Source organism: Brachybacterium vulturis (assembly GCF_043641765.1).
Taxonomy (GTDB): domain Bacteria; phylum Actinomycetota; class Actinomycetes; order Actinomycetales; family Dermabacteraceae; genus Brachybacterium; species Brachybacterium vulturis_A.
This window is the reverse complement of sequence record NZ_JBHZRO010000016.1, coordinates 1-96,013: the sequence shown is the minus strand read 5'-3', so window position 1 is coordinate 96,013 and position 96,013 is coordinate 1. Positions and strand designations below refer to the sequence as shown.

Sequence of the window (96,013 nt, the reverse complement as noted above, 5' to 3'; positions counted from 1 at the left end):
CCGAAGCGGGGGCACCCACCGGCCAGTGGATGCCCCCGCTTCACCCTGCACACTTGACAGGAAGACCTACATATCAGTCCTGCGGGGAGTCCTGCGGCTCGCCGGATTCGCTCTCGGCCTCGTCCGGCTGATCATCGCTCGGGTCCTCGAGCCCGCTCACCCCGGCCTCGCGGTACAGCGCGATGAACTCGCGCGCCGTGTCCGGGCCGATCATCAGGCGCAGCACGGGCGAGACCTCGAAGTCGTCGCCCTGCTCCTCGAGCAGACCGGCGCGCTGCACCTTCGTGATCGAGGCCCGCACCTCCTTGGCGAAGCCCGCCTCGTCGGTCGAGGTGGTGCGGCGGTAGGCGGCCAGCGCCTGCTGCAGCTCCGCCTCGGAGACCACCGTGCGCTGACCGCGCGAGGACTGGGTGAGCAGCATCTGCCGCAGGACCAGCATCAGCACCGAGTCCAGACGATTCATGCCGGTCAGTCGGCGCAGCAGCTTGGGGGCGTCGAGGTCCTCCTCGCTCTGGCGCACGAAGGCGACCTGGGCGTCGTCGTCGACGATCAGTTCGAGGAAGAGATCCGCCAGGCGGGCCTCGAGCGCGGCGCGGTCCCGCAGCAGCTGGGCGTACCGGGCGCTGTCCCGACGCCCGTCGAGGAAGGGGCCCTGCAGGAGATGGACGAGCACCCGACGGGACTCGTCCACCAGAGCGGTGCCGGTGACGGACGGTGCACCGTCCTCCTGCTGCGCAGGATCGTCGACATCGGTGCGGGGCGCAGAGCTGATCACGAGGCCCCACCTTACCGGCGCATTTCACGCCGGACGAGCCCGTCGGAACTGAGCGGTTGGTCGAAATGCGGGCGGTCCGGTGATCCATCTGGTGCAATGGGCCCCACACGCAGGAAGACCCCCGTGCGCCCCGTGCGGAGGAATCGACCGCTAGGAGCCGACCATGGAACTGTCCACACCCGTCATCATCGGGATCGTCGCGGTAGTGCTCATCGTCCTCATCATCCTGATCGTCGTGGGAGTGATGGCCTCGAAGCGCAGGCAGGCCCGGCAGCAGGAGGCCGACCGGCAGCGTGCTGCCGAGCTGCGCGATGAGGCGAAGGCACAGGAGAAGACCGTCCAGGAGCGCGACCTGCAGGTGCGGGAGACCGAGCTGGAGGCAGACCGCGCCCGCCTCGACGCCGAGCGGAAGGCCCAGACGGCCGAGCAGGAGCAGATCGCGGCCGAGCGCCGCCATGCCGAGGCGGAGAAGCAGCGCGCCGCGGTCGAGCAGGAGCGCGGCACCATGGAGGAGCGGCTCGCCGAGGCCGACCGGCTCGACCCGAACCCCCCTGCCGACCCCCCTCACCGCACGGGGGACGATGCCGTCACCGATGACCCCGCCACCCGACGCACGGGCCACGGCCGTCGCGCCGCCCGCCCCGCGGACGAGGCGTCGCTGACCGAGGACGCTCCGGAACCCGCCCCGGTCTCCGAGGGGCACGTCGACCAGCACCGTGCCGAGGAGGGCGACCACCTCGCCGAGCGCGATCGCACCGACGAGCAGGATCCGCTCGCCCCGCAGCAGCTGCGGGACCGCAACGATCAGCTGCCCCCCGAGGCGCCGGAGTTCCGCGATCCGCAGGACGGCTCGCACCGGGACTGAGCGCACGGCGAGCCGCACCGACGGCGGCCCGGGAACCTCGAGAGGAGGTCTCCGGGCCGCCGTCGGCGCGTCAGCCGCCAGTACCCGGGCCTGCGCGCCCGTGCCAGACTGACGGCCATGCCCGCCGGACCCTCACGCACCCGCATGGACGACCTCACCGTCGAACGGGTGCTGCGGGTGGTCGAGGCGATCCCTCCCGGACAGGTCGCGGCCTACGGCGAGATCGGCGCGATCATCGGCGTCGGCCCCCGCCTGGTGGGCCGCATCCTGCGCACCTGGGGGTCCGGGGTGCCGTGGTGGCGGGTCACCAGCGCCTCGGGCGACCATCCGCTGCTGGCCCGTGCGCTGCCCCACTGGGAGGCGGAGGGCATCGAGGTGGCGACGCACGGTCGGGGGTGCCGGATGGCGCACTTCGGGGCGGACCTCGAGGAGCTGCGCGAACGCGCCCGGCCCGCCCTCGCGGAGCTCGACGGGGCCTGAACGCTCCGCCGCCGGGCCCGGGTCACTCGAGGGGGACGTCCTCCAGGAAGTAGAACGCCGGCACCTTCGCCGCGTAGTCGTTGCCGTCCAGCTCGCGCCAGCTGAGGACCTCCGTGGATCCCTCGCGCTCCCGCGCATGGTTGGTCGCCAGGAACATCAGGCCGATCACGCTGGCCAGACCCTGCTCGGCGGGCCGCTCGCGCAGCACATCCCCGAGGGAGGCCTGCCCGCTGCGGCCGCGCACCTCGTTGATGTCCGTGGTCAGGCCCACGATGTCGATGTCGTGGGTGCGCACCAGATCCTGCAGCACCTCGATGCTGAGGGCGGTGGCATCGTGGACCTCGGCCTCGGCGGGGGCGCCGGGATCGGTGGGGTCCTTCAGCCGGTGCTGGGACACGGAGCTCAGCAGCACCCGGGAGAGATCCAGCTCGAGCGGGAAGGGCGTGCGGGTGGGCACCTCGTCCTTCTGCGCGAGCGCGAGCCCCTGGGCCTCCTGCAGCGTCTCCAGCAGCACGCGGTGCTGCCGGAAGTCCTGGGAGCGCACGAAGCGGGCCAGCGACCGGTACAGCTCCGTCTTGACGTCCAGCACCTCCTGCGCCGGTTCGTAGAGATCGCTGAACACGCCCGCGAGCTTCTCGCGCTCGTCCCGGCCGAGCGAACGGGCGAAGTCCCGCTCGAGCAGACGGTCCACCAGCTCCTGGGTGGTGCGGGTCTGCGCGGGGTCGTTGAGCATCCGGAAGAACGCGGTGAAGGTCCGGCCCACGCTGGACTGTCCCAGCAGGTCGTCGCCCGCCAGCAGCTGCTCGAGGATCTCGCCGCGCGAGCCCTCCGGCGAAAGGATCTGCTCGCGCAGGTGCAGGTCCACGGCGCGCAGGTCCTCCCGGTACTGGAGGAAGTCACCGGAGAGCTCGGTCGCGATCTGCAGGATGTCCCGCAGCTTGTCGGTGGAGGCCTCGGGGCTGGGCAGCATCAGCTCCCCCTCGGCGAGGTCCCGGATCTCCGCCTCGATCCGCTCGCGGCGGCGCTGCAGATCCGCCAGGCGCACGTCCCGATCGGTCTCGGTCTCCTGAGCGAGGCGCTCGAACTGCTGGACCACCAGCTGCAGCCGGGACTGGGTCGTGGTGGGCCGGTGCTCCTCGAGCGAGGCGATGAACTGGATCGCGTCGATCGTCGCCGGGGACGGCTCGAAGGTGGTCTCGGTGTGCTGCGGGTCGTCGCGGCGGGTCAGGTAGCCCTCGCGCACCCAGCCGTCCACGTACTCCGCGGCGCTGCGGCCGCCGCGCCCCTCCCCGCTGGGATCGAGGTCCTCGGGCGCGGCGTCGTCGTGGTCATCGGGCGCTGCCTCGTCGCGATCGTCATGCAGCAGCGGCAGGTGCGCACCGACCCGGGCGACCAGTTCGCTGCGCGGGAGCCGACGGTCGCCGGCGGGGAAGGTCGCCTGCAGGATGGCGAGCACCGCCGGCGCCTTCGTCGCGGCCAGGAGGCGCCAGGTGCTGGCCCGGCGCAGCTGTTCGTAGGTCTCCTTGCGCGCAGACACGGCATCGGTGCGGCGGTCGGTCCACCGGTTCGGCTCGGTCGTGGTCACGAGGGGAGAGTCTAGCGTCCCGTCCCTCGGCGGCGACGGCAACCCCCGGCCCGCGGAGGTCGTCGATTTCGTTGCCAAGCTGTGTCCGGTATGTCCCGCGATCCGCGTGCCGCCTGGGGTAACTTCGCGATGTGGCGAAACTCTGCTCCCCGTCGGCGGTGCGCGATCTCCGCCACGTCATCGTCATCTTCGAAGGAGAACCCCATGCAGCGTAGGAACTTCCTTGCCCTCTCCGGCGCCGGCCTGGCCGCGGCGGGCCTCGCCGCGTGCGGCGGCTCCGACAGCGGCGGCGGCGAGAGCAGCAGCTCGGAGGTCGAGGTCTTCACCTGGTGGGCGCAGGGCTCGGAGAAGGCCGGACTGGATGCGCTGGTGGCTCAGTTCGAGAAGGACTACCCGGACCTCACCTTCGTCAACGCCTCGGTCGCCGGCGGCGCCGGCAGCGCGGCCAAGGACATGCTGCAGTCCCGCCTCCAGGCCGGTGACCCCCCGGACACCTTCCAGGCGCACGCCGGTCTCGAGCTCACCGACTACATCGATGCCGGTCAGCTCGAGGACGTCTCGGCGCTGTACGAGGAGTACGGGCTCACCGACGCCTTCCCCGAGGATCTGGTGACCCTGCTGACCGTGGACGAGATGATCTACTCCGTCCCCTCGAACATCCACCGCTCGAACGTGGTCTGGACGAACACGGCGGTGCTCGAGGCCGCCGGCATCGATCCCACCGTCGTCCCCGCCGATGTCGAGGCCTTCATCGCCGACGTCGAGAAGGCCGCGGCCTCCGGTGTCACCGGCCTGTCGGTCGGCACCACCTGGACCCAGGTCAACCTGCTCGAGGCGGTCCTGATGGCGGATCTGGCCAGCACCTCCTACAACGGTCTGTGGACCGGGGAGACCGACTGGTCCGGCAGCGACGTCACCACGGCGCTGGAGCACTTCGGGGCGCTGATCGCGCTGACCAACACCGACCGCGACGGCCTGGACTGGACCGACGCCACCCAGATGCTGATCGACGGCACGGCCGCCTACAACATCATGGGCGACTGGGCGGTGGCCTCCTTCCAGCAGGCGGACCTGGTGGACGGCGAGGACTTCGGCTACTTCCCGCTCAGCGGCGGCGAGGAGATCTTCGGCTTCCTGGCCGACTCCTTCACCCTGCCCGTCGGCGCACCGAACCCGGACGGCGCGAAGGCCTGGCTGGACACCATCAGCTCCCAGGAGGGACAGGTCGGCTTCTCGCTCGCCAAGGGCTCGATCCCCGCGCGCACCGACGTGGACACCGCGGAGTTCCCCGCCTACCAGCAGACGGCGATCGACTCGTACGCGCAGGACGCGATCTCCCCCTCGCTCGCCCACGGCGCCGCGACCCCGGTGGCCTGGCTGAACGACGTCTCGGACGCGACCAGCAAGTTCACCACCGGTGCGAGCGACGTGGCCGGGTACCAGGACGAGCTCGCCGCGATCGCCGAGTCCAACACCTCGGCCTGACCCGCGCACGACGACGGGAACGGCTCCGGGGCGCTCGCCCCGGAGCCGTTCCCTCCCTGAACCCCGGCATGGCCGGGAGCGAGGAGCCCCTGTGAAGAAGCTCGCCGGGCACTACGGTGCCCCGCTGCTGATGATCCTGCCGTCGATCCTGCTGATCGGCATCTTCGTCTACGGCCTGCTGGGCGTGAACTTCTGGACGTCCATGACGGACAACCACACCGCCGCGCAGGCCTCCGGCCGGGAACCCGTCGCTTTCGTGGGGCTGACGAACTACATCGAGCTGCTGCTCACCGAGGACTTCCGCCACTCGCTGGCGAACCTGGTGCTGTTCACCGCCACCTTCCTGGTGGGGGCGATGGCGATGGGATTCCTCTGGGCGTGGCTGCTGGAGCGCCCGCTGAAGGGCGGGCGCCTGTTCCAGACCATCTACCTGTTCCCGATGGCCGTCAGCTTCGTCGCCTCCGGTGTGGTGTGGCGCTGGCTGCTGAACTCCAACCAGGGCGAGAACGCGAGCGGCCTGAACCGGCTGTTCCAGATGATCGGCCTGGACTTCCTGCAGAACCCGTGGTGGAACAACATCACCTTCGGCATCGTGGCGATCGCGCTGCCCGCGATCTGGCAGCTGTCCGGCTATGTGATGGCTCTGTTCCTGGCCGGTTTCCGCGGGGTCCCCGACGAGCTGCGTGAGGCGGCCCGCATGGACGGTGCCAGCGAGTGGCAGGTCTACCGCATGGTGATCTTCCCGCAGCTCACACCGGTGCTGATGAGCGCCATCGTGATCATCGCCCACATGTCGCTGAAGTCCTTCGACCTGATCATGTCGATCTCCTCGGCCGCCGCCTACCAGACCAAGGTGCCCGCGGTGGACATGTTCCTGTTCAAGTCGGGCTTCGACTACGCGAACTCCGCCGCGGTCGGTGCGTTCCTGCTGATCATCATCGCCTTCCTGATCGTCCCCTATCTCGTCCAGCAGCATCGGAGCCGTACCCGATGAGCACTTCCGTCACCACCCCGGCGCCGGCTTCCGCTCCCGCCGTGCCTCCCCGCCCCCGCGGGGGACTTCCCTGGGCGCACCTGCTGCGCCTGCTCGCCATCGTCCTCGGCGTGGTCGTGGTCCTGATCCCCGTGTACGTCCTGCTGATCACCAGCGTCAAGGGCCCCGCGGACGCGAGCTCCGCGCGCGCCTGGGCGCTTCCACAGGACTGGACGTTCTCGAACTGGGCCGTCGCCTGGGAGGCGCTGTCCCCGTCGATCTGGCGCAGCATGCAGATCGTGGTCCCTTCGACGATCATCTCCGCGCTGCTCGGCTGCATGAACGGCTTCGTCCTCTCCCGCTGGCGCTTCCCCGGTGCGGACCTCGTCTTCACCCTGATCCTGTTCGGGATGTTCCTGCCCTACCAGGCGGTGATGATCCCGCTGATGCAGATGCTGCTGGCCGTCAACGTCCCCAACGGCGTCCCCTCGCTGATCCTGCTGCACGTGGTGTTCGGCATCCCGATCACCACGCTGATCTTCCGCAACTACTTCGAGTCCGTGCCGCATGAGCTGATCGAGTCCTCGACGATGGACGGTGCGGGCATGCTCCGCACCTTCTGGCACATCGCTCTGCCGCTGGCCATCCCCGGCTTCGTGGTGGTGCTGATCTGGCAGTTCACCAATGCCTGGAACGACTTCCTGTTCGCGGTGTTCTTCTCCTCCCCGGCCAACGGACCGGTGACCCTGGCGCTGAACAACCTGGCCAACGGCGCGCTGCTGGCCAACTACGGGGTCTCGATGGCGGGCGCAGTGCTGGCCTCCCTGCCCACGCTGCTGGTGTACATCCTGCTGAGCAAGTACTTCCTGGCGGGACTGATGCAGGGCTCCGTCAAGGGCTGAGGCTGCGCGAGCGAAGCTCAGTCGGAGCGTCCCGGTGCTCGGCCGGTCCGCCCCACCGAAGAACTGCCGTATATGGCGAGCGAACGCCCTGGAGGGGTTCGGCGCTCATATACGGCAGTTTTCTGGTGGCGATGCCGGGGTGGTGCTGCCGGGTCCGGCCGGGGCTCCCGAGCCCGGATCGCCTCACCGGACAGCCCGCTCCCGGGTACACTCGTTCGTGAACGTTCACGACGATGGTCGTGAGCACTCTCGAGCCCAGGAGACGCCTCACCGATGAGCACCCCGCTGCCCCCTGCCGATCACTCCGACCGCTGGTGGGAGGAGCTCCCCGCCGGCCGGAACCGCCTGCGCGGTCGCGCCCACCTGCACTCGGATGCGCCGGAGCTGAACCTCGACGGGGACTGGGGGTTCCGCTACGGCACCCGCGCCGACGGCACCGACCTCGGCGAGCCCGCGACCATCGCGGTGCCCGGGATGTGGCAGCTGCAGGGCTACGGCGCCCCGCAGTACACCAACGTCATCTACCCGATCCCGCGCGAGGTCCCGCACGTGCCGGACGAGAACCCCACCGGCCACTACTCGCGCACCGTGACCGTCCCCGCCGAATGGGCCGAGCAGCTCGCCGCCGGGGCGCGCGTGCTGCTGCGCTTCCAGGGCGTGGACTCGGCGGCGAAGGTGTGGATCGACGGGATCGAGATCGGCGTGACCGCCGGGTCCCGCCTCACCCAGGAGTTCGACGTCACCGAGGCGCTCTCCTCCCCCGGTGAGCACCTGCTCGAGGTGCGCGTGGTGCAGTGGTCGGTGAACACCTACGTCGAGGACCAGGACATGTGGTGGGCCTCGGGCATCTTCCGCAGCGTGGACCTGCTGCTGCGCCCGACGGGTGGGATCCATGACCTGGTCACCGTCGCGGACTTCGATCCGGCCACCGGCCAGGGCACCCTGAGCGCGACCGCCGTCGACGCGGACGGCGCCGAGGTCGTGGCGCGGGTCGAGATCCCTGCGCTGGGCCATTCGGCCACGACCGGCGTGGATCCCCTCGCCGTGGGCGAGGTGCGCCCGTGGTCCGCCGAGGACCCGCACCTGTACGACGCCACGATCAGCACGGACACCGAGACCGTCACCCTGCGGGTGGGCTTCCGCCGCGTCGAGGTGGACGGGGAGATCTTCCGCGTCAACGGTGAGCGCATCGTGTTCCGCGGCGTGAACCGTCACGAGGCGGATCCGGTCCTCGGGCGCACCCAGCACGAGGGCAATCAGGACCTCGACGTGGCGCTGATGAAGCAGCACAACCTCAACGCGGTGCGCACCTCCCACTACCCGCCCCATCAGCGCTTCCTCGAGGTGTGCGATGAGGCCGGGCTGTACGTGATCTGCGAGGGCGACTTCGAGACCCATGGGTTCCACGCCGACTCGACCTGGGGCGAGGACGGCACCGGCGCGGCCGAGGGGCCGGCGCAGAACCCGCTGTTCGAGGCGTCGCTGGTGGAGCGCTCCGAGCGCTTCGTGCGCCGGGACCGCAACCATGCCTCGATCATCATGTGGTCGATCGGCAACGAGGCCGCCTCCGGCCCGGTCACCGAGGCGATGGTGGCCGCCGTGCGCGAGACCGACCCGAGCAGGCCGGTGATCTACGAGCAGGACTACGCCGCGGAGTACGTGGACGTGTTCTCCCTGATGTACTCCACGATCGAGGAGTCCGCGCAGATCGGGCGGCGGGAGCTGAGCCAGGAGTACCAGGACAAGCTCACCCGCATGCTGGCCGGCTTCGCGCTGGAGGTGCCCGAGGGGCATTTCGCGAACCCGCCGGCGCTGACCAAGCCGTTCCTGTGGATCGAGTACGCCCACGCGATGGGCAACGGCGCCGGCTCGCTGCAGGAGTACATGGCGCTGACCGAGCAGTACCCGGCGCTGCACGGCGGCTTCATCTGGGAGTGGATCGACCACGGTCTGGAGACCACCGACGCCGAGGGCCACCGCATCTACGGCTACGGCGGCGACTTCGGCGAGCGCCTGCACGACGGCAACTTCGTGGCCGACGGCCTGGTGCTGCCCGACCGCACCCCGTCCCCGGCCCTGCTGGACGCCAAGCACCACTACTCCCCCGTCGGGCTCGAGGTGTCCCCGGGCAGTGCGCGGATCACGAACCGCTACGCCTTCAGCGACCTGAGCCACCTGCGCGCCGAGGTGTCGCTCGATGCCCAGGCCAGCTGGCAGCAGCTCGAGCTGCCGCAGGTGGGCCCCGGGCAGAGCGCCGAGGTGGCGCTGCCCGTGCACGACGGCGCGACCACCACGGTCCGCCTGCTCACCCGCGCGGCGCAGGGCCCGGTCCCGGCCGGTCACCTGATCGTGACCGCCGACCACGTGGATGCCGAGCGGCTGCGCGCCGCGCACGCTCCCTCGGCCGCTGATCGCCTCGCCCCGACCCGTGGAGACGACGGATCCTGGAGCCTGGGCCCGGCCCGCTTCGACGACCTGGGCCGCCTGGTGGGCCTGGGCGCGCTGGAGATCGAACATGCCGGGGTGGATCTGTACCGCGCCCCGGTGGACAACGAGCGCGCCCGCACCCGCGCCCCGCTCGAGGCGCGGTGGAAGCGGATCGGGCTGGACCATGCCCGTCGCCGTCTGGTGGAGATCACCCCCGATGCTGCCGACGGGGAGGTCCTCGTCGTCCGCAGCCGGATCGGCCTGGACGGCTCGGCGCTCGGCGCCGACGTCACCGAGCGCTGGACCGCGGACGCGGACGGGGTGGATGTGGAGGTGACGGTGACCCCCTCGGCGTTCTGGCCCACCGACCTGCCGCTGCCGCGGATCGGCTGGACCTTCGCTCTCCCCTCGGCCCCCGACCAGGTGGCCTACGAGGGGTTCGGCCCGCACGAGTCCTATCCGGACACCGGCGGCGGCACCACTTTCGGCCGCTGGTCCTCCTCGCTCGCGGAGTTCCAGGTGCCGTACGTGTTCCCGCAGGAGAACGGGAATCGCGCCGGGACGGTGCGCGCGGCGCTGACCGGTGGGGACGGGCCCTCCCTCGCGGTGCGGGCACCGGAGGGTCTGGGGCTCGCGGTGCGCCCCTGGTCCACGGCGGAGCTCGACGCCCGGGCGCACGACGGGGCGCTGCACGCCGATGGCCGCACCTGGGTGACCCTCTCCTCCGCGCTGCACGGCGTGGGCTCGGCGGCCTGCGGACCGGAGCCGCTGCCGCAGTACGTGCTCTCCGCCCGGGAGGACAGCTTCCGCTTCCGTCTGGCCGCCGACCCGGTCTGAGATCACCACCCCTCGGCACCCCGGTCACGGCGGCGCCCGATAGGCTGGAGCAGGCGTCGCCGTGACGCCACGACATGGCAGCACCGAGGGAGCAGCATGACTCAGGGGTACGGACCGGACCACGGACAGCAGGGGCAGTGGGGGCAGGGCGGGCAGAATCCGCCGCCCCCGGCACCGCAGTGGGGGCAGCCCGAGCAGCAGGCTCCGGCCCCGCAGCCGCAGTGGGGACAGCCCTCGCCCTCCCAGCCGCAATGGAGCCAGCCCTCGCCCGCGGCCGCCCCGGCCGGGTACCCGGGGGCCGCCGGGCAGTACGGCATGGACACCGGACCGCAGTTCGACACAGGTGACGGGGTCAACTGGAAGCGGGTGAAGCTCATCGGCCTCATCCTGCTGATCGGCACGGTCGTGCTGCTCCTGGCGCGGCTCGGCGTCAATCTCGCCTCGTTCATCGCGGCGGATGACCTGGCCGCCACGGACACCGGGGGCGAGGCCGGTGCCCTCGGGATCGGGTCGGGCCTGGCGTCCGTCCTGCTGTACGGCCTGAACTTCCTGGTGGGGTTCCTCATGTTCGCGCTCGGGATCGCCGCCGCGGTGATGGGTCGCGGCCGCGCGCGGGTGGGCGGGATCGTGGTCGCCGTCGCCATCCCCGTCTCCGTCGTCCTCTTCTGGATCCTCGCCATCGTCATGGCAGCCATCCTGATGGCCACCGGCGGCGCCGACGACCAGACCGGCGCCATCACGGCCGCCGGCTACCGCATCACGGCGGGGACCAACGCCCTGCACGCCCTCGTCATGGTCGCGATCATCGGGCTCGGCTCGTTCTTCGTCCACAGCACCGCGTCGAAGCAGCTCACCGCCTGAGACCGGCCCGGCACCAGCCGGACGCCCCGGACCTCGCTGAGGTCCGGGGCGTCTCTGTGCCGCGAGGCCTCACGGTCCCAGCAGCAGGGTCTGCCCGTCCACGGTGACCAGCGCTCTGCCGCCGCCCACGGCGCGGACGCCCCGGACCTCCTCGGCGACGTGCACCTCGAGCGTGACCTCGCCGGTCCCCACGTCGATCACCCGCAGCCGCTGAGTGCTGCGCGGCTCGAGCGGGCGCTCCCGCACGACCGGGTCCCGCACCACGGCGGTGCCGGCCTCGAGGGCGCCGCGCACCTCCGCCTGCGGGGAGGAGAGCGGGAGCGTCCAGAGGTGGGCGCCGCCGGCGAGCTCGTAGGCGAGCAGCTGCCCGCTCTCGTTGGTCACGACCATCGCGGTGCCGTCGATGCCGATCCTCGCGCTGAAGGCCGCGACCTGCTCCACCCCCTCACCGCCCGGAGCCGTCCAGTCCGTCCCCTGCTCGGTGGCGATGATCTCGCCCGGGGTGTCGCTGCCCGTCTCGGTGCCGGTGGCGAGCACCCGCCCCCGGTCCAGCCGCACCGACCAGTCCCCCGCCGGTGAAGGGGCGGACTCCCACAGCACCGCACCGTCGCGGAAGGCCGTGGCCGTCAGCGCGCCGTCCTCGGCGGAGCAGACGGCCAGCACCAGGGGCGCGGGGTGCAGCGGGTCCGGGGCGGTGACCGCCTCCCCGGTGACCGCGATGCGGCACTCCTGCTCCGGCCCGACGAGGATGCGGCCGACGGGGAATCCGGTCGCCAGGTCCCGCTGGACCCAGCCCTGGCCGGGATCGAAGCTCAGCGGGATCGCGGGCAGCACCCCCGTCGTGCGCAGCGCGTCGAGCAGCCCGGGGGGCTGCTCGACGCGGGCGGGCACCTCGACGCCTGCCGGGTCCGGTCCGCGGGTCTCGGCGGGGGCGCCGACCACCCAGAGCGGCTCCTCCGGGGCGGTGAGGTCGACGCCGGACAGCCGGCAGAACCCCTCGGTGCAGCTGCGCAGCACGATCAGGTCGCCGGCGAGCGCGAGCGGGGTGCCCTCGAAGCTCCGGGACGGGAACCCGCCGTCGGGGGCGGAGGCCGTGGGGTCCAGCAGCAGCACCTCGGTGGAGACGCCGGTGGCGCGCACCAGGCGTCTCCCGTCGGCGGAGAGCGCGAGCACGTCGTGCGCGGTGACGTCGACGGGGTGGGCGACGCCGTCGAGCAGCACCTGGCCGCGGCCGTCGGCGCGACGCAGCAGCACGGGGCTGTCCGGCGAGGGCAGGGAATGGACGGCGTCCCCCTCGGCGAGGGGCTCGAGCGCGAGCGCGGCCCGGTCCGCGAGCGGGTCGACACGGGTGGCGAGCACGGCGGGGACGGTGAGGGCCAGCGCGGCGACCAGCGCCGTACCGGCCGCCACCAGCAGCGCAGGACGCCGGGCGAGGCGGGGGCCGCGACCGCTGAGCACGACCAGCAGCGTGGCCCCGAGCCCCAGCCCGGCGAGCACCCCGGCGGCAAGGCGCAGGGCACCGCTCACGAGATGGTCCCCGAGCAGCGCGCAGATCCCGGCCAGGGCCAGCAGCACCACCGCGACCCCGAGCGTCGTGGCCCGATCGGTCCCGCCGTCGCTGTCGGCTGCGGCCGCCGCCTCCCTCACCGTCACGCTCCGCTCACCGCGGCGCGCCGTAGTAGGCGCCGGTGGTCTCCTCCCGCAGGGCGTCGAAGTCGCCGGTGTGCAGGGAGTCACGGATCCGGTCCACCAGGCGCACCACGAAGCGTTCGTTGTGGATCGTGCACAGGGTCGAGGAGAGCATCTCCTTGGCCCGGAACAGGTGGTGGACGTAGGCGGCGGTGAAGTGGGTGCAGGTGTAGCAGTCGCAGTCCTCATCGATCGGCGCGAACTGGCGACGGTACCTGGCGCCGGTGAGGTTCACCCGACCGGTGGCGGTGTACACCGCGCTGTTGCGGGCCACGCGGGAGGGGGAGACGCAGTCGAAGGTGTCGGCCCCCGCGGCGATCGCGACGAACAGGTCATCGACCTCGCTGATGCCGAGCAGGTGGCGGGGCCGCGCCTCCGGCAGCTCATCGGTGACCCAGCCGACGATGGTGCCCAGGTTCTCCTTCTCCAGCGCCCCGCCGATGCCGAAGCCGTCGAAGGCCTGCCCGGCCACCTCCATCGCGCCCAGGTCGCGGGCGGCCCGACGGCGCAGGTCCTCGTGCTGGGCTCCCTGGATCACGCCCCACAGCTGCTGGTAGGGGCGGTGGCTGCGCTCGGCGGTGAGGCGGGCGTGCTCGGCCAGGCAGCGCAGCGCCCACAGCCGGGTGCGCTCGAGCGCCTGCTCCTGGTAGCCGCGGGAGTTCATCAGGGTGGTCAGCTCGTCGAAGGCGAACATGATGTCCGCCCCCAGCCCGTGCTGGATCTGCATGGAGATCTCGGGGGTGAAGCGGTGCACGTCGCCGTTGATGAAGGAGCGGAAGGTGACGCCGTCGTCGTCGACATGGGCCAGGCGCTCCTTGCCCTCGGCCACGTCGTCGTCCTCCCCGGAGGAGGTGCGGGCCTTCTCCCCGCCGGAGAACTCGCTGGAGAGGACCTTCTTGAAGCCGGCGCCCAGGCTCATCACCTGGAAGCCGCCGGAGTCGGTGTAGGTGGGGCCGGGCCAGTTCATGAAGGCGCCCAGCCCGCCGGCCTCGTCGACCAGGTCGTGGCCGGGCTGGAGGTAGAGGTGATAGGCGTTGGCCAGCAGGGCCTGCGCGCCGAGGTCGCTCATCGACTCCGGCAGCACCGCTTTGACCGTCGCCTTGGTGCCGACGGGGATGAAGGCGGGGGTGGCGATCTGCCCGTGGGGGGTGGTGATCACGCCGGCGCGCGCCTTCTCGCCGTGGCGGGCGCTGATCTCGAATCCAGAGTCCGTGGCTCGCGCCGCGGTGGCGACGGACGGGGCGGGGGGCTCGGCGCTCGATGAGGTCACCCCGCCATGATCCCACGGCGGGCCGCGCTCCACGCAAGGACCGTCGGCGCCCCCGCGGGGCGGGCTCCCGGCCCCGCGGGGGCGCGGAGGACGCCTGGGCCGATCCACTAGGATCCACGCAGCGCCGGGACGCGGGCAGCAGACCGCCCACGGCCCCTCGACACCTGCCCTGCGGAAGGGGATCACGATCAGCTCGCCCAGTGATCCGCTGCGTCCTCGTCACGAGCACCGCCCTCCGCGACCGCTCGGCGACCAGGACCAGATCGCCTCCGCGGGCGAGGCCTGGGAGCAGCCCGCCCCGCCGCTCGCCGACGCGCTCGAGGACTGGACCCAGGAACCGGAGCCGCCCTCCGACCCCGCGCCCGAGCCCCTTCCTGCCGCCCCGAGATCCGATCTCTCCACCTGGCTCAGCGGTTCCCTGCCCTCGCAGACCTCCGCCCTGGGGGACTGGGTGCAGGGCCCGATCGAGCTGCATGCCGAGCGCGAGGCGGAGGACGCCTGGTCCACCTCCGGCTCCGTCTCCGGCACCTGGCGGCTGCGCGGCGAGGAGCTCCGCTCCCGCAGCCCGGGGCCCCCTGCCGCGGGCACCGCTGCGGCGCCGTCGGCGGCCGAGCCGCAGCGTTCCCGCCCCGGCTTCCGCCGCGAGCTGCACGGCCTGCGGGCGGTGGCGCTGGGCCTGGTCGCCGTCTACCACATCTGGCTCGGTCGGGTCTCCGGCGGTGTGGACGTCTTCCTGTTCCTCTCCGCCTTCTTCCTCACCGGCACCTTCGTGCGCCGCCTCGAGAGCGGGCGACCGCTGGGGATACCGCGCTACTGGCTGCACACGTTCAAGCGCCTCATGCCCCCTGCCGCGGTGACGATCCTGCTGGTCCTGGCCGGGACCGCCGCCTTCCTGCCCTCCTCGATGTGGCAGGTGATCATGCAGGAGGCGGTGGCCTCCGCCCTCTACCTGGAGAACCTGCTGCTGGTGCTGCTGCAGGTCGACTACCACGCCCGCGATGCGAGCGGCTCCTCCCCGCTGCAGCACTTCTGGTCCCTGAGCGTGCAGGGGCAGGCCTTCGTGGTGTGGCCGCTGCTGTTCCTGCTGGTGGCGCGCCGGGCCCGGGCCGGCCGGTCGGTGCGACGACCGCTCATCGCGCTGGTCTCCCTGCTCGGCGCGGCGTCCCTGACCTGGTCGATCCTCTCCACCCAGTCCCAGCAGCAGATCGCCTACTTCGACACCGCGGCCCGGATGTGGGAGTTCGCCGCCGGGTCCCTGCTGGCCCTGGCCCTGCCCCTGCTGGACCGGCTCACCGGTGCCCGTCGCCCGGAGGACGCCGCCGCCCCTCGCCTGCGCACCCTGCGCGCCCTCACCGGCTGGCTGGGCATCGCCGCCCTGCTGGCCTGCGGGATCCTGGTGGACGTCTCGGCGCTCTTCCCCGGCTGGATCGCGCTCTGGCCGCTCGCCGCCGCGGGCGCGGTGGTGGTCGCCGGGCATTCCGGCACCCGCTGGGGGGTGGACTCGGTGCTGTCCACGCGGCCCGCCGCGTTCGTCGGCGACATCTCCTACGCCCTGTACCTGGTGCACTGGCCGCTGCTGGTGATCTGGCTGCACCACAGCGGGCAGGCGCGCGCGGGGCTGCTGGACGGGCTGGTGGTGCTGACCGGGTCCGTGCTGCTGGCCTGGCTGGTGACCCGGGCGGTGGACTCCCCGGTGCGTCGCTCGCGCTGGCTGGAGGCGCGTCCCTGGCGGGCGCTGACCGCGATCGCGCTGAGCTTCGCCCTGGTGGCAGGTGCGGCGGGCGGCTGGTGGGCGGTCCTGCACCGCACCGCGGCCCAGCCGCCGGTGGCGGAGGGGCCGAGCCTGGCCACCGACGAGGTCGCCACCATCGCCCCGCCCGACATCCGCCCCTACGGCTGGCAGCTGGGCTCCCAGTGGCCCGACCTGCCCGAGCGCTGCGGAGGCCCCTGGCAGCCCGAGCGGAGCTTCCGCCACGTCAACTGCCAGCAGCTGCTGCCCGCGGACGCGGACGTCTCCGCGACCGTCGTGGTGGTGGGCAGCTCCCACTCCCGCCAGTTCATCCCGGCGCTCATCCCCTGGGCGGAGGAGAACGACCTGCAGATCGTGAACCTCTCGATGGACGGGTGCGGCTACCTCGCCGGCACCGAGCGGTACCCGTACTGCGCGGGCTATGACGACTTCGTCCTGGAGTATCTGGAAGCGGTCCAGCCCTCGACCGTGATGACCACGGTGACCCGCACCGACGCCGCCGGCTCCGCGGAGACTCTCCCCGAGGGCACCCAGGGGGCGGTCCAGGCTCTGCTGGACCGCGGCATCGACGTGCTCGCCGTCCGCGACACCCCCCGCTGGGAGGTGGACCAGTACCAGTGCGCGGAGGCGGTGATCGATGACGGCGGCACCCCGGCCGAGGCGGACGACGCCTGCGGGGCCGATGTCGCGGACAAGCTCGCCCCCGAGAACCCGGCCGCTCCGCTCGCCGCGCTCGACGGTCCGGGCGCCGCGGTGACCCTGCTCGATCTCACACCGCAGATCTGTCCCGCCGGGCGCTGCTCCCCGGTGCTCGGCGAGGTCTACGTCTACATGGATGACAACCACCTGACCAGGCTCTTCGTCGAGGAGACGCTGGCTGTGGCGGTCACGGAGGAGCTGGAGACGGCGGCCGGCTGAGCCCCCTGCACCGCCGCCCGGGGTGCCGCGGGCCCGCGACCGCTACGATGTGCCCGATCCCGGGGCGCTCGCGCCCGCTCGAGCAGGAAGCAGGTGCACCGCCGCGTGGACATCCTGAGGATCCTCGCGACCCTGGGCGCAGCACTGCTGGTGCTCGGGGCCCCCGGGCTGCCCTCGGTGCTCGCGCTCCGGCTGCGACCGCTGACCGCCCTCGCCGCAGCCGTCCCGTTCTCGCTGCTGATGGCCGCGCTCGCCGCCGAGGCCGGTCACCTGCTCGGGATCCGCTGGACGCTCCTCTCCCCGCTGCTGCTGGGGCTGGGGGTGGGTGCGGTGCTGTGGCTGCCGGGACGCCGCCGGGCACGGGCGAGATCGGCCGCGATCCGGGCCACGCCGCCGGCCGCTGCCCCCGCCCCCGCACCGGACGATGCGGCGACGCCCCCGGTCACGGGCATCGCCTCCAGCCGGCGCGGCCGCGCCGGCGCGCTGCTGACCGGCGCACTGCTCGGCGGCGGCCTCCTGCTGCTGCGGGTGCTGCCGATGATGGGCGGGGTCTCCGCGGTCAACCAGACCTACGACAACGTCTTCCACCTCAACGCGGTGCGTCACATCCTGCGGCTCCAGGACGCCTCCGCCTGGGTGGTCGGCGGGATGACCGCCCTGCCGGGCGAGGAGACCTTCTATCCCGCGGCCTGGCACCAGCTGGTCAGTCTCGTCGTGCAGATCTCCGGCCAGGGGATCCCGCTGGCCTCCAACGTGGTGATGCTGCTGCTGGCCGCCGTGGTGTGGCCGGTGGGGCTGATGGCCCTGATGCGCACCTGCACCACGGCCGGACCGGTGGGATGGATGGCCGCGGGCACGCTGGCCGGGGTCACCGGCGCGTTCCCGGTGGCGCTCATGTACTGGGGCCTCGTGCTGCCGTACTTCCTCTCCATGACGCTGATGCCGCTGGTGGTGGTCGTGGTGGCCCATCTGGCGGGGCTGGCCGCGCGCTCCGGGCAGCGGCTGAGCGGCGTCCAGCTCGCCGTGCTGCTGCCCGTGATCTGCGCGGCCGTGACGCTCGCCCATCCGCAGGGCGTGTTCGTGGGCATGGTGCTGGGACTGCCGATCCTGGTCTGGGGGACTCTGGCCCGGGCTCGTCAGCGGTTCTCCCCGTCCGCCGTGCCGGGCCCCCGGCTGTGGCCGCTCACGGTGCTCACGGTCGTGGCACTGGCCGGCTCAGCGGTGATCTGGCTGCGGTTCCGGCCCCCGGAGTCCTCCGCGGTCTGGGAGCCGAACGCCTCGCGGAAGGAGGCGATCGGGCAGGCGATCTCCCTGGCCCCCAACGCCACCCCCACCTCCGTCGTGCTGGGCCTGGTGATGCTGGGCTGCGCGGCCGCGGTGCTGCTGCTGTCCCGCTCCCGCTGGCTGCTGGCCCCCTGGCTCGCGGCCGCGGCGATGTCCGCTCTGACCCGCAGCACTCCGGTGGGCGATCTGCGGTATCTCCTGTTCGGCAACTGGTACACCGACAACAACCGGACCACGGCCATCATCGCGGTCGCCGCGATCCCGGTGCTGGCCCTCGGCATCGAGAGCCTCCAGCGCTGGGCGGGGCGCCATCGGCCAGCGCTCTCCGGGCCCCTCGGTCAGAGGGCGGCGGCAGCGGTCGCCCTGGCGGTGCTGGCGCTGGGGATGCTCTCCCCCGGGGCCCGCGTGAACCAGTGGTTCTTCGAGTCGGCCTGGCAGACCAGCGGCCTGCTCTCCGCCGACGAGCGGGCGCTGCTCGAACAGCTGCCCGAGGTGGTCCCCGAGGACGCGGTGATCGCGACCAATGCCTGGAACGGCAGCTCCCTCGCCTACGCCATCTCCGACCGGCAGGTGCTCAACACCTATATGGGGTTCCAGGCGGAGCCCGAGGTGCATCTGCTCAATGCCGAGCTCGACGAGGCCCGCACGGATCCCCGGGTGTGCGACGCCGCCGAGGAGCTGAACGTCGAATACGCCCTGGACTTCGGCCCGCAGGAGATCCACGGACGCTCCGCCACCTACACCGGGCTCAACGAGATCTCCGAGACCGGCGCCGCCGAGGTGGTGCTCCAGGTGGGCGAGGCGAAGCTGCTGCGCATGCTCCCCTGCCGCGGCACCGATGGTTCAATGAACCCGTGACTCGCCACTTCGCCGCCGCACCGTCCTCCCGCGCCCGGGCCACCACTGTCGATCTGGGCGAGTTCGTCTCCGCCTCCCCCTCCTCCTTCCACGCGGTCCAGGAGGCCGCCCGCCGGCTGCGCGCGGCCGGCTTCTCCCCGCTGCAGGAATCCGCGCACTGGTCGGCCCCGGAGGTCGCCGGAGCGCGCTACGTGATCCGCGACGGCTCGCTGATCGCCTGGGTCGCCCCGGAGGCGGCCGATGCCACCACGCCGTGGCGGATCGTCGGCTCCCACACGGACTCCCCCGCCCTGAAGCTGAAGCCGAACCCCGAGCTGGGTCGGGAGAACCTCTCCCAGGTGGGGGTCGAGATCTACGGCGGCCCCCTGCTGAACTCCTGGCTGGACCGGGAGCTGCGCCTGGCCGGGCTGCTCACCCTGCGCGACGGCCGCCGCGCCCTGGTGTCCACGCCGCCGGTGCTGCGGGTGCCGCAGCTCGCGGTCCACCTGGACCGGGCGGTGAACAAGGAGGGCCTCCAGCTCGATCCGCAGCGGCACCTGCAGCCGATCCTGGGCATCGGGGAGGTGGACGTGCGCGAGCTGCTGGCCGCGCACGCCGCGCCGCTGGACGAGACCGGGCACCTGGTCGATGACGTCGTGGCAGAGCCGATCGCCCCCGAGGACATCCTCGGCTTCGACGTGCTCACGGTCGACGCCCAGGCGCCGGCGCTGTTCGGTGCGCACGAGGAGTTCCTGGCCTCCGCGAGACTGGACAACCTCAGCTCCGTGCACGCCGAGGTCCAGGCGCTGATCACGGTCGCCGGTGGCGGTGACGCCCGGCCCGCCGCCGCGGGGCCCGCGCCGATCGCGCTGCTGGTCGCCAACGACCACGAGGAGGTGGGATCGGCCACCCGCTCCGGCGCCGCCGGTCCGTTCCTCGAGGACGTGCTGGTGCGGATGCATGCCGCGCTCGGCGGGGACGAGGCCTCGCGCCGCCGCGCCTTCGCCTCCTCGCTGGTGCTCTCGGCCGACGCCGGCCACGCCGCCCACCCGAACTATCCCGAGCGCCACGACCCGGTGACCCGGCCGCAGCTGGGCGGCGGTCCGATGCTGAAGATCAACGCGCAGCAGCGGTACGCGACCGATGCGGTGGGCATCGCCGCCTTCGCCGCGGCCTGCGAGCGCGCCGGGGTGCCGCATCAGCACTTCGTCTCGCACAACGCGATGCCCTGCGGCTCGACGATCGGGCCGCTCACCGCGACCCGGCTGGGGATGACCACGATCGATGTGGGCCTCACGCTGCTGTCGATGCATTCGGCGCGCGAGATGTGCGCGACCGCGGATCCGCTGCTGCTGCAGCAGGCCTGCGCCGCGTTCCTGCGCGGCTGAGGGAGCGCCCCGGACCCGTGACCTCCGCCCCTCCTCCTGCCGGCGCGCCCACCGCCACCACCGGCGCGGGCCGCTTCCGCCCGGAGCTGCACGGCGTGCGCGGCCTCGCGATCGGACTCGTGGTGCTCTACCACGTCTGGTTCGACCGGGTCTCCGGCGGCGTCGACGTGTTCCTGTTCCTCTCCTCCTTCCTGCTGGTGGGCACGTTCCTGCGGCGCGTGGATGCCGGACGGCCGACCGCCCCGGCGGCGTACTGGGGGCGCACCTTCAAGCGGCTGCTGCCGCCCACCGCCGTGGTGGTCCTGGCGACCCTCGCCGGGGTCCGCCTGGTGCTGCCGCCCGAGCGCTGGATGACCGCGATCACCGACGCGATCGGCTCCCTCCTGCACGTGGAGAACTGGGTGCTGATCAGGCGGGGCGTGGACTACTACGCCGCGGAGGAGGCCGGACCCTCCGCCTTCCAGCACTTCTGGTCCCTGTCGATCCAGGGGCAGGTGTTCCTCGCCTGGCCGCTGCTGATCGCGCTGGCGGTGCTCCTCGCACGCCTGCTGCGCCTCCGTGCCCGTGCCGTGCTCGCGCTCCTCTTCGCCGCGGTGCTGGTGGTCTCCTTCGCCTGGTCCGTCGTCTCGACCGCCTCCCAGCAGGAGATCGCCTACTTCGACACCCTCGCCCGGCTGTGGGAGTTCGCGGCCGGCTCCCTGCTGGGCCTCGCGCTGCCGTGGTGGGAGCAGCGGGCGCAAGGGAGAGCCCCGCACCGCGCCCGCCGCGGACGGCACCGGGCCGGCGACTCCGCTGCCGGGTCGCTCTCGCCGCTTGCCCTGCCCCTCCGCGTGGTCGCGGCCTGGGTGGGGATCCTCGCCCTGGTCTCCTGCGGTCTGCTGGTGGACGTCCAGGGCGCCTTCCCGGGCTGGATCGCCGCCTGGCCGCTCGCGGCGGCCGCACTGGTGCTGGTGGCGGGCACGACCGGGCATCCGCTGAGCGTGGACCGGGTGCTCTCGACCCGGCCCGCGGTGGTGCTCGGGGACATCTCCTACGGGCTCTACCTCGTCCACTGGCCGCTGCTGATCCTCTACCTCGCGTGGACGGGGAAGGAGCGCGCCGGTCTGTTCGACGGACTGGCGCTGATCCTGCTCTCCCTGCTCCTGGCCTGGCTGCTGACCCGCCTGGTCGACACCCCGGTGCGGCGCTGGCCATGGGCGAGCGCGAAGCCCTGGCGGGCCGGCGCCGTGGCGCTGACCTGCCTGGTGCTGTCGCTCGCGCCGGTGATCGCCTCCCAGCAGCACCTGCTGGCCGGCGAGCGCGAGGCGGAGGCCCGCGCCGTGGCCGACAATCCGGGCGCCCGGGTGCTGGATCCCGAGTTCACGGTGCACCCCGACGCCGACCCGGCTGCCGAGCCGCTGCCGTCCCTCGCCACCCTCCCCGGCGACTGGGTGCTGGGCGACGGCCTGTGCTCGGGCGAGCGGGAACCCCGGGCCGAGGTCGAGCCGAAGCGGAACTCCTGCGGCGTCGTCGAGGGGGAACCGGACGCCCCGGTCGTGGTCAGCGTCGGCAACTCACGGTTGGAGCAGTTCACCGGCGCCCTCATCCCGCTCGCCGAGGAGAACGGCTGGACCCTGATCACGCTCTGGAAGGGCGGATGTCTCTACGCCCCGGACGCGCAGGTCTCCGAGGAGTGCGATGCCTGGAGCGCGAAGGCGCAGACCTACCTCGAGCGGATCTCCCCGGACGCGGTGGTCGTGCACTCCACCTTCCTGACACCGGAGCGCGCGGAGGTGATCACCCCGGGCCTGGACGCCACGCTGGCGGGCCTCACCGCCGCGGGCATCGACGTGATCGCGCTGCGCGACATGCCCCGGATGGACCTGCACCAGGGCACCTGCGTGCGGGAGAAGGGCGCGGACGCTCCCGCGTGCGCACCCCCGATCCCCGCGGACCTGACCGCCGAGCGGCCCGATGCGGCCCTGCTCTCCGCCCACGCCGAGGGCGTCCACCCGATCGGGATCAACGACCTGGTGTGCCCCGAGGGCGTGTGCAGTCCCGTGATCGGCAACGTGAGGGTCTCCATCGATCCGGACCACATCTCGGCGACCTACGCCGCGTCGATGCAGGACCAGGTCGACGCGAGGCTCCGCGACGCCGGCTGGCGGTGGTGAGCGGCGCTCAGCCGGCGGTGCCGGGCTCACCGGCCGCGGCCTGCGCACGCATCCCGATCTCCCGCACGGCCCGGACCGCCCGGGCCGCCCGGGCCACGGCCGGGTGGTCGGGACCGTGCTCGCGCCGGGCATCCTTGAGCAGCTCCTCGACCTGGTAGTACGAGTCGTCCAGATGTCCGGCCTCCGCGGTGGCCTCGGCCAGCTCGCAGCGCAGCTCGATCGCCTCCGGGGAGAGGGACTCGCCGTGCTCGAGCAGGTCCAGCAGACGGCGGGTGGCGTCGTGGACTCGCTGCTGAGGGGTGCTCATCGGGATCTCCTGGGGACGGGCGGCGGGAGGGCGGCGGCGGCAGTGTCGCGGTGGGGTCCGATCCTACGCCGGGACCGGCGGCGGCCGCGTCGCCGGATGCCGCCCGGCGCAGTACTCTGAACAGGCCATGGAGATCAATCCCCTCGAGTCGCGTCTGCGCATGCTGCAGCAGATCGACGGGGTCCAGATGCAGCGCGAGGCGACTCCCGACGAGGAGACCGCCGGCTGTCCCGGCTGCCCGTACTTCTGGACCTGCCCGGTGCCGCATCGCGGCGAGGAGGTCCGGGCCCCGGCCGAGATCGAGCTCGAGGACGTCCGGGACGCGCTGGGCCCGCGTCGCGCGTACAGCCCGCACGACGAGTCCGACGTCGGCTGGACCGACGTCTGGGTGGACGAGGAGGGGCTCCCGATCGACCCGGAGGAGCTGGCCACCGAACAGAGCGCCGCGGACGAGGCCCCCGCTGCCCGCCGTCGGCGCGGTCTGTTCCGCCGCCGCTGAGCTCGCACCCGGGCGCTGTCCGGGACGCTGCCGGGATCAGGCGGCGGGGCCGTCGGCCTCCGGCCCGAAGCCCTCGGGGCACCGGCCGCCGCGCAGCGCCACCCGGGCGATGTCCGAGGCGGAGAGGCGGCCGACGGTCTCGAACGCGGGAGCCGGTGCCGGCTGCTCGCGCAGGACGTCGCTACGCGGCGGCACCGTGCGGTCCACCCGCATCCAGCCGGCAGGGACCGGTGCGCTGCTGTCCTCGACCGCCTCCGGGGCGCCCGTCGTCAACTGCTGGCCGGCGGAGATGTCGATCCCGAAGATGGTGTGGAAGGCCTCGACGTAGGCGTCGGCGTAGCCGGTCTCCGCGAGGTGCCGGGCGCGTTCGGCGGGCTGGTGCATCACCCGGGCCAGGATGCGGCGCACGGAGCGCTCGAGCTGGTCGGCGGTCTCCCCGGCGACGTCGCGACGCAGCCGGTCGATCTCGCCGTCGGCCGCATCGAAGACCTCCCGGCGCAGCGCGGCCATGGCCGGGTCGATCCGGCGCACCTCCTGCTGCAGGCGGAAGGCCTCGACGTTCTCGGCGACGATCCCGCGGGCGGTGAGCAGCGCCGGATCGGCCTGTGCGTCCGTGCCGAGCTTGAGGTCCTCGAGCCCGAGCACGGTGACGCCCTTGAGGTGCCGCACCAGCGGGTGCAGGTCCGAGTGCAGCGCCAGATCGAGCACCACGGTGCGCCCGGCGCTGAGGAACTGCTCGGGGAACAGCGAGGTGCCGCGCCCGGAGCAGGCGAGCACCAGATCGGCCGCGTGCAGGGCGCGCTCGAGGTCCTCCCGTGCGACGACCTGGACACCGTGACGCTCCGCGAAGCCGGCGGCCCGTCCCGACGGGGAGAACACGCGCACGTCCTGCACCCCGCGGCGCCCCAGCTCCGCGAGCCCCAGGCGGGCATAGGCACCGGTGCCGACGATCAGCACGCTGCGACCGGCGAAGCCGCCCAGCTCGACCTCGGCCCGGTCCACCGCGACGGTGGCGCCGCTGCGCCCGGCCGCACCGACCGGGGCCCGGGTGGCGACGGACTTCGCGCAGCGGAAGCCGTGCTGGAAGAGGTCGTGGAGCATCGAGGTGGTGCGGCCCTCGCGACGCGCGGTCTCGTAGGACTGCCGCACCTGCCCGGCGATCTCCGCCTCGCCGAGCACCAGGGAGCGCAGCCCGGAGGCGACCTCGTAGAGGTGCTGGGGGACGGGATCGTCCATCGCCGCGTCGAAGCAGAGGGAGACCACCTCGCGGTCCAGCCCGCTGGTGCGCGCGACCGCGTCGACGACCAGGTCCACCCCCTCGTGGAAGCGGTCGGTGTCGAGGTAGATCTCGAGCCGGTTGCAGGTGCTCACCACGACCTCGCCGGCGACGACGGGATCGGCGCCGGTGGCGGCGCGCTCGATCTGCAGCTGGTCGATGACGGCCGGCAGGGTGTCCGCGCCCCGGGTCAGGGCATCGAGCACCTCGAGGTCGAGGTGCTCATGGGAAGCGCGGAGGGCAGCGAGCATGAGCGCCAGTCTAGGACGGCCCGCGACCGCTCCGGCCGACTGTCGGAGCACTCTCGGAGTTCGTGTGCACAATGGAGCGTCATGACACAGAACCCCACGTCAGAGCCCACTTTTGCCGACAGGTCGTCAGATCGATCGCGACACCTGTCAGCTCCCGGGAACGCCGCAGGCCCCGGGCTCGCCACCACTGCCGCTGCCCCCTCCGCACCCCCCGTCGGCCCTTCCGCCGAGCTGCCCTCCGGGCACCCGGCGCGGCGCCCGGCGGCCGAGGGCGGGGTGTCCGACGCCTCGGTGCTGCAGGAGCTGCGCGGGGTGAGGAACGCCACCCCCAGCGTGTGGTTCATGCGACAGGCCGGCCGCTCCCTGCCGGAGTACCGCGCCCTGCGCGAGGGCACCACGATGCTCGAGTCCTGCGTGCGCCCCGACCTCACTGCGGAGATCACCGTGCAGCCGGTGCGGCGCCATCGCGTGGACGCCGGCATCTTCTTCTCCGACATCGTGGTCCCGGCCCGGCAGGCGGGTCTCGGGGTCGAGATCCAGCCGGGCGTCGGCCCCGTCTTCGACCATCCCGTGCGCACGGTCGCCGACATCGATGCCCTGCCGGTGCTCGGCGATGACTACGAGGCGGCGCTGGAGCCGATCCGCGCGGCGGTGCGCCTGACCGTCGCCGAGCTCGGCACCACGCCCCTGATCGGCTTCGCGGGCGCCCCCTTCACCGTGGCCAGCTACATGGTCGAGGGCGGCCCCAGCCGCGACCACCTGCGCACCCGGGCGCTGATGCGCTCGGAGCCGGAGGCGTGGGCGCGCCTGGCCGCCTGGGTGGCGGAGCTGTCGGGCCGCTTCCTGCGCGCCCAGGTGCTCGCGGGCGCCTCCGCCGTGCAGCTGTTCGACTCCTGGGTGGGCGCCCTCAGCGCCGAGCAGTACCTCACCCATGTCCAGCCGCACTCCGCCGCGGCCCTCGCCCACGTGGGCGAGCTGCCGGTGCCGCGGATCCACTTCGGGGTCGGCGCCGCCCACCTGCTGCCGCAGATGCACGCCGCCGGGGCCACCGCGATGGGCGTGGACCACCGCCTGCGCCTGGACCAGGCGCTGGAGATGCTGCCGACCGGCACCCCGGTGCAGGGCAACATCGACCCGGCCGTGCTGTTCACCTCCGAGGAGGCCCGCTTCGCGGAGGCGCGCGCGGTGCTGGAGGCCGGGGCCGGGGCGAGCGGGCATGTGGTCAACCTCGGCCACGGGGTCCCGCCCTCCACCGATCCGCAGGTCCTCACCGATCTGGTGAGCTTCCTCCATGAGCAGGACCTCGCGCAGGACGTCCGCCCGGCATGAGCACCCGTGTCCTCGTGATCGGCGGCGGCCTGGCCGGGCTGCTGGCCGCACGTCGCCATCAGCGCGCCGGGCGCCGGGTGGTGCTGCTGGAGGCGTCGGGGACCGTCGGCGGGGCGATCGCCGAGGCCGGCCTCCCGGAGGCCGCCGCCGTCACGGTCAACACCGGCGCCGAGGCGTATGCGACCGCCTCCGGGGCGGTCGATGCGCTGCTCGCCGAGCTGGGCCTGGAGCAGCGGATCGTCGCCCCGCGCGAGGGTCTGGGCAGCCGGGTGGTCTCCGAGGCCGGTGTGCATCGCGCGCCCGGTGCGAGCGTGCTGGGAGTCCCCGGTCGCCCCTTCGCCGCAGACGTGCGCGCGGTGCTGGGCAGGGCCGGGGCGCTGCGCGCGGGCCTCGAGCGCTTCCTGCCCGCCTCGTACGGCGCCGGTGACGGGGCGACGGTCGCCGAGGTGGTGCGTCGCCGACTGGGCCGGAGGGTGCTCGAGCGGCTGGTCGCACCGGTGGTCGGCGGTGTGCTGTCCGCTGATCCGGCGACCCTCGAGTTCGCGACCGCCTCCCCCCAGCTGAGCCGGGGACTGGCCGAGCACGGCTCCCTCACCGCGGCGGTGAAGCGACTGCGAGGACGCAGTACGGCGAGCGCAGGCACCCGCGTCCGCTCCCTGTCCCCCACGATGGCCGTGCTGCCCCGGACCCTGCAGGCGCGGATCCTGGCGGCCGGGGGGATCCTGCGCACCGGCGTCGAGGTGGTCGGCATCGAACGAAGCGCGGGCCGGTGGCAGGTCCTCACCGGTCGCGACGAGCGCCTGGAGGCGGACCACCTCGTCCTCGCCTGTCCCCCGGACACGGCCCGCGACCTGCTGCGCGAGGCGGCTCCGGCGGTCGCCCGCGCGATCCCGCAGGCCCCGTCGGCCGCGGTGCGCCTGGTGGCGCTGGTGCTCGAGGCGCCCGCGCTGGATGCCCGCCCCGCGGGCACCGGGGCACTGGTCGCCCCCGGCACCGCCGGGATCCGGGCGAAGGCCCTGACCCATGCCAGCGCCAAGTGGGAGCACGTCCAGCAGGCGCTGGCCGAGGCTCTGCCCACGGCCCGGAGCCCGCACCTGCTGCGGCTGTCCTACGGGCGTCCGGGTGAGCAGCTCCCCGCCCGCGAGGAGATCGTCGATCTCGCCCTCGCCGATGCCTCCCGCATCCTGGGCACCCCGCTGTCCCGCACGCAGCTGCGCGCCGCGGAGGTGATCGACTGGGGCCGGGCCATGCGCCAGCCCCTGCCCGGTCACCGCGCCGGGCTCGACGCCCTCACCGGCCTGCTCGCCCAGCAGCCGTCCCTCGAACTCGTCGGCTCCTGGAGGGCCGGCACCGGCATCGACGCGATCGTCCGCGCCGACGACACCTACTCGGAAGGAACCCCGTCATGACCGACACCCCCGCCCCGGCAGCACCGACCGTCGAGGAGATCGCGCAGAGGACCCGCTTCACCAGCTACACCGTGTTCCGTCGCCTCTCGGGCCTCACCGAGGACGGCGAGCTCACCACCGCGCAGATCCGGGACTCCCTGGAGGAGGTCACGAAGCTGGTCGAGTCCGACTCCGAGGGCGGCGTGGAGATCCTGGGCTTCTACGACGTCTCCGGCTTCCGCGCCGAGGCGGATCTGATGCTGTGGCTGGCGGCGGACGAGCCCGCCGCCCTGCAGACCGCGCTGCGCGAGTTCGAGCGCTCCGCGGCCGGGACCTGGCTGCACCGCGAGTGGGCCGGCGTGGGCGTGCATCGCATGGCCGAGTTCGCCAAGGGCCACGCCCCCTCGTTCATGATGCCGGGCTTCGAACGCAAGCAGTGGATCACCGTCTACCCCTTCGTGCGCAGCTACGACTGGTACCTGCTGGCCGATGACGAGCGCAACCGGATGCTGCGCGAGCACGGGATGCTGGGCCGCGACTATCCGCAGGTCAACGCCAACACCGTCGCCGCCTTCGCGCTCGGCGACTACGAGTGGCTGCTCTCCTTCGAGGCGGATGACCTCCACGACCTGGTCGACATGATGCGTCACCTGCGCTACTCCGATGCCCGTCTGCACGTGCGCGACGAGCTGCCCTTCCACACCGGTCGACGTCTCGAGGACCTCGACGACGTCGCCGCCCTGCTCGCCTGAGCCCGGACCCCACCACGAGGACCCACCATGACTGACTCCACCGTGTCGATGCCCAGCCCGTCGATGCCCAGCCCGCAGCGCGTCGATCCCGCCTCCGCCACCCACACCCGGCGCGGCGAGCAGAAGCCCTTCGACGCGATCCTGTTCGCGTCCTTCGGCGGCCCCGACGGCCAGGAGGACGTGATCCCGTTCCTGCGCAACGTCACGCGGGGGCGCGGGATCCCCGACGAGCGTCTCGAGGAGGTCGCCGGCCACTACCGCGCCCTCGGCGGCCGCAGCCCCATCACCGCGCAGAACGAGGCGATGATCGCCGCCCTCGAGCAGGAGCTCGCCGGTCGCGGCATCGAGCTGCCGATCTACTTCGGCAACCGCAACTGGGCGCCGTACCACGCCGAGGCGGTGCGCGCCCTGCACGCGGACGGCCGACGCCACGCGCTGGGACTCGTGACCAGCGCCTACTCCTCCTACTCCTCCTGCCGGCAGTACCGCGAGGACTTCGGGATGGTGCTCGAGGAGACCGGCCTGGCCGGTGAGGTCAGCATCGACAAGGTCCGGGTCTACTTCAACCACCCCGGCTTCCTCGAACCGGTGGTCGACGGGGTGGCCGATGCCCTGGCGAGCCTCGCGGCGGAGGGGCACGACGCGGAGCGGGTCGCGGTGCTGTTCTCCACCCACTCGGTGCCGACCTCGATGGCCGAGGCCTCCGGCCCCGAGGAGACCCGCATCGAGGGCTCCGGCGGCTGGTACGTGGCCCAGCACCTGGCGGCCTGCCGCTGGGTGATGGAGCAGCTGCACGATGACTCGCCGGAGCTGCCGCACTGGCAGCTGGTGTACCAGTCCCGCTCCGGGGCGCCGCACATCCCGTGGCTCGAACCCGACGTCAACGACGTGATCGAGCAGCTCGCCACCGACCACACCGCCGATGCGGTGGTCGTGGTCCCGATCGGATTCGTCACCGATCACGTCGAGGTGGTCTGGGACCTGGACACGGAGGCGAAGGAGACCGCCGAGGAGCAGGGACTCGCCTTCCGCCGCGTCGCGACCTCCGGCGCGGACCCGCGCTTCATCGCGGCCCTCGCCGATCTGGTCCAGGAGCGGCTGGATGCGCAGTTCCCGCGCCGCGTGGTCACCGATTTCGGCGGCACGCCGGACGTGTGCGGGGCGAACTGCTGCGTGGGCCGCCAGTGCCGCCCCACCACCAGCGCCGTGGACTCGGCGCAGGATGTGGAGCAGGCACGCGCGGAGGCGGCGGCCTCCTCGGCGGCGGCAGGGGCGGCCTCATGACGCCCGCCGACCTCACCGCCACCGGGACCGCCGCCTTCGTCGGCTCCCCCCTGCGCATCGGCACCCGTGCCTCCGACCTCGCCCTGACCCAGTCGGGGCAGGTGGGCGAGGCGCTGGTGGCCGGGACGGACCATCCCGTGGAGCTGGTGCACGTGAGCACCCGCGGCGACCGCGACCGCACCAGCCCGCTCGCCCAGATCGGCGGCACCGGCGTGTTCGTCACCGCTGTGCGCCAGGCGCTGCTGGACGGGTCGGTCGACGTGGTCGTCCACTCCTGCAAGGACCTCCCCACCGCGCCGCTGGAGGAGATCACCCTGGCCTGCTACCCGGTCCGCGAGGATCCGCGCGATGCGCTCTGCGCCCGCGACGGGCTCACCCTCGACCGGCTGCCGGCCGGGGCGAAGGTGGGCACCGGCTCGCCGCGCCGCGCCGCCCAGCTGCTGCGGGCCCGGCCGGACCTCGAGGTGCTGGGGATCCGTGGCAACGTCGAGACCCGCCTGAACCGGGCGCAGGGCCCGGACCCGGACCTCGACGCCGTCGTGCTCGCCGCCTCCGGACTGCGCCGGGTGGGTCGGGACACCGCGATCAGCGAGCTGCTGGACCCCTCGGTGATGCTGCCCGCCCCGGCCCAGGGCGCCCTCGCGGTGGAGGCGACCACCGCCGCGCTCGCGGAGCGGCCCTGGTTCGCCCCGCGCCTGGACGCGGTCGACGACCCCGCCACCCGCGCCGCGATCGCCGCCGAGCGAGCGCTGCTGGCCACCCTCGAAGCGGGCTGCTCAGCGCCGGTGGCCGCCTACGCCGAGCTCGAGGCCGCCGGCGAGGGGCCCGCGGGCGTGCTGCGGCTGCGGGCGCTCGCGATCCGCACCGACGGCAGCCATGCCGTGGAGGGAGAGGCCCGCGTGGCGCTCGACCTCGAGACGGACGCGCTGTTCGGTCCCGGCTCGGTGCCGGCGGAGCTGGGTGAGGAGCTCGCCGCGGATCTGCTCTCCCGGGGCGCCGGGGAGATCCTCGCGGAGGCCCGGGCCTGATGCGCGCAGCGGCCGCTCCGCGTCCCGTGCTGGTCACCCGACCGGCCGGGCGCGGAGCGACGCTGCTCGAGCTGCTGCGCACAGCCGGGATCGAGGCGGCGCACCAGCCCCTGATCCAGCTCGTCCCCGCTGCCGACGAGGAGCTGGGCGCCGCCCGCTCGCAGCTCGCCGCAGGCGGCTGCACCCACCTGGTGGTCACCTCCCGCACCGTCGCCGAGCTGCTGGCCCCGGTGGAGGTGGCACCGGAGGTCGCGGTCGTCGCCGTCGGGGAGGGCACCGCCGCGGCCCTCCGCGACATCGGGATCACGTCCGAGCTGGTCGCGGCCGGTTCCGGTGCGGACCTCGTCGCGCAGATGCCTGCCGCTCCTGCCGGGGCATCGGTGCTGTTCCCCGCCTCCTCCGCCGCGGCCCGCACCGTGCCCGAGGGACTGCGGGCGAAGGGCTATGCGGTCCGGGAGGTCACGGCCTACCGGCCCGAGCCGGTGGATCCGCCGGCCGAGGTCCGGGCGGGCCTCGCCGCCGGACACTACGGCGCCCTGGTCCTGACCAGCTCGATGATCGCGCGCCGCGCCGCCGCACTCGGCGTCCATCCCTCGATCCCGATCATCAGCATCGGGGCCCCCACCTCCCGAGCCGCGCGCGCCGCGGGGCTGAGCATCGCCCGGCAGGCGGCCGAGACGACCGATGCGGCCCTGCTCGCCGCGGTGCAGGAGGTGCTGGCTCACGCACCCCGCACCCACCACCTCTCCCGCTCCCCCTCTCCGATGGAGTCCTGATGACCTTCCCCCCACAGCCCGGCCCTGCACAGCCCGATCCCGCACAGCCCGGCCCGAGCTCCCCGGGCCCGCTGGACCGACCCCGCCGCCTGCGCACCAGCAGCGCGGTGCGCTCCCTGGTGCGGGAGCACTCGCTGCGGCCCGCCGACCTGGTGCTGCCGATGTTCGTGCGCGAGGGCGCCCGCGAGAACCGCCCCATCAGCTCGATGCCCGGCGTCCAGCAGCACACGATGGATTCTCTGGTCCGGGCCGCGACCGAGGCCGTCCAGCGGGGCGTGGGCGGCGTGATGCTGTTCGGGGTCCCCCAGCACAAGGATCCCGCCGGTTCCGGCGCGAGCGATCCCGACGGCATCCTGAACCAGGCGCTGGCCCGGCTGCGCCGCGAGCTGGGCGATGCGACCGTGATCATGGCCGATCTGTGCCTGGACGAGTTCACCGACCACGGCCACTGCGGCGTGCTCGACGACGCCGGCCGGGTCGACAACGACGCCACCCTGGTGCGCTACCGCGAGATGGCGCTGGCCCAGGCCGAGGCGGGCGCCCACCTGCTGGGCCCCTCGGGGATGATGGACGGCCAGATCGCCGCGGTCCGCGAGGCGCTGGACGGCGCCGGGCACCTCGACACCGGGATCTTCGCCTACACCGCGAAGTACGCCTCCGCTTTCTACGGCCCGTTCCGCGAGGCGGTGGACTCCTCCCTGCAGGGCGACCGACGCACGTACCAGCAGGATCCGGCGAACGGCCGCGAGGCCCTGCGCGAGCTGGCGCTGGACGTCGCCGAGGGCGCGGATCTGGTGATGGTCAAGCCCGGCCTGCCCTACCTCGACGTGCTGCGCGAGGTCGCCGAGGCCTCCCCGGTCCCCGTCGGCGCCTACCAGGTCTCCGGCGAGTACGCGATGATCGAGGCGGCCGCCGCCAACGGCTGGATCGACCGCGACCGCACCGTGCTGGAGTCCCTGCTGGCCTTCCGCCGCGCCGGTGCCGGGACGGTGCTGACCTACTACGCGAGCGAGGTCGCCGGCTGGTACCGCGACGGCCTGCCTCCCCACCTGCACGAATTCCTCTGACCCCGCTCCCGTCCGACGACCTCCAGGAGATTCCTTCGATGACCGGCATGACCTCCTCCAGCGACCTCTTCTCCCGCGCCCAGCGGGTGATCCCCTCCGGCGTGAACTCACCGGTGCGGGCCTTCGGCTCGGTGGGCGGCACCCCGCCCTTCCTCACCTCGGCGAAGGGTGCGCTGCTGCGCGACGCCGACGGCACCGAGTACGTGGACCTGGTCGGCTCCTGGGGTCCGATGATCCTCGGCCACGCGCACGACCAGGTGGTCGAGGCGGTGCGGGAGGCGGCCGGTCGCGGCCTGTCCTTCGGCGCCCCGCAGCCGGGCGAGGTGACCCTCGCGGAGGAGGTCGTGCGCCGCATCCGCCCCGTCGAGCAGCTGCGCCTGGTCAACTCCGGCACCGAGGCGACCATGAGCGCGCTGCGCGTGGCCCGCGCGGCGACCGGCCGGGACGTGATCGTGAAGTTCGCCGGCTGCTACCACGGGCATGTGGATGCACTGCTGGCCGAGGCCGGCAGCGGGGTCGCCACCTTCGCGATGCCGGGCTCGGCGGGCGTGACCGCAGCGACCGCGCGGGACACCGTGGTGCTGCCCTACGGGGACCGGGCGGCGGTGCAGGCGCTGTTCGCCGAGCGCGGCTCCGAGATCGCCGCGATCATCACCGAGGCCGCGCCCGCGAACATGGGCGTGGTCCCGCCGCGCGAGGAGGCCGGGATCGGCTTCAACCGCTTCCTGTCCGAGACCGCGCACGCCGCAGGCGCCCTGCTGATCAGTGACGAGGTGCTCACCGGGTTCCGGGCGAGCGCCGAGGGCTACTACGGCGTGGACGGTCCCGGCGCGGACGGTCCCGGCGCGGCCGGCGTCACCGGCGCCGACTGGGCCCCGGACCTGATGACCTTCGGAAAGGTGATCGGCGGCGGCCTGCCGGTGGGCGCCTTCGGCGGTCGCGAGGACCTGATGGGGCTGCTGGCCCCGGCCGGTCCCGTCTACCAGGCGGGCACCCTGTCGGGGAATCCGCTGGCGACGGCGGCGGGCCTGGCCACCCTGGCGGGCCTGGACCAGGCGGCCTACGAGACCCTCGGCAGCGCTTCCCGCACCCTGCAGCAGCTGGTGGCCGATGCGCTCACCACGGCCGGGGTGCCGCATACGATCCAGCGAGCCGGCACCCTGTTCTCGGTGTTCTTCCGGAGCGAGCCCGTGCACGGCTACCAGGACGCGAAGGCGCAGGACACCGCCGCGTTCACCCGCTTCTTCCACGCGATGCTCGAGGGCGGTGTCTACCTGCCGCCCTCGGCCTTCGAGGCGTGGTTCGTCTCCACGGCGCACACTCCGGAGATCCTGGACCGGATCGCGTCGGTGCTTCCCGCAGCGGCCGCGGCCGCGGCACGGGGCTGACCCGCTTCGCTGGAGATCAGACGGGGATATCGGGCGGTCGGGTCGAGGGCGGTCGACGCCGCTTCCGGCGGGCGGATCTCCTGCGCGGCGAGGCCGCGGGGATCACGGATCGAGGCGGCCTCTGGGGCCTGGTGACGGCTCGCGGGCGAGTGGTGCGTCGAGTGCCCGCGCGGCTGATCCACTCCACGGCGTGACCGTCCGCGCCGGCGCTCTCCACGCGCCGGACGCTGCGGGTCTGCTGCTCCTTGCCGTTGCAGTGGGCGCAGAGCCCCTGCCCGTTCTCGAGGCAGGTGCGGCCCCCGGAGGCGTGGGGCTGGATGTGGTCGATCTGCCGGATCGGTGCGTCGCAGTGGGGCCCGCGGCATACCTGGTCCCGCCAGCGGATGAACTTCGCCAGCGCTGCCGGGAAGGCCCGGGCGCGGGATTCGACAGCGACCAGTTCCCCGGTGCGCGGATGGGTGAAGAGGCGTCTCAGCACGGCACGCAGCGCAGGCCCGTCGGGACCCATCGCGTCCTCCGCCTGTTGGGTGAGCGCCGCTCCGAACGGACCGCGCAGCTCCTCGCGCAGCACCTCTGCCGGGGCCGTGCCGTAGCCCTCGATCTGGGCAAGATCTCCTGTTCCTGGGTGGAGGAGTGCGCGGTCGGTGATCATGACGCCGATGTCGAGGGTGGTCGCCACCATGGCATCCTCCTGACCGAGCAGAGTGTCGACGAAGGTGTCGGCCTGGATCGCCTGGTGGCCGCGACGATCTCCGGCGGCGCGCAGGCGCTCGGCCTCGAGGGAGAGCCGTTTGCGGATCTTCGCCCCGTCCAGCGCGGAGACCCGCGCGGAGAGGGTGGCCATGCCGTGCTCGGCGCGCCGCAGGGTGACGTGACGCTCCTGCATCGCGCGCCGGTGGCGACGCCCCTGACCGGAGGGGTCGGCTGCCGCGATCGCGGCGGCGGCGGCATCGTTCCAGGTCTCCGAGCCGGCACCGTCGAGGTCGGGCAGCCGCTCAGAGAGGTGCCGATCTGCCTCGGCGCGCTGAGCCGGTGACAGCGGGGCGAAGGAGCGAGCGGTCCCATGGGCGACGGTGCTGGTGACCTGGGCCGTGGCGAGAGCGGTGAGCATCTCCGGCATGTCCGCGACCAGGCGGCGCTGGGATGCCAGGGAGTGGCGGGCCGAGGCCGGGGACTTCCTGGTCAGCATCGAGACCTCCCGCGCCGCCTCGTGCGCTGCCTCGCGCAGGAGCGTCTTCGCGGGAGGGGCCTGGTCGCTCTCCTGCGCGGTGCGGGCCCGTGCTTCCGCCTGCTTCTCGCAGGTGAGCGACTCGGCGAGGGCGACGACGGCGCGTGCTTCGAGCGCATCCATCGCGCTGCGCAGCTCGTGGATCATGCCGATGACGTTCGTGTACGCGGCGCCGAGCGCCTCGCCGGGCACGAACAGCTCACCCGGTCGCAGGGCGAGCTCCCGCAGCATGAAGCCCTGATCCCCCAGCGCGGCGGCGAGCGCCGCGACGCCACCGGCGTGCACGGCGTCGAGGAGCGCCTGGTGGGGATCACCAGGTGCTGAATCGATCTCCCGCGCACTTTCGAACATGCTCCCATGATTCCCCTCACCCCTGACAGATGAAAGCCCCGACGCGGAATGTGGATAACTTCCACTGGGGAGGAGAGGTGAAGGATCGGACAAATGCAGAACACGACATCACCCCAGATCACCACCGTGCATGATGCGACCATGACGAAAGCCAGAAGATGCCTGACGCCCCTTCTGGATATGACTTTGCCTGCCCGCTGCTGAGAATGTGGATGAATGCCTCCTGTGGAGGCACGGTCCGCTCCTCACCCCGCGCCTCACGCCCGCTCCACCCTCGTCTCGGGACGTCACGCCCGCGCACCGGCGTGACGTCCCGGGACGCTCCACGACGCTCTGCGTCGGCCGATGACAGACGGCTCGACAGCACCGCTCCCCTGCCCCAGGCTGGTCCTCGTCGGCCCCGCCGGCACCGCGCTTCGTAGCTCAGTCCGGCAGAGCAGCTCCCCCATGAGGAGTGGGTCGCAGGTTCGAATCCTGCCGGAGCGTCCCCTGCCCCCCGCACCCCGTAGGCTCGACCAGCCCCATCAGCGCCTTCCCCGAGGACCCCCGTGCGCCGGTCGACCGCCACCAAGAAGCCCGTGCTGGCACGTCTGGTCCTGCCGGGCCTCGAGCCCGCAGCAGCCGAGGACCTCGCCGCGCATGAGCACCACGAAGGGCTCTCCCTCCAGGGCGCCGACCTCAGCGGCTGCGATCTCTCCGGCGCGACCTTCTCCGAGTGCGAGCTGATGGGGGTCACCGCCCACGCCACCATCCTGCAGCACGCCCGGCTCCTCGAGACCCGGATCGAACGGCTGCATGCGCCTGTCCTGGACGCGACCCGTTCCACCTGGCGGGACGTGGAGCTGAGCGGTTCCCGGATCGGGGCGCTGGACATCTTCGACGCGGGGGTCCGCTCCGCTCGGATCACCGGGAGCAAGTTCGACTGGATCAACCTGCGCTCCAGCGTCCTCGAGGACGTGCTCTTCGAGGACTGCACGATCGAGGAACTGGATCTCGCCGGGGTCACCGCCACCCGGGTGGCGTTCGCGAACTGCCGTGCCGGCAGTCTCGCGCTCGCCCACGCCCAGCTGAAGGATGTGGATCTGCGCGGCCTCGAGATCGGCACGATCAGCAATCTCGAGGGCATGGCCGGTGCCACGCTCGATACCCAGCAGGTCACGGCGCTCGCGCCGGTCTTCGCGGGCCATCTGGGGATCCGCGTCGAGAGCTGAGAGCGGACCCCGGACAGGCCCCTGGGTAGTCCCCGGGAGGCCCAGGGACGCAGAACGCGGATCGGAGGAACTCCGACCCGCGCCTGAAGGGTGATCCTACGCTCCGCCGCGCCCGCTGAGGCGCTGCTTCCTGGCGCTGATCTCGCCGGTGTCGAACCCGGCCAGGTGCAGACCGCCGTGGAAGCGGGCGTGCTCGATCTTCACGCAGCGGTCCATCACCACGTCCAGCCCGCCGGCCTCGGCGATCGCGGCGGCCTCCTCGTTCCAGGAGCCCAGCTGCAACCACAGGGCCTTCGCTCCCACCTCCACGGCCTCGCGGGCCACGCCCGGCAGGTCGGCGTCCTTGCGGAACACGTCCACCACATCGGGCACGACGGGCAGATCCGCGAGCGAGGCGTAGGCGGGGTGGCCGAGGATCGTCTCGGCGCGGGGGTTGACGAAGTAGACCTCGTAGGGGGAGCTGGAGAGCAGGTAGGTGCCCACGAAGTAGCTGGCCCGGGCGGGATTCGCGGAGGCGCCGACGATCGCGATCGATCGTGCGCGGCGCAGGATCGCGAGCCGCTGCGGGGCCGAGGGCTCCTGCCGGGTGCGTCGCTGCGCCATCAGGTCCTCGCTCATCGCTGCGCTCCCGTCGCCGCGATGATCGCCTGGTCCAGATCCCACAGGATGTCCGCCGCGTCCTCGAGGCCCACCGAGATGCGGATCAGATCCGCGCGCACACCGCCCGCGGCGAGCTGTTCCGCGGAGAGCTGCTGGTGGGTGGTCGAGGCCGGGTGGATGACCAGGGTGCGGGCGTCGCCGATGTTCGCCAGGTGCGAGGCGAGCTGGAGGTTCGCGATCACCTGCTCGCCGGTGGCGCGGGCTGCCGCGGCCTCCTCCTCGGACGAGTCGAACTGCCCCGTCGGCCGCACGCCGAAGGCGAAGACGGAGCCGGGCCCCAGCGGCAGGTACCGTGCCGCCCGCTCACGATGCGGATGGGAGTCGAGCCCGGCCCAGGTCACGTAGGAGATCCGCGGATCCTCCTCGAGCCAGCGCGCCACGGCCCCCGCCCCGGCGAGATGGGCATCGATGCGCTGCGGGAGGGTCTCCACCCCCTGCAGCAGCTGGAAGGCGGACTGCGCGGGCAGGGCCGGGCCGATGTCGCGCAGCTGCTCGGAGCGCAGCTTGGTGAGGAAGCCGTACTCGCCGAAGTTGTCCCACCAGCGGATGCCGCCGTAGGAGTCGACCGGCTCGGTCATGCCGGGGAAGTTCCCGTTGCCCCAGTCGAAGCGACCGGACTCCACGACCACGCCGCCGAGGGTGGTGCCGTGCCCGCCGAGGAACTTGGTGGCCGAATGGATGACGATGTCCGCCCCGTGCTCGAGCGGCCGCACCAGGTAGGGGGTGGCGAGGGTCGCATCGACCACCAGCGGCACCCCGTGCTCGTGGGCGAGCGCGGCCAGGCCCTCGAGGTCGGCGATCTCCCCGGAGGGATTGCCGATCATCTCCACGTACAGCGCCTTCGTCTCCGGTCGGAACGCGGCGCGGTAGTCGCCGGGCTCGGAGGAGGGCACGAAGGTGGTCTCCACCCCGAAGCGGCGCAGGGTGACGTCGAGCTGGGTGATGGTGCCGCCGTACAGCTGCGCGGAGGCGACGAGGTGGTCCCCCGCCCCGGCCAGGGCCGCGAAGGTGATGAACTCGGCGCTCATCCCGGAGGCGGTGGCGACCGCACCGATCCCGCCCTCGAGCGACGCGATCCGCTCCTCGAAGGCGGCGACGGTGGGGTTGCCGATGCGGGAGTAGATGGTGCCGTACTTCTGCAGCGCGAAGAGGTTCGCCGCGTCGGCGGCGTCGTCGAAGACGAACGAGGTGGTCTGGTAGATCGGCACCGCGCGGGAGCCGTGCTGGGCGTCGGGGGTGCCGCCGGCGTGGAGGGCGCGGGTGCGGAACCCGAAGCTGCGCTCGGGGGTCGGCGGGGCCGGCTGCTGTGCGGCGGCGGCCGGCGGGGCGGGGTGAGCGGTGGCGGTCATGGGGTCTCCGGGGACGGGACGAGGGACAGGTCGGGAGCGCGGGCGGTCCGGTGCTCGACAGGAGAGGCCGCGGCCGCAGTGCTGACGGTGCTCATGTCCACCTCGTCAGCAGCTTCTTCTCGGCGAGGCCGAGCAGGGCGTTGGTGAGGCTGCCCAGCATGGCCAGCAGCACGATCGCGAGCAGGATCCGGTCCACGCGACCTGTCTGCTGGGAGTCGTTGAGGACGAACCCGAGGCCCATCGACGAGGCGATGAGCTCGGCGGCGACCAGGAACAGCCAGGCCTGGGCGAGCGCCAGGCGCAGCCCCGCGACGACCGAGGGGACCACCGCGGGCAGCTGCACGATGCGGAACAGGGACCAGCCGTGCAGGCCGAAGCAGCGGCCCGCCTCCACCAGGTGGGGGTCGATGTGCCGCAGCGCGGCCGCGACGGTGGTGAACACCGGGAAGAATGCACCGATCGCGATCAGGGTGATCTTGGATCCCTCACCGATCTGCAGCCACAGGATCAGCAGCGGCACCCAGGCCAGCGAGGGCACGGCGCGCAGCGCAGCCAGGGTGGGGTTCAGCAGCGCCTCGCCCGCACGGGACAGGCCCACGATCGCGGCGACCGCGAGGCCCACGGCCGAGCCGGCCGCGAAGCCCAGCAGCACGCGCTGGGTGGAGATCGCGATGTGCAGGCCCAGCTCGCCGCGCTCGATCAGCTCGATCCCTGCCTGCACCACGCTCAGCGGTCCGGGCAGGCGGTAGGCGGGAACCAGCCCCGCGGCCGTGGTCAGCTGCCAGGCCAGGAGGATGAGCAGCGGGAGCGCCGCGCCGGCGGCGAGGCGCGTGCCAGGGCGCTCCCAGAACGCGCGTCGCACCGGTCGGGGCGCGATGGAGGGGACGCTCCTCTCGGCGGCGGTCGCGCTCACGGCGTCGGCGACGCTCACTGCTTCTCCACCGCCGCGAGGGCGAAGGCGTCGTGGAGGAGCGTGCCGCGGGCCTTCTCGAGCGCTTCGGCGCCGCCCTTCACGTCCCCGGAGCCGGCGAGCATCGGGGAGATCGCCTCGAGCACCGCGAGCTGGTCCTCGCCGGGGACGCCGGACACCTCGAGGTTCGAGCGCTCGGTGATCACGGTGGTCGCGACGGCGAGGTCGATGCCGGCCGCGTCGGCGAGCAGCTGCGCGGTCTCCTCGAGGTTCTCCAGCGCCCAGCTGCGAGCCTGCTCGTAGGCGTCGACGACCACCTGGGTGACGTCGGCGTGGTTCTCGAGGAAGTCCTCGGTGGCATTGAGGACGCCGTAGGTGTTGAAGTCGACGTTGCGGTAGACGAGCTGCGCGCCGGAGGACACCTCGCCCGCGGCCATGATCGGGTCCAGGCCGGACCAGGCCTCGACGCTGCCACCCTCGAGGGCGGAGTAGCCGTCGGCGTGCTGGAGGGGCTGCAGCTCCACGTCGTCGATGCCGAGATCCGCCTCGGCGAGGGTCTGGACCAGGAAGAAGTACGGATCGGTGCCGGGGGTGGCGGCGACCGAGCGGCCGGCGAGGTCGGCGGGGCCGGTGATGTCGCTGTCCGCGGTGACCACCAGCGCGGACCACTCGGGCTGGGAGTAGATGTCGATGATCTTGATCGGGGAGCCGTTGGCGCGGGCCAGCAGCGCGGCCGAGCCGGCGGTGGAGGCGATGTCCGCGGAGCCGGAGCGCAGGAACTCGTTGGCCTTGTTCGAACCGGCCGACTGCACCCAGGTCACGGCGACGGTGTCGCCGAGGGCGTCCTCGATGAGCCTCTGCTCACGCACCACCAGGCTCAGCGGGTTGTAGGTGGCCCAGTCGATGGTGAGCGCGGAGGTGCTCCACTCGCCCTCGCCTCCGCTGCTCGCGGCGCCCTCACCGGGGACGCAGGCGGCCAGGCCCATCCCGGCCACGGCGGTCAGTCCGAGGGCGGTGGCGGTGCGGCGGCTGATGCGGTGGGTCATGAGAGGTTCTCCGAGGGGGTGGGGGTGGGATGGGCATGGACGCCGAGGCCCTCGAGGAGCTCGACGCGGAGCGCCGCGAGGGCATGATCGGCGCGGTCGCGGGGCCGGGCGCCGGGCACCTCGACGGTGCGGGCGAGGGAGCCGCTCACGGGGTCCTCGCGCAGGGAGCGCAGCAGCAGCACCCGGTCGGCGAGGTAGAGGGCCTCCTCCACGTCGTGGGTCACCACGAGGACGGTGGTGGGCTCGGCGGCGTGGATCTCCAGCAGCAGGTCCTGCATGCGCAGGCGGGTCAGGGCGTCGAGGGCGCCGAAGGGCTCATCGAGCAGCAGCACCTCGGGGCCGCGGGCCAGCGCCCGGGCGAGGGACGCCCGCTGGGCCATGCCGCCGGAGACCTCTCGGGGGCGCAGCTCGGCGGCATGCTCGAGGCCCACCAGCGCCAACAGCTCCTGCACCCGCTCGCGACCGGGGCGTCGGCCGACCTTGAGGGGCAGGCCGAGCGCGACGTTCTGGGCGAGGGTGCGCCAGGGCAGCAGCCGCGGCTCCTGGAAGGCGACCGCGGTGCGGGGATCAGTACCGGTCAGCGCCGTGCCTCCGATCCGGATCACGCCGGTGCTGGGCTGGTCGAGCCCGGCGATCAGGCGCAGCAGCGTGGACTTCCCACAGCCCGAAGGGCCGACGACGGCGACGATCTCTCCCGAGCCGAGCTCGAGGTCGAGATCGCGCAGCACCTCGTGGCGGCCCTGCGGGGTGTCGAAGGTGCGGGCGATGGTGTCCAGCCGCACCCCGTTCGGACGTCCACGCGCCGGGGGCGCGACGGCATCGACCACGGCCTCGGGTGCCGATGACCCGGAGACAGGGCTCTGTACGGGTGCGGTGGTGGTGCTGGTCATGCCGACGATCATGAACGCCGGCGCGGCGACGACGCCAGAATCCCGTCATAAGCCGTCATAGTCACGGCCATATCCGAGCGGGGTCGATGGCACGGCGATGATCGAGTGCGAAGCAGATCACATCGAAGACAGGGGACCGCAGCGCCGCAGGCAGTGCTCCAGCGAGGCCTTCACGCCGCTCCACTCCTCGGCCAGGACCGAGTAGACGACGGTGTGGCGCAGGGAGCCGTCGGGCATGATCCGGTGGGCGCGCAGGATGCCGTCCTGCTGGGCGCCGAGCCGCTCCACGGCGCGAGGCGATGTTCAGGGGGTGGAGCCGATCTCGAGACGCCGGTCGCGCAGCGAGATGTTCAGGAAGGTGGTGTGGCCGACGACCCGGTCGCTCGCCCGCTCCACCACGGCCCAGGAGACGGTGGTCCCGGCCTCGTCCGAGGCGCACTGCGCGGCGACCCGCTCGGCGACCTGCTCCGGCGGCGGGACGTGCGGGGCGTAGGGGATCCGCCAGATCTCCCCGTCGTCCACCACCTCCCGCAGGTCGTCGACGTGCTGGGGGCCGAGGGGCACGAGCCGCACCCGGTCGTTCTCCAGCGGCACCGGGCGGGGCTGCGCCATCGCGGTGGTGGGGACGAGGTCGAGGGTGGGAGGGGTGGCGGGGAGGGAGTCGCTCAGCCGTGCTGCGCGATCGCCATCTCGTAGTACCGCAGCAGATGGTCCGAGGCGTTCTCCCAGGAGAACCTCTCCGCCTCCGCGCGGGCGGCCTCGCGGATGCGCCCCCGCAGCTCCTCGTCACCGAGACGGGTCAGCGCCGCATCCAGGCTCGCCTCGTCCCCGGAGTCGAAGATGAGCCCGTTCACCCCGTCGGTGACCTGCTCCATCGTCGGCCCCGAGCGGGCGGCGACCACCGGGAGACCGGAGGCCATCCCCTCGAGGATCACCAGCCCCAGGGTCTCGGTGACCGAGGGGAAGACGAAGGCGTCGGCGCTGGCGAAGGCGCTCGCGAGCTCCTCGCCCTCCATGAAGCCGGGGAACAGCGTGGAGGTTCCGGCGAAGATCTGCTCGAGCTCGCGCCGAAAGGGACCATCGCCCACGATCGCGAGCGCCACGTCGTCACGGCGCTCCATCATCGGCCGCAGCCGGTGGATCTCCTTCTCCGCCGCGAGCCGACCCACGAAGACCAGCAGCTTCTTGCCCGGATGCCCCTGGGTGAGGCGCTCCCGCATCGCGTCGGAGGCGAAGCGGGGGTGGAAGGTCTGCGTGTCCACCCCGCGCCGCACCACGTGGAGGTTGTGGATGCCCTGCTCCGCGAGCTCCGCCTTCATCGTCTCCGAGGTGGCGATGTTGATATCTGCCAGGGCGTGGTTGCGCCTGATCTGCCACCACACGGGACGCTTGCCCCAGCGGTAGGCCCGGTAGAGGTCCAGGTAGCGGGGGATGTGCGTGTGATAGCTCGCCACCAGCGGGATCCGCTGGCGGTGTGCGGCGAACGCCCCCGAGGAGGCCAGCAGCAGCGGCTGGGCGGCATGGACCACGTCCGGGTGGAAGCCGCGGATGATCCCGTCCACGGTGGGGTTCGGCAGGGTGAAGCGTCGATGCTTGTAGAACGGCAGGGTCACCGGCTTGATGCCCACCACCCGCGCCCCGCGATACTCGGTGACCCCGAGCTCGGGGGCGATCACCATGACCTCGTGCCCGAGCTCGGTGAAACGGTCGACGGCGTGGCGCAGACGGGTCACCACGCCGTCGACCGAGGGCAGGAAGGTCTCCGTGACGATCGCGATCTTCACGGGGTGCGGCTCACTTCCAGGTCACGGTGGGCAGGACCAGCTCGCGCTTGACCCGATCGGTGTTGTTCATCGCGACCTTGAGGACCTCGGTGAGGTGCTCGTCGGTCAGCAGGTGGGGCTGCAGGCCCAGGTCCAGCAGGTTGGTGTTGACCGCGTTGTAGTAGTGGTCGTACTTCTCCACGCGCGGGTTCTCGGTGGTCGCGAGCTCGACGTCGTTGCCCAGGTCGCGGGCGACCTTCTGCACCTTCTCGGCCAGCTCCTTGACGGAGAACTGCTCGGTGAACTGGTTGTAGACCCGGAACTCGCCCACATCGGCGGGGTTCTCGCAGGCGATCTCGATGCAGCGCACCGTGTCCTGGATGTCCAGGTAGCCGCGGGTCTGGGAGCCGTTGCCGTAGACGGTGAGATCGTGACCGATCGCCGCCTGGACGATGAAGCGGTTCAGCGCGGTGCCGAACACGGCGTCGTAGTCGAAGCGGTTGACCAGGCGCGGGTCCTGGCGGGTCTCGTCGGTCTCCAGGCCGTAGACCACGCCCTGGTTCAGATCGGTGGCGCGGATGCCCCAGATCTTGCAGGCGAACATGATGTTGTCGCTGTCGTGCACCTTGGTGAGGTGGTAGAAGGAGCCGGGCTGCTTGGGGTAGGGCAGGCGGTCCTTGCGACCCTTGTGCTCGACCTCGAGCCAGCCCTCCTCGATGTCGATGTTCGGCTGGCCGTACTCGCCCATGGTGCCGAGCTTGACCAGGTGGCAGTCGGGGGCGAAGTCCTTGATCGCCCACAGCACGTTCAGGGTGCCCTCGACGTTGTTGCGGTGGTTCTCGATCGCGTGCTCGCGGTCGATCATCGAGTACGGCGCGGAGCGGTGCTCGGCGAAGTGCACGAAGGACTCCGGCTGGACGTCGCGGAAGACTGCGGCCACCTCTTCATAGTCGGTGAGGTCGGCGATCCTCACGGCGATGTCCTTGCCGGAGACCTCCTTCCACACCGCGACCCGCTCCTCGAGCTCGAGGATCGGGGTCACCGAGTTGGAGCCCAGCTCCACATCGATCTCACGGCGCACCAGGTTGTCCACGATCGTGACGTCATGGCCCTTCTGCGAGAGGTACAGGGCAGTGGGCCAGCCGCAGAATCCATCTCCACCGGCGACGACGATCTTCATCTCGTGAGTCCTCCATAAGGTGCTGTGCCGGCGTGCGAGGTGCGCCGCAGCCGGATTGTGCAAGTCCGTGTCCGCTCATAACGTAGTGCAGGTCGGGCGTGCCTCGATGCAGGGCGGACCCCGACCTGAACAGCAAAGGAACGGATCGTGAACATGGTGTACGACGAGCTCGAGACAGATCGCACGCCCTGCTCGGAATCCACTGTATCCCGCGCTCCCGAGCCTGCGCTGGATGCTCCCCCGCCCCCGTCGCCGAGCATCCTGCCCGCCCCCCGCCCGCTGCCGGACACCTCCCACCGGGTGCTGGTGATGGCGATCGTCAACCGCACCCGCGACTCCTTCTTCGACGAGGGCCGCACCTGGGACCTGGAGGCCGCGGTCGCCGCCGGGCTCGCGGCCGCCCACGACGGTGCGGACCTCATCGACGTGGGCGGGGTGAAGTTCGCCCCCGGGGCGCCGGTGCCCGCGCAGGAGGAGCGCGAGCGGGTGGTGCCGGTCGTGGCCGCGCTGCGCGCGCAGCTGCCGGGCCGCGTGCTGCTGTCGGTGGACACCTTCCACGCCTCGGTGGCCCGGGCCGCCATCGCCGCCGGTGCGGACCTGATCAACGACACCACCGGGCTCTCGGATCCGCGGATGGCGGCCGCGGTCGCCGAGTCCGGTGCCTCGCTGATCCTCACCCACTCGGCGGCTCGACCCCGCAGGCCGCTCCCCCACCCGCACTACGACGACGTGGTCTCCGAGGTACGGGAGTTCCTCCTCGCCCGTCTCGAGCGCGCCCTCGCCGCCGGGGTGCCGCGGGAACGGATCGTGCTGGATCCGGGACCGGACCTGAACAAGTCCACCCTGCAGACCCTCGAGGTGATGCGGGGCCTGCCGGAGTACGCCGACCTCGGGCTGCCCGTGCTGGCGGCGCTGAGCCGCAAGGACTTCGTGGGCGAGTCCCTGGGCCTGGCCAAGGAGGAGCGGCTGGAGGGGTCCCTGGCGGCCGCGGCCTGGGCGGTGCAGCACGGAGCGCGGATGCTGCGGGTGCACGACGTGCAGGCCACGGTGCGCCTGGTGCGGATGCTCGAGGTGCTCGCCGGCCGGCGCGAACCCGCCGGCCCGCTGGTCCACAACGCCTGAGCTGCGGTTCCGCTCAGCGGGCGAACTCGGCCAGCACCGCATCGGCCAGGCGGGGCATGTTCTCGCGGTGGGCGTCGCAGAAGTCGTGCGAGGTGCCGATCACCAGCGCGAGGTCGGCCTCGGGGTCCACCCAGAAGGCGGTGCCGCGCATCCCGAAGTGGCCGATGGTCGCCGGGCTGTTGTCCGTGCCGGTCCAGTGCGGTGACTTGGCGCCCCGCACCTCGATCCCGAGCCCGAAGGGGTTGGGGATCTGCTTGCCGAAACCGGGCATGATGCCCACCAGCTCCGGGAACTGCACCCGGGTCATCTCCGCATGCCAGCGCTCGGTCAGCAGGGTGGGGCGCAGCAGCTCGGCGGCGACGAGCGCGAGGTCGGTGAGCGCACCGTGGGCGCCGACGGAGGCCGAGCCGCTCCACTGCAGGCCATCCATGCCCAGCGGCTTTGCGATCCGCTCCTGCACCCAGCCGCCGAAATCCCCGCCGATGCCCTGCTCCACGTGGCGGGCGGCCTCGTCGATGCCGAAGTTCGAGTAGTGCCGGCGCAGCCCCGGGGCCTGCAGCGTGTTCGCGGACTCGTAGAAGTACCCCGAGGCGTGGGAGAGCAGGTGGCGCAGCGTCGCCCCGGGCGGGCCGGCCGCATCCTCGAGGTCCACGCGCCCGTCCTGGAGGGCGAGGGTAGCACCGAATCCGGTGAGGGCCTTGGTGACGGAGCGCCAGGGTCGGAGCAGGTCGACGTCCCCGCGCCGCGCCCGCTCGCCCTCGGGACCGAGCACGATCGCGGCGGCCTCGAACCCGAACTCCCCCAGCAGGTCCAGGGAGCTCATCCCGCGCCGCCGTCGCCCCTGCCGCCGAAGCGCTCCAGCAGCGCATCGGTGAGGCCGGGCCAGACGCGCACGTGCTCGGGACCGAAGGGCTGCTCGCCGAGGAAGGCGGCGGCAAGCCCGGCCGCCGGGTCCACCCAGAGGAAGGAACCGGACTGGCCGAAGTGCCCGAAGGTCTGCGGGGAGGAGTCGGCACCGGTCCAGTGCGGCTGCTTCTCACCGCGGATCTCGAACCCCAGCCCCCAGTCGTTGGGCTTCTGGCGCCCGTAGCCGGGCAGGATCCCGGAAAGGCCCGGGAACTGGACGGTCCTCGCCTCGCGCCAGAGCGGCTCGGGGATCAGGGTGGGTGCGAGCAGTTCGCGACCGACGGCGAGCAGATCGCGGAGCGAACCGCGGTAGCCGGCGGCCGGGGAGCCCGAGACCTCGAGGTCGACGAGGTCCAGGCCCGCGACGACGCTCTGCTCCATCCAGTCGGCGAAGTCGAAGCCCGTCGCATCCTCGACATGGGCGGCGAGCACCTCGAAGCCGGTGTTGGAGTAGATGCGGCGTGCGCCGACGCTCCCCACCGACTCCTCGCCGTCGAAGGGGTAGCCGGCGGTGTGGGCGAGCAGGTGCCGCACGGTCGCACCCTCGGGCCCGGCGGGCTCGTCGAGGTCGACCAGGCCGCGGTCCACAGCGATCAGCACCCCGAGCGCGGTCAGGGGTTTGGAGACGCTGGCGAGGTCCCAGACCCGGGTCGCATCGCCCTGGGTGTGCAGGGTGCGCTCCGCGTCGGCCACCCCCAGGGCGTGCACGAAGTCGATGTCGACGGGGATCTCGGGCGCTCTGACGGTCTCCACGCCTTCAATATCGCATACGGATATCGCATACAGGGCCGCGGTGCCGTCGGCGCCGGGAGCCCCGCTCTTCACGAGGCCTGCACGAATCCCTCGCCGCCTCCCCGCTCGGCGGTACCGGCATCCACCTGCTGTCGCGATACGATCAGGGGGCGAGCAGCCTCACCGAACGTCGCCCACCGGTGGCGTCGGCCGACGGCCCGCCGCACCTGTCAGCCACTGCGAGAGCGAAGGACCATCGTGGGGATCTTGGATCGGATCGAGCGCGGCCTCGATCGCGGCGTGACGAGCGTCTTCGCGCCCGGCCGCGGGCAGCTGAAGCCGCTCGACCTGGCGCAGGGGCTCAAGCGCGAGTGCGACGACCAGATCCAGGTGCTCGATCGCACGCGGACCCTGGCGCCGAACATCTTCTCCATCTACCTGCACTCCCAGGACTACGACCGCTTCAGCTCCTGGCAGGAGACCCTGCTCGACGAGCTCCAGCGGGTGCTGATGGAGCACGCCGACAAGCAGCGGTACATGTTCGTCGGCGGCGTCGTCATCACCCTGGAGCGCGATGACGAGGTGCGGGCGGGTCGCTTCGAGACCGAGTCCCGCACCGAGCGCGGCAGCGTCGCGCCCGCGACGGACGCCGCACAGGCGGGCTCCGGCGGCAGCCCGATCGTCGAGATCGACGGTCAGCAGTACCTGCTGACCGGCCCGGTCACGGTGATCGGTCGCGGCGGCGACGCCGACATCATCCTCGAGGACACCGGGGTCTCCCGCCATCACCTCGAGCTGCGCACCGACGCCGATTCGACCCTGGTCGCCACCGATCTCGGCTCGACCAACGGCACCTTCGTCGACGGGGAACGGATCCGCACCCCGGTGGCCCTCCAGGACCGTTCGCTGCTGAAGATCGGCCGCACCCGGCTGACCGTGCTGCTGCCCACCGCCGGCCCGGCCACCTGGTGAGCGCCCGATGAGCGAACTGACACTGGTCGCCCTGCGCCTGGGCTTCGTGCTGGCGCTGTGGATCTTCGTGATCATCGTGGTGCTGGTGATGCGCAACGACCTCTTCGGCACCACCGTGGTCACCCGCTCCAGCCGCGACCCGCGACGGGAGCAGCGCCCCGCCTCGGGTCCGCCCGGCGGCGCCGGCGTCGACCCGGCCCAGCTGCGCACGGACCCCGAGGTCACGCAGGCGGCGATGGTGGTCACCGCCGGACCGCTGCGCGGCACCTCCCTGTCCCTGGGCTCCACCCCGATCCTCATCGGGCGCGCCCCGGAGTGCACCCTGGTGCTCGACGACGACTACGCCTCCAACCGCCACGCCCGGGTGTTCCAGCGCGAGGACGAGTGGATGGTGGAGGATCTGGGCTCGACCAACGGCACCCTGGTGTCCGGCACGCGGATCGAGGGCGCCGTCCCCTTCCGGCCCGGTGCCCAGGTGCGGATCGGCCGCACCGAGATCGAACTGAGACGAGGTCCGCGATGAGCATCGCCCTGCGATATGCCGCCCGCTCCGACGTCGGCCTCGTGCGGTCCAACAACCAGGACTCCGCCTACGCCGGCAGCCACCTGCTGGTGGTCGCCGACGGCATGGGCGGGCACGCCGGCGGCGACGTCGCCTCCTCCGTCGCGATCGGCCACCTGGCCCAGCTCGACTCCGAGACCCCGGCCTCCGACATCGTGGCCACCCTCGAGGAGAGCGTGCTCGAGGCCAATCAGGAGATCCTGCGTCGGGCCCGCGACGAGCCGCAGCTGCGCGGCCTGGGCACCACGATCACCGCCCTGCTGCGCGCCGAGGGCAAGTTCGCCCTCGCCCACATCGGCGACTCCCGCGCCTACCTGCTCCGCAAGGGCGAGACCACCCAGGTCACCAAGGACCACACCTTCGTCCAGCGCCTGCTGGACGAGGAACGGCTCACCGAGGAGGAGGCCGAGCGCCACCCCCAGCGGTCCGTGCTGATGCGCGTCCTCGGCGACGTGGACGCCGACCCCGAGCTCGACCTCTCCCTGCGGCCGGCCCACCCCGGCGACCGCTGGATGCTCTGCTCCGACGGTCTCTCGGGCCTGGTCTCCCTGGACACCATCGATGCGGCCCTGACGAACTTCACGGACCCCGGCGAATGCGCCGACGAGCTGATCCAGCTGGCGCTCAAGGGCGGCGGCCCGGACAACATCACCTGCATCGTCGCCGACGTGGTGGACCTCGAACAGCTCCCCCGCGGCCAGGAGGCCCCCTCCACCAGCCCGCAGATCGTGGGGTCCGCGGCACGCAACCGCCATGCCCCCACCGCGGCCTCCGGACCGGCCGCGAAAGCCGCCGCCCTCACGCGCGAGGAGCCCGAGGCCCCCTACGAGGACGAGGACTTCGCCGCGGAGGAGCCGCCGCGCCGCAGCCCCTGGCCGGCGCTGGTCACCCTGATGCTCCTGATCGCCCTGCTCGGCGGTGTGCTGTGGGCCGGCTACGCCTGGTCCCAGCGACAGTTCTACGTCGGCACCGATGGCACCAGCGTGGTGCTCTACCAGGGCCTGTCCCAGGATCTCGGACCGCTGTCGCTGTCCGATCCGGTGGTGGTCACCGACATCGGCCTCGAGGACCTGCCCGAGGTGACGCGCCAGCAGGTCCAGAACACCATCACCGCCTCCGACCGCGAGAACGCCGAGCAGATCATCGATCGGCTCGAGCAGGCCGCGATCGCGAACCGGCCCCCGCCCCCGATCGCCCCCGCGCCGTCCGACGGCGGCGGCACGTAATGGCCACGATCGTCTCCTACACCGCACGGCCGCGCCGGCTCACGCAGGCGCTGCTGCTGGCGTTCGCGGTGCTCATCGGCGTGGGCTCCTACGCCCTGGTGGGGCTCGGCCGGTTCGACGAGCTGCCCGAGCACCTGCTGGAGTACGGGATCGGGGCCGCCGTGCTCGCGCTCGTCCTGCAGATCGCGGTGATGTGGCGCGCCCCGTACGCGGATCCGGTGATCCTGCCGCTGGTGGTGCTGCTGAACCTGCTGGGCATCGCGATGATCGAGTCCGTCCACGCCGCGAACGAGATCTATGGGATCCGCACCTCGGCGAGCGCGGACCGGCAGATGCTCTGGGCGGCCCTCGGCGTGCTGCTCTGCGTGGCGGTGCTGGTGATGCTGCGGGACCATCGTCGGCTGCGGCGCTTCACCTGGATCAGCGCCGTCGCCGGGGGCGTGCTGCTGCTGCTGCCGCTCGCACCGGTGATCGGCTCGGCCCGCAACGGCTCGAGGATCTGGATCGACCTCGCCGGCTTCAGCTTCCAGCCCGCGGAGCTGGCGAAGATCGCCTTCGCGATCTTCTTCGCCGGCTACCTGGTCGCCCGCCGCGACACGCTCGCGCTCGCGGGCCCGAAGGTGCTCGGCATCCACCTGCCCCGCTGGTCCGACTTCGGCCCGATCCTGGTGGCCTGGGGCTTCGCGATGGCGGTACTCGTGTTCCAGACCGATCTGGGCACCTCCCTGATGTTCTTCGGCCTGTTCGTCGCGATGCTGTACGTGGCCACGGACCGGCTCAGCTGGCTGGTGATCGGTGCGGTGATGTTCCTGCCCCCGGCGATCTTCGCCGCCACCCAGATGGGTCACGTGCGCACCCGCATCACCTGCTGGCTGGATCCGCTCTCGAACGAGAACTATTCCCTCTGCGAGCAGATCAACCAGGGCCTCTTCGGTCTCGCCAACGGCGGCATCACCGGTGCCGGCCTCGGGGAGGGGCGGCCCGACGTGGTCCCCCACGCCGAGTCCGACTTCATCTTCGCCTCCTTCGCGGAGGAGCTGGGCGCGATCGGGGCCTTCGCCCTGCTGCTGCTCTACCTGCTGCTGGTGCAGCGCGCGCTGCGCGCCGCCGTCGGCATCTCCGACGGCTTCGGCACCCTGCTCGCCGGCGGTCTCGGCTTCGTGATGGCGCTGCAGGTCTTCGTCGTCGTCGGCGGCGTCACCCGGGTGATCCCCCTGACCGGACTGACCCTCCCCTTCCTCGCCGCGGGCGGCAGCTCGCTGGTGTGCAACTGGATCATCGCCGGCATCCTGGTGCGGCTCTCGGATGCCGCGCGCCGCCCCGCCGCCCGGCAGGTCCCGGGTGCCGGGACGCCCGCCGGGCCGCGCCCGGTCCAGGAGGTGGGCTCATGAACCGGCCGCTGCGCCATGTCTGGCTCGTGATCAGCGTGCTGTTCCTGCTGCTGTTCACCTCGACCACCTATTTCCAGGTGATCGCCGCGGACCGTCTCAACGCCGACGGGCACAACGCCCGCACCCTGTACAACGAGTACGGGCGCCATCGCGGCCCGCTCGTGGTGGACGGGCACGCGGTGGCGAGCTCGCAGTCCTCGGACGACACCTACGGCTACCTGCGCAGCTACGACCCCGGGGCGATGTACGCCCCGGTGACCGGGTACTACTCGGTGGTCTACGGCTTCACCGGCATCGAACGGGCGCTGAACGACACCCTCTCCGGCGCGGCCGATGCGCTGTTCTACCACCGCATCTCCGACATCCTCTCCGGCCGGCAGGGACGCGGCGCGACCGTCGAGCTCACCCTCGACGCCGCGGCCCAGGAAGCCGCCTGGGACGCGCTGGACGGACAGCGCGGTGCCGCGGTCGCCCTGGATCCGGAGACCGGGGCCGTGCTGGCGATGGTCTCCGCTCCCAGCTACGACCCGAACCGGCTCGCCTCCCACGACCGGGAATCCGTGCGCCAGGCGTGGCAGGAGCTCAACGAGGACCCGGAACGGCCGCTGACCAACCGGGCGATCGGCGGGGACCTCTACCCGCCGGGCTCCGCCTTCAAGCTCGTGGTCGCCGCCTCCGCCCTCGAGACGGGCCGGTACACCGCCGAGACGGAGATCCCGGGACCGGGCACCTGGGAGCTGCCGAACTCCACCGCCGTGATGAACAACCACGCCGGCGGCGGCACCGAGGCCTGCGGGCCCGAGGACAGCTCGACCCTGGCCGACGCGCTGCGCCAGTCCTGCAACACCTCCTTCGCGATGCTCGGGGTCGACCTCGGCGAGGAGCAGCTGCGCGAGACCGCCCAGGAGTTCGGCTTCGGGCAGCACCTGACGATCCCGCTGTCGGTGACCCCCTCGACGATCGGGCAGGACCTCGATGCCGCGCAGCTCGCGACCACGTCGATCGGCCAGTACGAGACCCGGGTGACGCCGCTGCAGATGGCGATGGTGGCCGGGACCTTCGCCAACGACGGCGTGGTCATGCAGCCGCAGCTGGTGCAGGCGGTGCGCACGAGCGACCTGACCACGATCGACGCGCTCACCCCGAAGGAGCTGGGACAGCCGCTGACCGCCGCGAACGCCTCCCAGATGCGCCAGATGATGGTGGGCGTGGTCGAGGACGGCACCGGTGCCGCCGCAGCGATCGACGGTGTCGAGGTGGGCGGCAAGACCGGTACCGCGGAGTGGGGCGAGGACCGCCGGGCCCACTCCTGGTTCGTGGGATATGCACAGCAGGAGGACCAGAAGATCGCCGTGGCGGTCGTGGTCGAGGAAGGCGGATACGGCTCGCGCACCGCGGCGCCGATCGCCCAGGACGTGATGGAAGCGGTGATCCAGCCTTGAGGACCGAACCGGGGCTCATGCTCGAAGGACGCTACGAACTGACGTCCCTGATCGCCACCGGCGGGATGGGCCAGGTCTGGAAGGGTCGCGACCAGGAGCTCGACCGCGAGGTCGCGATCAAGGTGCTGCGGGAGGAGTACGCCGGCGACGAGGGCTTCCTCAAGCGCTTCCGTGCCGAGGCCCGCCACACCGCCGCGCTCTCCCACGACGGGATCGCCGCGCTCTACGACTACGGCGAGCTCGACGGCCGCGCCTACATCGTCATGGAGCTGTGCCCGGGCCGTCCGCTCTCGGAGCTCATCGAGGCGAACCCCGGCGGACTGCCCGAGAAGCGGGTGGTCTCGCTGCTCATAGAGCTCGCCCGGGCGCTGGACGCCGCCCATTCCAAGGGGGTGGTCCACCGTGACGTGAAGCCCGAGAACGTGCTGGTCGACGAGGAGAACGACTGGACGATGAAGATCACCGACTTCGGGATCGCCCGCAGCAAGGACCAGGCGCGGCTGACCAAGACCGGACTGGTGATGGGCACCGCCCAGTACCTCTCCCCCGAGCAGGCGATGGGCAAGCAGGCCACCTCGCTCTCGGACATCTACGCGCTGGGCATCGTGGCCTACGAGATGCTCAACGGCCGCCGGCCCTTCACCGGCTCGAGCCAGGTCGAGATCGCGATGGCGCAGGTCAAGCAGCAGCCGCCGGAGCTCTCCGAGGCGATCAATGCCGATCTGCGCCGCCTGGTGATGATGATGCTCGCCAAGGCCCCGGCGAACCGTCCCCGCTCCGCGGCCGCCGTCTCGCGGATCCTCGAGGCGATCCAGCGCGGTGTCGAGCCGCGCTTCAGCACCGGCGCGATCCCGGTGACCAAGGTCGCCGATCACGACTGGACCGGGGAGAACCGGGTCCGCGGGGAGGCCGCACCCGACAGCGGCGAGGGCTCCTCACCGTCCTCCGCCCCGCCCGTCGACCGTCGCACGGGGGCCTCTCCCACCGGGACCCGCACCGCCGCGATGCCGCTGCCCCTGTCCGGCCGGGGCCGCGGGATCCGGCACCGCTCGGGGGCCTCCGGTCCCTCGGCCCTGTCGGCCGCCTCCGCCGGCTCCGCCCCGCGCCGCTCGGCGAGCTCCGCCCGCTCGGCGAGCTCCGCGTCACCGGCGCCCCGGGGCGCCCGCGACGGCACGGGCGTCGACAGGCTCACCCGCAGCGGTGCTTTCGACGGCGTCGACACCGCGACCTCCTCGCGGACGGTGCGCGGCACCTCGACGACGGGCCGGAAGCTCTGGGGCATGTCGCTGCCGGGGCTGGTCCTGCTGATCCTGGTGATCATCGCGATCATCGCCGCGGTCGCGGGCGGGCTCGGCCTGCTCCCCCTGGGCGCGGTCGGGGCCCTCGAGGGCCCGCACGGAGGCCAGATCGCTCACGTCGCCGCAGTCGAGGCGGCGTCAGCAACTAGCATGGTCGACGCGGTCGACGTCGGCCACGGCACGAGGACAGGTGTGGAGTGAGCGAAGAGAGCGTGGTCCTGGGCGGACGCTACCGCCTGGGGCGGATCCTCGGCACCGGGGGCATGGCAGAGGTGTTCCTCGCCGAGGACACCCGGTTGCACCGCACCGTCGCCGTCAAAGTGCTGCGCTCCGACCTGGCCCGGGACTCCAGCTTCCAGGAGCGGTTCCGGCGGGAGGCGCACAGCGCCGCCTCGCTGAACCATCCCTCGATCGTCGCCGTGTACGACACCGGTGAGGAGCAGCAGACCACCCTCACCGGGGCGGACGTCACCATCCCCTACATCGTGATGGAGTACGTCCAGGGCGACACCCTGCGCGAGCACATCGACCCCGAGCACCCGATGTCCGCCGCCCAGGCCGGCGAGATCATGGCGGCGCTGCTGAGCGCCCTGGAGTACTCCCATCGCGCCGGGATCGTGCACCGCGACATCAAGCCCGGCAACATCATGATCAACGAGGCCGGCGCGGTGAAGGTGATGGACTTCGGCATCGCCCGCGCGATCGCCGACGCCACCAGCGCGATGACCGCGACCCAGGCCGTGATGGGCACCGCCCAGTACCTCTCCCCCGAACAGGCCCGCGGCCAGCTGGTCGATGCCCGCTCGGACATCTACTCCGCCGCCTGCGTGATGTTCGAGATGCTCACCGGGCGCCCACCGTTCACCGGCGACACGCCGGTCTCGATCGCCTACCAGCACGTGCGCGAGGAGCCCCACCCGCCCTCGGCCTACAACCCGGCGGTCACCCCGGCCCTGGATGCCGTGATCCTCACGGGCCTGACCAAGGATCGCGAGCAGCGCTACCCGAGCGCGGTCGCCTTCTCCCGGGACATCGCCGCGGTGGTGTCCAGGAGGGCTCCGTCCCTGGTGGGGGGCGCCGTCCCCACGGGTGAAGACGCCGGGGCCACCACCGTGCTGGCCCCGGTCGGCGATGCCACCGAGGCGCTGCCCGCCATGGGGGCGGTCGGTGCCGCGACCGCGGGGGGGCTGCGCGCCCAGACCTGGAACGGCGGCTCCGTCCCGACCCCCAGCACCGGACCCCTCGCGCTGCACACCCTCGACGAGGTCGAGCCGGCCGAGGACGAGCCGGACCGCCGCAAGCCCTGGTGGCTGATCGTCCTGGTCATCCTCGCCGTGCTCGGACTGGTCGCGGCGGCCCTCGCCGTGTTCCAGCCCTGGGACCAGAGCCCCGAGACGGTCGCGGTGCCGTCGATCGTCGGCGAGACCGAGGAGGACGCGAGCGCGCTCCTCGAGGAGGCCGGCCTGGAGGGCACGTTCACTCAGGCGGAGTCCCAGGAGGTCGAGGCGGGATCCGTCATCTCCTCCGATCCCGGGGAGGGCCAGCAGGTCGCCCTCGGCACGACCGTCGAGGTGACGGTCTCCGCCGGGCCGGAGGCGGTCGAGGTCCCCGACGTCACCGACAGGCCCCGCGACGAGGCCGAGAAGCTGCTCGAAGACGCCGGATTCGTGGCCGAGTACGTCGACAGCGACGACGAGAAGCAGACCGAGCGCGGGATCGTCATCCGCACGGAGCCGGCCGCCGGCACCACGGCGCAGCGCGGCGACACGGTCCAGCTCTGGGATGCGACCGGCAGCTACCCGGTGCCCGACCTGCTGCTGACCGACGTCGACAGCGCCACCGAGATCCTCAACGATATCGGCTTCGAGGTCGACATCACGGAGCGCCCGGACGGCGAGCACGCTGCGGGCACCGTGCTCGAGCAGACGCCCCAGGGTGGGACCAGCGAGACGATCGGTGCCACGATCAGCCTCATCGTCGCGGCCCCCGAGGGCCCCGTCGCGGTCCCCAACGTCACCGGGCAGCCGCTCGCGGACGCCCAGGACACGCTCGCCGAGGCAGGCTTCGGCCACACCTCCGAGCAGGAGCACTCGGACAGCGTCCAGGAGGGCCGCGTGATCCGTACCGAGCCCGGCGCGAACGCGCAGGTCGACAGCGGCTCCACGATCACCATCGTGGTCTCCTCCGGGCCCGAGCCGGAGCCGACCCCCACCGAGACGCCGAGCGAGACCCCGAAGGAGACACCGAAGTCGTCGCCGTCGGAGTCCGCCTCGCCGTCCGAGACCGCCGACGAGCCTCCCGCGGACCCGCCGAGCGACGAGCCCGGCAACGGGGAGGGCAACGCGCGGGGCAGCGTCGGACAGGGGCAGGGCAATGGGAACAGCGGCAATGGGAACGGCTGAGGGCACGGCAGCTGACCCTGCGGAGGGCAGCGTCCCCGCCGATCCGGCGGCGGCCGCGCGGATCCTGGTGATCGACAACTACGACAGCTTCGTCTTCACGATCGTGGGCTATCTGCAGCAGCTGGGCGCCGAGACGGTCGTGGCCCGCAACGACGAGGTGCCGGCCACCGAGGCGGGCGAGGTGGACCTTGCCGGCTTCGACGGCGTGCTGATCTCCCCCGGACCGGGCAACCCCACCACCGCCGGTCGTTCGCTCGAGGTCATCGGGGCCTGCGCCGCCGGTGAGCTGCCGCTGCTGGGGGTGTGCCTGGGCCATCAGGCGCTGGGCCAGTACTTCGGCGCCACGGTCGACCACGCCCCGCAGCTGATGCACGGCCGGACCAGCGAGCTCACCCATGAGGGGACGAGCGTGTTCGCCGGGGCGCCGTCCCCGATGATCGCCACTCGCTATCATTCGCTGACCGTGGTGCCCGAGACCATTCCCGCCGAGCTCGAGATCACCGCCCGTACGGCCGATGGCATGGTGATGGGCCTGGCGCATCGCGAGCTGCCGCTGCACGGGGTCCAGTTCCATCCCGAATCGGTGCTCACCGAGAACGGGCACCTGATGCTGGCCCGCTTCCTGCAGCTGTGCGACGGCCGCGACGCGGCCGAGCGCGCCGCCGGGCTCAAGCCACTGATGACGACCGGCTGAGCGCGGCGCCGACCATGCCGTCGTCGACGGGCAGCAAGGGCGCGATCGCCGGGAAGACCCGGGCGAACAGCACCACGATGATCACCGCGACCAGCAGCACGGTGACCAGGATCCGTGCCCCCAGCGGTCCGGGCAGCGCCCGGAACAGCCATCCGTACATCAGTTCTCCTCCGTCGTCTCCGGGCTCGTCGCGACCTCGTCCGCGAGGGCTTCCGGGTTCCCCTCGGACCGCTTCGTCCAGTACGCGAACTCCGCGTGGACGATGATCCGCTCGCGGGCGGAGAACATCGGGTGGCAGGCGGTGAGGGTGAGCATCTGCTCGGTGGGCTCGACGCCTGGCTGTCCGGGCGTCGGCGCGATCACCTCGACGTCCCCGGGCTGGACGATGAGCGTCTCGGTCACCTCGTACACGAAGAAGGTCTCGGCCGTCTCCACCACGACCGGATCCCCGGCCTCCAGCCGCGCGATGTCCTCGAAGACCCGGCCGTAGGTGTTGCGGTGCCCGGCGATCGCGACGTTCCCGAGCTCCCCGGGCAGCGCGGTGCCCGGGTAGTGCCCGACCCCCTTGACGTTGAGCACCTGCTCGAGGCTCACACCCTCCGCGAGCGGGAACTCCGGGCGGTCGAAGGCGGGCACGTGCATGGTGCCCCAGACCTTCGTGTCCGCAGGGGTCGCCGGCACCGGCGGCGGGCCCTCCTGCCGCGGGGCGATGGTCCGGGCATCGACCTGGCCCCATTCCTGCTCCAGGCCCGCGAGGATGCCGTCCTGCTCGCGGTCGGCGACCGCATCGGTCCACCACAGCTGCCAGATCAGGAACAGCAGCAGCAGCGCACCGCAGGTCAGCAGCAGCTCCCCGAGGATCCCGATGACCCCGCTCCCACGACGACGACCGCGGTGGGAGGACCTCATCCGGCCACCTCCGCATCGATGGTGAGAGGGCCGACGAAGCCGGGGAGCATGGTGGTCTCCAGGGTCTCGACCTTCTCGCCCAGGCCCACATGGTCCACCCATTCGCGGTACACCCCGACCCCCGGCGAGGCCTCGAGCGAGGCGGCCATCTCCTCGACCGGCCCGATCACGGTGACCACGAACGGCGGGGAGTAGACCCGGCCCTCGAGCAGGAGGGTGTTGCCGGCGCAGCGGAAGGCGCTGCCGTTGATGACCCGCTGGTCCTGCAGCATCATCGCCTCGGCGCCGCCCGCCCACAGTGCGTTGATATAGGACTCGAGATCCTGCTGATGGACCACGAGATCGTCGGGTTCCGTGCCGGGGACCGCACCCAGCGCGCTGCCGGGGGCGTCGGTGAGGGTGATCCGCAGGCCGGGCCCGCTGACCTCGCTGAGGCCCACGGCATCCGTGACCTGCGCGGTGCGGGCGGCGGCGGGTGCGCTCTCGTCCATGTCCCGCAGGCGTTCGATCTCGGCGCGCGTGGCCGCGTTCTCCGCCGTGAGGTCCTCGATGACGCGCCCGCGCTGCTCGAGCACGCCGGCGACATCGCTGCTCTCGTCGCGGATGGAGCTGCCGTCGGAGAGTCCGGCGGTGGTGGCGAACAGGATCCCGCACAGCACCATCACCAGCGCCACCCCGATCCGGCCGCGGAGACGCGCAGGGCGAGCGGGGCGGCGGCCGACGCGCTCTGCATCCATGGCCACTCCTGACTTCGCACCGTCGCTCGACGACCATTACCCTAGGCCACAGTCCGCACCCGCGGGCTCGCACGGCGCGCCGTGCGATCAGGCCCGTCGAGGGAGCACCGTTTCATGGCCAGGAGCAGGAAGAAGTCGCCCCGGCGAGCGACGTCGCACGCGAAGGCCACGGCCGCGCCGACGCCGCAGGAGGACTCCCCGGAGAGCTCGGCCGAGGGGTCCTCGAAGGATCCCGTCGCGACATCCGCCCGGAGGACCGGCAAGGATCCGGTCACACGCTCCCCCACCGGCAAGGACTCCGCCCCGTCGAAGGTCCCGGGGAAGCCCGCCGGCGGAGAGGTCGCCGAGAAGGCGAAGGACTCCACCCGCTCCACCTCGGTGAAGAAGGCCGCCGCGGCGGAGAGCGGCCGCAGCCCCCGCCGCCGGGTCGCCGCTGCGACGCAGAACCCCGCCTGGCTCGCCCCCACCGCCGTGGTGCTGCTGATCGTGGGTCTGGCCTACCTGGTCACCTATTACATCTCTGCCGGCCAGCTCCCACTCCCGATCGGCGACTGGAACCTCGGCGCAGGCTTCGGCGTGCTGATGGTCGGCGGCGGCATGCTCATGTTCTGGAAGTAGGCCAACGCCTCTCCTGCGCCCGTCCGGCGCGATGGGGAGTTCTCCCCACCGCGCCGGCGACCCCTCGCCGGTACGCTCAGGGGGACGCGCGCTCGGTCGAGCGCTGTCCACCGAACTCAGCGCACCATCCGACGGGGGCCCCATGAACAGCATCTCGACCCGGCACAGACTCCTCGCCGTCCTCCTGCTTCCCTTCCTCATGGTGCTCGCGGGGTGCGGGAAGCTCCATGCGGATCTCGAGATCCAGGACGTCGACACGATCAACCTGTCATACGACCTCGCCATCGACAAGGACGTCCTGGCGGGGGCCTACGGCGACGCCGACACCATGTGCTCCGCGATGACCGAGAAGCTGTCCATCGGCGGCGAGCTCGCCCCCGAGGTCGAGTCCTACGAGGAGGGCGGCCAGCTCGGCTGCCTCGTCTCCGGCGTCATCACCCGCGACAACTTCGGCTCCGACCTCTCCCTCACCGAGGAGGACGGCGAGTACCACCTGGTCCTCACCGGCGACGAGGCCGCGCAGTTCGGGGACCCGGCGATGGCCGATTTCGACGTCCGGATCACCTTCACCTTCCCCGGTGAGGTCATCGAGTCCAACGGCGGCGAGGTCGAGGGCGACTCCGTGACCTACACCGATCTCACCCAGGTGATGCAGGGCGTCGACATCCGGGCGGATGCCGGCGGCTTCCCCTGGATCATCGTGATCGTGGTCGTGCTGGTGCTCGGGTTCCTCGTCCTGCTCCTGCTCGCGGTGATCGCCTTCTTCGTGATCCGTGCCCGCCGGAACCGGGGCGGCGGCTCCACCCCCTCGGGCATGCCCGGCGGCTACGGTGCTGCAGCAGCCGCCGGCACCGCCGCCCCGCAGGGTCAGCAGTGGGGTCGGGCCTCGCCGCCGCCAGCACCGCAGGCTCCGCAGGGCGAACAGCCCTGGTCCCGTCCGCCGCAGGACGGGCAGCAGTGGGGCCGGCCGGGTCAGGGCCAGCAGCCGCCGCAGAATCCGGGCTGGTGACGCCGCCTCGGTGAGCCGTCCGGGGGCCGTGTGAGCAGGGTCATGGCTTCCGGATTGGCGCCGGCGGGACGCGACCGTTAGAGTTGACCAGGTCAGTTCAGCTGGCGAGCGCCCGTAGCTTAACGGATAGAGCATCTGACTACGGATCAGAAGGTTGGGGGTTCGAATCCCTCCGGGCGCACTTTCTGGATGAAGCCCCTCACCGCACCGACCAGTGCGGCGAGGGGCTTCTTCGTGCTCTCGATGTCACGCCCGCGACGGCCACCGATCAGCAGCTGTCAGTAGCTGTGCGGGTCGTCCGCCGTCGCCGCCCCGGTGACGTGCTCGGCATGGGAGAGGGTCTCGGCGAGCAGCCGGCGCACATGGGAGTCCGAGGCGCGGTAGAAGGCGAAGGTGCCCTCCTTGCGGCTCTCCACGAGGCCCGCGAGCCGCAGCTTCGCCAGATGCTGGCTGACAGCGGCCGGAGTCGCCCCGACCGTCTCGGCGAGCACGTTCACGCTGGCCTCCTCGCTGAAGAGCGTCCAGAGGATCTTCACCCGGGTGGCATCCGAGAGCATGCGGAAGGTGCTCGCGGCGATCCGGGCGTGCTCGTCATCGGGGACCGGATCCACGGGCGAGGGATGCATGGGGCCATGGTACGCAGATCTTGCTATCTGCATGCTTACGCAGATACATTGACAGCGTGAACCACTCCCCTGCCCGACAGGCTCCTGCCCACAGCCACCACGACCACGACCACCGGAGCTCCCCGTGGGCGCGGCTCCGCCATGCGCTGACCCCGCACAGCCATGACCACGGGGAGGCGATCCGCACGGCGGAGGAGTCCAGCGCGATCGGTATCCGAGCAGCCTGGGTGAGCCTGGCGGGCATGGGCGCCACCGCACTGCTGCAGATCGTCATCGTGGCGCTCAGCGGCTCCGTCGCCCTGCTCGCCGACACCCTGCACAATCTCGGTCATCTCGCGACCACGGTCCCGCTGATCATCGCCTTCCGCCTGGGGCGACGCGCCCCCACCCGCCGCTACAGCTACGGGTTCCGGCGCGCGGAGGATCTGGTGGGGCTGCTGATCGGCGCGGTGATCGCGCTGTCCGCCGGGCTCATCGGGTGGGAGTCGGTGCGGGCGCTCACCAGCTCGCGGGACATGACCCATCTGGGCTGGGTGCTCGCCGCGGCCGTCATCGGCGCCGCCGGGAACGAACTGGTCGCGCGGTACCGGATCCGCGCCGGCCGGAAGATCGGCTCCGCCGCGCTGATCGCGGAGGGCCAGCACGCCCGCACCGACGCGCTGACCTCCCTGGCCGTGATCATCGGCGTGCTCGGGGCCTGGCTGGGACTGCCCTGGATCGACCCGGTGATCGGCCTCGGGATCGCCGCGATGGTGATCCTGGTGCTGATCAGCTCGATGCGCACCGTGATCCGCCGCCTGATGGACGGGGTCGAGGCCGACACCCTGGACGCGGTCGAGGCGGCGGCGACGGTGCCCGGCGTCCTTGCCGTGCGCGAAGCCCGTGCCCGCTGGATCGGTCACCGGCTGGAGGCAGAGGTGGCCGTCGACGTCGACCCTGCGCTCAGCGCGGGCCGCTGCGCTCAGCTCGCCGGCACGATCGAGGCGGGGATGCGCCGCTCCCTGCCCCATCTGGACCGAGCGGGGGTGCGCTGCACCGTGGCGACCGCGGCAGCGCAGGGGCCGTCGGCCCCGCCGCCCCCGGCTGCTCCCGTGACGCGATGAACCGTTCCGGAGGCCTCAGATGACCCGGGTGACCTGCTCGCCGCGGAACCAGTCGCGGGGCGCATGGGCGATCTTCACGGGAGCGGCCTCCCGCTCCTCGGGACGGGCCCAGACCACGGCGTTGGCCAGCACCCGCTGGATCTCGGCCTGGTGGTAGACGGGGTACTCCTGGTCGCCGGGGCTGAAGTAGAAGATCTTGCCCTTGCCGCGGCGGAACACGGCACCGGAGCGGAACACCTCTCCCCCGGCGAAGGACGAGAGGAAGACCAGCTCGTCGGGGGCGGGGATGTCGAACATCTCGCCGTACATCTCCTGCTGCGGGATGAGGATCGGGTGCGGGATGCCGCGGGCGATCGGGTGGGAGCCGTTCACGGTCCAGACCCGCTCCTCCTCGCCGTCGTTCCGCCACAGCAGGCTGCAGGTGGTGCCCATCAGCGCCGTGAAGGGCTTGGAGTAGTGGGCCGAGTGCAGCGGGATCAGGCCCATGCCCTCGTGCACGCGGCGCACCACGCGCTCGGCGATCTCGTCGGGCACGTCCTCGTGCGCCATGTGACCCCACCAGGTGAGCACGTCGGTCTCGGCGAGCGACTCCTCGGAGAGGGACTCCTCGATGTCGTCGAGCAGGGCGATGCGCACCTCGGCATCGACGCCGTCGGCCGCGAGCAGGGAGCGCAGTGCCTCCGCGATGACCGTGTGCATCCCGTCGGGATAGATCTCCTGCACCGTCTCGTCGAGCTTCTCGTGCCGGTTCTCGCCGAAGACGGCGATGCGCAACGTCATGGTGTCCTTCCTCCTGTCACTGAGTGGCCCCTGGATCGCTCGAAGGGACGGTCGGTCCATCGTAGAGCGGGGCCGATGACCGAACCGTGACCGGGATGTGATCCGGTTCTCACTCGAGTCGGGCTATGGTCGTTCCCAGGCTCCTTCAATGGCGAAGGGGCCCCTTCTTCCTCGGAGCCGCTCATCCGGCTCCGAGATGCCGTTCGAGCGCCGCGGACGCCTCCCGGTGCCTGTGCGCCGCCCGGGCACGGCCCATCGCCCCGCCGAGGGCTCGCCCCGCGCCGGGGCCCCATCGGTGGTGCACCTCGACAGCGCCCGGGACCTCCCGCAGCGTGAGCGATGCGGTGAGGTGGAATCTCGAGCCGGCGAAGGCGCCCAGGAGCACCGTGCGCCGCAGGCTGCCGGTCTCGACGTCCAGCCGTCCCGGTCCGCGCTCATGCACCGTCCAGCCGCGGTCGGTGAAGAACTCCGCGATCAGACCGCGGACGGCGGGCAGGTCCCCGGCGATGATGAGGACGCGGCCCGCGGGGAGAGCAGCCCTCATGCCGCCCGGCCGTCACCGATCCGGCGCAGCTCCGCGTTGCCCAGGTGCGGGACCTCGCGATGCTCGTGCGGATCCCTTCCGGACCCGACCGCGAGCGCGATCTGCAGCACGTCGCCATGGGCGACCAGCACCACGGGTGCCTCACGTGCCAGCTCATCGGCTGCGGACAGCGCCGCGGAGACCCGGGCGGCGACGGCCGCGACCTGCTCGACCCCGCCCCGGTGGGTGCCGCGGTCGCGATCCACCTGCCAGATCTGCTCGTAGGCGCTCGCGGGGCCCTCGTCGTGCCGCCCGAAGCTGCGCTCCCGCAGGCGCTCGTCCACGCGCGGCGGGGCGGCGCCGAGCCCGGCGGCGAACTCCTGGGCCGTCTGCAGGGCGCGGGCGAAGTCGCTCGAGACGATCACCGTCTCCGGTCCCAGCCCCTGGGCGAGGCCCTCGCGGGCGGCCGCGCGGGCCTGGGCGCGGCCGCGCTCGGTGAGCCCCACCTCGACCAGCGCCCGCGGTCCGGGGACGGAGACGATCAGCCCCTCGACGTTCGCCGTGGACTCACCGTGGCGGAGCACCCAGACCTGCCCCCTGCCGGCGCTCAGGGGGAGACGACCTTGCCGGGGTTCAGGTTCCGTCCCGGGTCGTTGTCCGCGAACAGGCCCTTGACCATGCGGGTGCCGACCTCGCCGATGTCCTCGGTGATCCATGGCTGGTGCTCGGTGCCCACCGCATGGTGATGGCTGACCGTGGCGCCGAGGTCCACGAAGGTCTGCTGCACCGCGCCCTTGGCGGCGTAGTACTGCTCCAGCGCCTGCTCCTGCGAGGAGTAGGGGAAGGCGAAGGTGAAGTAGAGGCAGGCCCCGGCGTGGTAGCTGTGCGACATGTGGCAGAACATGAAGCCGGGCAGGCCCTGCTCCTCCTGGGTCGCGTAGAACGCCTGGTAGGCCCTGGCGTGGAGCTCGTTGAGCTGCGACCAGGTCGCTCCGGTGTCGCAGACGTCGCCGAAGACCTGGTAGTCCATCAGGAAGTCACGCAGGTAGGGGGTGTCGAACTTCTTCTGGTCGTAGATCGCGCCCGGGCCCGCCCCGAGGGTGATGCCGCCGTTGCTCCTGACGATCTTCTTCACTAGTGCCTTCTGCTGCTCGACCGCCTCCTTGGAGCCCTCGAAGCAGACGTAGGAGATCGACATCTCGTTCGTGGTGTCCCAGCCCTTCGAGCGCAGGTAGGCGAACAGCCCGTCCTGCACCTTCGCGGCGACCCGGCCCTTGGTGGAGCTGGGCTCCTTGACCATGGAGAGGCTGAACTCGGTCTCCGGCCCGTCGGAGAGACGGGTGAAGGTGGGGGTGACGTCGGTGGAGCGGGCGATCGCGTGCATGCCGCGGATGCCGTGCTCCCAGTCCGGGTACATGTAGGCGATGACCTGGCGCACCGGGGCGAGGCGATGGACCTGCACGGTGGCCTCGGTGATCACGCCGAGCCGGCCCTCGCTGCCCAGGATCATCTCGTGCACGCTGGGGCCCGAGTCGCGGCCCGGGATCGGCTTGGTGACGGCGACGCCGTCGGGGTGGACCAGGCGCAGCCCGCGCACGATGTCCTCGATGTCCCCGTACTTGTCCGACTGCATGCCGGAGGAGCGGGTCGCGGCCCAGCCGCCGAGGGTCGAGTAGGTGAAGGAGTCCGGGAAGTGGCCGACGGTCCACCCCTGGGCGTTGAGCTGCTCCTCGAGGTCGGGGCCGTAGGCACCGGCTTCGACCCGGGCCAGGCCCGCGGTGTCGTCGATCTCCAGGACGTCGCGCATCCGGCCCAGGTTCAGGGAGATCACCGGGCGCTGCTCGGCCACGTCGGGCGTGACCGAGCCGGAGATGCTGGAGCCGCCGCCGTAGGGGATCAGCACCAGGTCCTGCTCGATCGCGAGCCGCAGCACCGCGGCGACCTCCTCCTCGGAGGCGGGATAGACGATGACGTCGACCAGCCGGCCGAAGTCGCCGGCGCGCACGCGGAACAGGTCCGGCAGGGAGCGGCCGAAGGAGTGGATGACGCGGTACTCGTCCTCCTCGATCACGTTCTCCGCGCCGACCGCCGCGGTCAGTGAGGAGCGCACCTCCTGCGGCAGACGGCCCGCGGGGATCTCGAAGACCGACAGGTCGGGCACGACCGGCTGCTGGGAGTCCAGGTCCACGCCGACCTTGTTCCTCGCCAGCACCGGGAAGGCGGGCTTGTTGTCGTACCGGAAGGTGACGTCGTCCAGTCCCCAGCCCCACCACTTGTGCCGCTTGACCTCGCGTGCGCTCAGCCGATCGCTCATGCGGAATCCTCCTCGCCCCGGGCGCCCACGCCCAGGACCTCGTCGTGATGCTCGTCGTACAGGTCTCTGACCCGCGCGTGGATCCGGGTCGAGTAGTCGACGGCGGATTCGTCCAGGTCGGAGATCATCGGCTCGCCGAAGACGACGCGGACCGGCGGACGGCCCGGCAGGGGCCAGTAGCGGCCCTTGGGCATCGCCTCGTAGCCGCCGATGATCGCCGCCGGCACGACGGGCACGCCGACCCCGATCGCGAGCGCCGCGGCACCGGGCTTGAAGTCCGACATCCGCCCCGTCGTCTGCCGGGTCCCCTCGGGGAACACCAGGATCGGGACCCCGGAGCGCAGCAGCCGGCGAGAGGTGCCGGCGTGCTTGCGGCTCCCGCCGCGGTCGATCGGGAAGGCGTTGAGCAGGGTGCGCACGAAGATCCGGCGGTACCAGTGGTCGAACCAGTAGTCCGCAGCGGCCCCGGTGCACAGGAACCTGCCCTGGGCCCAGGGCAGGCTCATCGCCAGCAGGGGGCCGTCCACATGGCTGGTGTGGTTCGCGACCAGCACGAACGGTCCACGGATGCTCTTGACCCGGCGGTGCGTCTGCACCTGCGGGGAGACGACGGAGTGCACGAAGCCGCGGAAGAGCACGCGCTGCAGCACGAAGCGCGCCGCCGCCCGCCAGCCGGAGCGGTACTTGGCCAGCTCTCCCGTGGGCTTCTCCCAGCCCTCGCCGCGGGAGCGCGCGGACAGGGAGTGCGCGGACAGCGAGTCCAGCAGCCGCCGCGAACGGTCCTTCAGGTCATCGGTCGCCCTCGCGGTCGCGTCGGCAGCCCGGGACCGGGCCGTCGGAGCGGGGGGCGACGGGTCCGCGTCGGGATCGGCACCATCCGCGTCGGGGCCCTCGACGCCGGGGGCGGTGCTGGGCGGCATGTCCTGCGGGGTCACACGATCACTTCTCCCGGTTGCGGCGGTGGCTGATCAGGGCGCTGAGCCGAGCGACCAGTCCCCGCGGCATGGCACGCAGCACCGCTGCGATCAGCTTCCAGCGGGTCGAGGGGATGGAGACCGGACGGCCGCGGGCGACATCGCGCAAGCAGTCCTCGACCAGCCGTTCGGGGTCCAGCCATAGCGGTCCGGGGATCGAGGAGCCCTTGATGCCGGCGCGGGAATGGAACTCGGTGCGCACCCAGCCCGGCATCAGCGCGGTGACCTGCACCCCGGTGCCGGCCAGCTGCACGCCCAGGGATTCGGAGTAGTTGCCCGTCCACGCCTTGATCGCGGAGTAGTTGTTCTGGGTGACCAGTGCCGAGACGGAGCCGACGTTGATGATCCAGCCCTCGCCGCGCGCGCTCATCGCCCGCCCGGCGGCGCCGCCGAGCTTCAGGACGGTCCGGATCATCACCTCGAAGCCGCGGTCGTGCGGGGCGAGGTCCGCCTCCAGCAGGCTCGCCCTCACCGAGAAGCCGGCATTGTTGACGAGGACGTCGACGGGCTCGGCGGCGAATTCGAGGCGGTCGGCGACGCGCTGCTGGGCGTCACGGTCGGCGAGGTCGGCGACGAGCGTCTCGACCTCGACACCGAACTCTCTGCGCAGCTGCGCGGCGACCTCCGCGAGGCGATCGGCGTCCCGCGCGACCAGCACGAGAGCTGTCCCGCGACCCGCGAATGCTCTGGCGAACGCGGCCCCGATGCCTGCGGTACCGCCGGTGATCAGGGCCCTATGCATGGCGGCTACGATACACTAGCGCCGCCCTGACCAGCGCGGAGAAGCCCCCTGGTGGGAGCCCCGCAGGGCATCCCGCGGGTGTCGCCGCAGCCGCACCCCGCGCCCCGCCGTACCCGTCCACAGAGGATCCCATGTCGCACAGCACCTCCCCCGCCGCTCAGCCCGCCGCCGGCGGCTCGACCAGCGGGGCCCGTCGGATCCTGCTGACCGGAGTGACCGGATTCCTGGGCCAGGCCGTGCTGCGGTCGCTGCTGGAGACCACCGAGGACGTCCACGTCACCGCCGTGGTGCGCCCCAAGGGCTCGGTCACCGGCCGCAGGCGGCTCGAGCAGCTGCTGCGCAAGCCCGTCTTCTCCTCCTGGGCGGATCTGCTCGCTGCGCAGGGCGAGGACGGCACCGCGGCCGGCGGCAAGGCGCGGCTGCAGGAGATCTTCGACACCCGCGTGAGCGTGCTCGAGGGAGACCTCACCGACATGCCCGCGATCACCGAGCCCCTCGACGTGGTCATCCACTCCGCCTCCTCGGTCTCCTTCGATCCCCCGATCGACGAGGCCTTCCGCACCAACGTCGGCGGCGCACAGAACCTGTACGAGGCGCTGCTCGCCTCCGGGCAGGACCCGCACGTCATCCACGTCTCCACCGCCTACGTCGGCGGCATCTCCAAGGGACTGCGCCAGGAGGGCTCGCTCCAGGCCGACGTCGACTGGCGCGCCGAGTACGAGGCCGCGCTCGCCGCCCGCGCTCGGGTCGAGGCCGAGTCCCGTCGGCCCGAGACCCTGCGCTCCCAGATCCGCGCCGCGAAGGTGCGCGTGGGCCGGATGGGCCCCAAGACCGTCGCCACCGCCTCCGAGGACGCCCGCCGCGAATGGGTCGACGAGCGCCTGGTCGACTTCGGCCGCACCCGCGCCCAGTCCGTCGGCTGGACCGACATCTACACCTTCACCAAGGCGATGGCCGAGCAGGTCGCCGAGGAGCTGTGGGCAGGTAACGGTCACCGCGTCTCCTTCGTGCGCCCCTCGATCATCGAGTCCGCGATGACGAAGCCCTACCCGGGCTGGATCGACGGCTACAAGGTCGCAGACCCCTTGATCATGGCCTACGGCCGCGGCATGCTGCCCGAGTTCCCGGGGCTGGCGGACTCCATCCTCGACGTGATCCCGGTGGACCACGTGGTCAACGTGATCGTCGCCCTGGCCACCCAGGAGGTCTCCCGCCGCGGCGACGACGCCTACTTCCAGGTGGTCTCCGGCAACTCGAACCCGCTGCCCTTCCACGAGATGGTCACCGCGGTGCGCGAGTACTTCGTGCAGCACCCGCTGGAGGATGACAAGGGCCGCGCCATCCCGGTGCCCGAGTGGTCCTTCCCGGCCGTGGAGATGGTCGAGCAGCGATTCCGTGCCAAGGAGCTCACGGCGAAGCTCGGCGCCGCCGCGGTCGCCTACCTCCCCGCCACCCGGCGCACCCGGGAGTGGACCTCGGGCCTGCACACGGCCACCTCGGGCCTGACCATGCTGCGCAAGTACATCGAGCTGTACCGGCATTACACGAAGACCGAGATGGTCTTCGACGACGCCAACACCCGCGCGCTGCGGGACGAGCTCCCGGCGGAGTTCCTCGCGACCCATGACTTCGACATCACCGGACTGGTCTGGAAGGACTACTTCCAGCAGCAGCACCTGCCGGCCGTCACCGACCTGACCAAGGCGTACTCCCGGGCGAAGTCGGCGCAGAAGAAGCGCGCCTCGCGTCCGGCCCCCGCGCTGAAGGAGTCCACCGACTCGCTGGCCGTGTTCGACCTCGACGGCACCGTGCTGGCCACCAACATCGTCCAGCAGTACTTCGCCGTGGTCCGGGCCACCCGGCCGCGCCGCACCTGGCCGGCCGAGATCGGCGGTCTGCTCGCCGCGGTGCCCGGCTACCTGCGTGCCGACAAGCGCGACCGCTCGGAGCTGATCCGCCTGGTCAACCGCCGCTACAAGGGCTACCGCAGCGAGGACCTGCGCACCCTGATGCAGGGGGAGGCCGGGCGCCGGATCCGCGCCTCGATCCGCCCCGAGGCGCTGGAGACCATCGAGCGCCACCGCGCGGCCGGGCACCGCACGGTGCTGGTCTCCGGGGCGCTGGACGTGCTGGTCGAGCCGCTCGCGGATCTCTTCGACGAGGTCGTCGCCACCCATATGGACGAGGACGAGACCGGCGTGATGACCGGCTACCTCGCGACTCCCCCGCTGGTCGACGAGGCCCGCGCGAACTGGCTGCGCAAGTACGCCGCCGAGCACGGCGCGGACCTCTCCGCCTCCTACGGCTACGGCGACTCCCACGCCGACGCCGCCTGGCTGGACCTGGTGGGCACCCCCGCCGTCGTCGCGCCGGACCTGGGCCTGTACGCGGTGGCGAAGAAGAAGCGCTGGCAGATCCTGGAGTGGTGAGCCGGTAGGCCGGCAGCGGCGGCGCCGCCCGGGCCCCGACTGGGGCGCTCGGCGGCGCCACCAGCGATCTGCCTCATACGAGGGTTGAACGGATATACGCCGTTCAACCCTCATATGCGTCATATTTCCGGTGGCCGACCGTCCCTCCCCACACCCCCGCTGTCCACATCTGCCCCGGTCCCCCGCCCCGCGCTCACCATCCGCGCCCAGACTCGGAGCATGTTCGGTCCCAGCCGCCTGACCCTGCCGGCGAGCGCGCTTCGCCCCTCGCGGCCTGCGCGTGGGCTGCAGGGAACCCTCCACCTGGGCGCAGAGCAGCTCGGGGTCGCCCGCCGCAGTCAGCTTCCAGCCCTCGACCTCACGCAATGGACGATGCGAGCTGCTCTCGAGCGGGGCGAGCTGCGGCGCATCGCGTCCGGCTGGTACGCCGTGCCCACCGCCGTCCCCGACGTGGTCGAGGCCCTGGCCGCCGGATGTCGGCTGACCTGTCTGGACGCCTTGCGGATGCACGGGCTGTGGATCCCTGCGAGACCGGCCGCCGAGAGGGAGCACCTGCATGTCTATCGAGCGGGCAGCAGAGTCCCCCTGCCGCCGACGATGATCGCGCATTCCCCACGCAGCCGTTCATGGCCGGAGCCGGACGCGGTCGCCTCGCTCCGCCTCGCCCTCACCCATGCGCTGCGCTGCTGCAACGGCGAGACCTCCGCGATCCTGCTCGAATCCGCGATGGAGCGCGGCCTCCTCTCGCCCGCTGAGGTCCAGCAGATCCTCGATGACGCGCCGGATGCCGTCCGCTCCCGGATCGGCCTGCTCTCCTCGGCGAGCGACTCCGGCTCGGAGACGAGGGTCGTGCGGGGGCTGCGACGCGGCGGATTCCAGGTCGAGCAGCAGGTGTACGTGGAGGGGGTGGGGTATCTGGATGCCTACGTCGGCGGCGTCTTCCTGGAGATCGACGGGCGCGCGTTCCATTCCGACCAAGACGCCTTCGGTCGGGACCGCCGCCGGGACCTGCGCGCCATCCGGCACGGGCTGCAGGTGCTGCGTGTGAGCTACGACCAGGTCTGGCACCAGTGGCCCACGACTCAGCAGGACATCCTGCGGACCATCGCGGAGGTCGGCGGATTCGGCCGGCGCAAGGTGGCACAGCTGGCCGCCGCCTGACTGCTGTGGCGCGGGCAGCACCACGTCGACGGAGGACGACGCCCAGGCCGACGCGGACGAGGGCACCGACACCGACACCGACACCGACACCACCGGATCCGAGGACGCCGAGGACAGCTCGGACGACGCGACGGAGGACTCCGAGGAAGGCGGCGACGACTCGGGCTCCGAAGAGGGCGGTGACACCCCGGCTGCCGAGGCGGCGGTGGTGGATATCGGGACGGAATTCACCGATGAGGAGACCGGTGACGTGATCACGGTCGTCTCCGCGATGCGCCACAACCCCACCGAGTACTACATGGCCACCGACAACCCCGAGGGCGAGATGATCTACCTCGAGGTCGCGGTGACGCCCGGGGACATCTACGGCGGAGTCCTCAGCCAGCGGGACTTCTACCTGGAGGACGGCGGCGACGAGGTGAACTACGCGGCCAGCGCCGATGACGAGCTGATCGACGCCGGCTACGAGTACTTCGACGGGGCCCCGCGCCGCGACGGGGAGGCCACCGGATACATCCCGATCTACATCGAGAGCACCGGCGACTCGCTCAAGGGCGCGTACGTGCGCCCGGAGATGAAGATCCTGGGCGAGGACGCTACCGTCCCCGAGTTCGAGATCCCCGCAGCCTGAGCTGTCTGGTTCTCGCCGATGACCGTGTCCCCAGCCCGCCAGCCCGCCAGCCCGCCAGCCCGCCACCAGAATTCTGACGCAGGTGAGGTGTGAACGCTCCACAGCCGTTCAGACCTCATATGAGGCAGAAATCTGGTGGCCGGGACCAGCTGCGGGCGGGGGCCGGACAGGACGAGCCGCGACCGGCCCGGGGTGGGCGCAACCGCGGGGGCGCGCCGCTGCCCGGCTCACAGCACCGAGGCGAGGAAGCTCTGCAGGCGCTCGGACTGCGGATGGTCGATGACCTGCTCGGGGGTGCCGCGCTCGAGGATGCGGCCCTCGTCCATGAACACCACCTGGTCGGCGACCTCGCGGGCGAAGCCCATCTCGTGGGTGACCACGACCATGGTCATGCCGTCGGCCGCGAGGTCCTTGAGCACGGCCAGCACCTCGGAGACCAGCTCCGGGTCCAGGGCGCTGGTGGGCTCGTCGAAGAGCATCAGCTCGGGGTCCATGGCCAGCGCCCGGGCGATCGCGACCCGCTGCTGCTGCCCGCCGGAGAGCTCCGCGGGGTAGTGCGCGGCGCGGTCGGCCAGGCCCACCCGCTCCAGCAGGGTGCGGGCCTTCTGCTCCGCCGCCGCCTTGGCCAGGCCGCGCACCTGCACCGGCGCCTCCATCACGTTGCCGAGCGCCGTGAGGTGCGGGAACAGGTGGAAGCGCTGGAAGACCATGCCGATGCGGGAGCGCTGGGCGGCGATCTGGGCGGCGGTGAGCTTCTGCCAGCGGCCATCGGGCAGCGGGTCGGGCTGGAAGCCCTGCACCTCGCCGTCGATGAGGACGCGCCCGGCGGTGGGCTCCTCGAGCTGGTTGATGCAGCGCAGCAGGGTGGACTTGCCGGAGCCGGAGGGGCCCACCAGCACCGCCACCTCGCCGGCGTGCACCGTGAGGTCGCAGGCCTTCAGCACGTGCAGGTCGCCGAAGGTCTTGTGGACCGCCTCGACCTCGATCACCGGCCGGGGCGGGGCGGCGGGAGACCAGTCGGTGCCGGGCGCGGGGTTCTCGGGGGTCCGGGTCATCACAGCTCCACCTCCGGGAGCGGGTCGTGCGGGGTGGTGCCGGCGCGGTTCACGGCGGCCTGGCGGGAGCGTCCGCCGCGGCCGGTGGTCGGGGTGCGATCGTCGAAGCCGCGCCCGAAGTGCTTCTCGAGGTAGTACTGGCCCACCATCAGCACGCTGGTGATCGCCAGGTACCATAGCGCCGCGACGATCAGCAGCGGGATCGGGGTGAACAGCTTGTTGGCGATGCCGTTGGTGGCGAAGGTGAGGTCGAGGGTGAAGGGCACCGCGAGCACCAGCGAGGTGGTCTTCAGCATGCCGATGGTCTCGTTGCCCAGCGGCGGGACGATCACCCGCATGGCCTGCGGCACGATGATCCGGCGCAGGATCGTCCCGTTGCTCATGCCCAGTGCCTTCGAGGCCTCGGACTGGCCTCGGTCCACGGAGTTCAGGCCGGAGCGGATGATCTCGGCGAGATAGGCACCCTCGTTCAGGCCCAGGCCGATCACCGCCGCCCAGAACGCGGTGAGCAGGTCACGGGTGGAGAAGCTCAGCAGCTCGGGACCGAAGGGCACCCCCACCACGATCTTGGGGACGATCACGGTGAACAGGCCCCAGAACACCAGCTGCGTGTACACCGGGATCCCGCGGAAGACGAAGATGTACGCCCAGCTCACGCCGCGCAGCACCGGGTTGTCGCTGCGGCGCATGATCGCGGCGGTGAGCGCCACGGCGGTGCCCAGCACCATCGACGCCGCGGTCAGCAGCAGCGTCCAGCCGACGCCCTGGATGACCTTGACATCCAGCAGATAAGTGGCCACGGTGCCCCAGGCGAGCACCGGGTTGGTCACCAGGAACCACAGCAGGCCGAGGGCCAGCACGGCCACGACGACGGCGGAGATCCAGGTGCCGAGCCGGGAGGCGGCCCGGGCGCGGATCGGGGTGAATCCGTCCGCGGCGGTCGGCGGGCCCGACGGGGCGGGGGTCTGGGTGGTGCTCACGGCTGGGGGTTCACTTCCGCGGTCGGGATCATGCCGGCGTCATTGCCCCATGCAGCGAGGATGCGCTCCATGTGGCCGGAGTCGATGAGGTGCTGGACGGCGGCGCGCAGCGCCTCGGCCAGCTCGGGCTGGTCCTTGGCGACGACGATGCCGTTCAGCGCGGACTCCTCGATCTCGCCGATCGCCTCGAGGGTGCCGCGGGAGCGGGCGACGGCGTAGGCGGCGACCGGGGAGTCGGCCATCAGGATGTCGCCCTTGCCACCGGCGACGTTGGTCGCGGCATCGGAGTTCGAGGTGTAGGCGAGCAGGTCGTAGGCGGGCTCCCCCTCCTCGCGGCATTCCTGTGAGCGCTCGATCGCGAGCTCCTCCTGGTAGGTGCCGACCTGCAGGGCGACCCGCTTGCCGCAGAGGGCGCCCGGGTGGATGTCGTAGGGATTGCCGGCCTTGACGGCGTAGGCGATCCCGGCCTGGAAGTAGGAGACCATAGTGACTGCCTCGAGCCGCTCGGCGTTGATGGTGAAGCTCGAGATGCCGAGGTCGTAGGTGGCGCCGACGGCGGGGATGATCTGCGCGAACACCGCCGCCTCGGTGCGGGTGGACAGTCCCAGCACCGCACCGATCGCGGTGAGGATGTCGATGTCGAAGCCGATGGCCTCGCCGCTGCTGCCGACGAACTCGCCGGGGGCGTAGTTCAGGGCGGCACCGTTGATCAGCTCGCCGCGCTCGCGGATCTCTGCGGGCACGAGGTCCGCGATCTCGGGGACCTCCTCGATAACGGAGAGGTCCACTGCGGGCACGGCATCGGATTCGGCGTCCAGGCGCTCGGAGGCGCGGGTGCAGGAGGCCAGCGCCGGGGTGAGCACGCCCGTGGCGAGCAGCAGGGGTGCGGCGCGCAGCAGGTTGCGCCGACGAGGCCGGGAGGAAGTCACCGATGAATAGTATTCACGAGGCTGTATGGAAACAAGTTGTTGTCGCGTGCTTCACCGTCGGCCCGGTCCCGCAGGCGCCCCGGCACCCCGTGGGTCGCTCTCAGCCGTCCAGCGCCCTCCCGCCGGTCACCCTTGCGGCCTCATCCTCCGCCCCGTGGCCGGAGAGCTCCTCCTCGGCGTCGATGTCGACCGTGGCGCCCTCGAACTGCGAGCGGTACAGCCGGGCGTAGGCCCCGCCGTGGGCGAGCAGCTCGTCATGGCTGCCCTGCTCGACGATGTCCCCGGCCTCCATCACCAGGATCAGCTCCGCATCGCGGATGGTGGAGAGGCGGTGGGCGATGACGAAGCTGGTGCGACCCTCGCGCAGGACGTTCATGGCCTGCTGGACCAGCACCTCGGTGCGGGTGTCCACGCTCGAGGTGGCCTCGTCCAGGATCAGCAGGTCGGGCCGGGCCAGGAACGCCCGGGCGATGGTGACCAGCTGCTTCTCGCCGGCCGAGAGGGTGGATTCGTCGTCGTCCACGACCGTGTCGTAGCCGTCCGGCAGCTGCCGGGCGAAGTCGTCGACGTGGGTGGCGCGGGCCGCCTCGATGACCTCCTCGTCGCTCGCGTCCAGGCGGCCGTAGCGGATGTTCTCCAGGAGGGAGCCCTTGAACAGCCAGGTGTCCTGGAGGACCATCCCGGTGCGTGCGCGCAGCTGGGCACGGGTGAGGTCGCGGATGTCGATCCCGTCGATCGTGATCCGGCCGCCGTCGACCTCATAGAAGCGCATCACCAGGTTCACCAGGGTGGTCTTCCCGGCCCCCGTCGGCCCCACGATCGCGACCGTGTGGCCGGGGTCCGCGACCAGTGACAGGTCCGTGAGCAGTTCCCGGTCGGGGCTGTAGGAGAAGCGCACGTGCTCGAACTCGACGCGACCCTCGCGGATGCCCGCGGCGGCGGTGTCGATCGTGGTCTCGGGCTCCTGCTCGCCGGCGTCCAGCAGCTCGAAGACCCGTTCGGCGCTGGCCACGCCGGACTGCAGCATGGTCGCCATCGAGGCGACCTGGGACAGCGGCTGGGTGAACTGGCGGGAGTACTGGATGAATGCCTGCACGTCCCCGAGGGTGAGCTGGCCGGAGACGATCCGCAGCCCGCCCACGATCGCGACGGCGACGTAGGACAGGTTCCCCACGAACATCATCAGCGGCATGATCAGGGAGGAGACGAACTGGGCGCCGAAGGTGGCGCGGAACAGGGTCTCGTTGCGCTCCTCGAAGCGGGCGGCGACCTCGTCGCGGCGACCGAAGACGGTCACCAGGGAGTGGCCGGTGAAGGCCTCCTCCACCTCGGAGTTCACCACGCCGGTGGCGTCCCACTGCTGGGCGAACAGCTTCTGCGCGCGCTTGCCGACGAAGCTCGTGACCACCAGCGCCACCGGGATCACCGCGAGCGCGATGAGGGACAGCCGCCAGGAGATGGTCAGCATCATCACCAGCACGCCGAGCACCATCAGGATCGAGTTCACCAGTCCCGTGACGGTGTTCATCAGGGTGTTCTGGATGTTGTCGATGTCGTTGGTGACGCGGGAGAGGATCTCGCCGCGCTTCATCCGGTCGAAGTAGGCCAGCGGCAGCCGGTGCAGCTTCTCCTCCACCTCGCGGCGCAGGCGCGAGACCATGCGGTAGATGATGCGGTTCAGCGCGACGCCCTGGAGCCACATCAGCAGCGCGGAGACGGCGAAGAGGCCGACGGCGAGCGCGAGGGTCTGGTGCAGCGCGGTGAAATCGATGCCCTGACCCGGGGTGAGGGTCATCCCCGAGAGCATGTCCGCGAACTGGTCCTGGCCCTGGTCGCGCAGACCGGCGATCACCTCGGCCGGGGAGGCGTCCGCGGGGAGGTCCTTCGAGATCAGACCGGTGAAGATGATGTCGGTGGCGTGGCCGAGGATGCGCGGACCCACCACGCTGAACGCCACCGAGACCAGCCCCACGGCGATCGCGAGGAAGAGGAAGGCGCGCTCGGGGCCCATCTCGCGCACCAGGCGCTTGCTGGAGGGCCAGAAGCTGCGGGCGCTCTGGCCGGGGCGGAGCCCGCGGGCGGCGTCCTTCTCCGCGGCGATCTCGGCGGCGGTCCCCGCCTCGTCCCCGGCGGGGGTCGCGGGCGCCTGGGAGCCGACGGGGGTCGCGGGCTCCTGCGGGGCTCGGGGCGTCCTCTTCGGTGCTCTCATCAGGCCACCTCCTCCTCGACGCCCTGCGAGCGGACGATCTCCCGATACGTCTCCGAGCTCTCGAGCAGCTCGGTGTGGGTGCCCTGGGCGACGACGCGGCCGTTGTCCAGCACCAGGATCAGGTCCGCCCCGGTGATGGTCGAGACGCGCTGGGCGACGATCAGCAGCAGCGCCTCGCGGGTCTCCGGGACCAGCGCCGCCCGCAGCTTCGCGTCGGTGGTGAGGTCCAGCGCGCTGAAGGAGTCGTCGAAGAGGTACAGCGAGGGCTTCGCGGCCAGGGCCCGGGCGATGCACAGCCGCTGCCGCTGCCCGCCGGAGACGTTGGTGCCGCCCTGGGCGATCGGGGAGTCCAGCTCGGTGGGCATGGCGGCGACGAAGTCACGGCCCTGGGCGACGGTCAGCGCGTGCCACAGCTCCTGCTCGTCGGCCGCAGGGTTGCCGAACCGGAGGTTCGAGCCGACGGTGCCGGAGAACAGGTAGGGCCGCTGCGGGACCAGGCCCACCCGGTCCCAGAGCACGCGGGCGTCCAGATCCCGCAGGTCGTGCCCGTTCAGCAGCACCCTCCCCGCGCTCGCGTCCATCAGGCGGGGCACCAGGTTGAGCAGGGTGGTCTTGCCGGCGCCGGTGCCGCCGATGATCGCGACGCTCTGCCCGGCGCGGGCGGAGAAGGAGATGTTCTCCAGCACCGCGCGCTCGGCGCCCGGGTAGGTGAAGGAGACGTCCTCGAAGGTGAGCTCGATCGGTCCCTCGAGCTCGCGGATGCCGTCGGTGCGCTGGTGGACGCTGGTCTCGGTGGAGAGCACCTCGGTGATGCGCTCGGCGGAGACCAGCGCGCGGGGGATCATCATCGTCATGAAGGTCGCCATCATCACCGCGATGAGGATCTGCATCAGGTAGGCGATGAAGGCGGTGATCGAGCCGACCTCCATCTGGCCCGCCTCGATGCGGGGCGCGGCCACCAGCAGCACCGCCACGCTGGAGATGTTCAGGATGAACATGATGATCGGGTTGATGAGGATCATCAGCAGGCCGATGCGACGGTTCAGATCCGTCAGCCGGCCGTTGACCACGGCGTACCGCTCGCGCTCACGGTCCTCGCGCACGAAGGCGCGCAGCACGCGGATGCCGGTGATCTGCTCGCGCAGCACGGAGCTGATGTCGTCGATCGCGCCCTGCATCTGCGCGAACAGCGGCGCGGCCCTGACGATCAGGAGCCCGACGGCCACCAGCATCACCGGCACCATCACCGCGATCAGCCAGGCCATCCCCGGTTCCACCCGCAGCGCCAGGATCACGCCGCCGATGCCCGTCACCGGGGCCTGGACCAGCATGTTCAGCGAGAAGAAGACCAGCATCTGCACCTGCTGGACGTCGTTCGTGGAGCGCGTGATCAGCGAGGGGGTGCCGAACTCGGCGAGCTCGCGCGGGGAGAAGGAGCTGACCTGACCGAACACCCGCGAGCGCAGGTCCTTGCCGGCCCGCATCGCGGAGCGGGCGGCGAAGAAGTTCGCCACCACCAGCGCGATGATGTTGCCGAAGGAGATGACCAGCATCAGCCGGCCCAGCTGCCAGATCACCGGGATGTCGGCCTGGGCGACGCCGTCGTCGATGATGTCGGCGTTCAGGGTGGGCAGGTAGAGCGCGGCCAGCACGCCGACGATCTGGAAGAGCACCACCAGGAGCACCCAGATCCAGTACGGCTTGAGGGCCCCGAGCACCAGGCGCAGCAGGGTCACGAGCTTCCTTCCGAGAGGCCGCCGAGCGGGACTCGCGCGGGCGGCCCGTGAAGCATAGGCTCTCCGGCCCCGGTCCGGCATCCGACGTCGGTCTGCTCCGCGCACGGCGGAACCCGGTGGCAGGGCGCGGCGCCAGTGCGTGGCGGTGACCACGTCCGCCGGGGCTCCTCAGGGCTCGTCGTCTACCGTGGGCCGGGTGAATCGTCCCGTCCAACGCGTCGTCATCATCGTGCTCGCGCTCCTGCTGGTGGCCCCCCTCGGAGTGATGGGGCTCGGCGGGCTGCTGGGTCCCGGCGGCGAGGACCGGGCCGGGCAGGACTCGGCGGTCGAGAATCCGGAGGACCGGCCGACGGCGGACCCGGCCGAGCAGCCGCCCCGTCCCGAGCTGCCGCGGCCGGAGGAGCCCGCCGGCCTCACCGAGCAGGGCGCCGAGGGCGCCCAGGCGACGCTCACCTACCTGCTGGAGTCCTACGACTACATGATGAGCAGCGGCGACACCTCCGTGTGGGAGGACTCCGTGGACCCGAACTGCCGGGTCTGCATGCGCTTCCTGGACAACGCCCAGGTGCTCGCCGAGCAGGGTGGCTACCTGATCGGCGGCGCCTTCGAGGTGCACTCGACGAGCTTCTCGGGCACGGGCGAGCCGCCGGCGACCGGCACCGTGGTCGCCCAGTTCACCCAGGCGGAGTCCCTCCTGGTAGATGACCCGCAGCTGCAGGCCACGCGGCTGAGCTCGGTGACCGGCCAGCTGATCGCCACCGTGGCCTGGGACGGCGGGCGCTGGCGCGTCACCGACATGACGATCGCCCCGCCCGAGGGCGCGGCGCCCTCCGACGGCGGCGGCGCGAGCGATGCGGGCGGCGGTGCCGGCGCGGGCGACGGGGGCGCGGCCGGCGCAGCGAGCTGAGGCGCGGGCGCGGTGGGGCTGGATTGCCCCGTCCATCCCTGCTGCCGCTCTGGCCGCCGCGAAGCGGCACCTGACATGGAGTGCTCCTGGGTCACCCCCTCCTCACCAGCGGAGTGTGGATGACGCCGGGGCAGTGACCGTGCTGCACGGCACCCTGCACCTATGACCCGTCGACCTGCCCCGCTGCCCGAGTCCCTGCCGTGGCGAGTCTTCACCCGTGCCGAGGCACTGCGGGCCGGCGTCCTGCCGGGCCGGCTCCGACGCTCGGACATCGCCCGGCTCCGACCCGGCCTCCTCCGACGGGTCGGCGCGCCCATCGGTGAGGCGGACATCGCCTCGGCCCTCTGCCGCGACGATCCCCGCGCGGTCGTGGTCGGCGTCTCCGCGGCGAGGATCCTCGGCCTCCCCCTGCCCAGCCCGCTCGAGACGTGGCGGTCGGGCATCCCGGTGCAGGTCTCGATCCCGGGAGGTGCGGTGAGCTCGGACAGGGTCGTGCGGTGGCGAGGTCTCGTCCTCGCTCCTGACCAGGTCTGGAGTCCCCGCCTCGAGTTCGTCCCCACGGCCGACGAGCCTGCTCGCACGCCGCTCCCCGTCCGGATGACGACGCGAGTTCGCACGTGGCGGGACCTGGCAGGGACCGTCCCCGCGTTCTTCCTGGTCGCGATCGGCGACCACCTCGTCCGCCGACCACGCCCCGGACTCGAGCCGGGCCGAGAGGAACCGTGGTGCACCCTCGACGAGCTCCGGCGGATGTGCACCGGCCGCGACACCCGGGCGCTGAGACACGCTGTGGAGCAGGTGCGCGTCGGGGCGGACTCACCGCGCGAGACCCTGCTGCGCCTGGCCTTCCTGCGAGCCGGCCTGCCCGAGCCACAGCTCAACGCCCCGCTGACCGGCGTCGACGGGAACCGCGGGCACCAGGCCGATTTCCTCTGGCCCGAGTACCGGGTCTGCGCGGAGTACGAGGGCAGACATCACAGCGATCCGGAGCAGGTCAGTCGCGACATCGAACGCGCCCGCAGGGTGGAGAAGGCAGGGTGGGTGGAGGTGAGACTCCACCATCACGACGTGAGCGAGGACTGCGCCGTGGCGGTGCGCCTCGTGCGGGATGCCCTGAAGGCACGGGGGTGGCGTCCGTCCGCCTCACCGTCCGGCGACCGGTGACCGGCGCCCGGCGCCCGGCGGTAGCACCCGCCCATCTCACCGGCCGGGCGCTCAGGAGATACCCCAGCAGTCCCTCTGAGGTGCCGCTTCGACGGGCACTAAGCGGCACCTGGGATGGACTGCTAGCAGCCGAGGGATGGACTGCCCACAGCCGAGGAGAATCAGGGGGCCGTGCCCGCACGTCCCGCCGCCCGATAGAGGAACAGATCCGTGCGGTACGGAACGCCCACCAGGTCGCCGGGCGCATGGCCGAGGCGCTCGTGGAGGTACCAGTCGAGGTTCGCGAGCACCTTCGCGCGGCGCTCCTCGGAGGCGGTGATGACGTAGCTGCGGGTGCGGGCGAGGTCGATGACGTCGCCGGTGGGCATCGGGTCCTCCCACCGGTGCACGCTGCGGGCGGTGAGCTCGAGCTCGGGGCCGACGGTGGGGCTGAAGTCCTCGCGATGGATGTCCCCGGCGTGCATGATCCGGGAGAGCCGGTGCACCCACGGGATCGTCACGTCGAGCATGTTCCACGCCAGGGCGAGCACCCCGCCGGGGGCCAGCAGCCGCGCCACCTCCGTCGAGGCCGCGGCCGCGTCGAACCAGTGCCACGCCTGGGCGACGGTGACCAGTTCGGCGGAGCCGGTGGGCAGGCCGGTGGCCTCGGCGGGTGCGAGATGCGTGGCGAGCGCGGCGCCCGATGAGGCGGGGCCCGATGGGGTGGTCAGCGACGCTCCCCGCCGCCGCGCGGTCTCGAGCATCGCGGCGCTGGTGTCTACCGCAGTGACCTCGAGACCGCGCGCGGCGAGCGCCCAGGACAGCTTCCCGGTCCCCGCCCCGAGGTCGATCGCCCGCGCGGCCCCGCCGTCGGCACCCTCCGCGACCCGCGCGAGCATCGTCTCGAGCGCGGCACCCGGATACCCCGGCCGCAGCCGGTCGTAGTCCTCGCCCTGCTCCTGGAAGGCAGCGGCGAGCGCGCTCTTGCGCTCCCGGTCGCGGAACCGCGGCTCATCGCGCGCGGAGATCGGCGGGATGGGTGGGTGCAGGGGGTCGGCGGCCCCGCTCGCCCGGTCCATCCCGGTCACCGCTGGCTGCGGTGCGCGACCCAGGAGCGGTGCAGCCCGGCGTAGATCCCGCCGTCGAGGTCGACCAGCTCGTCGTGGGTGCCGTGCTCGACCAGCTCGCCGCCGTCCAGCACCATGATCCGGTCGGCGCGCTCGGCCGTGGAGAGCCGGTGGGCGATGGTGATGGTGGTGCGGCCGCGGGCGAGGCCGTCGATGGCCTGCTGCAGGCGCACGTCCGCAGCGGGGTCCACGGCGCTGGTGGCCTCGTCGAGCACGATGATGTCCGGATCGGCCAGGTAGGCGCGGGCCAGTGCCACCAGCTGCCGCTCCCCCGCGCTGAGGGATTCGCCGCGCTGGCCGACGGGGGTGTCCAGCCCCTCGGGCAGCTCGTCGGCCCAGGTGCCCAGGCCCAGCTCGTCGAGGGCCTGGCGCATCTCCGCCTCGCTCGCGCCGGGCCTGCCGTAGTCCAGGTTCCCGCTCACGGTGGTGTCGAAGAGGAAGCCCTCCTGCGGCACCATGATCACCCGCGAGCGCAGGGAGTCGTAGGGGATCAGGGGCAGCGGGATGCCGCCGATGAGGATCTGACCGGAGGCGGGGTCCATCATGCGGGTCAGCAGCTTGGCGAAGGTGGTCTTGCCGCTGCCGGTCTCGCCCACGATCGCGATGCGGGAGCGGGCGGGCAGGTCCACGCTGAGGCCGTGCAGCACCTCGGGGCCGGTCGGGTAGGAATAGCGCAGCTCGCGGATCTCGATGGCCAGCAGACCCTCGGGCAGGGCCCGCGCGCCGGGCACGGGCTCGCCCCGGCGACCGGTGTGGGGGTCCATGGCACCGGCGGGGTCGGCGACGTCGGCCGGCGTGTCGAGCACGCCGAGCACGCGCCGCCAGCCGGCGACCGCGTTCTGGGCCTGCATCAGCATCTCGATGCCCATCCGCACCGGCTGGCTGAACAGGGAGACCAGGAAGATGAAGGCGATCACGCCGCCGGCGGTGAGGTCGCTGCCGGGCAGGTCGATGCCCAGCGCCCCGGTGCCCAGCACGATCCCGACCACGACCACCACGGCGGTGGCGAGGCCGTCGGCCGTCTCCGAGAGGAAGAAGGAGGCGGACTGCGGCTTCAGCACGGAGAACTGGGCGTCGCGCACGTCGCGGACGCGGGAGGTCTGGGTGTCCCGGGTGCGGGACTCGATGCCGTAGGCGCGCACCGTCGCGGAGCCGACGAGCGCCTCGGAGACGGCGCCGAGCATGCGGCCCACCTCGGTGCGGACCAGCTGGAAGCGGGCCCGGATCCGGCGCTGCAGCGTCCCCATCACCAGCAGGATCGGAATGTAGCAGAGCCACACCACGATCGCCAGCGGCCAGGAGTAGAAGAGCATCACGGCGGTGGCGAGGAGGAGCTGCATGCTCATCACCACCAGCATGATGCCGCCGAAGCTCATGAACTGGCTGACGGTGTCGACGTCGCTGGTCACGCGGGAGACGAGCGCGCCGCGCTGCTCGGTGCCCTGGGTGAGCAGGGACAGGTCGTGGATGTGGCGGAAGGCGCGCTTGCGCAGGGTGGCCAGGGACGTCTCGGCCAGGCGGAACAGTCGCCGGTTCATGACGATGTTGCACACCGCGGTGCTCAGCAGCACTACCGCGGCGAGCCCCGCGGCGCTCGCGACGAAGGCGATGTCGGGGGTCTCGGGCTGGATGATGCCGCGGTCGAGGATGGCCTGGACCGCGATCGGGACCACCACCTTGCCGGCGGTGGCGATGACGGCGAGCAGGATCGTGATCCACAGGCCCTGCAGCGCACCGGGGGCCAGTGCGAGGCCGCGGCGCACGGTGTGCAGCGCGGACTCCTCGGTGGTGGCCTCGGCGCCGAGGGCGGAGGACTCCGTCGTCGCGGGGGCGGCGGGGGCGGCGGTCATCGGTCCTCCTCCTCGGTCTCGCGATGGTCCCGGTGCTGGTCCCGGGGCTGGTCCTGGTGCGGGTCCCGCTGGCCGTCGTCCTGCTCGTCCTCGTCCTGGCAGTGATCGGCCATGGCGGTCTCGTCCTCGTAGCGGAAGTGGCTGGAGCTGTGGTGCTCGCGCGCGTCGGCGACGGTGCGGGCACGGGCGGCGGGCACGGCGACCGCGGGGTCGGGGCCGTCGCTGGGCTGCGGTCCCGAGGACTCCAGCAGGTTGTGGCTGATCGCGGCCTCGTCGTAGGCATCGACCAGTGCGCGGTAGCCCGCGCTGCGTCCGCGCAGCTCCTCATGGGTGCCGGCGGCGGCCACCCGGCCGTGGTCGAGGAAGACGACCTGGTCGGCGAGGGAGATGGTGGACTTGCGGTAGGCGATCAGCAGCAGCGTGGAAGCGGTCATCTCGCGACGGATGCCGTCGAGGATCGCCAGCTCCACGCTGGGGTCGCAGGCGCTGGTGGCGTCGTCCAGGATCAGCAGCCGGGGCCGACGGGCGAGCGCCCGAGCCAGGGCGATGCGCTGGCGCTGGCCGCCGGAGAGCGAACCGCCCCGCTCCCCCAGCTCGGTGTCCAGGCCATCCGGCAGGGCGTCGACGAACTCCTCGGCCTGGGCGACGCGCAGCGCCCAGCGGACGGTGGCCTCATCGAGGTCGTCCCCGAGGGTGACGTTCCAGCGCACCGTCTCGTCGAACACGAAGGCCTGCTGCAGGACCAGGGCGACGTCGGCGGTGAGGGCGTCGGCCGTGAGGGAGCGCAGGTCCGCGCCGTCCAGGCGCACGGCGCCGGAGCTGGGGTGGACCAGGCCTGCGGCGACCAGGGCGAGGGTGGACTTGCCGGAGCCGGTCGCGCCGACGACGGCGAGCACCCGGGTGCCGGCGCGCGGGTCGGCCCGCAGGCTGACGCCGTGCAGGGCGCGCCCCTCCCGGATCCGCTGATCGGTGCCGCGGTTCTCGCGGCCGAGGATCACCTGGGCGGGATCATCGCGATAGACGAAGGTGACCTCGTCCATCGCGAGCACCCCGGGGCCCGCGGGCAGCGGATCGGGGCCGTAGGTGCGCTCCTCGGTGACGTCGAGGATCTGCTGGACCCGGCCGCCGCCGACGACGGTGCGGGAGAGGTCGCCGAGCACCCAGCCGAAGGAGCGGATCGGCAGCGACATCAGCGTGAACAGGTAGGCGACCTCGACCAGCTGGCCGGTGGTGAGGTGGCCGTCGCCGATGCGCCAGGCGCCGAGCACGGCGACGGCGAGGATGCCGAGGTTGGGCAGGGCGTCGATCAGTGGGTCGAACCAGCCGCGCACGTAGCCGAAGCGGATGCCCGCCTCGCGGAGATCATCCGCGGCGCGGTCGAAGCGCTCCTCCTCGACGTCCTCGCGGCCCAGGGACTTCACCACGTTGGCGCCGTCGAAGGATTCGTGGGCGATCTCGGCGACCTCGGCCCGCAGCTGCTGGGAGCGCATCGCGATCGGGGTCGCGAAGCGCTGCAGCAGCACGTTGAGGATGATCAGCAACACGATCAGCGCGAGCATGACCAGCAGGATCACCGGGTCGATGCGGGCCACGACCACGGTCGCATAGACCAGCATCACGATCGTGGACAGCGCGAAGGGGAAGGGCGCCATCGCGAAGAACGTCGCCTCCACGTCCGCGTAGACGGAGCTCAGCAGGGTGCCGGTGGCCTGGCGGCGGTGCCACAGCAGCGGCACCTTCGCGTAGATCGCGGCGATCCGTTCGCGGTACAGGCCGAACAGCTCGAACTGGGTGGCGGCGGCGAACACGCGGCGGGCCATCACGGTGACGGCGCGGGCCACGGCGATGCCGAGGATCGCCAGGCCGCCGCCGAGCAGCAGCGCCGGGGTCGCCTCGCCGCGCTGGAAGGAGGGCACGATCACCTGCTCGGTGACGCGGCCGATGACGGCGGAGGTCGCGATCTGCAGCAGTGCGAAGGCGGTGGCCCCGAGCACGGCGAGCACGAACCAGCGGCGCTGCTCCCAGGAGCCCTTCAGCAGGCGCTTCAGGCCCGGCACCAGCACGGCGGGGTGCTGGCGTGCGGTCAGGGCCGGAGCGCGCTCGGCGGTGGGCCGGGGACGGGTGACGGTGTCGGTGCGGGTCATGCGGTGACGAAGTGGACGAGGACGGCGACCGCGAAGACGATCGTGGAGAGCATGGCGAGGGAGAACTCGATGAGGATGCCGAGGCCCAGGGCCTTCATCGCGACCCAGGCCGAGGTGAAGCCCTTCCGCCAGTCCTGCTGCCGCACCGCTTCGCTGAGGTACAGACCCACCAGGAACCCGAGCGGCAGGCCCAGGAAGGGGATCACGAAGATGCCGACGATGCCGGAGGCGATCGCGACGTAGATCGGCCACATCGGCACCTCGGCCGCGTGCAGCCGTCTGCCGGTGAGGACGTAGCTGGTGGTCATGCCGATCGCGCCGAGCACCAGCGCGATCGCGAAGGTCACCCAGCCGGTCCAGCCGCCGATCACGATCGCCCACACCAGGGCGGCGATGACCATGGTGATGGTGCCGGGCAGCACCGGGACCACGATCCCGGCCAGGCCCACCACGTAGGCGATGCCGACCAGGACGGTCACGATGATCTGGACGATGAGTGAGTCCACGGGTCCTCCGGGAGGCGCGGGGTGGGCGGTGGCCGGCGCGCCTCCGCAGGCGGCGTGAGCGTTCACGACGAGGACGCGGGGCGGCGGCGGCAGTGCGGGCGGCGGCCCCGGGACGGGGCCGGGTCCATCCTATCGGGCCCTCTGAGGCGGGTGGCGGCGCCGAGGCCCACGCTGCGCCGACCGCCCCGCAGGTGCGCCGGACTACTTCGTGCGCGTCGCCGTCGCGGATCTCGAGGTGTACGAGCACGTCCTCACCGAGCAGGTGATCTCCATCCCCGGCGTCTCGCGCATCTCCTCGCGCTTCGCGATGAAGGTGCCCAAGCGCCGGGGCCCGGCCCCGGTCACCGCGCGGAGACGGTGAGTCGCGGAGACGGTGAGTCGCGGGGCCACTGGCCGCATCCAGCCCGGGACCGTACGGTGCCGCTGTGGAACGGTGCCGATATGGATGAGCTGCTGCGGCTGGCCCTGGTGGGCATCGCGGGCGGGCTCGGCCTGTTCGTCGTGCTCCTGCTGCCCGCGATGTGGCTGCAGCGTCGCCGCTTCGGCCGGGTGCGGCCGTCGCGGCTGGCAGGTGTGCTCGTGATCTGCGTGTACACGATGTCACTGGCGGGCCTGACGATCGCCCCGGCCTATGACGTGGCCCTGACCTGCCGCAGCCGCGCGGGCGGGGTGGCGCGCCTGGATCCGTTCCATTCGGTGGCCGAGGTGCTGGGGATGCAGCGCGGCGGGGCGGGACTGCTGGAGCTGGCCACCAGCTTCCCGGTGCTGCAGATCCTCATGAACCTGGCGCTGTTCCTGCCGCTGGGGCTGATCCTGCGGGGCGTGTTCCGGCAGGACGCCACCACCTCGCTGGCACTGTCGGTGCTGCTCTCGGCGCTGATCGAGGTCACGCAGTACACCGGCGCCTTCGGGCTCTACCCGTGCGGCGTGCGGATCGCCGACATCGAGGACCTGCTGGCCAACTCGTGCGGCGCCTGGGCGGGGGCGCTGCTCGCACCGCTGCTGACCCGGTGGCGGGTGCCGCTGTTCGCCCGGGAGGAGCGGCGGTGGGAGGCCGGCAGCCGGCCCACCGGGACCGAGGAGGTCGAGCACCTGCTCCGTCGGTGGTTCTGAGGCTGCCGGTGGTGCAGAGGCTGTCCCGGCTCCGGCGCGCGATCAGGCGGTGACGGTCAGCGTGGAGCGGGCGTCGGCGCCGCGGCGCACGTGGATCTGCTCGGCGATCTGCGCCTTCATGTCGCCGACGTGGCTGACGATCCCGATCACGCGGCCGCTCTCGGCGAGCCGCCCGATCTCGCGGACCACGGTCTCGAGGGTCTCGGGGTCCAGGCTGCCGAAGCCCTCGTCGATGAAGAGGGTCTCCATCTGCACTCCCCCGGCCTCCCCCATGACGATGTCCGCCAGACCGAGCGCGAGGGCGAGGGAGACGAAGAAGGTCTCGCCGCCGGAGAGGGTCTCGGGCACGCGCACCTGGTCGGTGCGGCGGTCCAGGACCAGCAGGTCCAGGCCGGTCTTCCTCGCGCCGCGGGCTCCGGTGTCGCGCAGCAGCTCGAGGTCGGAGCCGGAGAACAGGGCCAGGCGCACGTTCGCGGCCTCGATGACGGCGTCGAGCCGCCACATCAGCACATAGGTGGACAGCTGCACCCGCTCCCCGTCGCTCGAGCGGCCGGTGGCGAGGTCGGCGACGCGCACGGTGATGCCCGCATCCTCGCTGATGGTGCGCACCTGCTCCGATGCCGTCCCCAGCGCGGCCCGAGCCGCGGCGGCGCGCTCGGCGATGCCCCGCAGCCGGGCCGCGATGCCGGCGGCCTCCTGCGACGCGGCCCGCGCGGCGGTGAGCTTCTCCCCGGTCGCGACCACCACGGCCTCCGCCTGCTCCCGGGCCTCCTCGGTGGCCTCGGCCTCGGCGATGCCCTCCTCGGCCAGAGCGTCGGCGAGCCGGGACTCGTCGACGGCGCGGGCCTGCACGAGCTTCTGCAGTCGCTCGCGCTCCTCGGCGGCGAGCACTGCCGCGCGGGCCACTTCGGCGGTGGCGAGCCCGCTGGCAGTGAGGGCCGTCTCCGCCTCCTCGGCGAGCTCGCCGGCGCGCTGCTCGGCGTCGGCCCGGACACGCAGCGCCTCCCGCAGGGTCGTCGCGGCCCGGGCACGGTCGAGGTGGCCGCGGCGGCGGGCGGCGATGGAGTCGTCCTCGCCGCGAGCCTCGGCGACCCTGGTGCGGTCGGCCTCGAGGGCGCGGGCGGTCTCCTCGATCGCCGTGCGCTCGCGCTCGACGCCGAGGGCATCGGTCTCCTTGCCCCGGGTCAGGCGCTCGGTCTCCTGGTCGAAGGCGGTCAGCGCCTCCTCGAGCGCCGCGGCCTGCTTCTCGGCCGTGCGGGCGGTCTCGACCTGGGCCTTCGCGGCGTCGACGGCGGTGGTCGCGGTCTCGGGGGTGAGCTCCCCGGCGGCATCGCGGAGCCGGGCGAGCTCCTGACCCGCCAGGGCATGCTCCTGCTCCGCGCGGGAGTGCGCGGCCTCGGCGGCCCGACGCTCCTCCTCCGCGGCCTCGACCTGCTCGGGGCCGACGGCGTCCTCGGCGGCGCCCGCCGGGTGGGGGTGCTCGAGCGCACCGCAGACGGGGCAGGCCTCGCCGGCCTCGAGGTCGACGGCGAGCTCGGCGGCGATCCCGGCGAAGCGGCGGCGGCGCAGCTCGGCCTCCCGCGCCGCCCGCTCTTGGGCGGTGCGCAGGGTGGCCGCGACCTGCTCGCGGGCGGTCTCGACCTGCTTCTGCTGGGCCGCGGCAGCGGCCGCGGCCTGCTGGCGCTCCTCGGCGGTGCGCAGCGCGAGGCGGGCGTCCCCCAGGGCCAGGGCGTCCTTGCGCGCGGCATCTCGGGCGGTGACCTCCGCGGTGCGCCGGGCCGGACGTGCCTCGAGCTGCTCGGTGAGGACGGCCAGGGCGGGCATCGCCGCGGTGAGCTGCTCGCGCCGCTCGGTGAGCTTCTGCGTGCGCGCGGGCAGTGCGGCCTCGAGCTCGACGAGGTCCTGGAGCGTGCCGGCCGCGGCCGTGGCGTCGTCGGCCGCGGCCACCAGCTGCGTGGCGGCGTCCTCCTCCTCCAGCAGATCCACGACCGTCCGCTGCTGCGGCGCAGTGGTGCTCGCGAGCTGGGCGAGGGCCTCGACCGCGGTGGCGGCCTTCGCGGTGGCGGCATCGCGGCGCCGCAGCACCTCGACGACGGGCCGGGCGGTCTCGTCACGCTGCAGGGCGGTGCGCGCCGTCTCGAGCGCGGGCTTCTGCGTCGAGAGCCGCTCCGCGAGCGCGTCGAGCTCCCGCCGGCGGTCGATGCGCTTCCGGGCGGTGGTGGCGGACTCGGCCGCGGTGCGGGCGGCCTGCTCGGCGATCCCGGCCTGCTCCGCTGCGCCGCCCGCCTCCTCGGCCCGGGCGGTCACCGCCGCGAGGTGCTCCTCGGCGAGCGCGGCCAGCGGGTCCAGGCGCAGCGCCGCGGCATGCTCCTCGAGCACCCCGACCGGCTCCTCCTGCAGCGCGGCGGCCTCGGTGAACCGGGCCAGCGCGGTGCCGAGGGTCTGCTGGGCGGCGTCGACCTCGCGCCTGGCCTGCTTGCGCATCTCCTCGAGCTGCTTCTCCACGGCGGCGTAGGTCTCGGTGCCGAACACGCGCTGCAGCACCGCCTGGCGCTCCCCGGTGCCGGCGCGCAGGAAGCGGGCGAACTCGTTCTGCGGCAGCAGGACCGTCTGGGTGAACTGCTCCCGGGTCAGCCCCACGGCGCGCTGGATCTCGCGGCCCACCTCGTCGATGCGGGTGGCGATCGCCTCGACGCCGCCGCCCCCGCCCGCGGTGTCGGCGATGACGTCCTGGATCAGCTGGGGCGAGCCGATCCGCCACAGCACGGCCTTGGCCTGCTCCTTCGTGGTGCCGGTGCCGCGCAGTTTGGGGCGGTGGAACTCGGGCCGGCGACGCACCCGGTAGATCCCGGAGGCGGTCTCGAACACCAGGTCCACCACGCTCGCCTCGGTGGGCGGCGCGAACTGCGAACGGATCCGGTCGCCGCTGCTGACGCTGCCGGCGACCTGCCCGTACAGGGCATAGACGATGGCGTCGAGGATCGTGGACTTGCCGGAGCCGGTGGGACCCTCGAGCAGGAACATGCCGCTCGCGCCGAGGGCGGCGAGGTCGATCTGCACAGTGCCGGCGAAGGGGCCGATCCCGGTCAGGTGCAGGTGGTGGAGCTTCACGAGGCCTCCTGCTGGCGGCGCACCGCGGTATAGGCGCGGTCCAGGACCTCGTGCTCGGCGGCGGTGGGTGCCGCGCCGGTGACGTGGGCGAGGAAGTCGTCCATCACGTCCAGCGGATTCTGCTCCCGCCGCACCACCGGGGTGCCCGCTCTCGCCTCGCGACCCTCGGGCGCGTAGTCGGTCAGCAGCAGGTGGGGGTAGGCCTCACGCAGCTGTTCCTGCAGGTGGGCGGGGCGAGCCGGGTCGGTGACGACGGCCTTGATCCAGTCGTCGCCGTGCTCGTGGGCCTGGGCGAGGATCTCCTCGAGGGTGCCGCGCAGCTCGGTGAGCGGGCGCGGCACGGGGGTCTCGATCCGGCGCACCTCGGCGGCGGTGCCGGGTTCTCCGAGCTCCACCAGCAGCACGGACTTGCGGTGGGTCCGCTCGGAGAAGGAGAAGGCCAGCGGCGAGCCGGAATACCAGGCGGGGGCGCCGACGAGGCGGGTGAGGTCCTGACAGCCGTGCAGGTGGCCCAGCGCCAGATAGTCGAGGCCTCCCAGCACCCCGGCGGGCACCGAGTCGACGCCGCCGACGGACAGGTCCCGCTCGGAGTCGCTGGCATCGCCGCCGGTGACGAAGGTGTGGGCGAGGACGACGGTGCGCGCTCCCGGATGTGCGGCGGCGCGCGCGTGCACGCGATCCAGCGCGGCGCGGGTGACGGCCTCGTGGCTGCGGGCCAGCGGTGCCTCCCCCTCGCCGACCAGCTCGGTGCGGGCCCGGTCGGGTTCGAGGTAGGGCAGACCGAAGAAGAGCACCTCGCCGTGCTCGTCGGCCACGGAGACGGGGTGCTCGATGCCGGGCACGTCGGTGAGCAGGTGGATGCCGGAGCGCATCAGCGAGCGGCCGAAGCCGAGCCGCTCCGGGGAGTCGTGGTTCCCGGAGGTCAGCACCACGGTGGCGCCGGTGTCGGCCAGGCGCGCCAGGGCGCTGTCCAGCAGGGTCACGCTGGACACGGCGGGCACGGCGCGGTCGTAGACGTCGCCGGGGATGACGACCACGTCGACCTGCTCGGCCCGGACCAGATCGACCAGCCAGTCGAGGAAGACGGCCTGGTGGGCGTGCAGGTCGACCTTGTGCAGGGTGCGGCCCAGGTGCCAGTCCGAGGTGTGCAGGATCTTCATGCCCCGAGCCTACGAGCGGGGACCGACAGCCGGGGACGTCTCGCCCCGACGGACGGTGGGCACCCGTCGCGAGCTCGTGCTCTAGAGTGGTCGGCGGACACGGGGTGCGCCCGGCGCGCTGAGATGACACCCGTGGAACCTGATCTAGTTCGTACTAGCGAAGGGATGTCCGCATGATTTCGGATCCTTGCACCCAGCCCCCGTCCACCCTCCTCCCCGCCCGGCCGACGGTGCCGCGCGTGGTCTCGATCGCGGGGACGGACCCCACCGGCGGCGCCGGCACCGCTGCGGATCTCAAGTCGATCACCGCCGCGGGCGGCTTCGGCATGGCCGTGGTCACCGCGGTGGTCGCGCAGAACACCCACGGCGTGCGCGACATCCATGTGCCACCAGCCGGCTTCCTCGCCGCTCAGCTGGCCGCGGTCAGCGACGACGTCACGCTCGAGGCCGTCAAGACCGGGATGCTCGGCACCGTCGAGGTCATCGAGACGGTAGCGGCCTGGATCGACGCTCATCCGCCGCGGGTGCTCGTGGTGGACCCGGTGATGGTCGCCACCAGCGGGCATCGACTCCTGGAGCCCGCGGCCGAGCAGGCGATGCTCCGGTTCTGCCGTCGCGCGAGCGTGGTCACCCCGAACATCGACGAGCTCGCGGTGCTCACCGGAGCGCCGCGTGCCCGGACCGAGGACGAGGCGCTCGCGCAGGCCGGCCGCTGGGCGGCGGAGACCGGAGTCGCCGTCCTCGTCAAGACCGGCCATCTCGAGGACCGCGAGGTGACCAACACCTGGGTGGAGCCGGACGGCGCGCAGCACCGGGCGAGCTCGCCCCGCGTGGAGACCACCAGCACGCACGGCACCGGCTGCTCCCTCGCCTCCGCCCTCGCCACCCGCCTCGGCGCCGGCCACAGCCCCGCCGCGGCCCTGGCCTGGGCGACCCAGTGGCTGCACGAGGCGATCGTGCACGGCGGGGCGCTGCAGGTCGGCACGGGCCACGGCCCCGTGGACCACGCCCATCAGGGCCGACGGCTGGCAGCGGCCGGTTCCGCCGCACCCTGGCTGCGGGCGGGCGAGATCCCGGCCCGGCTCGAGACTCCCGAGGATCTGAGCGACGCCTGCGCGGGGACTGCCGGGACGAGGTCCGGCACGGAGGCCGGGATCCCCCCGGCGCTCCCGGTCGTCGCCCCCGCCGGCCCGTGGACCGCGGCGCTCTGGGCCGCCGGATCCTCCCTGGCAGCGCAGGTGACCGGCTCTGGGTTCGTCCGCGCACTGGTGGACGGCAGCCTGCCCGGCCCGGCGTTCGACGTCTATCTCGCCCAGGATGCGCTCTACCTCGCGCGCTACTCCCGCGCCCTGGCCGTCCTCGCGGAGACCTCCACCTTCTCCTCCGGCCGTGCTTTCTGGGCGGAGTCCTCGGCGAGCTGCCTGACGGTCGAGGCCGAGCTGCATCGCTCGTGGCTCTCCGCGGAGCCCGCCGCGGATGGCACCACCCTCAGTCCGGTGACCAGCGCATACACCGATTTCCTGCTCAGCCATGCACTCGGCTCCCCCACCCCGGTGGCGGCCGCCGCGGTGCTGCCGTGCTTCTGGCTCTATGCACAGGTGGGCGGCGGGCTGGCCGAGATCGCGCCGGGGCATCCCTACGCCGCCTGGCTGGAGACCTATCGCGATCCCGGGTTCGTCGCAGGCGTGCAGGGGGCGCTGGGCGAGGTCGAGCGGGAGCTCGCCGCGGCCACCCCCGTCCAGCGGGCTGCGGCGGCGCGGGCGTTCCTCCTGGCATGCCGCCACGAGCTGGAGTTCTTCGAGCAGGCCCGTCGGCTCGAGCCCCACGCAGTCTCGGCGGAGACCGCTCTCAGCGGGGCGGCCCGATGACCGCCGCCGCCTCGACGATCGCCGGACCTCGTCAGCTGCCCCCGACGGGGCGAGCCGCCCTGCGGGCCGGGGTGGTCGGCAACTTCATCGACAACATCCATGTGTTCCTGCCCGTGACGGCTCTCGCCCCCGCGATGCTGGTGCTGGCCGGGCCCGGTGCGACCGCCTCCACCGGCGCGCTGATCATCATCGCGATGCTCATGGGTCGTCCCGTCGGCGGGGTCGTGTTCGGCAGGATCTCGGACCGCCTGGGCCGCACCCGCACCACACGGATCGCGATCGGCGGCACGGCCGCGTGTGCGCTGGCCATCGCCCTGGTCCCCACCCATCAGCTGCTGGGCGTCGGGACGGTGGCGCTGATCCTGCTGCTGCGCTTCCTCGGCGGCATCTTCGTGGCCGGTGAGTACTCGGCCGCGATCCCGCTGGCGATGGAATGGTCGGCTCCGCGTCGGCGCGGGCTGATGAGCGGACTGATCCTGTCGATGGCCCCCTGGGCGCAGGCGGCAGTGGCCTTCGCCGTCGCGATGCTGCTGACGCTGCTGGGGCCGCAGCAGTACGCCGCCTGGGGGTGGCGGGTGCTGTTCGCGGCCGGGGCCGTGCTCTCGCTGGGCATGCTGCTGTACTACCGCCGACAGGTGAGCGACGCCCCGCTGTTCCGGCAGCAGCAGGAGCGGACCCTCCGCGACAGCGCGGGTGCTGCGCCGGCCCCGACCCTGCGCAGCCTGCTCACCGGTTCCTGGTCGCGCGCGTTCTGGCAGGTGTTCGCCATGATGACCGGGCTCTGGCTGCTGACCTACACCACGGTGCTGCTGCTCACCGAGCGTCTGGCGACCGATGCGCCGCTGGAGCCGATCGCGGTGCCCCTCGTCATGGGGCTGGCCTCGGTGGCGCAGGCGGTGGCGATGGCGGTGGCCGGTCATCTGTCCACGCTGGTGGGGAGGCGCCGGCTGCTGATGGTCTGGGGTGCGGCCGCGATGGTGGCGGGACCGCTGCTGTGGTGGCTCGCCGTCACCTCCCCCACCCTGGCGATGGCCGCCGCCTGCGCCGCGCTGCTGCAGGTCGCCACCGTCGCCGCCTACGGGCCCATCGCCGCCTATCTCTCCGAGCGCTTCCCCACCTCCATCCGCTCCACCGGGTACGGCGCCGGGTACAGCCTCTCCCTGGTGCTGCCGGCGCTCTACCCCTTCTATGTGCCTGCGCTGGAGCCGGTGCTGGGTCGTCACGGCAGCATCCTGGCCCTGATCGTGCTCGGCGGTCTGCTGCTGGTGGTCGGTGCCGCGCGGGGACCGCGCCTGCGGCCGCGTGAGCTGGCCGCGGACCTCGACACGGTGGCCGCCGGGAGCCGCCGATGAGCGCCCGGCCCGGCACCTCCTCCCCGCCTCCGGGCCCCCGCGCGGACCCGGACCTGGCACCGGTCGCCCCGGTCCTGACCGCGGTGCGCGAGCGGGCGCCGCTGGTGCACTGCCTCACGGCGACCGTGTCGATGTCGCTGGTGGCCGATGGCCTGCTGGCCGCCGGTGCCCGGCCGATGATGACCGAGACCGTGGCCGAGGCGCCGGTGGTGACCACGCTCGCCGACGCCCTGTCGATCAACCTCGGCACGCTCAGCACCGACGCCATGGCCGGGATCCCGGCCACGGTCGAGGTGGCGGTGCGGGAGGGACGCCCCTGGGTGCTCGACCCCACCGCGATCGGGATCGCCCCGGTCCGCACCCCGCTGGCCCGGCAGCTGCTGGGCTCCCGGCCCGCCGTGGTGCGCGGCAACGCCTCCGAGGTGCTGGCCCTGACCGGGGTGGGGCGGGGCGGGCGCGGCCCGGACGCCTCCCCCGCGAGCGACCGCGCCGGCGACGCCGTCGAGAACGCCGCCCGGGAGGTGGCGGCGCGGACCGGCGGAGCGGTCGCGGTCTCCGGGGAGGTGGACCTCGTACGGGACGCCGCGCGCAGCCTGCAGGTGACGCGCGGCACCGCACTGCTGACCCGGGTCACGGGCACCGGGTGTCTGCTGGGGGCACTGACAGCGGCCTGCGCCGCCGTGCATCCCGATCCGTTCGAGGCCGCGGTCGCCGCGACCGTCTGGCTCGACCTCGCCGGGGAGCTCGCCGCCGAGCGTGCCACCGGGCCGGGCAGCTTCCGCATGCACCTGGTGGACACGCTCGATGAGGTAGGACGATGACCGATCAGCCCTCGCGACCCGCCCCGCCCTCGCAGTCCGCGCAGTCCGCCCGCACGCGGGGCGACCCTCTCCCGGACCTCGATCTGCGCTGCTATCTCGTCACCTCGGGCACCGGGCGCGGGACCGTCGAGGTCGCGGCCGCGGCGGCGTCCGCCGGGGCCGGGGTGGTGCAGGTGCGAGCGAAGGAGGCCACGGCGGCGGAGCTGCTGGAGCTAGGGCGTGTCTCCCATATGTGAGGCGGTTTCGCCTGAGAGCCTGGGCATATGGCTACCGCGACGACTCGTCAT

General features: G+C 72.4%; 82 protein-coding genes, 2 tRNA genes, 1 pseudogene and 1 riboswitch. Of the genes and pseudogenes, 46 read left to right on the top strand and 39 right to left on the bottom strand.

Translation table 11 applies throughout. From position 1 onward, the window contains the following. Positions 1-73 precede the first annotated feature (73 nt). Positions 74-775: a DUF4194 domain-containing protein gene (locus tag ACHUEU_RS12940; protein ID WP_394216536.1), complete on the bottom strand. Its 702-nt coding sequence runs from the start codon at positions 773-775 to the stop codon at positions 74-76. Between the two features lie 163 nt (positions 776-938). Between ACHUEU_RS12940 and ACHUEU_RS12935 the strand changes: the two genes are divergently transcribed. Further along, a complete protein-coding gene (locus tag ACHUEU_RS12935; RefSeq protein WP_394216535.1) occupies positions 939-1,640 on the top strand; it encodes a hypothetical protein in 702 nt (233 codons plus the stop codon). Between the two features lie 117 nt (positions 1,641-1,757). Beyond that, entirely contained in the window at positions 1,758-2,120 is a 363-nt protein-coding gene (locus tag ACHUEU_RS12930) for an MGMT family protein (RefSeq protein WP_394216534.1), read from the top strand. Between the two features lie 22 nt (positions 2,121-2,142). Here ACHUEU_RS12930 and ACHUEU_RS12925 read toward each other — a convergent pair whose 3' ends face one another. Next, on the bottom strand, positions 2,143-3,705 hold the full coding sequence (locus ACHUEU_RS12925; protein WP_394216533.1) for a DUF3375 domain-containing protein: 1,563 nt from the start codon (positions 3,703-3,705) through the stop codon (positions 2,143-2,145). A 204-nt stretch (positions 3,706-3,909) separates the two neighbouring features. Here ACHUEU_RS12925 and ACHUEU_RS12920 point away from each other — a divergent pair, with 204 nt between their 5' ends. The 5 genes from ACHUEU_RS12920 (at position 3,910) to ACHUEU_RS12900 (ending at position 11,190) form a co-directional block, all read left to right on the top strand. After that, the gene (locus ACHUEU_RS12920; RefSeq protein WP_394216532.1) at positions 3,910-5,190 is read left to right on the top strand and encodes an ABC transporter substrate-binding protein; all 1,281 of its coding nucleotides are present in this window, start codon (positions 3,910-3,912) and stop codon (positions 5,188-5,190) included. Between the two features lie 130 nt (positions 5,191-5,320). Then, positions 5,321-6,184, top strand: coding sequence for a carbohydrate ABC transporter permease (locus ACHUEU_RS12915; protein WP_394216539.1), 864 nt, complete (start codon positions 5,321-5,323; stop codon positions 6,182-6,184). Further along, entirely contained in the window at positions 6,181-7,065 is an 885-nt protein-coding gene (locus ACHUEU_RS12910; RefSeq protein ID WP_394216531.1) for a carbohydrate ABC transporter permease, read from the top strand. The genes ACHUEU_RS12915 and ACHUEU_RS12910 overlap by 4 nt, the downstream gene beginning before the upstream one ends. A gap of 273 nt (positions 7,066-7,338) precedes the next feature. Next, positions 7,339-10,329: a glycoside hydrolase family 2 TIM barrel-domain containing protein gene (locus ACHUEU_RS12905; protein ID WP_394216530.1), complete on the top strand. Its 2,991-nt coding sequence runs from the start codon at positions 7,339-7,341 to the stop codon at positions 10,327-10,329. 96 nt (positions 10,330-10,425) lie between these two features. After that, entirely contained in the window at positions 10,426-11,190 is a 765-nt protein-coding gene (locus tag ACHUEU_RS12900; protein WP_394216529.1) for a hypothetical protein, read from the top strand. A 69-nt stretch (positions 11,191-11,259) separates the two neighbouring features. Here the strand turns inward: ACHUEU_RS12900 and ACHUEU_RS12895 are convergent, their stop codons facing one another. Together ACHUEU_RS12895 and tgt are read right to left on the bottom strand one after the other, a co-directional pair. Then, positions 11,260-12,843 (bottom strand): PQQ-binding-like beta-propeller repeat protein, encoded by a 1,584-nt coding sequence (locus ACHUEU_RS12895; RefSeq protein ID WP_394216528.1) that lies wholly within the window; start codon positions 12,841-12,843, stop codon positions 11,260-11,262. Positions 12,844-12,850: 7 nt separating this feature from the next. Next, the gene (gene tgt, locus ACHUEU_RS12890; RefSeq protein WP_394216527.1) at positions 12,851-14,149 is read right to left on the bottom strand and encodes a tRNA guanosine(34) transglycosylase Tgt; all 1,299 of its coding nucleotides are present in this window, start codon (positions 14,147-14,149) and stop codon (positions 12,851-12,853) included. 451 nt (positions 14,150-14,600) lie between these two features. On the opposite strand from tgt, the gene ACHUEU_RS12885 reads away from it, so the two are divergent. From ACHUEU_RS12885 to ACHUEU_RS12870, 4 genes are all read left to right on the top strand, one after another. Then, positions 14,601-16,817, top strand: coding sequence for an acyltransferase family protein (locus ACHUEU_RS12885; protein WP_394216526.1), 2,217 nt, complete (start codon positions 14,601-14,603; stop codon positions 16,815-16,817). Between the two features lie 105 nt (positions 16,818-16,922). Continuing rightward, entirely contained in the window at positions 16,923-18,959 is a 2,037-nt protein-coding gene (locus ACHUEU_RS12880; protein WP_394216525.1) for a DUF6541 family protein, read from the top strand. Beyond that, a complete protein-coding gene (locus ACHUEU_RS12875; RefSeq protein ID WP_394216524.1) occupies positions 18,956-20,326 on the top strand; it encodes a M18 family aminopeptidase in 1,371 nt (456 codons plus the stop codon). Before ACHUEU_RS12880 ends, ACHUEU_RS12875 begins: the two co-directional genes overlap by 4 nt. 17 nt (positions 20,327-20,343) lie before the next feature. Then, on the top strand, positions 20,344-22,479 hold the full coding sequence (locus ACHUEU_RS12870) for an acyltransferase family protein (protein WP_394216523.1): 2,136 nt from the start codon (positions 20,344-20,346) through the stop codon (positions 22,477-22,479). A gap of 7 nt (positions 22,480-22,486) precedes the next feature. On the opposite strand, the gene ACHUEU_RS12865 is transcribed toward ACHUEU_RS12870, so the two are convergent. Next, complete coding sequence (locus ACHUEU_RS12865; RefSeq protein ID WP_394216522.1) at positions 22,487-22,786, bottom strand: hypothetical protein; 300 nt, start codon at positions 22,784-22,786, stop codon at positions 22,487-22,489. 127 nt (positions 22,787-22,913) lie between these two features. Between ACHUEU_RS12865 and ACHUEU_RS12860 the strand changes: the two genes are divergently transcribed. Beyond that, entirely contained in the window at positions 22,914-23,285 is a 372-nt protein-coding gene (locus ACHUEU_RS12860; RefSeq protein WP_394216521.1) for a hypothetical protein, read from the top strand. A 36-nt stretch (positions 23,286-23,321) separates the two neighbouring features. Here ACHUEU_RS12860 and ACHUEU_RS12855 read toward each other — a convergent pair whose 3' ends face one another. After that, positions 23,322-24,812: a glutamyl-tRNA reductase gene (locus tag ACHUEU_RS12855; RefSeq protein ID WP_394216520.1), complete on the bottom strand. Its 1,491-nt coding sequence runs from the start codon at positions 24,810-24,812 to the stop codon at positions 23,322-23,324. Positions 24,813-25,088: 276 nt separating this feature from the next. Here ACHUEU_RS12855 and hemE point away from each other — a divergent pair, with 276 nt between their 5' ends. Genes hemE through hemL form a run of 8 tightly spaced genes read left to right on the top strand, consistent with a single transcriptional unit; the run spans position 25,089 to position 33,824 of the window. Further along, entirely contained in the window at positions 25,089-26,141 is a 1,053-nt protein-coding gene (gene hemE / locus ACHUEU_RS12850) for a uroporphyrinogen decarboxylase (RefSeq protein WP_394216519.1), read from the top strand. After that, the gene (gene hemG, locus ACHUEU_RS12845; RefSeq protein WP_394216518.1) at positions 26,138-27,550 is read left to right on the top strand and encodes a protoporphyrinogen oxidase; all 1,413 of its coding nucleotides are present in this window, start codon (positions 26,138-26,140) and stop codon (positions 27,548-27,550) included. Before hemE ends, hemG begins: the two co-directional genes overlap by 4 nt. Next, positions 27,547-28,281 (top strand): hydrogen peroxide-dependent heme synthase, encoded by a 735-nt coding sequence (hemQ, locus tag ACHUEU_RS12840; protein WP_394216517.1) that lies wholly within the window; start codon positions 27,547-27,549, stop codon positions 28,279-28,281. Before hemG ends, hemQ begins: the two co-directional genes overlap by 4 nt. 27 nt (positions 28,282-28,308) lie before the next feature. Next, on the top strand, positions 28,309-29,565 hold the full coding sequence (locus tag ACHUEU_RS12835; RefSeq protein WP_394216516.1) for a ferrochelatase: 1,257 nt from the start codon (positions 28,309-28,311) through the stop codon (positions 29,563-29,565). After that, positions 29,562-30,593 (top strand): hydroxymethylbilane synthase, encoded by a 1,032-nt coding sequence (gene hemC / locus ACHUEU_RS12830; RefSeq protein WP_394216515.1) that lies wholly within the window; start codon positions 29,562-29,564, stop codon positions 30,591-30,593. Before ACHUEU_RS12835 ends, hemC begins: the two co-directional genes overlap by 4 nt. Next, positions 30,593-31,369, top strand: coding sequence for a uroporphyrinogen-III synthase (locus ACHUEU_RS12825; protein WP_394216514.1), 777 nt, complete (start codon positions 30,593-30,595; stop codon positions 31,367-31,369). The genes hemC and ACHUEU_RS12825 overlap by 1 nt, the downstream gene beginning before the upstream one ends. Then, a complete protein-coding gene (hemB, locus tag ACHUEU_RS12820; protein WP_394216513.1) occupies positions 31,369-32,436 on the top strand; it encodes a porphobilinogen synthase in 1,068 nt (355 codons plus the stop codon). The genes ACHUEU_RS12825 and hemB overlap by 1 nt, the downstream gene beginning before the upstream one ends. A gap of 47 nt (positions 32,437-32,483) precedes the next feature. Beyond that, positions 32,484-33,824: a glutamate-1-semialdehyde 2,1-aminomutase gene (gene hemL, locus ACHUEU_RS12815; protein WP_394216512.1), complete on the top strand. Its 1,341-nt coding sequence runs from the start codon at positions 32,484-32,486 to the stop codon at positions 33,822-33,824. Between the two features lie 16 nt (positions 33,825-33,840). On the opposite strand, the gene ACHUEU_RS12810 is transcribed toward hemL, so the two are convergent. Next, positions 33,841-35,403 carry an HNH endonuclease gene (locus ACHUEU_RS12810; RefSeq protein WP_394216511.1) on the bottom strand — a complete coding sequence of 521 codons (1,563 nt, stop codon included), beginning with the start codon at positions 35,401-35,403 and terminating at the stop codon, positions 33,841-33,843. A gap of 412 nt (positions 35,404-35,815) precedes the next feature. On the opposite strand from ACHUEU_RS12810, the gene ACHUEU_RS12805 reads away from it, so the two are divergent. Both ACHUEU_RS12805 and ACHUEU_RS12800 read left to right on the top strand, forming a co-directional pair. Further along, positions 35,816-35,889, top strand: a tRNA-Met gene (locus tag ACHUEU_RS12805). Positions 35,890-35,951: 62 nt separating this feature from the next. Continuing rightward, the gene (locus ACHUEU_RS12800; RefSeq protein WP_394216510.1) at positions 35,952-36,614 is read left to right on the top strand and encodes a pentapeptide repeat-containing protein; all 663 of its coding nucleotides are present in this window, start codon (positions 35,952-35,954) and stop codon (positions 36,612-36,614) included. 96 nt (positions 36,615-36,710) lie between these two features. Here ACHUEU_RS12800 and ACHUEU_RS12795 read toward each other — a convergent pair whose 3' ends face one another. The 9 genes from ACHUEU_RS12795 to ACHUEU_RS12755 all read right to left on the bottom strand — a co-directional run bounded on the left by ACHUEU_RS12795 (position 36,711) and on the right by ACHUEU_RS12755 (position 44,412). Continuing rightward, positions 36,711-37,232, bottom strand: coding sequence for a CoA-binding protein (locus ACHUEU_RS12795; RefSeq protein WP_394216509.1), 522 nt, complete (start codon positions 37,230-37,232; stop codon positions 36,711-36,713). Continuing rightward, a complete protein-coding gene (locus tag ACHUEU_RS12790; RefSeq protein ID WP_394216508.1) occupies positions 37,229-38,623 on the bottom strand; it encodes an O-acetylhomoserine aminocarboxypropyltransferase/cysteine synthase family protein in 1,395 nt (464 codons plus the stop codon). The genes ACHUEU_RS12795 and ACHUEU_RS12790 overlap by 4 nt, the downstream gene beginning before the upstream one ends. Before the next feature lie 91 nt (positions 38,624-38,714). Further along, positions 38,715-39,500 carry an ABC transporter permease gene (locus ACHUEU_RS12785; RefSeq protein ID WP_394216538.1) on the bottom strand — a complete coding sequence of 262 codons (786 nt, stop codon included), beginning with the start codon at positions 39,498-39,500 and terminating at the stop codon, positions 38,715-38,717. A 50-nt stretch (positions 39,501-39,550) separates the two neighbouring features. Then, positions 39,551-40,579, bottom strand: a complete 1,029-nt coding sequence (locus tag ACHUEU_RS12780; protein WP_394216507.1) for an aliphatic sulfonate ABC transporter substrate-binding protein — start codon at positions 40,577-40,579, stop codon at positions 39,551-39,553. Next, the gene (locus tag ACHUEU_RS12775) at positions 40,576-41,469 is read right to left on the bottom strand and encodes an ABC transporter ATP-binding protein (RefSeq protein WP_394216506.1); all 894 of its coding nucleotides are present in this window, start codon (positions 41,467-41,469) and stop codon (positions 40,576-40,578) included. The genes ACHUEU_RS12780 and ACHUEU_RS12775 overlap by 4 nt, the downstream gene beginning before the upstream one ends. Positions 41,470-41,586: 117 nt before the next feature. After that, the gene (locus ACHUEU_RS12770) at positions 41,587-41,757 is read right to left on the bottom strand and encodes a hypothetical protein (RefSeq protein ID WP_394216505.1); all 171 of its coding nucleotides are present in this window, start codon (positions 41,755-41,757) and stop codon (positions 41,587-41,589) included. Between the two features lie 15 nt (positions 41,758-41,772). Continuing rightward, positions 41,773-42,081 (bottom strand): GNAT family N-acetyltransferase, encoded by a 309-nt coding sequence (locus ACHUEU_RS12765; protein WP_394216504.1) that lies wholly within the window; start codon positions 42,079-42,081, stop codon positions 41,773-41,775. A gap of 53 nt (positions 42,082-42,134) precedes the next feature. After that, a complete protein-coding gene (locus ACHUEU_RS12760; RefSeq protein ID WP_394216503.1) occupies positions 42,135-43,253 on the bottom strand; it encodes a glycosyltransferase family 4 protein in 1,119 nt (372 codons plus the stop codon). A gap of 10 nt (positions 43,254-43,263) precedes the next feature. Beyond that, complete coding sequence (locus ACHUEU_RS12755) at positions 43,264-44,412, bottom strand: NAD-dependent epimerase/dehydratase family protein (protein ID WP_394216502.1); 1,149 nt, start codon at positions 44,410-44,412, stop codon at positions 43,264-43,266. Positions 44,413-44,565: 153 nt separating this feature from the next. Between ACHUEU_RS12755 and folP the strand changes: the two genes are divergently transcribed. Further along, positions 44,566-45,534, top strand: a complete 969-nt coding sequence (folP, locus tag ACHUEU_RS12750; RefSeq protein WP_394216537.1) for a dihydropteroate synthase — start codon at positions 44,566-44,568, stop codon at positions 45,532-45,534. A 13-nt stretch (positions 45,535-45,547) separates the two neighbouring features. On the opposite strand, the gene ACHUEU_RS12745 is transcribed toward folP, so the two are convergent. After that, entirely contained in the window at positions 45,548-46,357 is an 810-nt protein-coding gene (locus tag ACHUEU_RS12745; RefSeq protein ID WP_394216501.1) for a serine hydrolase domain-containing protein, read from the bottom strand. Continuing rightward, the gene (locus ACHUEU_RS12740) at positions 46,354-47,193 is read right to left on the bottom strand and encodes a serine hydrolase domain-containing protein (protein WP_394216500.1); all 840 of its coding nucleotides are present in this window, start codon (positions 47,191-47,193) and stop codon (positions 46,354-46,356) included. The genes ACHUEU_RS12745 and ACHUEU_RS12740 overlap by 4 nt, the downstream gene beginning before the upstream one ends. Positions 47,194-47,430: 237 nt before the next feature. On the opposite strand from ACHUEU_RS12740, the gene ACHUEU_RS12735 reads away from it, so the two are divergent. Genes ACHUEU_RS12735 through ACHUEU_RS12700 form a run of 8 tightly spaced genes read left to right on the top strand, consistent with a single transcriptional unit; the run spans position 47,431 to position 57,159 of the window. After that, positions 47,431-48,144, top strand: a complete 714-nt coding sequence (locus ACHUEU_RS12735; protein WP_394216499.1) for an FhaA domain-containing protein — start codon at positions 47,431-47,433, stop codon at positions 48,142-48,144. A gap of 7 nt (positions 48,145-48,151) precedes the next feature. Next, complete coding sequence (locus tag ACHUEU_RS12730; RefSeq protein ID WP_394216498.1) at positions 48,152-48,667, top strand: FHA domain-containing protein FhaB/FipA; 516 nt, start codon at positions 48,152-48,154, stop codon at positions 48,665-48,667. Next, on the top strand, positions 48,664-49,932 hold the full coding sequence (locus ACHUEU_RS12725) for a PP2C family protein-serine/threonine phosphatase (RefSeq protein WP_394216497.1): 1,269 nt from the start codon (positions 48,664-48,666) through the stop codon (positions 49,930-49,932). The genes ACHUEU_RS12730 and ACHUEU_RS12725 overlap by 4 nt, the downstream gene beginning before the upstream one ends. Then, a complete protein-coding gene (locus ACHUEU_RS12720) occupies positions 49,932-51,323 on the top strand; it encodes an FtsW/RodA/SpoVE family cell cycle protein (RefSeq protein WP_394216496.1) in 1,392 nt (463 codons plus the stop codon). The genes ACHUEU_RS12725 and ACHUEU_RS12720 overlap by 1 nt, the downstream gene beginning before the upstream one ends. Beyond that, positions 51,320-52,765: a peptidoglycan D,D-transpeptidase FtsI family protein gene (locus ACHUEU_RS12715; protein ID WP_394216495.1), complete on the top strand. Its 1,446-nt coding sequence runs from the start codon at positions 51,320-51,322 to the stop codon at positions 52,763-52,765. Before ACHUEU_RS12720 ends, ACHUEU_RS12715 begins: the two co-directional genes overlap by 4 nt. Before the next feature lie 17 nt (positions 52,766-52,782). Then, on the top strand, positions 52,783-54,264 hold the full coding sequence (locus tag ACHUEU_RS12710) for a serine/threonine-protein kinase (protein WP_394216494.1): 1,482 nt from the start codon (positions 52,783-52,785) through the stop codon (positions 54,262-54,264). Continuing rightward, positions 54,261-56,465: a Stk1 family PASTA domain-containing Ser/Thr kinase gene (gene pknB / locus ACHUEU_RS12705; RefSeq protein ID WP_394216493.1), complete on the top strand. Its 2,205-nt coding sequence runs from the start codon at positions 54,261-54,263 to the stop codon at positions 56,463-56,465. The genes ACHUEU_RS12710 and pknB overlap by 4 nt, the downstream gene beginning before the upstream one ends. Beyond that, a complete protein-coding gene (locus ACHUEU_RS12700) occupies positions 56,452-57,159 on the top strand; it encodes an anthranilate synthase component II (RefSeq protein WP_394216492.1) in 708 nt (235 codons plus the stop codon). Before pknB ends, ACHUEU_RS12700 begins: the two co-directional genes overlap by 14 nt. Here ACHUEU_RS12700 and ACHUEU_RS12695 read toward each other — a convergent pair. Genes ACHUEU_RS12695 through ACHUEU_RS12685 form a run of 3 tightly spaced genes read right to left on the bottom strand, consistent with a single transcriptional unit; the run spans position 57,134 to position 58,805 of the window. Next, on the bottom strand, positions 57,134-57,319 hold the full coding sequence (locus ACHUEU_RS12695) for a hypothetical protein (RefSeq protein WP_394216491.1): 186 nt from the start codon (positions 57,317-57,319) through the stop codon (positions 57,134-57,136). The two genes, ACHUEU_RS12700 and ACHUEU_RS12695, sit on opposite strands and share 26 nt — an antisense overlap. Then, on the bottom strand, positions 57,319-58,068 hold the full coding sequence (locus ACHUEU_RS12690; RefSeq protein WP_394216490.1) for a class E sortase: 750 nt from the start codon (positions 58,066-58,068) through the stop codon (positions 57,319-57,321). Before ACHUEU_RS12690 ends, ACHUEU_RS12695 begins: the two co-directional genes overlap by 1 nt. Beyond that, positions 58,065-58,805 (bottom strand): DUF881 domain-containing protein, encoded by a 741-nt coding sequence (locus tag ACHUEU_RS12685; RefSeq protein WP_394216489.1) that lies wholly within the window; start codon positions 58,803-58,805, stop codon positions 58,065-58,067. Before ACHUEU_RS12685 ends, ACHUEU_RS12690 begins: the two co-directional genes overlap by 4 nt. Positions 58,806-58,919: 114 nt before the next feature. Between ACHUEU_RS12685 and ACHUEU_RS12680 the strand changes: the two genes are divergently transcribed. From ACHUEU_RS12680 to ACHUEU_RS12670, 3 genes are all read left to right on the top strand, one after another. Beyond that, positions 58,920-59,423 carry a cell division protein CrgA gene (locus ACHUEU_RS12680; protein ID WP_394216488.1) on the top strand — a complete coding sequence of 168 codons (504 nt, stop codon included), beginning with the start codon at positions 58,920-58,922 and terminating at the stop codon, positions 59,421-59,423. A 142-nt stretch (positions 59,424-59,565) separates the two neighbouring features. Beyond that, entirely contained in the window at positions 59,566-60,432 is an 867-nt protein-coding gene (locus ACHUEU_RS12675) for an LppM family (lipo)protein (RefSeq protein WP_394216487.1), read from the top strand. Between the two features lie 108 nt (positions 60,433-60,540). Beyond that, positions 60,541-60,613 (top strand) — tRNA-Arg (locus tag ACHUEU_RS12670). Positions 60,614-60,710: 97 nt separating this feature from the next. Here ACHUEU_RS12670 and ACHUEU_RS12665 read toward each other — a convergent pair. Beyond that, on the bottom strand, positions 60,711-61,058 hold the full coding sequence (locus ACHUEU_RS12665; RefSeq protein WP_394216486.1) for an ArsR/SmtB family transcription factor: 348 nt from the start codon (positions 61,056-61,058) through the stop codon (positions 60,711-60,713). Positions 61,059-61,114: 56 nt separating this feature from the next. Here ACHUEU_RS12665 and ACHUEU_RS12660 point away from each other — a divergent pair, with 56 nt between their 5' ends. Beyond that, the gene (locus ACHUEU_RS12660) at positions 61,115-62,161 is read left to right on the top strand and encodes a cation diffusion facilitator family transporter (protein ID WP_394216485.1); all 1,047 of its coding nucleotides are present in this window, start codon (positions 61,115-61,117) and stop codon (positions 62,159-62,161) included. 15 nt (positions 62,162-62,176) lie between these two features. Here the strand turns inward: ACHUEU_RS12660 and ACHUEU_RS12655 are convergent, their stop codons facing one another. From ACHUEU_RS12655 to ACHUEU_RS12630, 6 genes are all read right to left on the bottom strand, one after another. Beyond that, complete coding sequence (locus ACHUEU_RS12655; RefSeq protein ID WP_394216484.1) at positions 62,177-62,941, bottom strand: ThuA domain-containing protein; 765 nt, start codon at positions 62,939-62,941, stop codon at positions 62,177-62,179. 181 nt (positions 62,942-63,122) lie between these two features. After that, complete coding sequence (locus tag ACHUEU_RS12650) at positions 63,123-63,485, bottom strand: hypothetical protein (RefSeq protein WP_394216483.1); 363 nt, start codon at positions 63,483-63,485, stop codon at positions 63,123-63,125. Then, entirely contained in the window at positions 63,482-64,048 is a 567-nt protein-coding gene (locus ACHUEU_RS12645) for a histidine phosphatase family protein (RefSeq protein ID WP_394216482.1), read from the bottom strand. The genes ACHUEU_RS12650 and ACHUEU_RS12645 overlap by 4 nt, the downstream gene beginning before the upstream one ends. A 23-nt stretch (positions 64,049-64,071) precedes the next feature. Next, positions 64,072-65,778: an FAD-binding oxidoreductase gene (locus ACHUEU_RS12640; protein ID WP_394216481.1), complete on the bottom strand. Its 1,707-nt coding sequence runs from the start codon at positions 65,776-65,778 to the stop codon at positions 64,072-64,074. Beyond that, on the bottom strand, positions 65,775-66,713 hold the full coding sequence (locus ACHUEU_RS12635; RefSeq protein WP_394216480.1) for a lysophospholipid acyltransferase family protein: 939 nt from the start codon (positions 66,711-66,713) through the stop codon (positions 65,775-65,777). Before ACHUEU_RS12635 ends, ACHUEU_RS12640 begins: the two co-directional genes overlap by 4 nt. A gap of 4 nt (positions 66,714-66,717) precedes the next feature. Next, positions 66,718-67,494: an SDR family NAD(P)-dependent oxidoreductase gene (locus ACHUEU_RS12630; RefSeq protein WP_394216479.1), complete on the bottom strand. Its 777-nt coding sequence runs from the start codon at positions 67,492-67,494 to the stop codon at positions 66,718-66,720. 131 nt (positions 67,495-67,625) lie between these two features. On the opposite strand from ACHUEU_RS12630, the gene ACHUEU_RS12625 reads away from it, so the two are divergent. From ACHUEU_RS12625 to ACHUEU_RS12615, 3 genes are all read left to right on the top strand, one after another. After that, a complete protein-coding gene (locus tag ACHUEU_RS12625; protein ID WP_394216478.1) occupies positions 67,626-69,923 on the top strand; it encodes an HAD-IB family hydrolase in 2,298 nt (765 codons plus the stop codon). Positions 69,924-70,295: 372 nt separating this feature from the next. Then, on the top strand, positions 70,296-71,084 hold the full coding sequence (locus tag ACHUEU_RS12620) for an endonuclease domain-containing protein (RefSeq protein WP_394216477.1): 789 nt from the start codon (positions 70,296-70,298) through the stop codon (positions 71,082-71,084). Positions 71,085-71,292: 208 nt separating this feature from the next. Beyond that, a complete protein-coding gene (locus ACHUEU_RS12615) occupies positions 71,293-71,715 on the top strand; it encodes a hypothetical protein (protein WP_394216476.1) in 423 nt (140 codons plus the stop codon). Between the two features lie 227 nt (positions 71,716-71,942). On the opposite strand, the gene ACHUEU_RS12610 is transcribed toward ACHUEU_RS12615, so the two are convergent. The 5 genes from ACHUEU_RS12610 to ACHUEU_RS12590 form a co-directional block, all read right to left on the bottom strand. After that, a complete protein-coding gene (locus ACHUEU_RS12610; RefSeq protein ID WP_394216475.1) occupies positions 71,943-72,770 on the bottom strand; it encodes an amino acid ABC transporter ATP-binding protein in 828 nt (275 codons plus the stop codon). Next, the gene (locus tag ACHUEU_RS12605; RefSeq protein WP_394216474.1) at positions 72,770-73,750 is read right to left on the bottom strand and encodes an amino acid ABC transporter permease; all 981 of its coding nucleotides are present in this window, start codon (positions 73,748-73,750) and stop codon (positions 72,770-72,772) included. Before ACHUEU_RS12605 ends, ACHUEU_RS12610 begins: the two co-directional genes overlap by 1 nt. Next, a complete protein-coding gene (locus ACHUEU_RS12600) occupies positions 73,747-74,679 on the bottom strand; it encodes an ABC transporter substrate-binding protein (RefSeq protein ID WP_394216473.1) in 933 nt (310 codons plus the stop codon). Before ACHUEU_RS12600 ends, ACHUEU_RS12605 begins: the two co-directional genes overlap by 4 nt. A gap of 100 nt (positions 74,680-74,779) precedes the next feature. Then, positions 74,780-76,888: an ABC transporter ATP-binding protein gene (locus ACHUEU_RS12595; protein WP_394216472.1), complete on the bottom strand. Its 2,109-nt coding sequence runs from the start codon at positions 76,886-76,888 to the stop codon at positions 74,780-74,782. Further along, the gene (locus tag ACHUEU_RS12590) at positions 76,888-78,624 is read right to left on the bottom strand and encodes an ABC transporter ATP-binding protein (RefSeq protein WP_394216471.1); all 1,737 of its coding nucleotides are present in this window, start codon (positions 78,622-78,624) and stop codon (positions 76,888-76,890) included. The genes ACHUEU_RS12595 and ACHUEU_RS12590 overlap by 1 nt, the downstream gene beginning before the upstream one ends. Positions 78,625-78,820: 196 nt before the next feature. Here ACHUEU_RS12590 and ACHUEU_RS12585 point away from each other — a divergent pair, with 196 nt between their 5' ends. Continuing rightward, complete coding sequence (locus tag ACHUEU_RS12585; RefSeq protein ID WP_394216470.1) at positions 78,821-79,531, top strand: DUF6318 family protein; 711 nt, start codon at positions 78,821-78,823, stop codon at positions 79,529-79,531. A 162-nt stretch (positions 79,532-79,693) separates the two neighbouring features. Next, positions 79,694-80,695 carry an endonuclease domain-containing protein gene (locus ACHUEU_RS12580; protein ID WP_394216469.1) on the top strand — a complete coding sequence of 334 codons (1,002 nt, stop codon included), beginning with the start codon at positions 79,694-79,696 and terminating at the stop codon, positions 80,693-80,695. A 161-nt stretch (positions 80,696-80,856) separates the two neighbouring features. Here ACHUEU_RS12580 and ACHUEU_RS12575 read toward each other — a convergent pair whose 3' ends face one another. The 4 genes from ACHUEU_RS12575 to ACHUEU_RS12560 are packed head-to-tail and all read right to left on the bottom strand — an operon-like array spanning position 80,857 to position 86,301. Continuing rightward, positions 80,857-81,753 carry a class I SAM-dependent methyltransferase gene (locus ACHUEU_RS12575; protein WP_394216468.1) on the bottom strand — a complete coding sequence of 299 codons (897 nt, stop codon included), beginning with the start codon at positions 81,751-81,753 and terminating at the stop codon, positions 80,857-80,859. Between the two features lie 5 nt (positions 81,754-81,758). Continuing rightward, complete coding sequence (locus ACHUEU_RS12570; RefSeq protein ID WP_394216467.1) at positions 81,759-83,651, bottom strand: ABC transporter ATP-binding protein; 1,893 nt, start codon at positions 83,649-83,651, stop codon at positions 81,759-81,761. Next, positions 83,648-85,795: an ABC transporter ATP-binding protein gene (locus ACHUEU_RS12565; protein WP_394216466.1), complete on the bottom strand. Its 2,148-nt coding sequence runs from the start codon at positions 85,793-85,795 to the stop codon at positions 83,648-83,650. The genes ACHUEU_RS12570 and ACHUEU_RS12565 overlap by 4 nt, the downstream gene beginning before the upstream one ends. Then, positions 85,792-86,301, bottom strand: coding sequence for a DUF456 domain-containing protein (locus ACHUEU_RS12560; RefSeq protein WP_394216465.1), 510 nt, complete (start codon positions 86,299-86,301; stop codon positions 85,792-85,794). Before ACHUEU_RS12560 ends, ACHUEU_RS12565 begins: the two co-directional genes overlap by 4 nt. Before the next feature lie 199 nt (positions 86,302-86,500). Between ACHUEU_RS12560 and ACHUEU_RS12555 the strand changes: the two are divergent. Continuing rightward, positions 86,501-86,662: pseudogene (locus tag ACHUEU_RS12555) on the top strand (Lrp/AsnC ligand binding domain-containing protein); the annotation flags it as partial. Positions 86,663-86,742: 80 nt separating this feature from the next. Next, positions 86,743-87,414: a VanZ family protein gene (locus tag ACHUEU_RS12550; RefSeq protein ID WP_394216464.1), complete on the top strand. Its 672-nt coding sequence runs from the start codon at positions 86,743-86,745 to the stop codon at positions 87,412-87,414. 42 nt (positions 87,415-87,456) lie between these two features. Here the strand turns inward: ACHUEU_RS12550 and ACHUEU_RS12545 are convergent, their stop codons facing one another. Continuing rightward, positions 87,457-90,525 (bottom strand): AAA family ATPase, encoded by a 3,069-nt coding sequence (locus ACHUEU_RS12545; protein WP_394216463.1) that lies wholly within the window; start codon positions 90,523-90,525, stop codon positions 87,457-87,459. Continuing rightward, positions 90,522-91,685 (bottom strand): exonuclease SbcCD subunit D, encoded by a 1,164-nt coding sequence (locus ACHUEU_RS12540; RefSeq protein ID WP_394216462.1) that lies wholly within the window; start codon positions 91,683-91,685, stop codon positions 90,522-90,524. Before ACHUEU_RS12540 ends, ACHUEU_RS12545 begins: the two co-directional genes overlap by 4 nt. A gap of 90 nt (positions 91,686-91,775) precedes the next feature. Then, positions 91,776-91,868, top strand: a riboswitch (TPP riboswitch). On the opposite strand from ACHUEU_RS12540, the gene ACHUEU_RS12535 reads away from it, so the two are divergent. The 4 genes from ACHUEU_RS12535 to ACHUEU_RS12520 all read left to right on the top strand — a co-directional run bounded on the left by ACHUEU_RS12535 (position 91,859) and on the right by ACHUEU_RS12520 (position 95,962). After that, positions 91,859-93,553 (top strand): bifunctional hydroxymethylpyrimidine kinase/phosphomethylpyrimidine kinase, encoded by a 1,695-nt coding sequence (locus ACHUEU_RS12535; RefSeq protein ID WP_394216461.1) that lies wholly within the window; start codon positions 91,859-91,861, stop codon positions 93,551-93,553. (Overlaps the previous riboswitch by 10 nt.) After that, positions 93,550-94,905 (top strand): MFS transporter, encoded by a 1,356-nt coding sequence (locus tag ACHUEU_RS12530; RefSeq protein ID WP_394216460.1) that lies wholly within the window; start codon positions 93,550-93,552, stop codon positions 94,903-94,905. The genes ACHUEU_RS12535 and ACHUEU_RS12530 overlap by 4 nt, the downstream gene beginning before the upstream one ends. Further along, on the top strand, positions 94,902-95,726 hold the full coding sequence (gene thiM, locus ACHUEU_RS12525) for a hydroxyethylthiazole kinase (protein ID WP_394216459.1): 825 nt from the start codon (positions 94,902-94,904) through the stop codon (positions 95,724-95,726). Before ACHUEU_RS12530 ends, thiM begins: the two co-directional genes overlap by 4 nt. Further along, complete coding sequence (locus ACHUEU_RS12520) at positions 95,723-95,962, top strand: hypothetical protein (protein WP_394216458.1); 240 nt, start codon at positions 95,723-95,725, stop codon at positions 95,960-95,962. The genes thiM and ACHUEU_RS12520 overlap by 4 nt, the downstream gene beginning before the upstream one ends. Positions 95,963-96,013: the final 51 nt, after the last annotated feature.

Coding starts and splice junctions, on each gene's coding strand:
- ACHUEU_RS12565 (WP_394216466.1), bottom strand. CDS start 85,795: ATGACCCGCACCGACACCGTCACCCGTCCCCGGCCCACCGCCGAGCGC.
- ACHUEU_RS12665 (WP_394216486.1), bottom strand. CDS start 61,058: ATGCATCCCTCGCCCGTGGATCCGGTCCCCGATGACGAGCACGCCCGG.
- hemL (WP_394216512.1), top strand. CDS start 32,484: ATGACCTCCTCCAGCGACCTCTTCTCCCGCGCCCAGCGGGTGATCCCC.
- ACHUEU_RS12680 (WP_394216488.1), top strand. CDS start 58,920: ATGGCCAGGAGCAGGAAGAAGTCGCCCCGGCGAGCGACGTCGCACGCG.
- ACHUEU_RS12570 (WP_394216467.1), bottom strand. CDS start 83,651: ATGACCGCCGCCCCCGCCGCCCCCGCGACGACGGAGTCCTCCGCCCTC.
- ACHUEU_RS12695 (WP_394216491.1), bottom strand. CDS start 57,319: ATGTACGGATGGCTGTTCCGGGCGCTGCCCGGACCGCTGGGGGCACGG.
- ACHUEU_RS12780 (WP_394216507.1), bottom strand. CDS start 40,579: ATGACCCACCGCATCAGCCGCCGCACCGCCACCGCCCTCGGACTGACC.
- ACHUEU_RS12550 (WP_394216464.1), top strand. CDS start 86,743: ATGGATGAGCTGCTGCGGCTGGCCCTGGTGGGCATCGCGGGCGGGCTC.
- ACHUEU_RS12765 (WP_394216504.1), bottom strand. CDS start 42,081: ATGGCGCAGCCCCGCCCGGTGCCGCTGGAGAACGACCGGGTGCGGCTC.
- folP (WP_394216537.1), top strand. CDS start 44,566: ATGGTGTACGACGAGCTCGAGACAGATCGCACGCCCTGCTCGGAATCC.
- ACHUEU_RS12650 (WP_394216483.1), bottom strand. CDS start 63,485: ATGAGGGCTGCTCTCCCCGCGGGCCGCGTCCTCATCATCGCCGGGGAC.
- hemG (WP_394216518.1), top strand. CDS start 26,138: ATGAGCACCCGTGTCCTCGTGATCGGCGGCGGCCTGGCCGGGCTGCTG.
- ACHUEU_RS12935 (WP_394216535.1), top strand. CDS start 939: ATGGAACTGTCCACACCCGTCATCATCGGGATCGTCGCGGTAGTGCTC.
- ACHUEU_RS12725 (WP_394216497.1), top strand. CDS start 48,664: ATGAGCATCGCCCTGCGATATGCCGCCCGCTCCGACGTCGGCCTCGTG.
- ACHUEU_RS12655 (WP_394216484.1), bottom strand. CDS start 62,941: ATGACGTTGCGCATCGCCGTCTTCGGCGAGAACCGGCACGAGAAGCTC.
- ACHUEU_RS12530 (WP_394216460.1), top strand. CDS start 93,550: ATGACCGCCGCCGCCTCGACGATCGCCGGACCTCGTCAGCTGCCCCCG.
- ACHUEU_RS12860 (WP_394216521.1), top strand. CDS start 22,914: ATGGAGATCAATCCCCTCGAGTCGCGTCTGCGCATGCTGCAGCAGATC.
- ACHUEU_RS12690 (WP_394216490.1), bottom strand. CDS start 58,068: ATGAGGTCCTCCCACCGCGGTCGTCGTCGTGGGAGCGGGGTCATCGGG.
- ACHUEU_RS12795 (WP_394216509.1), bottom strand. CDS start 37,232: ATGAGCGAGGACCTGATGGCGCAGCGACGCACCCGGCAGGAGCCCTCG.
- ACHUEU_RS12580 (WP_394216469.1), top strand. CDS start 79,694: ATGACCCGTCGACCTGCCCCGCTGCCCGAGTCCCTGCCGTGGCGAGTC.
- ACHUEU_RS12700 (WP_394216492.1), top strand. CDS start 56,452: ATGGGAACGGCTGAGGGCACGGCAGCTGACCCTGCGGAGGGCAGCGTC.
- hemB (WP_394216513.1), top strand. CDS start 31,369: ATGACCTTCCCCCCACAGCCCGGCCCTGCACAGCCCGATCCCGCACAG.
- ACHUEU_RS12535 (WP_394216461.1), top strand. CDS start 91,859: ATGATTTCGGATCCTTGCACCCAGCCCCCGTCCACCCTCCTCCCCGCC.
- ACHUEU_RS12835 (WP_394216516.1), top strand. CDS start 28,309: ATGACTGACTCCACCGTGTCGATGCCCAGCCCGTCGATGCCCAGCCCG.
- ACHUEU_RS12775 (WP_394216506.1), bottom strand. CDS start 41,469: ATGACCAGCACCACCACCGCACCCGTACAGAGCCCTGTCTCCGGGTCA.
- ACHUEU_RS12630 (WP_394216479.1), bottom strand. CDS start 67,494: ATGCATAGGGCCCTGATCACCGGCGGTACCGCAGGCATCGGGGCCGCG.
- ACHUEU_RS12755 (WP_394216502.1), bottom strand. CDS start 44,412: ATGAAGATCGTCGTCGCCGGTGGAGATGGATTCTGCGGCTGGCCCACT.
- thiM (WP_394216459.1), top strand. CDS start 94,902: ATGAGCGCCCGGCCCGGCACCTCCTCCCCGCCTCCGGGCCCCCGCGCG.
- ACHUEU_RS12900 (WP_394216529.1), top strand. CDS start 10,426: ATGACTCAGGGGTACGGACCGGACCACGGACAGCAGGGGCAGTGGGGG.
- hemQ (WP_394216517.1), top strand. CDS start 27,547: ATGACCGACACCCCCGCCCCGGCAGCACCGACCGTCGAGGAGATCGCG.
- ACHUEU_RS12920 (WP_394216532.1), top strand. CDS start 3,910: ATGCAGCGTAGGAACTTCCTTGCCCTCTCCGGCGCCGGCCTGGCCGCG.
- ACHUEU_RS12730 (WP_394216498.1), top strand. CDS start 48,152: ATGAGCGAACTGACACTGGTCGCCCTGCGCCTGGGCTTCGTGCTGGCG.
- ACHUEU_RS12810 (WP_394216511.1), bottom strand. CDS start 35,403: ATGTTCGAAAGTGCGCGGGAGATCGATTCAGCACCTGGTGATCCCCAC.
- ACHUEU_RS12905 (WP_394216530.1), top strand. CDS start 7,339: ATGAGCACCCCGCTGCCCCCTGCCGATCACTCCGACCGCTGGTGGGAG.
- ACHUEU_RS12575 (WP_394216468.1), bottom strand. CDS start 81,753: ATGGACCGGGCGAGCGGGGCCGCCGACCCCCTGCACCCACCCATCCCG.
- ACHUEU_RS12720 (WP_394216496.1), top strand. CDS start 49,932: ATGGCCACGATCGTCTCCTACACCGCACGGCCGCGCCGGCTCACGCAG.
- hemC (WP_394216515.1), top strand. CDS start 29,562: ATGACGCCCGCCGACCTCACCGCCACCGGGACCGCCGCCTTCGTCGGC.
- ACHUEU_RS12855 (WP_394216520.1), bottom strand. CDS start 24,812: ATGCTCGCTGCCCTCCGCGCTTCCCATGAGCACCTCGACCTCGAGGTG.
- ACHUEU_RS12675 (WP_394216487.1), top strand. CDS start 59,566: ATGAACAGCATCTCGACCCGGCACAGACTCCTCGCCGTCCTCCTGCTT.
- ACHUEU_RS12915 (WP_394216539.1), top strand. CDS start 5,321: ATGATCCTGCCGTCGATCCTGCTGATCGGCATCTTCGTCTACGGCCTG.
- ACHUEU_RS12865 (WP_394216522.1), bottom strand. CDS start 22,786: ATGAGCACCCCTCAGCAGCGAGTCCACGACGCCACCCGCCGTCTGCTG.
- ACHUEU_RS12715 (WP_394216495.1), top strand. CDS start 51,320: ATGAACCGGCCGCTGCGCCATGTCTGGCTCGTGATCAGCGTGCTGTTC.
- ACHUEU_RS12520 (WP_394216458.1), top strand. CDS start 95,723: ATGACCGATCAGCCCTCGCGACCCGCCCCGCCCTCGCAGTCCGCGCAG.
- ACHUEU_RS12640 (WP_394216481.1), bottom strand. CDS start 65,778: ATGAGCGATCGGCTGAGCGCACGCGAGGTCAAGCGGCACAAGTGGTGG.
- ACHUEU_RS12745 (WP_394216501.1), bottom strand. CDS start 46,357: ATGAGCTCCCTGGACCTGCTGGGGGAGTTCGGGTTCGAGGCCGCCGCG.
- ACHUEU_RS12930 (WP_394216534.1), top strand. CDS start 1,758: ATGCCCGCCGGACCCTCACGCACCCGCATGGACGACCTCACCGTCGAA.
- ACHUEU_RS12620 (WP_394216477.1), top strand. CDS start 70,296: ATGCGAGCTGCTCTCGAGCGGGGCGAGCTGCGGCGCATCGCGTCCGGC.
- ACHUEU_RS12595 (WP_394216472.1), bottom strand. CDS start 76,888: ATGAGAGCACCGAAGAGGACGCCCCGAGCCCCGCAGGAGCCCGCGACC.
- ACHUEU_RS12625 (WP_394216478.1), top strand. CDS start 67,626: ATGTCGCACAGCACCTCCCCCGCCGCTCAGCCCGCCGCCGGCGGCTCG.
- ACHUEU_RS12910 (WP_394216531.1), top strand. CDS start 6,181: ATGAGCACTTCCGTCACCACCCCGGCGCCGGCTTCCGCTCCCGCCGTG.
- ACHUEU_RS12710 (WP_394216494.1), top strand. CDS start 52,783: ATGCTCGAAGGACGCTACGAACTGACGTCCCTGATCGCCACCGGCGGG.
- ACHUEU_RS12540 (WP_394216462.1), bottom strand. CDS start 91,685: ATGAAGATCCTGCACACCTCGGACTGGCACCTGGGCCGCACCCTGCAC.
- ACHUEU_RS12610 (WP_394216475.1), bottom strand. CDS start 72,770: ATGACCCGGACCCCCGAGAACCCCGCGCCCGGCACCGACTGGTCTCCC.
- ACHUEU_RS12685 (WP_394216489.1), bottom strand. CDS start 58,805: ATGGATGCAGAGCGCGTCGGCCGCCGCCCCGCTCGCCCTGCGCGTCTC.
- ACHUEU_RS12790 (WP_394216508.1), bottom strand. CDS start 38,623: ATGACCGCCACCGCTCACCCCGCCCCGCCGGCCGCCGCCGCACAGCAG.
- ACHUEU_RS12825 (WP_394216514.1), top strand. CDS start 30,593: ATGCGCGCAGCGGCCGCTCCGCGTCCCGTGCTGGTCACCCGACCGGCC.